The following is an 80,958-nucleotide window of genomic DNA, read 5'->3' on the forward strand; positions in this document are numbered from 1 at the left end:
ATCTGGATGCCGGCGACCTTCAGACCGTGCATGAAGGTGGAGTAGTTCAGACCGTTGGGCTTCACAGCGGCGGAGATACGGGTGATCCACAGCTGACGGAAGTCCCGCTTCTTCAGGCGGCGGCCCACATAGGCGTAGGTCAGAGACTTCATGACCTGCTCGTTGGCCATCTTGAAATGCTTGGACTTGGCGCCCCAGTAGCCCTTAGCCAGCTTCAGCGTCTTGTTTCTTCTTTTACGCGCCATCATTGCGCCTTTAACACGTGCCATATTCTAATTGCCTCCTATTCTAACGAAAACGTATCTTATTTGTAGGGGATCATCTTGCGGATGGTCGCCTCGGTGGTGCAGTCAGCATAGGTGGTGCTGCGCAGACGACGGCCACGCTTGGTGTCCTTCTTGGTCAGGATGTGGCTCTTGAACGCGTGAGCTCTCTTGACCTTGCCGGTCTTCGTCAGATTGAAGCGCTTTTTTGCGCCGCTATGGGTCTTCAGTTTAGGCATAGTTGTTTTCTCCTTCCAATATGATCCTTTGCGAATGAAATGCTTATTTGCCGACCTTGGGGGACAGGAAAATAGACATATTCCGGCCCTCCAGCTTGGCGGCTTTGTCCAGGGTGGACACCTCGGTACACAGCTCGGCGAACTTGTTGAGCAGATCGCGTCCGATCTCGGTGTGCGCCATCTCGCGGCCGCGGAAGCGGACGGAGACTTTGACGCGGTTGCCGTCGGACAGGAACTTCTGCGCGTTCTTCAGCTTGGTGTTGAAGTCGCCCACGTCGATGCCCGGAGACATACGGATCTCCTTGATCTCGACAACGTGCTGGTTCTTTCTGGCTTCCTTCTCGCGCTTGCTCTGCTCGAACTTGTACTTGCCGTAGTTCATCAGCTTGCACACCGGAGGCGTTGCCTGCGGAGAGATCTTTACCAGATCCAGGCCCTGCTCCTCTGCGGTGCGCAGCGCCTCCTCGCCGGACACAATGCCCAGCTGCTCGCCATTCTCGCCGATCAGTCGGATCTCCTTGTCGGTGATCTCCTCGTTCAGTTGATGCTGTACCTTGCTAATACCGAAGCACCTCCAATCCAAAATAAAAACGCGGACGCTCCGGGCATCCGCGAAACAACACAAACAGCCCTTTCGGGCGCTTGTATGACGCTGTTGACCTCTTTGCCGTTGCTGGAGGTGAGGCGGATGCACCGACCTTCTTTGTTTTCTCGGATATTTTATACTATCCCGGCGTGTTTGTCAACGGCTTTTTCCAGAATTTTTTTACATATTTTCTGCGGCGGCGGTGAAACTATGGTTGTACCTGAGGTACAAAGGGTACAGAAAATGGAGGTATATCTCATGGATAACACGAAGAACACCAAAAACACCAAGAACACCAACACCACCAACACCACCGACAACACGGAAAACACCAATACCAAGAACGCCAAGAACGCGAAAAACTGCAAATAACTTCTTCATGTCTTCGTATAAAGGGAGGGGCCGGACGGCCCCTCCCTTTATATCCATCAATGCTCCGTCTTGCCCAGATACTCCTCCAGTGTGATATCCCGGTTGAAGATCTCCTGTGCCGCGTCCTTGCCCACATAGCGGTAGTGCCACGGCTCATAGATGATACCGGTGATATCGGTCTTTCCGTTGGGGTAGCGGTGGATGAAGCCGTACCGCCAGGAATTGGCCATGAGCCACTTCTGGGTCTCCGTGCTCTCCTGAGCAGAGGTCAGGTCCTGCATATTGGCGTCCACCAGGTCCACCGCCAGGCCCAGCTGATGCTCGCTGGTGCCGGGGATGGCCACGGCCTTGGCCGCCTCGGTTTTGGCCTCCTCTTCACTCATGCCGCTGCTGATGAGCCGCTGCACCTTGTTGTCGTACAGGCTCTGCTGCGTCTCCTGCGCGCGGTAACTGGAGCAGTTGACCGGGCTGTAGCCCGCCGCCTTGCAGGCGTTGATCATCTCCATATACGCCTCATAGCAGCGGCTGTCCACCCGGTGGCCGTCATCCAGTGTCACCAGGTCCACCGTCCAGTCATCGGGCAGGGGGTTCCAGGGGTTCACCAGTGTCAGCAGCTCGTCGTCCACGATGACGTTATCCGGTGTCGTAGTGTCGCCTACATTGTCCACGGGCTGATTCGTGTTCTGGGCGTCGTCCGCCGGAGCATCGTCCTTTTTGCAGCCCTTGATGATGAATATCGCACCCACGATGATGCCGGCCAGCAACACGGCGGCGATGATGCGGTTCCGCATGGCCTCCCGGTAGCGCTTCTGCCGGCGGCGTTCTCTTTCGTAATCCATTCTGTTACCTCAATTCCTCGGGGTATGCCCCCGTCTCGTGCAGTTTGCTGAGCGCCTGCGCCACCCGGGCGCGGTCCTCATGATACGTCATGCCGAACCAGCGGTCCGCCGACTTCAGCACGCTGACACGCAGCTCTCCCGCCGCCAGCAGGTCGCCCACCATGGTGGGCAGCAGGCACTCGGCCTTCACCGACTGCCCCGCCTCGCTGCGGAGGAAGTCGTGGAAATACGTCTCCAACGCGTCGAAGACGGAGGGGGCAAAGCCCCAGAAGTTCATGGACACCACCGTGTCGCCGTCCAGCACCGCTCCGGTATCCTCGTCCCGGATGACGCCGTCCTGCAGCAGGGCGATCTTCAGCGTCTCGCGGATGTCGCTGAGATACCCGTCCTTCACATGGCACACACCCCGGGACACGGTGCCATGGGCAGTGACGGTGTTCTTCAGCAGATAGCCCACCATGGTGGCCGCGCCCGTCTCCGGCAGGCGCTGCAGCTCCGCATATATGGTGCGGTAAGCGTCCGCGCCGTAGAAATCGTCGGCGTTGATGACGCAGAAGGGCTCGTGTACGATATCGCGGGTACACAGCACCGCGTGGGCCGTGCCGAAGGGCTTTGTCCGCCCCGCCGGCTTTGTATACCACGCCGGCAGTGTCGTGTCGTCCTGATAGGCGTAACGGACCTCCACGGGCCGCCCGTCCGCCGTGTGCAGCCGGGACGCCATATTGCCGCACAGGCGCTCCATCAGCTCCCGCATATCCGGCTTGATGATGAACACGACCTTGTCAAAGCCCGCCCGCACCGCGTCGTACACACCGTACTCCATCAGTATCTCTCCGTGGGGCCCCACGCCGTCGGTCTGCTTGCTGCCGCCGTAGCGGGAACCGATCCCCGCCGCCATGATGACCAGCGCTGCGTGCATAGTCTTTCCTCCTTGATTTTTCATAGCTACCATCATACCACGGATGGCAAAAAAAACAAGCGCATTTCAAGCGTCTTAATAGAAAGTTAAGGCATTTGGAAGAAAATACCCGGGAACTACTGGATTTTTCCTTTTCCGCCGTGTATAATGATTTTTTGCGGCCAGCTGCCGCGTAAGATGAGAGAAATAGAGTCATAAGGAGAGAACCGCCATGTCCGCCACGCAAAAAGTCATGGGCCATGTGTACGCCATTTTCACCATTCTGGTGTGGGGCAGCTGCTTCGTGCTGACCAAGCAGATGCTCACCGCCTATACCGCTATCCAGATCATCCCCCTGCGGATGGGCCTGGCCTATATCACGCTGTGGGCGCTGCGGCCCAAGACTCTGAATCTCCCCTGGAGGGACGAGCTGATGTTCATCCTCATCGGCGTTACCGGCGGCAGCTTCTACTTCTTCCTGCAGAATACAGCGCTGACCTACACCTTCGCCGCCAATGTCAGCATCATCATCGCCCTGTCCCCCATCCTGACGGTCATTTTGGCCCAGCTGTTCTCCCGCAATGGCGAGCGCCTGGGTAAATTCGTGTACATCGGCGCGGTCATCGCCATCGCCGGTGTGGTGCTGGTGGTGCTCAACGGCCAGCTGACCTTCCACCTGAACCCTCTGGGCGACCTGATCGCCCTGGCCGCCGCCCTCATGTGGGCCGTGTACTCCATCCTTATCAAGAAATACACCGAGCAGTATGACAACTTCCTGGTCACCCGCCGGGTCATGCTATGGGCCTTCATCACCGCCGTACCGCTGATGCTGCTGACGGACGGTATGCCCGACCTGCACCCCCTGTTCACCCAGACCAACGTCCTGCTGAGCTGGCTGTTCCTGGGCGTGTTCGGCAACGCCGTGTGCTTCGCCATCTGGAACATCGCCTTCCAGCGGCTGGGCGTGGTCATCACCAACAACTATCTGTACGCCTCCCCCTTCGTGACGCTGGTGGTGGGCTACCTGCTGCTGGACGAGCAGATCACGGTGATGAGTGTCATCGGTGCGGTGCTGATCACCGTGGGCGTCATCGTGGCGTTGAAGAAGCCCAAGGAGACCGCCTGACCTCCCGTACATACAAAAACCGTGCGCCGTACAGCCGCGCACGGTTTTCTTGTTGCTTTTCTCCCCGTTTTTGGTATACTTACAGTAGGTACAACACCGTAAAGGAGGGCTCCCCATGCGACAGATATGTACATCCCGCAAGGTCTGGCTTCCCATTCTGCTGCTGTTCACCGCCGTATTCATTTTCGCCTGCTGGGACAGGGGCGTGTCCATCGACTACGACGGCAACGGCTATCTCTGCACTGTCCCCAACGACGGCACGGCAGAGGAGGTTCCCGTGTCCTTCCACGGCACGTTCCGCCGCAGTACATACACCGGCAGCTGCGACATCCCCGGCATTCTGCAATGCGCCGCCCTACGCGCCCAGTTTGACGGCAACACCGCCAGCTCCCTCTTTGTCATAGACGACTCCGGCTGCTGGGTGACCGCCCCCCTCCACAGCATCTCCGCGGCGTCCGACCGCTTCTGCACGGTCATCCGACTTTGGACGGAGCACACCGTCACCAACAACCATATCTCCGGCCGCTGGGATGCAGAGGACTTCTCGTATGTCGCCATCGGCGACATAGACGCCGCCCGCACACTGGCCATCATGCAGTAAAGCACCGCCCCCGCTCCAAGGCCATTGGAGCAGGGGCGGTTTTATATCTTTTTACCTTCTCCCCAGGCGGCTGAACCACCAGAACGTCAGGGGCCACACGCACCCGGCGAACAGCACCACCAGCAGGTAGCGGATGCCCCCGGCGATGGCGGCGTTGCCGCCCAGCAGGGCGATCAGCGGCGCTTTCAGCCCGGAGCGTATGGCCAGCAGACAGCCAAAGCCCACTGCCAGCTTGATGAGCTGCGCCCACCACACCGCCTGTGTCTCGAACCGTATGTGCTTCCGGTCGGCGATGTTGGATATCAGCATACCCACCGTGGCGCCCAGCAGCTTCCAGCCGTTCTCCAGCGCGCTGACGTAGTTGGCGGTGTCCTCGGCAGTGGCACCGGTGTCCCCCCGCAGGTACAGATACCCCACGAACGCAGCACTGCACAGCACCATGACCAGGATGGTGTACGTCAGCACCACCGGACGGCGGTCGGACTCCTCCATCAACGGATACACCAGCAGCACCAGCGCCGCCGCGATCAGGAACGACACCCCCACATCCAGCGGCGTGTGGACACCCAGATACATCCGGCTGAACGCGATGAGCACCGTCAGCACGACCAGCACCACCCGCAGCCAGCCGCGGCGAGTATACCGGGCGATGCCGCCATAGGTGGCCACGGCGTTCTGTGTGTGACCGCTGGGGAAGGAATACCCCATGGCCTCCGCCCGGGCAGACTCCACAATGGTGAAATCCGGGTCCTTTATCCACGGCCGGGGCACGCAGCAGAGTATTTTCAGGAATTGATTGATGACCGTGCCAAAGAAGCCCACGATCATCAGGTAATAGCCCTCGCGCTTGCTGACGCACCAGAACACCGTCACGGCGATGACCATGAAGAACAGCTCGCCGCCCAGCAGCGTGATGACCGACATGATCTTATCCAGCGCAGGCGTGCGGATGCTCTCCAGCGCGTACAAAACTCCCATAAAGTCTCCCTCCTTTATGTTCTTCCGCTATTCTACTACACTTTTCTCCGCCGTGCAAGTGCAAGCGTTGACGGCACCGCGGCACCATGCTATACTGTGGAAAAACGCAAGGAGGCCCCGCCATGAAGCCTGAAGAGCTGCTCTCCGTCCTGCACACCGCCAACCGTCTGAAGGACACCACCCGCCACTGCTGGACGCCTGGGAACCGTCACGAGAGCGTGGCCGACCACAGCTGGCGGCTGGCGCTGGCGGCCTTCTTTCTTCGGGACGAGTTCCCGGATACGGATATGGACAAGGTCATTAAAATGTGCCTGATCCACGACCTGGGCGAGTGCTTTACCGGCGATATCCCCAGCTTTCTCAAGACCGACGCCGACACAGCGAAGGAGGACGCCCTCCTGATCCAATGGGTAGGGACGCTGCCCCAGCCTTACCGCACGGAGATGGCCGCCCTGTACGCGGAGATGGACGCGCTGGAGACGCCGGAGGCCAAGCTCTATAAGGCGCTGGACAAGCTGGAGGCCGTCATCGCCCACAACGAGTCCCCTATCTCCTCCTGGCTGCCCCGGGAGTACGACCTGAACCTGACCTACGCCGACGAGAACGTGGCGTTCTCCCCATACCTCACGGCGCTTCGCGCCGCCATCCGGCGGGAGACGGAGGCAAAGATAGAAAAAGGCGAATAAAAAGCTTCCCGGCAAATGCCGGGAAGCTTTTTATTCACCCGCTGCCGCCAGCAGCGCATCGGACAGCCTCGCGTACTCCTCCAGGCCCAGGGCCTCGCCCCGCACGGTGGGGGACAGGCCGCAGCCGGCGACGATGGCCGCCAGCTGCTCCTTAGGCAGCTGCCAGCCGGTCTGCAGGCTGTTCACCAGCGTCTTGCGCCGCAGGGCAAAGCCCGCGCGCACCGTCCGCCAGAAGGCCTCCTCGCTCCGCACCTGTACCGGCGGGTCCTTTCTTGTAACGCAGCGCACCACGGCGGATGTCACCTTGGGCGGCGGCATGAAGCAGCTGTTGGGCACCTCGAACAGCAGTTCCGGCACGGTGTAGTACTGCATCAGCAGGGAAAACGCGCCGTAATCCGCCGTGCCCGGCTTCGCGCAGATCCGCAGGGCTACCTCTTTTTGAACGAGCACCGTTAGTTGCCGGAAGCACCCGGCCCGGACACAGGCCGTGAGAAACGGTGTGGTGATGTTGTAGGGCAGATTGGCGCACAGCACCGCCGGCAAGCCCGGAAACTTCTCCGCCGTCACCGCCGCCAGATCCAGCGCCATCACGTCGCCCTCGATCAGGGTGAAGTTGTCATAGTCCGCCATAGTCTCCGCCAGCACCGGCGGCAGGCGCTTGTCCAGCTCCACCGACACCACCTTTTCCGCCCGCCGGGCCAGCTGCACCGTCAGTGCGCCGATGCCGGGGCCTACCTCCAGCACGCCGCAGCCGGGAACGCAGCCCGCCGCGGCGATATCCTCCGCCACGTCACCCCGGATGAGAAAGTTCTGTCCCAGCGCCTTGGCAAAGTGGAAGCCGTGCCGCGCCAGCAGTGCCTGTATATCGTTCCGATCACACAGATCCATCGTGTTTCTCCTTCACTGCATACTGCCGCCATTGTACCACCTTTTCCCCACCCGCGCAACGAAAAGCCGGAAAAAGTTTGTCTTTTTCCGTGCCGCGTCCCCCAAAACTTGACAAAATTGGAAGATAGTGCTATACTCCACGGGTATTGCTAATCGGTAACAAAAGTTACAAATTGTTTCAATTTTTATTGTCCGCCCTGTTTGAACACCTCCCGGGGCGGCTATACTGCGAGGTACTATGGAACAAACAGTCGTCACACAACCGAAGCGCTTGCAGCCGAAAAAGCCGCGGCGCCGCATCACGCCGGCCACGGTGTGCCAGGCAATCCACGATGTGCCCTACATCGTGGCTCGGGCCCTGATCCGCGCCGTGCGCGCAGTGGGCCACTGCTTTGCCTGGACCTGGGACGCCATCGCTTCCGACGTCAGGGCCAACTGGCGCGCCTTCTGCCGCGGACGGCTGGTGACCGGCTGCCGTGACGCCCTGCGTTCCCCGGCCCTGCGGGAGGTGCACCACATCATGCGCGATCATCCCTCTATCCGCGCCATCACCATGATCGCCGTCACGGCGGTGATCTTCGCCGCCGCCGTTATGGCGGAGCCGGTACGCACCATGGACGCCATCTGCATCGTGGTGGACGGCGACGGTCCCCACGTACTGGACGAGCGCAGCGAGGAGCGCACCTATGACGATCTGCTGCTGCGCCGCAGCCTGGGCGACAAGTCCATGCAGCTGCTGCTGGAGCCGGGCCGCACCGTCACCATCACCCACGGCGACGACACACACACCCTCACCACCGAGGCCGAGCGCCTGTCCTCCCTGCTGCGGCGCAGCGGCATCCGTCTGGGTGAGGACGAGATGGTGGAGCTGAATGTCGCCGGCGAGGACCCCGCCATCCGCATCAGCGATACGCTGACCTACCAGCACTATGTCACTGTGGAGACGGACTACAAGATCCTTCGCTCACCGGATCCCCTGATGGACAAGGGCACCGAGGAGATCATCCGCAAGGGTATCCCCGGCCAGATCGTGGAGACGTATGAGGACACTGTGGTCAGCGGTGAGGTAGTATCTACCAAGTATATCGGTGCCAGCCACGATACCTCACACGCGGAGCTGGTGCGCTACGGCACCCGCGTCTACGAGGTGGAGGAGGGCGACACCATCGAAAAAGACTTCCCCAACGAGGTGGGTGAGGGCGGCTACCTGCTGTTCGCCTCCGGCGACACCATGACCTATAACAAGGTGATGCTCTGCTCCTCCACCGCCTACTACAGCGGCGGCGACGGCGGCGCGGCCTGGACCACGGCGGTGGGAGCCTCCGTAGGCGTGGGCACCGTGGCCGTAGACCCCAAGGTGATCCCCTACTACACCAAAATGTTCATCCAGACCACCAACGGCCGCCGTGTCTACGGCATGGGCACCGCCTTGGACTGCGGCGGCGCCATCAAGGGCAACATCGTGGACCTGTGGTTCCCCACCAAGGCGGACTGCTACTCCTGGGGCCGCCGAAACGTCACCGTGTATATTCTGGATAAAAAGGCAAGCTAAGAGCATGGCCCCGGCGGGGCCATGCTCTTTCTTTACCCGCAGCCCCCGGTGTGAGCCGGGGGGCTGCTTTTTTATTCTCCGTAGTGCACGTGCAGCAGCGCGTGACACTTTTCCTCGCCGTACTCCCTGAGTAAAGACGTGACGATGGGGTTTTTCTCCGCCCGCTTGAACATAGCGGAGGCATCGGCGGCATACAGTCCCTCGCCCCGCTTCTTCTTCACGTTGCTCAGCCCATAGGGCTGTCCCGCGCCGCCCACGCAGCCGCCCTGACAGGTCATGACCTCTATCAGGTGGTAGAAGCACTTACCCGCTTCGATATCCGCGATCAGCTCCTTGGCGTGAATCAGCCCGTTGACCACGGCGATACGCAGCTCCTGCCCGTCCACGTTCAGTTCCACATGGCGGATGGATCCGTCTCCCCGCAGATCGGTGACACGGACGGCCCGCAGCGCATTCTTGCTCTTGTCTGGCAGGCAGTGACGCACCACCGCCTCGGCCACACCGCCGGTGACGCCGTAAATCACCGCCGCGCCGCTGCCCAAACCGAAGGGCAGGTCCGGGGACTCCAGCTCCAGCTCGTCCAGCTGCACGCCCGTCTCACGCATCATGTCCACCAGCTCCCGGGTAGTCAGCACCAGATCCACATCCGGCCGACCGTTATGGACGAACTCCGGCCGCGCCGCCTCCATCTTCTTGGCAGTGCAGGGCATAATGGCGATGTTGTAGGTAGTCCGCCCGTCGGCGGCATCTTTTTCGGCGTATTTGTCACGGATGACCGCCGCGAACATCTCCATGGGCGATTTGCAGGTGGAGATATGCTTCAGATACTTGGGGGCGTTGAACTCCAGATACCGCACCCAGGCGGGACAGCAGCTGGTGAACATGGGGAACGGCCCGCCGTTTTTCAGCCGCTGCAAAAACTCCTCCGCCTCCAGTATGGTGGTCATATCCGCGCCGAAGTTGGTGTCGTACACCTCGTCCACACCCATGAGCTTCAGCGCCGTGGTCATCTTGTCAATGACGTTCACGCCTGCCGGAATGCCAAAGGCCTCACCCACCGCCACACGGACGGCCGGCGCGATCTGCACCACCACACGCTTCTTCGGGTCATGGATGGCCGCCCACGCGGTGCCGATCTGATCGTTAACGGTGATAGCGCCGGTGGTGCACACGGCGGCGCACTGGCCGCAGCCCACGCACTTCGTCTCGCCCAGCTTTTTGTCAAAGGCCGGCATCACCTGCAGCTCGCTGCCCCGGAAGGCAAAGTTCAGAATGCCCTGTCCCTGCAGCTCCTCGCACACCCGCACGCAGTCGCCGCACAGGATGCACTTGTTGGGGTCCCGGAACACCGCGTAGCTGGTGTAATCCTTCTCGTACCGGGGCTTATTGTTGGGGAAACGGATATGCCGCACGCCAAAGCGCTGGGCCAGCTCCTGCAATCGGCAGTTGCCGCTTTTGGCACAGGTAGTGCAGGAGCAGTCATGGGCCGCCAGCAGCAGCTCCAGTATCATCCGCCGGTGCCTCAGCAGCCGGGCGGTGTTGGTCCTGATCTCCATGCCGTCCCGGGGCTCCATGGAGCAGGAGGCGTCGATCTTCCCGGTCTTTACGTCCTCCACGATGCACATACGGCACGCGCCGTGAACGGACAGGTCGGAGTAATAGCAGAACGTGGGGATGTCGATACCCGCCTTGCGGATGACCGCCAGCACGTTGCGCTCGCCGTCAAAGGGCACCCGCTGCCCGTCGATGACCATAATTCCCTTTGCCATGGCTCACTCCTCCTCAATGGCGTCGATCGCGCCGAAGGGGCACGCGCCCCAGCAAGCGCCGCAGTGGATGCACTTCTCGTTGTCAATGATGTAGGGCATACGGGGCTGCCCGGAGATGGCCTCCATGGGACAGTTCCGCGCGCACTTACCGCAGCCCTTGCACAGCTCCGGTTTGATCTCCAACCGGCGTTTGCGCCCGTTGCAGATGGGACAGTGGTGATCCACCACATGGCGCAGATAATCCTGCCGGAAGTTCCGCAGGGTGGACATCACCGGCTTGCAGGCTGTCTGCCCCAGGCCGCACAGGGCCGTGTCCGTGATGGTATCGCTAAGAGACTCCAGCAGATCCAGGTCGGCCAGACTCCCCTCGTTATTGATGATGCGCTCCAGCGTCTCCAGCATACGCTTTGTGCCCTCCCGGCAGGGGGTGCACTTGCCGCAGCTCTCGTTCTGGGTAAAGTGCATAAAGAACCGGGCCACCTCCACCATGCAGGTGTCCTCGTCCATGACCACCAGGCCGCCGGAGCCGATAATGGCCCCCAGCTTCTTCAGCGAGTCGAAGTCCATAGGGTAGTCCAGATGCTCCTCGGTCAGACATCCGCCGGAAGGCCCGCCGATCTGCACGGCCTTGAACTTCTTTCCGTTCGGTATGCCGCCGCCGATGTCGTAGATGATCTCCCGCAGGGTGGCGCCCATAGGCACCTCCACCAGTCCTGTGTTCACCACGTTGCCCGTCAGGGCGAAGGTCTTGGTGCCGGCGCTGCCCTCGGTGCCGATGCTCCGGTACCACGCCGCACCCTTGTTGATGATGTTCGGCACGTTGGCGAACGTCTCCACATTGTTCAGCACCGTAGGCTTGCCCCACAGGCCGTGATCCACCGTCCGGGGCGGCTTTACCCGGGGCATACCCCGCTTACCTTCGATAGAGGCGGTCAGGGCGCTGCCCTCACCGCAGACGAAGGCGCCGGCGCCGCGGTTGATGTGGATATGGAAGCTGAACCCGCTGCCCAGGATGTCGTCGCCCAGCAGTCCGGCCGCCGCAGCCTTGTCGATGGCCACCTGCAAACGCTTCACCGCCAGCGGATACTCGGCGCGGACGTAGATGTAGCCCTCCGTGGCCCCGGTGGCTGCGCCGGCGATCATCATGCCCTCCAGCACGGAATGGGGATTGCCCTCCATGATGGAGCGGTCCATGAAAGCGCCCGGGTCACCCTCGTCGCCGTTGCAGACGATGTACTTCACCGGTTCCTCTATGTGCCGGCGCACACTCTCCCACTTGTGTCCCGCCGGGAAGCCGCCGCCGCCGCGCCCACGCAGTCCGGAATTGGCGATCTCCCTGCATATCTCCTCACCGGTCATGGTGAACAGTGCCTTTTCAAAGGCGATGTACCCGCCCTTGGCGATGTATTCCTCCAGATTTTCCGCGTCACTGGCGCCGCAGCTGGCCAGCACCACCCGGTGCTGCTTCTTGTAAAAGGGGATATCCTCCTGCCGGGGATAGGACACGCCGTCCTGGTGATAGGTCAGCCGTTCGATGACCTCGCCGCCCAGCAGCGTTCTCTCCACGATCTCGCGGCAATCCTCCGGCTTCACGCGGACATACATCACACCCAGCGGCTCGATATGCACCAGCGGTCCCATCTCGCAGAAGCCGTGGCAGCCACTCATCTTGATGTGCAGGCTCTTCTCCGCGTCACCGTGGTGGGTCAGGCCCACATACACCTGCAGTCCCCGCTGGGCACACTCCTCCCGCAGGTTCTCATACACCTTCATGGACCCGCTGGCGATACAGCCCGTACCGGCACAGATCAGCACGTTCAGGGATGATCTGCTCCGTTCCAGCGCCTCCGCCGCCTGTTCGTGCATGGCGCGGAAGCCCTCCCGTGTCAGCTTGCTCATTCCGCCGCCTCCTTTCCGCGAATGGCCTCCAACTCCGCCAGCGCCGTCTCCGGCGTCATCTTGGCGTACACCTCGCCGTCAACCGTCATCACCGGCGCCAGACCGCAGGCACCCAGACAGGCCACCGTCTCCAGCGTAAATACGCCGTCGGCGCTGGTCCTGCGCTTGCCGTCCAGCTCCAGGTACTCATAGATCGCGTCGTAGATAGGCCCGGACTTCCGCACATGACAGGCTGTGCCGTCACAGACCTTGATGATGTGCTTTCCTTTGGGTTCCAGCGAGAAATTCTCATAAAACGTGGCCACGCTGTACACCCGTGAGACGCTGATGTGCAGCATATCCGCCACCAGTTCCATATTCTCTTGGCTCAGGTAGTTCTCCGACGCCTGTATCTCCTGCAAGATGGCGATGAGCTTCGCGCTGTCGCAGTCATGGGCCCGGACGATGGCCGCCGTTTTCTCCTGTTCCGATCTCATGCTCTCTCCTCCTAAAACGTGTTGAACGCCGTGTCGCTTAGCCTGTTAATTTTCTAACACTCCACCCGTACTGTACCATAGGCCCGCCCGCCTTGCAACAGCAAAAGAGGGGAAATTCTCGCCGTGCGAACTTTTCTCCACCCTGCACAAAAACGTCCCCGCTTTTTTGCCTTAAACGGCAAAAAGCAAGGGGGCATAACTTTTTTTCATGGCTTCGACAGCATAAGTGCCCCCCGCAGGCCCATGGGCCTGCGGGGGGCACTCTCTGTTTACATGATACCGGACTTTTCCTTACTGGCGGCGATAGCCGCGTTCAGTCTTCGGGCCGGGTAGTACACCAGCAGGCCGAATACCGTGAACAGCGCGCACATTCCCAGCAGCACCAGCGCGCAGCGCAGGTATGTGTCGCCGTACATACCGCCCACCGTCTCCCGGATCATATCCATGCCGTAGTGGAAGGGCATGAAGGGATACAGTGTCTGGAACAGCTGCGGCAGCACATGTACCGGGTATGAGCCGCCGGATCCGGCCACCTGAAGGACCATGATAACGACCGACAACGCCATACCCACGTTGTCCAGGGCGTACACCAGCGCGTAGTTCATGCTGGCAAAGTTCAGTGAGCACAGGCAGCAGGCCAGCACGAACAGCGCCGGCTCCGCCGTCTCCATCCCCACGAAGTACAGGCACCCGAAGGCCGTCACCAGCGCCTGGGCCATGGCCATCAGGAAGAAGGTGAGAAACCGCCCAAAGTAGCGCTCCACGGCCCGGCACCCGGCAAACTCCGGCTGGGTCACCGGTACCTTCAGCATCACGGCGGTCAGCAGGCTGCCCACAAACAGCGCCAGCATGACGTAGTAGGGCGACATGGCCGCGCCGTAGTCCTTGATCTCATAGATGATCTCCGTGTTCAGCTGCACCGGCGAGCTGAGGTAGTCCGCCATGCTGTCGGCGTCGCTGCTCTCCATCAGCTCCGTAAAGCGCTTGAAGGCTTCGCTCTCCGTCACCCGGCGCACATCGTCCTCGATGTCCGCCAGATACGTCTCCACCGTGTTGGCCAGGGTGATGCCCGCGTCCAGCGTAGGCTGTACGGTGGTCATGGCGTCGGCGTAGCTGTTCAGCGTGCCGGACACCTCCCCCAGGCTGCCGCCCACGGCCCCCAGCAGCTGCTGGACGGACCGCAGCGTGGTCTGGGCCTGGGCCCCGGTGGTGTGCAGGTATTCGTTGACCTCCTTATTGGTCCTCACCGCCGCAGCCAGCAGCTCCTGCCGCACCTGATGCAGCATATCCAGCACCGGTCCCTGCAGGGCCGACGGTTCCAGCGTATCCACCAGTGCGTCCAGCGCCTTCAGATCGGCGATGGCCGTCTCCAGCTGCGCCTTCAGGGCCTCGTCCTCGGCGGCCGCCAGCTGGTCCTCCAGCGCGGCGATGGCCGCCTGTATCTTCCGGTGCAGGTCCGCCTTCAGTGCTTCGTCGGCGGCAGAGGTATCCATACTCCGCAGGGCATCCTCGATGTCGCCCAGTACCTTATCCGTGTTGTTCAGCACCGTCAGCAGGTCACTGTACGCCGTGTCCGCCGCGCTCAGGCCCGTGCTGATAAGCTGCACCGTGCTGCCCGCCGCCGCATCGGCGTCCTCCACCGTTCCCCGGGCGTCCGCGATGGTCACGGATGCCGCGGTCAGCAGCCCGTCCGCCCCGTTCATCACGTCCTTCAGCGACAGCAGCACCTGCTGCAGCTGCGCCATCTCCTGCCGCGCACCGGTCAGCTTATCCATAATGCCGTCCGCCAGCGCCTCCGAATCCAGCCCCATGGCCTTGAACACGGAGCCCGCCGTGGTCAGCGCCTCAGCAGCCTTGCCGATGACCGTGGTGTTGATCTGCTCCTGCACGGCGGTCTTGGCCTTGCTGGTGATCTTGGGGGCGATGGCGTTCTTCTTCTCGTTCTCGTAATACTGTATCTGCGGGTGGCGCAGATTGCCGGACAGGATGCTCACAAAATCCTCGGTAAATTCCTCCGGCACGATCAACGCCGCGTAGTAGTCGCCGGACTCCACCCCGTCCAGGGCCTCCGCCCGGCTGTCCACGAACACCCAGCCCATCTGGTCGTTGCTCTCCAGCCCCTGGAGCACCAGCGCGCCGATGTTCACCTCCAGGCCCAGCACCTCGCAGCCCGCGTCCTCGCTGGCCACCGCCACGCTGATGCGGCTGGTGGACGCCGTGCCGTAGGGGTCCCAGTTGGACAGGATGTTGAACCAGGCGTACAGGCACGGTACCAGGCACAACCCCAGCAGCACCACCACCGCCACCACACTGGCCGTCAGCCGCCGCCAGTCGGCGCGAAAGATATTCCAGATGTTCTTCATCGGTCCACCTGCCCTTCCCGGCTCTCCGCCGCACCGCGCCGCAGGTCATCGGACAGCCCCTGCAGCGCCCGGGTCAGCGCGTCCAGATCGGACGCCAGCTTCTCCGGGTCGTCCAGCAGCCGTTCCAGCACCCGCGCGCCGCTGTATACCGGCGCGGCAGGCGTCGGCGCGTTGTCTGCCTGTGGCGCTCCGCCGTGCACCTCCCGCAGTATCTCGTCCACGGAATATGCCTCCGGCTCCGGCGCTGCCGGTGCCTTTGTGACCGGCGTCTCCTCCGCAGGTGCCGGGGATATCTCCTCTGCCGCCGGCGTCTCCTCCGGCGCAGGTGCCGCTGCCGCCGCCGTTGCCTCCGTCTCCGGCGTCTCCTGTTCCTCCCGGGTGCCGTGGCGCAGCAGCAGGCCCATCCGTGGCACCTTGGGCAGCTCCGGCAGCTCCAGCAGTGTGCCCAGGCTCTCCTGCTCCATCTGGGTGATGTTCTCCAGCTTCTTTTGCAGCTCATAGTCCGCGTACTCCACGGCGATCAGATATGCCGCCACTGCGAACATGGACAGTATCCACAGCATCAGGGTGAACACCTTGTTCCCCCCCGCCAGAAACATCAGCAGCATCAATCCCAGCGTCACCGCCAGCAGCATCCGCATACCGACGCGTATGCGCCGCCGGTTGTTCCGGTGCAGGGTGCTGACCTCCTCCAGCAGGCGGTCATACAACTCCTGATAGTCCCGTTCTTTTGTCATCGGTCAACACCTCCTTTCACAGCAGCTCCGTCTCCTCCAGCTTCTCCTCCACAAAGTGGTTCAGTCCCATGAAGGGCCGCCGCACCAGCAGGCCGATCAGCAGCGCCGCCGCGGCGAACAGCAGCAGGAAGCCGATCTGCTGCCAGTAGTAATTCCCGTACATCCCGCAGATGCACTCGCGCATAGCGTCGATGGCATAGGGGAAGGGGAAGAAGCGATAGATCTTCTGGTAGATGGCCGGCAGCAGCTCGATGGGGAACGTGCCGGAGGAGCCTGCGATCTGCATGACCATGATGACCACCACGATGGCCTTGCCCACATCGCCGAAGGACAGCGCCAGCGAATAGATCAGCAGGCTGAATGTGAAGGCCGTCAGCGCGCCCGTGAGATACAGCATCCCCGGGTGCAGGCACTGGACCTTCAGTATGTACAGGTCGCCGGTAACGATGACCGCCGCCTGTATCTGGCTCAGCACGAAAAAGAACAGGTACCGCCCGAAGTACAGCTCCGCCGGCTTCGGATCGATCAGGCCCTCCGTCCGGGCGTGTATCTTGATGAGGGACGACAATATCACGCCGCCCACCCAGATGGCCAGCACCGTGTAGAACGGCGTCATGGCCGAGCCGTAGTTGGCGATGGGATACACCGCGTTCACGCTGGTCTGCACCATTTCCGGGAAATACTGGCCGTACACCGCCGGGTCGCCGCCCAGGATATCCACCAGCGTATCCATGTATTCGTCTGTGGTCAGCCCCTCCAGGTCGTCTATGGTGCTCTCCAGCGAGGTCAGCAGCTTCTCCGTAGCCGGCCGCAGCAGCGCCATGGTGTCACCCACAGCGTCAGCGGTCTCCGCCAGCGCGGTCTTCATGGCCTTGGCGTCCCCGGCCAGCGCGGCCATGCCCTCCATGGTGTCCGCCACCTGACCGGCCACGGTGTCCAGTTCCTTTTGCAGCGCCTTGGAGGTCACGGGGATCCTGTCCGCCATCGTCCGCAGGGACTTCACCAACGCGTCGCAGTCCGCCAGCAGATCGGCAGAATCCGGACTCTCCGCCAATGCCCGCAGCTGCTTTGCCGTCTTGCGGCACTCCGCCGCCGTCTGCCGCGCCGCCTCCGCCTGGGTCTTACCCGCCTCTGTGCCGGAGGCCTCCAGTCCCGCCGCCCACGTTTCCAACGTGGCCGCCGCCTTTTCCAGCTGCGCCGCCGCATCTCGCAGCTGCTGCTGTGCCGACGGCAACTCCGGCGCGTTCCCAATGGCGCTGTTCAGCCGATCCAGCGCCCGTTCCACCCGGGCCAGGGCCGTGTTCAGCCGCAGCTGTATCTCCGCCGCCGTCTGCTGCAGCTGTGCGCCGTCCGGCAGGTTCTTGTTGATATTGGCCACGGCCGCCTCCAGCGCCGCCGCGCTGCTCTCCGACACGCCGCTGCCGCCCGCCGTCTCAAAGGCGTCCATCATCCGCCCGCAGGCGTGCAGCAGATCCTGGGCCTGGTACAGCACGCCCTTCACGGCGGCCTCCGGGTCGTCGGCGGTCAGATTCGCCGCCAGCAGATTGCTCTGCTCCATGATGCCGTCGATGACCACCTCCAGATAGTTTTCACTGATGGAGCGCTTCAGCGTCTCCACCGCCGTGTCGGTGATCTTGGTGGCCACGGCGTTCTTCTTGGCGTTTTCGTAGTAGGTGATGGCCGGCTTACCGGTCCAGTCCGTCAGCATCCGGTACATATTCCGGCTGAACTGCTTGTCGACGACCACCGCCGCGTAGTAGTCGCCGGACTCCACGCCGCCCTTGGCCTCCTCCTCGGTGTCCACGATGACCCAGTTGATGGATGTAGCCTCCCGCAGGTCGGCCACCACGTCGTCGCCCTTGTTCTCGTAGGTGCCGTCCGCGTCGGTATAGCCCTCGTCCAGCGACGCCACCGCGATGGATATCCCCCCGGTGTTGCCGTAGGGGTCCCAGTTGGAGTAGATATTCAGCCAGGCGTACAGGCTGGGCAGCAGGGCGATGGCGACCACCACCACACAGGCGAAAAAGCACTTGCTCAGCGTCCGTATATCGGTTTTGAATACCGTCCAGATATTACGCATACTGCCTCCTTACGCGCGGCACGCCGCGCTGTATATAAAACTGTTGCAAACAATAGTGTATCAGTATGTATTATACAGAAAGCCGCTGTGATTTGTCCACGCAAAACCCGTTTTTTGCCTAAAAATACAGAAAAGAGACGGCTCCCGCCGTCTCTTTCGTTCTATTCTTTTTCTGTATCCTCCGCCACGATGCGGTAGTAGGTATTCCCCGTCAGCTTGTACACGATGGCATACAGCACCGCGAACACCGCAAAGCTCACCGCCGTGGTGCCGATCAGCAGCCCCCGGTTGTCCAGATTGAACAGGATCAGCAGCTTGTGGATGAACGGGAAGGCGAAGCACAGGTGCACGCCCGCCAGCACCAGCGGCAGATAGAACACCGTCAGCAGCTGGCTGTTGATGCTGCGGCGAATGTCCTGCTTGGTCATGCCCACCTTCTGCATGATGTCAAAGCGGGACTGATCCTCATAGCCCTCGGAGAGCTGCTTATAGTAAAGGATAGCCACCGCCGCGAAGATAAACACGATACTCAGCATGATGCCCAGGAAGAACAATCCGCCGTACATGCCGTAGAAGTCTGCCCGGTTGGCGGCCTTGGACTCCACGCTGACGCCCACGCCCCAGTCACTGCTGACGCCCGCCAGATAGCCGTTCAGCGCGTCCTCCAGATTGGGCGTTGCGCCATCGATGTTCCCCTGCTGGTTTTCCGGCAGATCGGTGTCGAAGGCGTAGTGCCACGTGGCCGTGAGATACCAGCCGTATTTTTCGCTCAGTCCGTCCTCCAGCTCCTGCACGAACTGCGTGAAGTGCGGCATGACCACCATCAGGGTCGGGGTGATATCCGCCGTGAAGGGGCCGCTCAGCGGCGGAATGTCCCGATCCATGACCCGGAACGTCCATTCCCCATCGACGGTCAGGGTGTCGTAAGGAAAATCCGTCCGCAGAGCCGCCACATACACCTGCCCGTCCTCCAGCGTCAGGCTCTGCCCCGTGGCGGCGTTGTAGTCCTCCAGCGGCAGGAAATGCAGCTGCGTCACACGGGTGCTGTCCGCTGCGGACGCACCGGCGTTGCCCAACCGCAGATCCCCGCCGTCTGGCAGACCGCTGACGCTGATCTCACGGTATGTCGCCACATTACTGGTCTGCCCGCCGAAGTTGAAAACGGTGCTCTCCACACCCTGACGCAGCTGCTCCGCCTCCGCCTCGTCCAGCGGATGATCGCTTCTGCCGTATACCGCCACGTCCATGTCGCGGGGATACCGGGCATTCACCGCGTCCTCCTGCCCCACATACAGGCAGGTGGTGGACGAGATCATCACCAGCACCATGGTGGCCAGGATGCACACCGAAGCCAGCCCCGCGCCGTTGCGCTTCATGCGGTAGGCCATGGAGGACACGGACACGAAGTGCTGGGGACGGTAGTAGTATTTTTTGTTCCTTTGCAAGCCGCGGCACAGCGTCACCGACCCGCTGATAAACAGCAGATAGGTGGCCAGTATCACCATGATGACCGCCGCAAAGAACCACAGCAGCGCCGCCAGCGGCTCCTTGATGGACAATGCCAGCGCGTAAGCGGCACCCAGCAGAACCATGCCCGCCGCCGTCAGCACCCACTGCGCCTTGGGCGGCTTCTCGCCCACGCTCTCGCTGCGCAGCAGCGCCACGGCACTGACGCCGTGCAGCTGCCGCAGGCTGTTCAGCAATATCAGCGTGTGGATGACCGCAAACAACGCCGCCGCAGCCAGCAGAGACGATACGGACACCGTCAGGGTATAGGTCACGGGCACCTGCAAAAGCCGCACCATACCCAGCTCCGCCAGCTTATACAGTACCACGCCCAGAAGCAGTCCCGTCCCCGTGGTCAGGCCATAGGTGATGACCGTCTCCCACAGCAGAATGCGGGCGATGTTGCCCTTGCCCATACCCAGCACATTGTACAGGCCAAACTCCCTCTCCCGGCGGCGAATGAGGAACGAGTGGGTATAGAACAAAAATATCAGCGCAAACACGGCGATGACCACCGTGCCCAGCCGCAGTATGATGGCGCTGCTGCCGCCGCCGGACATGTGCTCCAGCACCGGCGATCCGGACAGCCCCGTAAGAATGTAGAACATCAGCACCATCCCGGCGCAGCTGAGCAGATACGGCAGGTATAGCCGCCTGTTTTTTCTCATGCCCGTCCAGGCCAGCCGGGCGTATAATGTCTTTTCCCTCATGCCGGTTCACCGCCCGACTGCAGCATAGTCAGCGTGTCGGAGATGCGCTGATAGAACCGGGTGTCGTCGTCCTCGCCCCGGTACAGCTGGTGGAACACCTGGCCGTCCTTGATGAACAGCACCCGGCCCGCCCGGCTGGCGGCCTTCACGGAGTGTGTCACCATCAGTATGGTCTGCCCTGCCCGGTTGATGGCGGCGAACAGCCGCAGCAGCTCGTCGGTGGAGCCGCTGTCCAGTGCGCCGGTAGGCTCATCCGCCAGCAGCAGCTTTGGCTCGGTGATGATGGCCCGGGCCACTGCCGCCCGCTGCTTCTGCCCGCCGGAGACCTCATAGGGGTACTTCTTCAAAAGCTCCGTCAGTCCCAGCTCCCGGGCAATAGGCAGCAGCCGCGCCCGCATATCCTCGTAAGACATTCCCATCAGCACCAGCGGCAGATAGATATTGTCCTCCAGCGTAAATGTGTCCAGCAGATTGAACTCCTGGAACACGAACCCCAGGTTGTCCCGGCGGAAGGCCGCCGCGTCCCTCTCCCGTATCTTGCCCAGCTCATGGCCGTCCAGCCGCACCGTACCCGCCGTGGGCTCGTCCAGCGCCGCCAGAATGTTCAGCAGCGTGGTCTTGCCGCTGCCGGACTCACCCATGATAGCGACATACTCGCCCTGCTCCACGGTGAAGCTGACATTCCGCAGCGCCTCTACACGGCTGCCGCCCAGCCGCGAGGTGTATACCTTCCGCAGCCCACTGACTTCCAAAATGCTCATAGCATGACCTCCTTTTCCTTCGGGAGCCTCCGGCCCATCGCCCCGTCTCCCAACACGGTCAGTATACCGCGTCCCCCGCCCCCCTTCCATCGCTTTCCCTTACCCTTCCCGAACACAATTGTCACATTTCCCACCCTTTGCAAGGGCGATAATAAAATGTCGTAGGGGCCGGCGTCCTCGACGGCCCGTTTGCAGAACCTCCCGGTGAACCATTGTAGGGGTGGATGACTCTGTCCACCCACTCCCCTCACTCCGCCACAAACGCCGGGCGGCCCAGCGTCAGCCTCACCGTGGTACCCACGCCGGGCACGGACTCGATCCGTATCTCATGCCGCAGATTGCGGCATATCCGCCGGCACAGGTACAGCCCGATGCCGCTGGACCGCCGGTCCAGCCGCCCGTTCTGCCCGGTATAGCCCATGTCAAATACCCGGGGCAGGTCCTCCGGCGCGATTCCCATGCCGCTGTCCCGGATGCACAGATCGTCTCCCTCCCGGTAGATCCGGACGGTCCCGTCCTGCCCGGTGTACTTCAGGGCATTGCTCAGCAGCTGCTCCACCACAAAGGTCAGCCACTTGCCGTCCGTCACCGTCTCCCATTCCACCGGCGTGTAATCCAGCGCGATGCGCCGGTCAATGAACTCCCCGGCAAACCGCCGCACAGCGGCGCGCACCACATCATCCACGGCGCACGTTCGTATCACGTAGTCGCTGCCGCCCTCCTCCAGCCGCAGATAGGTCAGTGCCATATCCACATACTGCTCCACCCGGCCCAGCTCCGTCATCAGCCGCCGGGCGGCCGGGGTGTCCTCACCCTGCAGGGTCAGGCGCATGGCGGCGATGGGCGTCTTGATCTGGTGCACCCATGCGGTGTAATAGGCCGTCATATCCTCCCACCGGGCGGCGCGCGCCGTCTCCTGCCGGCGCAGCTCCCGCCGCAGCGTCTCCACCACGGCGGCGCAGTCCGCCCCCTCTACGGTGGTCATGGCCGGCAGGTCCAGCAGCACCGCCTCGCCCGCCTCCCGCAGACGCTTCAGCGCCTTGTGCCGCCGTGCCGCGCGGCCGTAATCCCACGCCGCAAGGCACGCCCCCAGCAGAACGCACAGCCCTGCCGGATAGCCCACCGCCGCCAGCGGCAGGCCGTACAGGGCAAAGGACACGGCAAACACCCCGACAAACAGCAGAAATGCCGCCAGCGTCAGCCGACGCTCCTTCAGATATGCTTTGAGCAGCTCCATATCTCTCACTCCACGATGTACCCCACCCCGTGCCGGGTGGCGATAAATTCCACAAGCCCCACGCCCGCCAGCTTCCGCCGCAGGCGGTTCACATTGACGGTCAGCGTGTTCTCATCCACAAAGCTGTCCGTCTCCCACAGCCGCTGCATCAGCTTCTCCCGGCTGACCACCTTCCCGGCGCTCTCCATCAGGCAGGACAGGATACGGTACTCATTCTTGGTCAGCTCCACCGTCTGCCCCTGATAGGTCAGCTTCTGGTCGTCGGCGGACAGCTGCGCGCCCCGTCTCTCCCGCAGCACCGCCGGCGCCGCCATGTCATAGCTGCGCCGCAGCATGGCCTGTACCTTGGCCATCAGAACACCGCCGTCAAAGGGCTTGGCGATAAAATCGTCCGCGCCGAAGTTCATGGCCATGATGACATTCATGTTATCACCGGCCGAGGACAAAAACAGGATGGGCGCACTGGTCTGCTTCCGCAGCTCCCGGCACCAGTGATAGCCGTCAAAGCACGGCAGGGCGATATCCAATATAATGAGGTGCGGCTGAAATTCCGCCGCCTCCGCCGTCACCGTCCGAAAGTCCCGGGCGCACCGGACCTCCAGTCCCCAGCTCTCCGCCAGATGCGCCACCGCCTGGGCGATGGTCCTGTCGTCCTCCACAATAAATATACGGTACATACGCTCACATCCTTTACGCTCTTCATTATACCCTCCCTCGCCTCTGTCCCGCAAGCCCTCTTACTCTTTCAATATTGTCACATTCGCTTACCGGATTTTTTTCAAAAACAGGGTTGACAAATCCGCGCCGCCGTGTTATAACTGTACCAACCTACCGAGTTGGTAGTTGTATTTCAGAAATGAGGCGATCACATGACCCGCACTCTTGTTCTCCTGACCGGACGATGTTGACTCCTTTTCCCTTCATTCCACACAACAACATCTGACTATAAACGATAAAGGAGATAAACACTATGTCTAACATCTACACTTCCGCTGACCAGCTGATCGGCAAGACTCCCCTGCTGGAGCTGACCCATATCGAAAAGGCCCATGACCTCAAGGCGAAGATCGTCGCCAAGCTGGAGTACTTCAACCCCGCCGGCAGCGTCAAGGACCGTATCGCCAAGGCCATGATCGACGACGCCGAGGCCAAGGGCCTGCTGAAGGCCGGCAGCGTCATCATTGAACCCACCTCCGGCAACACCGGTATCGGCCTGGCCTCCGTGGCCGCCGCCCGGGGCTACCGCATCATCATCGTTATGCCCGAGACCATGTCCGTGGAGCGCCGCCAGCTGATGAAGGCCTACGGCGCGGAGTTGGTGCTCACCGAGGGTGCCAAGGGCATGAAGGGTGCCATTGCCAAGGCCGACGAGCTGGCCAAGGAGATCCCTAACAGCTTCGTGGCAGGCCAGTTTGTGAATCCCGCCAACCCCACGGCCCACTACGAGACCACCGGTCCCGAGATCTGGGCCGACACCGACGGCAAGGTGGACTTCTTCGTGGCCGGCGTGGGCACCGGCGGTACCATCACCGGCACCGGTAAGTTCCTGAAGGAAAAGAACCCCGCCGTCAAGGTAGTCGCCGTGGAGCCCAAGACCTCCGCCGTGCTGTCCACCGGTATCGCCGGCTCCCACAAGATCCAGGGCATCGGCGCGGGCTTCGTCCCTGATGTGCTGGACACTAAGATCTACGACGAGATCATCCCTGTGGACAACGACGACGCCTTTGCCGTAGGCAAGGAAATGGGTCACCGCGAGGGCGTGCTGGTGGGTATCTCCTCCGGTGCGGCACTGTGGGCCGCCATCGAGCTGGCCAAGCGTCCGGAGAACGCCGGCAAGACCATCGTGGTCCTGCTGCCCGACACCGGCGACCGCTATCTCTCCACCCCGCTGTTTGCGGACTGATACTGCGTTTTTCTTCCTTCCATTTTCTCCTCACAAACATGACGAACGGACCTTTTTTGAGGTCCGTTCGTCTTTTCTTCTGTTTCTTTCCACTTTCTTTCTATTCTCCTTCTATTTTCTTTCTACATTTTTTCTGCTTTTTTGAAACGTTTTTTGCTCCGCAGGTGTATGATAGATGAAAGGCCTTTCACCTCAACAAAAGGAGAACCCCTATGACGGACGAACAGTTCACCCCGCTGGCGGAGCGGTATATGGACACGGTGTTCCGGGTGGCGTACAGCTATCTGCGCTGCCGGGACGACGCCGACGATGTGACCCAGGACGTGCTGATACAGCTGTACAAAGAGGATAAGGCGTTCGAAAGCGACGCCCACGTCAAGAATTGGCTCATTCGCGTCACGGTCAATCGCTGCAAGAACGTGCTCCGCGCCCCGTGGCACAAGGCGGAGGACATCGCCGACTACGAGAACAGCCTCACCTTCGAGGCCCCGGAGTGCCGGGAGCTGTTCGATGCGGTGATGTCGCTGGACAGGCGCTACCGCCTGCCGGTGCTGCTGTACTACTACGAAGGCTATCGCCAGAGGGAGATCGCCGCTTTGCTGGGCGTACCGGAGGAAACGGTACGCACAAGGCTGTCTCGCGCCAGAGACAAGCTGAAGCACATTTTATCGGAGGTGCCGCAGTATGCATGACAGAGAATTATTTGAAAAAGCCTTTTCCCCGCTGCACGCCTCCCCGGACACACTGACGGAGGTAAGAAAAACCATGCAGAACGAGAAAAAGACCCGCCGCGCACTGGGCAAGGGCGCTGTGATCGCCATTGCCGCCGCGCTGACGCTGACCGTGGCTGTGGCCAGCGGTATTGTGACCCTTATCAAGGCAGATGTATCCCCCGCCGACCATGTGGACGACGCCACCCACCACGCCTTCACTGATGACATCGACGCTGCCGCCCCTGTGGTGGACGACGGCAAGGGCGGCCTTGTCCCTGTCCCGGATATGGAGCGCATCCCCGGTGACGTCCAGACCACCCAGCGTCTGGTGGGCCAGTACCTCAGCAAGCTGGACGCGGAGATGACCGTGGACGGCAATACCATCAAGCTGGGTACCTTCCTGATCGACGAGAACGGCCTGGGCCTGCTGACCTACTCCGTGGAGAATCCCTCCGGCGTCGGCTACACAGACGTGGGCTACGGCGAGGGCATCGACCTGCCCCTCCAGCCCACCCTGTACTTCCGCAGCCCCGACGAGGGCAATGCCCTGTTCGCCAAGTGCTACGTGGACAAGGGGACCAGCACCGACACCTGCCTGAACGTGGTGCTGTACTTCGCCGCCGACACGTCCTTCCGGCAGGGCGACCTGCTGTACGTCACTATGCAGGACGAGCTGGGGCAGCCCTACTCCATCGCCGTGCAGCCCCGCACCTACGTGCCCGTCGCCACCCTGACCTCCGGCAGCGAGACCCTGACTCTCTCCCCGCTGGGCATGAGCATCCGCAACGCCCATCCCGACCGCGAGCCCCTTGTGGACGAGCTGACCCTCCGCTATCAGGACGGCAGTGAGTTCACCGTGGAGAGCAGCAGCCGCAGCCTGATGAACTGGGTGGTGGGCTGTATGCGCGGCAGCGACGACGTCCCCTTCGCCGACAACACCTACGTGTTTGACCGTCTGGTGGACGTGGACGCCGTGGCCTCCGTCACGCTGGAGGGACACCAGCACACCGATAGCGCCGCTGACGACACCTTCACCCTCACCTACCAGCCCTGACCGCGAAACGCAAAAAAGAGACCGCCCTGCGGTCTCTTTTTTTGCTCATATCACGTAGTTGTCCCCCGCCGGGGCGTTCATCAGATCCGCCAGCGTGATGTGGGTGAAGTAGTCCCGCGTCAGCTTGTAGTATCCCTGCCACACGCCCAGCGTCCGGCACTCCCCGGCCCGCTGGCACACCGGCGCGTCCGGCTGCAGGCAGGTGACCGGTGCCAGATCGCCCTCCGCCAGCTCCAGTATCTCCCAGAGGGTGTAGTCCTCCGGCTCTCGCGTCAGACGGTAGCCTCCGCCGATGCCGTGGACGCTCTCCACCAGGCCGGCGGACTTCAGCGCAGGCATAAGCCGTTCGATGTATTTCAGGGAGATGTCCTGCCGCGCGGCCACCTCCTTCATGGGTATAAAGTCCCCGCTGCGGTGCTCCGCCAGATCCAGCAGAACGCGGATGGAATAGCGACCTTTCGTGGAGATCATAGGTCTTCCTCCTGTCAGAAAATACACGGGCCATAAGATGACCCGTGTATAGTATACCACCAATCCCGTAGGTTAGGCAAGTTTAATTTTTCTTTGCGCGCCGATATGCCTGCATGCCCCACACCAGCCAGGCCGCTACCACCGCCGCCAGGACGATCCAACGCACCGTCTCCAAGGGCCAGGCCACCGCGGACAGGTCTGCATAGCGGCTGATCATAACGCTTTCCGCCGTACTGACCGTGGCCGCATAGGCAGCGGCCGGCGCCCAACACACCATGATCCGCACGATCTCCACGGCAAAGAGCAGTCCGCAGCCGCCATACAGTGCAAAACGGAAGCCCCTATCCCGCACCAGCGGCTCTTTCAGCACCGCGCCGCCGACTACCAGCGCCGCCGCCAGCAGCAGCGGCAGCAGCAGCCATACCGCCTCCTGCCGTACAGTCAGCGCTGCCCAGGAAAACTGCCGCACCACACCGCCGTGCAGCGCATAGGCGGACACCAGTAGGCGCCACACCCCCAGCAGCTGTATGGCCGCGAACAGCCACAGGGCGCACAGCGGTATCAGCAGCAGGATGCGGCGACGCAGCGTCTCTCGGCTGCGGCACACGCCCCAGCCCAGCCACAGGCACAGGGGCGACGCCAGCAGGCACAGCCACGACCAGTTGTTATAAGGGAATGCCACCCACACTGCCAACGCCATTACTGCCAGACTGTACCCGATGCGGAAGCGCAGGCTTCCCCGGCGCTCCAGATAGGCCTCCACCTCCGCTGGTGTATCGGCACAGGCTCGGGGGCGCGTCTCACCGGCCAGGATGTCGTCCGCCGTCACGCCGTACAGCGCCGCCAGCGCCGGCAGGGCGGCAATGTCCGGCAGCCCCGCGCCGGACTCCCATTTGCTGACAGTTTTGTTGGACACACCTAATATATCCGCCACCTGCTGCTGTGTCATGTCCCGCCCCCTGCGGAGTGATGCCAGATAGGTGCCTGTCTTTTCCATATCCATTGTCGCGGCCTCCTTTTTTCTTGTTGTACCCAGTATAGCATACGGCGGATTTTTGTCCATCCCCCACCCGCTGACTTTGTCTACGGAGCGTAGACAAGGCTGTTTCCACGGAAAAGTGCCCCGTTCTCCGATTTTTTTCTTGACACGGACGGTGGCCTATGGTAATATGTACAAGCTGACGATTTGAGTGGAGGGCGCACGCGGGTGTAGCACAATGGCCAGGGCACCAGCCTTCCAAGCTGGGGATGCGGGTTCGATTCCCGTCACCCGCTCCAACTTGACAGATACGCGCCAGTAGCTCAGTTGGATAGAGCAACTGCCTTCTAAGCAGTAGGCCAGGGGTTCGAGTCCCTTCTGGCGTGCCATTTCCCCTTGCGGGCGTCAGCGCTTCCCGTGCGGATGTATATGGTGGGTGTAGCTCAGTTGGTTAGAGCACCGGATTGTGGTTCCGGGTGTCGAGGGTTCGAGTCCCTTTACCCACCCCACAAAAAGAAATGAGGGATCGGGAGTGTCCCGGTCCCTCATCCCTTTCCACACAGGGGTGTCGCCAAGTGGTAAGGCAAGGGACTTTGACTCCCTCATCCGCTGGTTCGAGTCCAGCCATCCCTGCCAGTTCTTTCCGGACGACACCGTCCTTACGATAACTGCATATGCTTCGTTAGCTCAGTAGGTAGAGCACCTGCCTTTTAAGCAGGGTGTCCGGGGTTCGAATCCCCGACGAGGCACCAAAAGAGAAAGATACCTTTTGGTATCTTTCTCTTTTGCTGTCTTGCCTCCGGGGAGTCGAAGTTTATACCTCCTTCCCGCAGAAAGCGCCGCGGGGCTATTTTCTCTCCGCCGCCAGCTTCAGCAGGGTCTCTTTATCGTTAGGCGTTCCATCCAGCACGGCGTTCAGCAGATACTGCAGCGCATCACCGACCTCTCGCCCCCGCAGCCCCAGTGCCATCAGGTCGCCGCCCTTCACCGTCAGGTCCTTCAGTGAAAAGCACTGCCGCTTCGCCAGCAGCGTGTTCAGAAGGTCCTCCGCCTGCTGTATATCCGCCAGACGGCAGCGATCTTCCGGGCTTTGGGCGGCGTTGTCGGCCCGCTTCACCTCCAGCAGCTGCCGAAACGTCTCCTCTCCCAGCTGCGACACGGCGCGGGCAATAGCCTTCTCCGTCCGGGCAATATCCCGGTCGTGCCAGCGCACCAGTGTCACGATGCGTTCGGCGGTACGGTTGTCCATCCGCAGACGGCGGCAGATATCCGCCGCCAGGTCCGCCGAGATGGCCGAGTGACCATAAAAATGCCCCACGCCCTGCTCGTCCCGGGTAAAGCACGCCGGCTTGCCGATATCATGGAGCAGCATAGTCCAGCGCAGGACCACCTCCGCCGGGACGGCGGCCACTGCGTGGGCGCTGTGCCCCCACACGTCGTAGATATGATGGCGATTGTGCTGCTCGAAGCCCACGCAGGGCGCGATCTCCGGCAGGAACATCGCCAGCACGTCCGGCCAGTTCAACAGCACCGGCAGCACGTGACTGCCGCACAGCAGTTTATCCATCTCTGTCAGGATACGCTCCGGCGCGATACAGCGCAGCAGCGGCGCCTTCACCCGCAGCGCCGCATCGGTCCGCGGCTCGACCGAAAATCCCAGTACGGCGGCAAAGCGCAGCGTCCGCAGGATACGCAGCGCATCCTCCTCAAAGCGTCGTTCCGGCTCTCCCACACACCGCAGGATACCCGCCTCCAGATCCTCCCGCCCGCCATACAGATCGGTGATATGCCCGCGCAGGTCCATCGCCATGGCATTCACCGTCAGGTCACGGCGGCAGAGATCCTCCTCCAGCCTGTCGGAGAAAAACACCTGATCCGGCCGGCGATGGTCCGTATAGGTCCCATCCGCCCGGAAGGTGGTCACTTCAATGTGCATCTCCCCCGCCCGGACCGTGACCGTCCCGTGCTTCAGCCCGGTTGGGATGGCATAGCCGTCAAACAGTGTAAGCACCTGCTCCGGCCGCGCGGCGGTGGTCACGTCCCAATCTCCCGGCGTGCGGCCCAGCAGCGTGTCCCGCACGCAGCCGCCCACGGCATAGGCGGCGAAGCCCGCAGCCTCCAGCCGTTCCAGCACATATTGCACCGCCTGCGGCAGCATGGCTTCGCCTCCCCTCACGTTTTTTCATCCTCCGCCGCCAAATACCGGCAAAAAAGCCGGTTGCATGGGCGGAGTCGTTGTATTATAATAGTACAGTAATTTTTCTGTTCCTGTCAAGGAGGCAGCAAATATGTTTCATCCTACTGAGGACTTTCACAAGTATATCCACCCCGGCAAGCGCGTACACCTGGCGGGCATCGGCGGCGTGAGTATGTGCGCGCTGGCGGAGGTATTGCAGGGCATGGGCGTGACGGTGCAGGGCTCGGACATGAGCGAGAGCGACACGGTGAAGCACCTGCGCTCTGTGGGGATCCCCGTGGCCATCGGCCACTCGGCGGAGAACCTGAAAAACTGCGACGCGGTCATCCGTACCGCCGCCATTCACGACAGCAATCCCGAGATCGCCGGCGCCGTGGCCCGGGGCATCCCGGTTTACGAGCGCGCCCAGGCCTGGGGCGCCATCATGCAGGGCTATCGCAACGCCCTGTGCGTCTCCGGAACCCACGGGAAGACCACCACCACCTCCATGGCCACCCACATCTTCATGGCGGCCCAGGCAGACCCCACGGTGATGATCGGCGGCACGCTGCCGCTGCTGCACTCCGGCTATCGGGTGGGCAGGGGCGACACCATCATTCTGGAGAGCTGTGAATACTGCAATTCCTTCCTGAACTTCTTTCCCACCGTGGCAGTGATCCTTAACGTCCACGCCGATCATCTGGACTTCTTCAAGGACCTGGCCGATATCGAGCACTCCTTCCACGACTTTGCCGCCCTGGTGCCGGAGCGCGGCTTTATCATCGCCAACGCCGATGACGAGGGTGCCCGCGAGGCCGTCAAGGGCCTGACGCATCCGGTGTTCACCTTCAGTGTCAAAGACCGTAGCGCCGACTGCTATGCCGACAACGTCTCTTTCTTTGACGGCTACGGCGACTTCGACGTGGTCATCAACGGCCTGACCTACGCCCATGTGTCCCTGCACGTCCCCGGCGCCCACAATATTTCCAACGCCCTGGCGGCGGCCAGCGCCGCCTATGTTCTCGGCCTTCCCGGCGAGGCGGTAACGGCAGGCCTGGCGTCCTTCACCGGCGCCGGACGGCGCTTTGAGCACAAGGGCACCTTCCGCGGCGCGGAGGTCTATGACGACTATGCCCACCATCCCGACGAGGTGCGGGCGCTGCTGAGCGCCGCGCAGGCGCTGCCCCACAAACGGCTCATCCTGGCCTTCCAGCCCCACACCTACACCCGCACCGCCGCGCTGTTCGACGACTTTGTGGAGGTACTGCGCCTGCCGGACCGCGTAGTGCTGGCGGAGATCTACGCCGCCCGGGAAAAGAACGACATCGGCATCTCCTCCCGGGACCTGACCGCCCGCATCCCCGGCGCCGTCTACTGCGCCACGCTGGAGCAGACGGCGGACGAGCTGGAAAAGCTGGCCCAGCCCGGCGATATGATTATCACCGTGGGCGCAGGCGACATCTACCGCGCCGGAGAGCTGCTGCTGAAACGAGGTGACGCACAGTGACCATCTCCCCCGTATCCCATAACACCCGTCCGGAAGGCCAGCTGCTGCCACAGGAGGCCGCAGCCTTCGACCTGCTGGACAAGCTGGGCATCGAATACGACCGCGTCAGCCATGACGCCGCCTTCAACATGGAGCTGTGCGCCGAGGTCAGCCGCGTACTGGACGTGTCCGTATGCAAGAACCTGTTTCTGTGCAACCGGCAGAAAACCGCGTTCTATCTGCTGTGCATGCCGCCGGACAAGCCCTTCCACACTAAGGACCTCAGCGCACAGATCAACTCCTCCCGCCTGAGCTTCGCCCCGGAGGAGATCTTGTGGGAGCTGCTGCGCTGCCACCCGGGCTCCGCCACCATTCTGGGCCTGGCCAACGATACGGAGCACCGGGTCCAGCTGCTCATCGACCGCGAAGTCTATGACGCGCCCTTTTTCTCCTGCCACCCGTGCATCTGCACCAGTACACTGAAGCTGAAGACCGCCGACGTGCTGGAAAAGCTGCTGCCCCACACCGACCACACGCCTGTTATCGTTGATTTGTGAGAAATACTGCCTGCCCTTCCCAGCAGGCAGTATTTTTTCATATATATCACAAAAAGCCCTTGCGCTTGGAAACGTTTTCGGTTATACTTACCGTATTCCCACCGTCAGGCGGCACTCCACTTCATGCCGCCTGACGGCAAAAGATAAGGAGGAATACCCGCTGTGGCTGGCGGTGCGGCAGTGTGGAGACCTGTCGTAAGGCACTGAGGGCAATGCCCGTGCGAGGCCGTCTTTTGCGGAGGCAGGACGGTTACAGTCAAAAATGTATGGCAAAGGTCATTCTGAAGGACCTGAAGAAGGTCTACCCCAACACCGAGAAGAAAAAGAAGGTCAAGAAGGGCGAGGAGCCCCAGGAAAAGAAGAGCAATCTTCAGATCACCGACGAGGGCGTTGTGGCTGTCCAGCAGTTCAGTCTGGAGATCGCCGACAAGGAGTTCATCGTGCTGGTGGGCCCCTCCGGCTGCGGCAAGTCCACCACCCTGCGTATGATCGCCGGTTTGGAGGATATCACCTCCGGCGAGCTGTGGATCGGCGACAAGCTGATGAACGACGTGGAGCCCAAGGATCGGGACATCGCCATGGTGTTCCAGAACTACGCCCTGTACCCCCACATGACCGTGTACGAAAACATGGCCTTCTCCCTGAAGCTGAAGAAAGTCCCCAAGGACGAGATCGATAAGAAGGTCCGTCAGGCGGCAGAAATTCTGGACATCACCCAGTATCTGGACCGCAAGCCCAAGGCCCTGTCCGGCGGCCAGCGCCAGCGTGTGGCCATCGGCCGCGCCATTGTCCGCGACCCCGCCGTGTTCCTGATGGACGAGCCCCTGTCCAACCTGGACGCCAAGCTCCGCAACCAGATGCGCGCCGAGATCATCAAGCTGCGCCAGCGGATCAACACCACGTTTATCTACGTCACCCATGACCAGACCGAGGCCATGACCCTGGGCGACCGCATCGTCATCATGAAGGATGGCTTCATCCAGCAGATCGGCACGCCCCAGGAGGTCTTTGACCACCCGGCCAATCTGTTCGTGGCTGGCTTTATCGGCACGCCCCAGATGAACCTCTTTGACGCGAAGCTGGTGAAGAACAGCGACGGCAAATACGCCGTGGCTATCGACGGCATCAACGTGGAACTGGCCGAGGATAAGCAGGCCCGGCTCAGCGCTAAAAATGTACCGGAACAGGACGTGACGCTGGGCGTTCGCCCCGATCACATCATGCTCTGCGCCGACGGCGTCAAGGGTACCGTGGATGTCAGCGAGCTGATGGGCTCCTCTGTGCATCTGCATATCTCCACCCACGACCATGACGTGGTGGTCATCGTCCCCACCAACGGCAACGCCGCCCACTTCCCCATGGGCAGCGAGGTCAACATGATCTTCGGCGGCAATGTGGCCCATGTGTTCAGCAAGGAGACGGAAAAGAATCTGGAGTGGTAACAACAGACACAAAAAAGGAAGCCCTCCGGGCTTCCTTTTTTCTGCGCCATTGTCATTGCGCGCCCACCCGCCGCTTTCTGTCATTGCGAGGAGGGCGAAGCCCGACGCGGCAATCCGTTTTCTTTTTGCATAGGCTCCCGGTAAACCGTTGTAGGGGCGGACGACTCTGTCCGCCCGAAACCTTCCCCTTGAGGGGAAGGTGGCAACGCGAAGCGTTGACGGATGAGGTGTCATTGCGAGCCAGCGCTCACGCTGGCGTGGGGCTCCGTCCCCCGACAAAAAAGAAATCCCTTTCGGGATTTCTTTTTTGCGTTCTCAAGGTTTCTTCTTACCCACGTAGACCATCCCGGTCAGAGACAGCACCGCACTCACGGCGTACATTCCCACGCCCGCATCTATGGTCTTGGGGGAGCCGGTCTTGCCCTCGTCCTTCGCGGTAGTCGCAGAGCTGTAGTAGTAACGCGGCGTTTCCTCTGCTGTCGGATACTTGTGCTCCGGCAGAAGCGGTGTGCCATTTGGGTTAAATCGATACTTGCCGCCGGCAGCAGTGATTTCCTTAAAGAAATCTTCCGTTTTCATGTATTCAAGGGTCTTTTCTGTCCCAGCATCTTGGTATTTAAAGCAAGCCGTAACATTTCCCGCTTCCACGAAATAATTGTTTTTAAAAACAGGTGTATCAGAAGAAACATCGCCTGCAATACCGCCTAAACGCTTATAAGGTGTAGTGGCAGTATATTGAGATAGATCCATTCCACCGGCGAAATAGCAATGTCTGATTTCTGTACCTGCACCAACTGTGCCTGCAATGCCGCCGAAATCTGTAGTTCCACTGCCAAGAGGAACCATTTTCCCTGTGGAATAACAATTGATGATCTTTGAGTCTTGATACAACTGCCCAACAATTCCGCCGGTATGGGGTGTCCAAGAGGTCATATCGCCTGTATTAGCGCAATACTGTACGGTACTGTTTTCCGCAAGACCCACGATACCGCCCTTCCAAAATCGGGAGGTGTCCTTCATTACTGAAAAATTCCCCTCGTTTTGGCAGTATTCAATTGTGCTATCTATCGCATATCCGCACAAGGCCACAGTACCGTTAATATATTTGTCTGTATCCGTGAACGACACATCTGAGACGCAGTCAGTAATTTTACTGCCTGCTGCAACGCCCGCTACCGTTCCAAAATAGACATACCCTGAATTGGACACATCCAGCTTGCCTTGAATTGTCAAACCGGAAATTTCAGCGCCGTAAACCTCACTGAAAAATCCGAAGGACGGATACTCTGTCTTTCCATAGTTTTCGGAAAAATCCAAATTGGAAATTGTATGCCCGTTTCCGTAAAACTTACCGCTGAAGTAATGTTGCAGATTTCCGTTGCCGTCAAAAACGCTGCCAATTGGTGTCCACGCAATATCTGTTAAATCCAAATCTTCTTCAAGCGATACAACAGCATCTTTCTTGCCATCATATTCGCCATTGTCCACCGCTTTTGCAAACTGCAAAAGCTCATCAACAGTTCTAATGGCTGTCTTTCCCGCCGCAAAAGCAGAAATGGGCACCATCGCCAAACACAGCACCAATGCAAAAAATAGACCCACTACGCGCTTCTTCATTGTACACTCCTCCTTTTATTCTCCCATAGCATACAGGCGGCATCATTCCGTGGGTACCCACGGAATGACGGGAGCTCCCGTCGCCGCACATATCAACGCTGTTGGTCATAGTATACCTGCTTTTCCGCCAAATGTAAATCCAAAATTTGTGCGCCTTTGGCGGAAAATAAAATGGGAGAGGCGGCTCACAGCAGCTTTTCCAATTCGCTCTCGCCGTACACTTTTATGCCGTTTTCCTTCAGCAGCGCCGCCGTGACGCCGTCGCCGTCCGTCAGCGTGCCGGTGAACGTTCCGTCATAGATGCGCCCGCAGCCGCAGGAGGGGCTTCGCTCCTTCAGCACGGCGGCGGTACAGCCGTACAGCCGCGCCAGACGCAGCGTCTCCTCCGCGCCCCGGCGGTATTCCGCCGTCACGTCCCGGCCATCGCTCATCACCACCCGATCGCCCCGCCGCTCGGAGGGCTTTCGGGGCGTGGGCAATCCTCCCAGCTGCTCCGGACACACCGGCACCGCCAAGCCGCGCTTCGCCAGCTCCTGTGCCAGCGGGTTGGGCTTGCTCTGCCCGTCGTAGCGACAGGCACAGCCCAGCAGACACGCGCTCACCAGGATCATACCGCCAGCTCCTTTCCGTTCAGAGCGGCATACACCAGCGTATCGCCCACGTATTGCAGCTTCATGGAGAAAAACGGCGTGTCCGGCTCGTGGATCAGCGCCAGAAACAGCTTGTCCCCCGTCCATTGGGGCAGCGCCGCCAGCGCATCCTTGTGCAGCCATTCCAGCACGCCCTCGCTGCACTCCCGCAGCGTCCCTGTCCAGCCGGTGGCGGTAAACAGGTGCATATATTCCCCCTCCCAGATATCCGACACGAAGGTAATGACGCCCCGGTACCGATAGTCGGTCAGGGTCAGGCCCGTCTCCTCCAGCGTCTCGCGGCAAACGCACTCCTCCGGGCTCTCGCCCTCCTCGCACTTGCCGCCCACGCCGATCCACTTGTCGTGGTTCAGGTCGTTCTGCTTCTTCACCCGATGCAGCATCAGGTATTCGCCCCGTTCGTTTTCGATATAGCACAGCGTGGTGTTTTTCATCTTTGCACCTCCGATTTACAAATCACTGCCAATAGTATATACTATTTGTATCATCAACACAACTGTTACCTGTCAGGAGAGTATATAGTATGTCAACTATAAAACCAGGCCGCTACCGCCACTTTAAGGGTAATGAATATGAGGTCATCGGCACCGCCCGCCACTCTGAAACACTGGAGGAACTGGTGGTCTACCGTGCCCTGTATGATAATGGCGGTCTGTGGGTGCGCCCCGCCGCCATGTGGTCCGAGATCGTGGACCGTGACGGCTACCACGGCCCGCGTTTCATCCCGGAGGACAGCCAATGATCGACTATACTGTGATACGCTCCCACCGGCGCACCCTGGCGCTGGAGGTCACCCGGCAGGGCACCGCCCTGGTCCGCGCCCCTCTGCGGGCCTCCGATGCGGACATCGCCCGCTTTATAGACAACCACCGCAGCTGGCTGGAAAAGCACCTTGCCGCAAGGCAGGCCTTTCTGGCCGCCCACCCGGAGCCGTCTGCGGCACAGACGGATGCATGGCGGCAGCAGGCAAAAGAGACACTGCCGCCACTGGTGGCCCACTGGGCCCAGCGCATGGGCGTGCAGCCCGCCGGCATCACCATCACCGCCGCCCGCACCCGCTTCGGCAGCTGCTCCGGCAAAAACCGTCTCAGCTTCTCCCTCTACCTGATGGCCTATCCCGAAACCGCCATTGAATACGTGGTGGTTCATGAGCTGGCGCACATTCGCCACCACGACCACTCCCCCGCCTTCTACCGCGAGGTGGAAGCCTATCTGCCCGACTGGAGGGCGCGCCGCGCCCTCCTTCGCCGGTAATTCAGCCATTTTGCGCCGTACATTCGATACTTCGCCGCCGCCCGTTCAATCGGACGGCGGTTTTCTTGTGATTTTCACAAGAAAACCACCGTCTTTTCTGTGCGTTTCGGCAAAAATGCAGCGAAGCAATTGACAATTGCGGCAAACACTGATAGGATAACTATGCTGAACGGAAACGTTACCGGAAATGTTTTCGCTTTCCTCTGACGATTTTCGTTCCTTTCGATCTGGTATAGTAGGAGGCACACCCAGGTATGACGATCAAGGATATAGCCAAACAGTGCAGCGTCAGCGTCAGTACCGTCTCCCGTGTGCTGAATGACCGGCCGGATGTCAGTGAGGATGTCCGGCGTAAGGTGCTTTCCGCTATCAAGAATAGCAACTACATTCCCAACAACAGTGCCCGCGATCTGGTACGCACCAAGTCCGACGCTGTGGGTCTGGTAGTCCGCGGTGTGTCCAATCCGTTCTACACCGACATTATCCGCGCCATTGAACGCACCATCACCGATGCCGGTTTTACAATGGTCATGCAGCAGATCGGCGCCTGTGACGACGAGGTCAAATGCGGTGCGGTCATGGAGCGCGAAAAGCGCCTGCAGGGCATCGTGTTCCTGGGCGGTCGGTTTGATTACACCCCCGCTGATCTGGCGATGCTGAACGTTCCCTTTGTGTGCTGTTCCTACTCCAACCGCTATGGCACGCTGATCGAGGGCGAGTATTCCTCTGTGTCCATCGCCGACGGTGACACCGCACAGCAGGCAGTGGAGGAGTTGTACCGCCACGGGCACCGGCGCATCGCCGCGCTGATCTCCCGTCCCAACGATCAGTCCATCAGCCAGCTGCGTTATGAGGGCTATGTGCAGGCGCTGGAGAGTCACGGCATCCCCGTGGACCCGGAGCTGGTGATCTCCACCGGCGGCTTCGACGTCCGCGATGCCTATTCCGCCGTAAAGGCTGCCCTGGAACGGGGCGCGGATTTTACTGCTCTATTTGCCATCGCGGACTCTATGGCCATTGGTGCCATGCGGGCCTTGATGGATGCCGGCAGGCGTATCCCCGAGGACTGTTCCGTTATAGCGATAGACGGGTTAGAATTGTCTGCCTATATTGAGCCGCCGCTTACTACCCTGTGCCAGCCTATGGAGGAAATGGGCCGGCGCAGCGCCGAGATTTTGCTGGACATGGTGCGGCACAAGGGCTCCCACGCCTGTGAGCTGCTTCCCACCACCCTGCGCCAGGGCCGCAGCGTGGCCGCGCCCGGATGATACTTTTGTATATCTTTGTGATCTATTTTGTGTATCCTAAGGATCCGTTTCCTGCATCCCAATAATTTGTTTTTTGTACCCTAATGATCTGTTTTTTACATCCTTGTGATGTGAAAATAAAAACAAAAAAGGAGTAATTACCATGAAGAAGTTTCTTGCAATGCTTCTTGCTCTCGTGATGGCCCTGTCTCTGGTGGCCTGCGGTGAGAAGAAGGACGACACCAAGACCGAGGGCGGCGACACCGCCACCGGCAGCGTGTACTACCTGAACTTTAAGCCTGAGTCTGACGACGCCTGGAAGGCTCTGGCCGCCACCTACACCGAGAAGACCGGCGTGCCCGTCAAGATCCTCACCGCCGCCTCCGGCGAGTATGAGTCCACCCTGGTGTCCGAGATGGACAAGGAAGACGCGCCCACCCTGTTCCAGTGCAACGAGGGCGGCGTGGCTACCTGGGGTGAGTTCTGCTACGACCTGAGCAGCAGCGACGTGTACAACCAGCTGACCTCCAAGGACTATGCCCTGAAGAACGCCGACGGTGAGGTCATCTCCATCGGCTACTGCCTGGAGACCTACGGTATCATCGTGAACAAGGCGCTGCTGAAGGAAGCCGGCTATGAGGTCACCGACATCACCAACTTCGAGTCCCTGAAGAAGATCGCTGACGACATCCACAGCCGCGCTGCCGAGCTGGGCTTCGACGCCTTCACCTCCGCCGGTCTGGACGGCACCTCCTCTTGGCGTTTCTCCGGCCATCTGGCCAATATGCCTCTGTTCTATGAGTTCCGCGATGAAGGCGTGACCAGCAAGCCCGCCACCATCAAGGGCACTTATCTGGACAACTACAAGGCTATCTGGGATCTGTACATCACTGACTCCGCCACCACCGGCGCCGCCCTGCTGACCGCCACCGGCGACCAGGCTGAGGCCGAGTTCGGCGAGGGCAAGGCTGTGTTCTATCAGAACGGCACCTGGGAGTACAGCAACCTGACCGGCGAGAAGTTCGGCATGAACGCTGACGACCTGACCATGATCCCCATCTACTGCGGTATTGAGGGCGAGGAGAAGGCCGGCCTGTGCACCGGTACCGAGAACTACTGGTCCGTCAACAAGAACGCCTCCGAGGAGGACATCAAGGCCACTCTGGACTTCCTGAACTGGGTCGTTACCTCCGAGGAAGGCACTGCCATGATGGCTGAGCAGTTCGGCGCCTGCCCGTTCCAGGCCTCCAAGGCTCCCTCCAATCCGTTCAGCGCTCTGGCCAACGAGTATGTTGCCAATGGCTGCTATCCTGTCACCTGGGCCTTCAACTACACCCCCGCCGTCAATGACTGGCGTGCCGCTGTGGTCGACGCTCTGGGCAAGTATACCGCCGACGGCGGCAGCTGGGACGATGTGAAGACCGCCTTCGTGGAAGGCTGGGCTACCCAGTACAACAACGAGATCGCCAACGGCTAAGCTACGGTTTCAACCACATACGCACAGGGGGCGGGCTTTTCGCCCGCCCCCTCTTTCTTACTCTGTGACGGCGTGCGCTGTCCTTCGAACGCACTTCGGAGGAGAGCTTTCGCTGTGACAAAACTACGGAGAACAGGAGTGGTCTAATGAAACGATTTCAAGCGAAACGGGACGCGGCTGCGCTGAACAGCCGACTGGTCCGACGGCCAATTCAGCGCATGGTGTGGCTGTTTCTGCTGCCCACCTTTGCCGCCTTCTGCATCGGGTTCATCTACCCGTTCCTGAAGGGCGCGTTCCTGTCCTTCTGCAAATTCAAGCTGACCAGCAAGTGGACATGGGTAGGCTTTGACAACTATCTGAAGGCCTTTGCCGACAGCAGCTTCCGCCATGCCTTCTTGTTCACGGCGCTGTTTGCCTTTGTGTCGGTGCTGTTCATCAACGCGCTGGCCTTCGCGGTGGCCTATGCGCTGACGCGGGGCATCAAGGGCTCCAATCTGTTCCGGACGGTGTTCTTCATGCCGAACCTGATCGGCGGCATCGTGCTGGGCTACATCTGGTCCATGATCTTCGACGGCTTTCTGGTGGCCTACGGCAAGTCCGTGGTGCTGAACAGCCACTTCGGCTTCTGGGGTCTCATCATCCTGATCTGCTGGCAGCAGGTGGGCTATATGATGATCATCTACATCGCCGGACTGCAATCCGTGCCGGAGGATATGCTGGAGGCGGCCCGCATCGACGGCGCCACCAACTGGCAGACCCTGTGGAAGGTCACTATCCCCAACATGATGAGCTCCTTCACCATCTGCATTTTCCTGACGCTGACCAACGGCTTCAAGCTGTTTGACCAGAACCTGGCCCTGACCGGCGGCCGCCCCTTCCTGCAGCAGGCGGACGGCAGCGTTATCAAGACCACGGAAATGCTGGCCCTGAACATCTACAACTCTTTCTACTCCGGCAGCGGCAACAACCGCGGCGTGGCCCAGGCCAAAGCCGTGCTGTTCTTCATACTGGTGGCGGCTATCGGACTGATCCAACTTCGGGCTACCCGCAAAAAGGAGGTGCAGCAGTAATGCAGACGAGCCTTGCCAAAAAGCATGACCGCAGCAAAATGGTGTTGACCATAGCGTTCACGGTGATCTGCATCGTGTATGTGCTGCCCATCGTCATCGTTCTGATCAACTCCTTCAAGACCAATGCCGCTGTCAATACCGATACGTTCGCCCTGCCCAATGAGGACACCTTCGTGGGCTGGCAGAACTATATCAAGGGCATGACCTTCGGCAACTATCCGTTTATCAAGGCGGTGTTCTACAGTCTGTTCATCACCCTGGTCTCCTCGGCGCTGATCCTGATCTGCACCTCTATGGCCGCGTGGTATGTGGCCCGTGTGGGCAGTCTGTTCAGCAAGATCGTGTACTACCTGTGCGTGTTCTCCATGGTGGTGCCGTTCCAGATGGTGATGTTCACCCTGTCCCGCACCGCCGAGCAGGTCAAGCTTCCCTACTTCAGCCTCACCTCTATGGCTTTTGCCAAGATCGGATTGAACACACCGTGGACAATACCTATCGTATACCTGGGCTTCGGCGCGGGACTGGCGGTGTTCATGTTCTCCGGGTTTGTCAAGACGATCCCGCTGGAGATCGAGGAGGCTGCTGCCATTGACGGCTGTGGGCCTGTGCGTACCTTCTTCCTGGTGGTGCTGCCCATGCTGAAGCCCACGTTTATCTCCGTGGGCGTGCTGGAGATCATGTGGGTGTGGAACGACTTTCTGCTGCCGTACCTGGTGCTGGATCTGAACAAATACCGCACCATCCCCATCGTCATCCAGTATCTGAAGGGCAGCTACGGACAGGTGGATATGGGCGCCACCATGGCGCTGATCCTGCTGAGCATCGTCCCGGTCATCATCTTCTATCTCTGCTGCCAGAAGCACATCATCAAGGGCGTGGCGGCAGGCGCCGTCAAGGGCTAAACTTACAACACGCCGGGGGCGGGCTGATCGCCCGCCCCCGTATATTTTGGCCGGGACCGTCCGGCTGAAAGTCAAATCCTATCCAAGAGAGAAGTTGAGTTATGAAACGAAGCAGCGGTATTTTAATGGCGGTATCCTCCCTGCCCTCCCCCTACGGGATCGGTACCCTGGGCAAGGCGGCCTATGATTTCGCCGATTTCCTGAAAGACGCCGGCCAGTCCTACTGGCAAATGCTCCCCCTGGGCCCCACCAGCTATGGCGACTCCCCCTACCAAAGCTTTTCCGCCTACGCCGGCAACCCCTATTTTATCGACCCGGATATGCTGGCGGCCGACGGGCTGCTGACGGCCGCCGAGTGCGCCGCCCCCGACTGGGGCAGCGACCCGCGCCATGTGGACTACGGAAAGATCTACGAGAGCCGCTTTACCCTTCTTCGCAAGGCCTATCAGCGGGGCTGGGAGCGGGACGCGGAGGCCGTAGCGGCCTTTGCGCAGGACAATGCGCGCTGGCTGCCGGACTACGCCCTGTACATGGCCTGCAAGCGGCACTTCGGCATGAAGGCATGGACGGAGTGGCCCGACGACGACCTTCGCCTGCGTAAGAACGAGGCCGTGCTGGACAAGTACCGCACACTTCTGCGGGAGGATGTGCAGTTCTTCACCTATCTGCAATTTCTGTTTTTCAGGCAGTGGACCGCTCTGCGCGACTACGTCCACCAGCAGGGCATCCGCATCATCGGCGATCTGCCCATCTACGTGGCCATGGACTCCGCCGACGTCTGGGCTGAGCCGCAGTTCTTCCAGCTGGACGACGATCTGGTGCCCAAGGCTGTGGCCGGCGTCCCGCCGGATTACTTTACCGCCGACGGCCAGCTGTGGGGCAACCCCCTCTACGACTGGGACGCCATGCGTGACGACGGCTTCGGCTGGTGGATCCGCCGGATCGACGGCGCCGGCAAGCTGTATGATGTGATCCGCATCGACCACTTCCGCGGCTTTGCCAACTACTGGGCCGTGCCCTACGGTCAGCCCACCGCCAAAAACGGCCGCTGGATCGCCGGTCCCGGCATGGACCTGATCGAACGGCTCAACGGCTGGTTCCCGCAGCTGGAGTTCATCGCCGAGGATCTGGGCTACCCCACCCCGGAGGTGGCGCAGCTGCTCCGCGAGTCCGGCTGGCCCGGTATGAAGGTGCTGGAATTCGCCTTTGACTCCCGGGATTCCAGCGGGTATCTGCCCCACGCCTATACGCCGCACTGCATCTGCTATACCGGCACCCACGACAACAGCCCCCTGGCCCTGTGGCGGCAGGAGGCCGCGCCGGAGGATGTGGCCCACGCGGTGGAATACCTGGCGCTGACAGAGCAGGAGGGCTTCCACTGGGGTATTATCCGCGGCGGTATGTCCAGCGTGGCGGAGCTGTTCGTGGCGCAGGTGCAGGACTATCTGGGCCTGGGCGAGGGAAACCGCATGAACATCCCCGGCACCCAGGGCGGCAACTGGACCTGGCGGCTGCTGCCCGGCGAGCTGAGCGATGCGCTCTCTGTCAGGATCGACCGCATGACCGCGCTCTACGGCCGCAAGGCATAAGCGAACACCCCCGGCAGTGCCGGGGGTGTTTTTTTGCCGTGAGCACCGCTTCCGCAACGCCGAAACCCCCATCTGCCGTGTGACAGATGGGGGTTTCGATGCCGCCGAGGTAGGGGTTAGACCTCCGCGACCCGTACTGCAATATAGGCCCTGCCGGGCAGGGTAAATAAAAAACCGGCTGCAATGTATGCACTTTTGAAGTGCATCCCACTTGCAGCCGGTCGATCATGCGGTCAAATGCCGTTTAGACACCATAGCTTTGCGTCTCGGCCTTTCAGCCGATTTGCCAACAGAACATTATCGTATTTGTAGTGTATCACTTTCGTTCCGTTTCGTCAAGTCTTTTTCGGCAAAAATCCGTGTTTTCTACGCATCCGTCTCTAAATCTTCGATCGCCGCGCACGCCTGACGGTATGCCGCGGCCGTCTCCGGATACAGTGCCGACGCGCGCTGCATATCGCTGCCGCGCAGGGCCTCCGTCAGGGCTGAGGCTGCCTGCCCCAGCTGCACCAGCCCCAGGTTGGCTGCCAGGCCCTTCAGCGTGTGCGCCGCGCGGAAGGCCCGTTGGCCGTCTCCGGCACTCATGGCCGCCTGCAGCATGGCGAAGGTGTCGTCTCCGGCGAACATCCGCAGAAAGCGCTCCACCGCAGCTATACTGCCCAACCGGCGCACGGCGTCCGCCATGTCGCCGCCCATCTCTTGATAAAGCTTCTCTAAGTTCATTGTTTCTTCCTCTCCAGCCACTCGGCGATCGTTTTTATCATCTGCCCAGCCTCCAACGGCTTGGGGATATGCGCGTCCATGCCCGCTGCCAGGCAGGCCTCCACGTCCTCGTCAAACAGGTTGGCGGTCATGGCGATGATCGGCAGCTGCGCGTCCGACCTGTCCATGCCGCGGATGGCACGGGCGGCGGCATGGCCGTCCAGCTCCGGCATCATCACGTCCATCAGCACCGCGTCGTAGGTACCGGGCGCCGACGCGGCGAACATCTCCACCGCCTCCTTGCCGTCGGCGGCCTGGTCCACCACGGCGCCGGCCTCCTGCAGCAGGTAGACCGCGATCTCCCGGTTCAGTTCGTTGTCCTCCGCCACCAGCAAGCGCCGTCCGGCGATGGAGGCCGCCGCATCGGGAAGCGCGGCTTCCGGTTCGGCCTCACTGGGCATCATGGGCAGCACCACGCGGAAGCGCGTTCCCTGTCCGCGTGCACTGTCCACCTGAATGGTACCGCCTCTTTCGTCCACCAGCTTTTTCACCACGGCCAAACCCAGGCCCACGCCGCCGGAAAGGCTGCCCCTATCGCTGTTTTCCTGGGCAAACGCCTCGAACATATGGCGCTGGAACGTCTCGCTCATGCCTACGCCGTTGTCCTCGCATACAAATTTCAGCCGGCACACGCCATCCGCATCACGGGACTCGCGGAAGCTGCAGCGCACCCATCCGCCGGGGTGGTTGTATTTGATGGCGTTGCCGATGATGTTCTGGCAGATCTGCCGCATATACAGCGGGTCACCTGTGAATCGTTCATGCTCCAGCGTCAGGTCCATCACCGTCAGCGCAACGCCTGCGATCTCCGCCTGGGCGCGCGAAATATCCAACATCTCGTGCAGCTCGCTTGTCAAACAATAGGGGGTCTTTCCCAGCGTCTCCTGCTTCGGGCGATTCAGTGTCAGTACGTCGTTTACCAGTGCCAGCAGATACCGCGCCGCGGTCTGCGCCTTCTCCCGGCAGGACTGCACCAGCGTCACATCCTCCGGGTTCCGCCCGATGATCTCCAGCATACCCATAATGATGTTGATGGGTGTGCGTATATCGTGGCTCATGCTGCGAAGGAAGTGCGTCTTGGCCTGGTCCGCCGCTGTGGCACGCTCTACTTCCTTTTCCAACTGCTTCTGGTACGCAAGCTCCCGCCGTTTGCGGTCCCGGCCGAGCCTGACCAACAGCAGTACCACCACCACCGCCGCCGCCGCGTACACGCCGAAGGCGGAGATCAGCATATTCTTTGTCTGCGTGAACACAAAGTCTGCCGGCAGGAACACATACAGGCTGTACTCCTGGTACATCCTACGCATACCGAAAAACGTACCGCCACAGTCTAACCTCGTCAAGCAGCTGTCGCTGTCCGCCTGCTCCAGCGCCGTGATCAGCGGCACACTGTCCACCGGCAGGTTCCACTGGCCGTTGTCACTGCTGCCGATGACCTTTTCCCCATCCGTGATATAGGTATAGATCTTCTCGTTGAGCAGCGTCTCATATCCCGCCAGCAGGCTCTCGATGGATGTGTGGTAGGACGCGATAACCGCGCTGCTCTGCCGCCGCACACAGAACACCATGCCCGGCTCCACCGTCCGCGCAGCTGCAGCTACATCGTACACCACGCCGTCCCGCGTCAAACGCCGGGCAAATATCTTCTCCGGATACTGCATGACGTTGCTGACCGACTCATCGGTATACAGGTCGCTCCAGTCCATGTCCACGCCGTAGGAATACACCGGCTCCAGCGCATCGTTCAGCACCAGCACGCAGCTTATGCGCTGCTGCTGTGCATATTCAGCCAGCCCCTCATTGCTGCGCTCCCGCCCCTTCAGTCTGTCGCGATCCGTCAGCTCCTGCACCTGCTCTGTCAGGCGCACCAGGCTCTTCACCCGGTCCGCGGCGATGATATCCTGATAGCTGATGCACTGCTCACGCAGGTATTGCAGCGTGCGCTCCGCGGTGCGCTCCGCGGTATGTATGGCGCTGTTCGCTCCGATCAGCGCCACACCCAGCAGCGACAGCAGCCCGGCGATGGCGATGGCTATGCCGATGTAGATGGTCTTGTTGGATCGTCTCTTTTTCCTCATTGCCGTCACTCCGTCAGCGCCGCCTGCGCGTCCACGCCGTACCGTTCCAGTATCCCGGCAGCGGTGCCGTCCTCCTTCAGTTCCCGCAGCACATCGCTCAATGCCTCAGCGCGGCCTGTATCGTCCTCCTTATAGAACGCCACGCCCAGGCCCACCCGCAGCAGCTCCTGGTCCAGCACACGATACTGTCCGGCACGCCCGCTCATAAAACTGCGGTATGCCGTCTCGTGGCCGGCGCAGGCGTCCACATAGCCCTTATCCAGCGCAGCGAACACGTCATTCACATTGGCAAGGCTGTATACATTTTTCACCTGCTCTACGCCGGGTACCTGGTGTGTCAGCAGCAGTTCCTCCGGCTTAGTGGATATCTGCACGGAAATACGCTTATCATTCAGGTCGGCCAGTGTACGGATATCGCTGTCAGCCTGCACGATGACCACCTGCCGGCTGTACATATACGGCCCCGCCCAGTTGTAGCGATCCTCCCGCCCGGTCATGGAGAAGCTGCCCCACAGGCAGTCCACCTCTCTGTCCGCAAGCAGCTGGTCCTTCTCCTGCCAGGATATCTGCCGGAAGTCCGGCGTCCACCCCAAGCGCTCGCAGGCTGCTTTTGCGATCTCCACGTCGATACCCGCATAGGCGCCATCCTCATCCAGATAGAAATACGGCTCATAGTTGTCGCTGCCAATGACCAGCACCGGCAGTTCTTCCGTTTCCGTCTCCCGCTGTCCGCAGCCGCACAGCAAGGCGCCGCACAGCGCCAGCAGTACCGCCAGCAATCTTTTTGTCCTGCTCATTCCTTACCTCTCAGGCCGTATACCTCACGGCACAGTGCGCCCTGTATGTCCTCCAGACAGTCTACCAGCAGCGGATCGAACGCGCCGCACTCGCCGCGCCGTATCATGGCCAACGCCTCCGCGTGGGTATACGCCGGCTTGTACACCCGCTGGCTCACCAGCGCGTCATAGACGTCCGCCAGACCCACCGCCTGCACGGTCATCGGTATCTCGTCACCCTTCAGCCCGTCGGGATAGCCTCTGCCGTCCACCCGTTCGTGGTGCCAGCGGCAGATCTCCGCCGCAGCCTTCACCAATGGCTCGCTTTCCATCTCCTTCATGCCCCGCATCAGGTCCTCGCCGATCAGGGTATGCTTCTTGATCTCGTCAAACTCCTCCGGCGTCAGGGGGCCGGGCTTTCGCAGCAGGGCATCCGGTACGCCCATCTTTCCGATGTCGTGGAACAGAGCCGCCGCGGCGGCCCGCCGGCAGTCCTGCAGGGTCAGGCCGTATTTATCCGTGCGTTCCAGCATTCTCCGCAGCAGCCGCTGCGTGATCTGCTCCACGTGCCGTCCATGGTCCGCACCCTCGCCGTTGCGGTAGCCCATCACCCGCGACAGGATATCCGCCGCGATGCCCATCGTGTGCTCCTGCCGCCGCAGCTGCTGCGTCATCACCGCCGCCAGCCGCCGCTGCCGCGCGTACAGCTTCACGGTGTTTATCACCCGCTGCCGCACGATACGGATATCAAAGGGCCGTTCTATGTAGTCCGCCACGCCCATGTCGTAGGCCTGCCGCACCTTTTCTTCTGAGCCGTCCGCCGTGATGATAATGACCGGGATATCCTCGATAAACCCCCGCTTATTCATCTCCTCCAGCACCTGCAGGCCGTCCAGCTCCGGCATGACCATGTCCAGCAGCACCAGTGAGATATCCGCGCCGTAGGTCTCCAGCTGCGCCAAACACTGCCGGCCGTCCTCCGCCTCCAGCACGTCGAAATCCTCCGCCAGCATCTCCCGCAGTATCGCGCGGTTCATAGCCGCATCGTCCACCACAAGAATATGCGGCTTGATCTCCTCTCCCCCCTCCACGGGGGTATCCTCGGTGACCACGGCGTCCTTTTTTCGCTTGGCCCGGTACATCAGCCGGTCCGCCCGCTGCACCGCCTGGGCGATCGTCTCCTGCTGCGCCATGACGCAGCCCACGCTGATGGTGATATGCTGGCAGCCCTCGCAGCCCGGTATGCTCACTGTCCGCAGCCGCCGCTGAATGTCTCCCAGCACGGTGGCAAAGGCCGCCTGCTCCACGCCCGGCAGCAGCAGCAAAAACTCATCGCCGCCGTAGCGCACCAGCGAGCCGCCGCGGCCCACTACCTCATAGATGGTATCCGCCAGCACCCGCAGCGCGTTGTCGCCCACCTGATGGCCATTTATGTCGTTATACAGCTTCAGATCGTCCATATCGATGAGCGCCACACCGCCGCGGTATATCTCATTGCTCATATCCCGCTGGTAATGGTTGCGGCTCAGCGCGCCGGTCAGCGCGTCTATCTCCTGCTCCTGGGTGTCCCGCCCGGAGATGACCAGCACATAGTCGTTGATCCGGTCGATGCGGACGTCATACTGCCGGCAGCCCACACCGCCCTGCCGGAACCGCAGGCGAAAGCTCTCGTTTCGCTCCTTTTCGTAGAAAAAGCTCCGCAGGTTTTCGCTGCTGAGATAGCGCATCCACACGCTTTTCTCCGCCGACACACCGCCGTTATCCCGAAAGATGTCACGCAGCTCCTCTACGGTGTACCATTTATCCTCCAGCCCACTGGCCAGGTCGGTTTTCCGGACCCGCAGCTTTCCCCGGGTCCTGTCATATTCACATACGGTGTCGCAGATCGGCAGCAGTGCCGCGATAAAGGCTTCCTTCTCGATCATGGCTGAGACCTCCGTTCCTATCATACCAGCCTTATTATAGCATCTTACTGCCGTATTGCAACGGCTTCCCCCTGAAACGCCGAATTTTTCGCCTGTTTTGCAGGCGGCGCGCCGGGGCGCGCTGTCGGTGAACGGCCCTGACCCGCACAGGGCAAAATAAAACCGCCCGGACGGGCGGTTTTGTTTTGCCTTTTTGCGATCTAACTGCGGCGGCGTCGGCGGAGGGCTAAAACGGTCAGTGCCGAAATGGAAGCACCAACAATAAGCCATGCCCACGGACCGGCGGAGGGCGCGGCGGCCGGCAGAGGCTGCCAGGCGGCATACAGCGTCATATCCGCCGTGACCGGCGCATTGAAATCCCAGGGGCGGGTCAGGTCGTAGTCACTGTACCAGCCGGTGAAGCGATAGCCCGAGCGGGTGGGCGCCTGCGGCGGCGCCAGGGGCGTTCCACGGAGCACCTCCGCCGGCGCTACGCCGCTGCCGCCGTTACTTTGGAAGGTCACGCGGCACTGCTCTGACACCACCACCGTGACGTCCCGGGCAGCGGCGGCATAGCGGCCCATGCCGTCCTCGGTGGACACCAGGTAATGGCTGCCGGTTATGGCGGACGCACCGCCGTCGGCCAGGACCTTCAGCTGAAAGGAGCCGACGACCGTCTCATCCGCCCAGTCCGCGCCGCCGCCAAAATCTACGCAATTCATGTAGACCGCCTGACGGCCATCACGCAGCGTGACCAGCGTCGTCTTGACGCCCTCGCGGAGCAGGGTGCCATCAGGCTGATAGGCGAAGAAGGCAGGATCGAAGCATATCTCGTCCTGCATGGCGAACATCGGCCCTGTGCCGGTGGTCCGGCACAGGGAAAGCGATACCGTAACGGTATCGCCGGCGGCGGCATGGTGCGTCGCCTCTCCGTTGGCGGCAAGGCGGAATTCATAGTGCCGGCTGTCGTCGCCCCAGGCCAGGGACGGCGCCAGCAGCAGCACCGCCAGCAGCGCCAGAACTACCCGCTTCATGGTCCGCCTCAGTTCAGGAAGTCCTTGAGCTTCTTGCTGCGGGAGGGGTGCCGCAGCTTACGCAGGGCCTTGGCCTCGATCTGGCGGATACGCTCACGGGTGACGTTGAACTCCTTGCCTACCTCTTCCAGCGTGCGGGTACGGCCGTCCTCGATACCGAAGCGCAGCTTCAGCACCTTCTCCTCCCGGGGCGTCAGGGTACCCAGCACGTCCACCAGCTGCTCCTTCAGCAGGGTGAAGCTGGCGGCCTCGCTGGGCTCGGACGCGGCCTCGTCGGGGATGAAGTCGCCCAGATGGCTGTCCTCCTCCTCGCCGATGGGCGTCTCCAGCGACACGGGCTCCTGGGCGATCTTCAATATCTCGCGGACCTTGTCCACGGGCATATTCATCTCGGCGCTGATCTCCTCGGGGCTGGGGTCGTGGCCCAGCTCCTGCAGCAGCTGGCGGGACACACGGATGACCTTGTTGATGGTCTCCACCATGTGGACGGGGATGCGGATGGTACGCGCCTGATCGGCGATGGCGCGGGTGATGGCCTGACGAATCCACCAGGTGGCGTAGGTGGAGAACTTATAGCCCTTGGTGTAGTCGAACTTCTCCACGGCCTTGATCAGGCCCAGATTGCCCTCCTGGATCAGGTCCAGGAACAGCATACCGCGGCCCACATAGCGCTTGGCGATGGACACCACCAGACGCAGATTGGCCTCGGCCAGCTGCTGCTTGGCCTTCTCGCCGGCCTTGATCTGCTTTTTCAGCCCGACCATCTCCGCCTCAGGGATGGCCGAGCCGTCCGCCTCGGCCTGCGCCACACGCGCCTCGGCCTCGCGGCCGGCGGACATAACGGTGGCCAGCTCCACCTCCTGATCGGCGGTCAGCAGGGGCACCTTGCCGATCTCCTTCAGGTACATACGCACGGGATCGTCAATGTTGAAGCTGTCCACCAGCGTGTTGGGGTCGACCAGCTCCTCCTCCTCGATCTCGGCGATCTCATCCATAGCGGGCTCGCCATCCTCATCGGGCAGGTCGGCCAGGAAATCCTCGCTGCCTACCTCGATGCCCAACTGCTCCAGAGAGTCATAGATGGAGTCCATCTGCTCGCTCTCCAGGTCCAGCTCGTCCAGCACGTCGGACAGCTCACCGGCATCCAGCTTGCCCTTCTTCTTACCCTTGGTAAACAGGTCGCGCAGCTTCTCGTTGCCGTTCAGCAGCGCGGCCGCCGGCAGGGACGCGATGGTCTTTTCGTCCAGGCCGCCCTTGGCGGGCTTCTCCTGCGCCGGCGCGGCCTCCTGCAAAAGCTGGTCCGCCATCTGCTCCAACTGCTCCGCGGTGTACTTTTCTTCGGTCATGTTCGCTTTCCTCCGTAACCTTTTTTATCTTTATACGTCTCCATCGCCGCCGCCAGCGGATCCGTGCCGCCGGTGCGCTTGGTGTGTTCTTCCCGAATGATGCGTATGTAATCCGCCAGCGCCTGCGGCGCGTTGGCTGCGGATTCCGGTTTTTGCAGCAGCGCCGTCAGGTGGTTCATCTCCTCCGGCGTCAGCACCGCGGCCAGCGCCGCCATGCTCGCGTGCCCCCGCCGCTGCCACAGCTCGCCGTAGATGCGCCCCAGCAGCGGTGAGGAAAATTCCTCCGGCCGCACCGGCATTTCCGGCGGGAACAGGCTCTCGTCCTGCATCAGCAGACGGATAACGCCCTCCTCCGCCAGCGCGCTGCGTACATTCTGATAGCGGATTCTGCGGTCCGCAGGCTGCAGGGCCGATACCGGGTTCATCTCCTGACGCTCCTGCGCCTTCCGTGCCTTGGCCTGCACCCGCTTGGCGGCCCGCTGGACCTCCATCCGCATGGCCTCCGCCGGCAGGGACGCCGCCTCGGCGGCCCGGGTGGTATATACCTCCCGTTCCACGGGGTCATTTAGTTTACATAATGTTTCAGCAATCTCCCCCGCGTAGGCGATGCGACCCTTGTCGTCCTTCAGGTCATACTTGGCCGCGATCTCAGACATCGTGAATTCAATGCCGTTTGCACTTCCGGAAAGCAACTGCTCAAAAGCGTCCCTACCCTGGTATTTGATAAAGTCGTCGGCATCCTGCTTTACATAATGTCCATCCACCAATCGCTGCGGCAGACGCAGGACCTTCACGGTGAACTCGCTGTTCTGCAGCAGCTCCAGCGCCCGGTCCGTGGCCATCTGGCCCGCGCCATCGTTGTCGTAGCACAGCACCAGCTCCCTGGTGAAGCGGCTCAGCAGACGTATCTGCTCCTGGGTCAGCGCCGTGCCCATGCAGGCCACCGCGTTGTCGAAGCCCGCCTGATGCAGCGTCACCACGTCCAGGTTGCCCTCGCACAGGATCATGTTGGGCCGCTTGGTCTTTTTGGCCAGGTTCAGGCCGTAGAGCACCCGGCGTTTGCTGTACGCCACCGTTTCGGTGGTGTTCATGTATTTCGGCTCCGACTTGTCGATCACGCGGCTGCCGAAGCCCACCACGTCGCCCCGCACGTCGATGACCGGCAGCATCAGCCGGTTGCGGAATTTGTCGTACAGTCCGCCGTTTTTCCCGTTGACCACCAGCCCGGAGGCCAGCAGCTCCTGCTTGGTGAAGCCCTTGTCTGTCATGGCGCGGAGCAGCGCGTCCCACTGGTCCAGCGACGCGCCCATGCCGAAGCGCACCGCGATGCCGCGCCGTATCTGCCGCTTGTCCAGATACGCCTGCACCGCCGCCCCCTGGGGAAGCTGCAGCTGCTCATAGTACCACCGTGCCGCTGTCCGGTTCAGCTCCAGCACACGCCGCCGCAGCCGGTCAGCATTGCTGCGGGCCTCGTCCTCCGCCGGCAGCGGGATATTGGCCCGCTTGGCCAGGAACTCCACCGCCTCCGGGAACGACAGGCCCTCGATCTCCATGATGAAATTGATGACGCCGCCGCCCTTTTTGCAGCCGAAGCAGTGGTAGATCTGCTTGTCCGGCGCTACGGAAAATGAGGGCGTTTTCTCGTTGTGGAAGGGGCACAGGCCGAACAGGTTTCCGCCCTTGCGCGTCAGCGTCACATAGCCGGATACCACGTCCGCGATATCGTTCCGCGCCACCACTTCGTCCAGAAACTGGTCGCTGAAATGCACGAAAAGCCCTCCTTTCCCCCGCCGAACCGCGTCGCAAAATAAACCTGACAATATACTATACCAAAAAACTTCCTCAAATCCTCTTTTTTCGCAAAAGTTTTTAGCCGTGACGGATGAGGTGCCACAAAAAAAGAAAGGCCCAACGGGCAAGCAATCTTTATTCACCCCACCCCCGCCAGGGGGTGGGATAATTAAAGGCAAAAAAAGAAGCACCCGGTAGGGTGCTTCTTTTTTTGAGTTTAATTAGAACTCCTTTTTCTTGCCGATGACCACAGCGGAGCCGGCGACGGAGGTCAGAGCCATACCGACGTACATAGCGATACCAGCGTCAAAGGTCTTGGGGGACTTGTTGGTACCATCAGCGGGCTTGGTAGCGGTCTTGTCGACGACCAGGAAAAGGCCGCCAGCAACGGTGTCGTAGGTGGCACCAGCGGGAATCTCGGAAGCCTTCTCGTACAGCTTAGCAGTAGCGCCGCAAGTGGTGCACTTAGCGGTCTTGTTCACGCGATCCAGAACCCACAGGTGCTGAACAACGACATCAGACAGGTGCTGAGTAGCAGTACCAACCTTGGTAACCTTCACCAGAGCGCCGTCAACCAGCAGAGTGACGGTGCCGTTCTTGTCAGCATAGAACAGATCGACATTGTCATCGTCATCAACGACAGCAGTGTAGAACTTGGTGTCAGCGGAGTACTTGTTGGCATCCTTCTTGAACTGGCCGCAGGTGGTACCGAAGTTGTCGTACACCTTGCCATCGTAGTTATAGATGGCACCATTCTCACTGTAAGTCACATACATAGCGACAGTGCTCTTGCCTGCATACTTCAGGATGTAGTCAGCATCGGCAGCAGAGGTCTCCACATAGCTGTGGGTCGCACCATCAACGGTAACAGTGTAGTGAGCAATAGACTTGGGGTCGTTGGCGCCGGTGGAAGTGGTCTTGGCCTTGACATAGGTCAACTCAAGACCCTGGAAATTCGCGACCTTCTCACCAGTCGTGGCGTCGTAGAAATCGTACTTCTGCACATCTGCGAACGCCACGGTGCACAGTGCCAGAGCCATGACCATGGCCAGCACAGTTGCAATGATCTTCTTCATGTTTGTTTCCTCCATAAAAATTTGTTTGTGTCGGACTCGGCTTTGTCACTCGGACCACCGTTTACAACGTAAACATCATTATGTTGTAAAAATTTTTACGGTTTTTGTTGCCAGTTATTTCCATTTTTGAGATAGTGACATCGCGCCGTTAAAAATCGCCCGGAATTGGAAATAATTTCCATTTCTTCCATAATTTACCAGTAATTTACGCAATTTATCTGAGCACCTGCAAAGCGTAATTCCTGTGTAACGCAGCATTTATGCAATTCAAATCGAGATTTTCAAAAAACGCAACAACTTCGCTGGAAAAATTTTCCAGTCAAAATCGAAAAGTCATTATGTAAACTTCTTTGGCGCTGATAGCGGCCAAATCCCGTTCATAATTCGGTTACAATTTAGCTGAATGAAGTGGATTTTGCGTAAAGTGGAGGGAGTTGTTTTTCCTCAAATTTTCGTAGGGAGGGTTTCGCGCCCCCGAGCGCGAGCTACTTTTGCCCCCGGCGGCAAAAGTAGCCAAAAACGCCGCTTAGACCTACGGTCTAAGAACCCCTTGGCGCGGGGCGAAACGTTCCTTGCGGGTAATTTTCCCACGCGACCACGGAGATTTTTCCGGTTTTTTCCTCGGTCAGAAGGACTGTGCCAGCACAGCTTCCCGCGTGGCGCTGTCGCGCGCCGCTGGCTGGTGCCACGGTAGGGGTTTGTGCTCTACCGGTTTTGGCGATTATCAAATCGCGCCTATTGCCTGCACTTTTCTGAACACACCGGCGTAGAGACGTTGAACAGCGTAAAAAGTTGGCTAAAAAACGCGAATTATCCTTGAAAAACAGTTTGCGAAGTGGTATCGTACTATTTAGCCTTGCAGGGGGCTGCGGCATAGGGGTACGCCGCACGGCAGGGGGGATCAACAAGGGGACACGAAGCCGAGGGGGGCTCACTGCGCGGGAGAATGTACAGTGCACGAGCGCGCTTCGCAGGGGGCAAAGGCTCCCGGGAGACGGATATCCGTCCCCCGGGAGCTTTTTTCTGTGCAGCTTTTCGGTTCTCTTAAAAATTTCCTGCGGTTTTCTTGCTTTTATCGAAAAATATGGTATACTGATAGCACTTGTATTGCGCCGTATGGACCGAGCGCTGTCTGGACACACTATGTTTGGCGCTTTTGACGCCGGCACAGCGCCGCCGCATACAAGCACCGATGACTTGAAAAGAGGGAAACTGCCTTGAATAAATACATGATCCGCGGCGGACGAGAGCTTTTTGGTGAAGTGACCGTCAGCGGTGCGAAAAACGCCGCTGTAGCTATCATCCCTGCCGCCCTGCTGGTGGATGGCGTATGCCGTATCGAGAACATCCCCCAGATCAGCGATGTGACCCTGTTCTTCTCTATTCTGGAGGAGCTGGGCGCAAAGGTGCGCGTGCTGAACCAGCACGCCATTGAGATCGACTGCCACGCCATCCACTCCACCCGCCCGTCCTACGACCTGGCGCGGCGTATCCGCGCCAGTTACTACCTGCTGGGTGCGCTGCTGGGCCGCTTCGGCCAGGCCACCGTGGCCATGCCCGGCGGCTGCAACTTCGGTGTCCGGCCTATTGACCAGCATATCAAGGGCTTCACCACCATGGGCGCTGAGGTGTCCGTGGAGGGCGGCTTCATCCACACCGCCGCCAAAAACGGCCGTCTGGTGGGTGCGCCGGTATATCTGGACGTGGTGAGCGTGGGGGCCACCATGAATATTATGATGGCCGCGGCACTGGCCGAGGGTACCACCACGATCGAAAACGCCGCCAAGGAGCCGCACATCGTGGATCTGGCCAACTTCCTGAACTCCATGGGCGCCGACATCAAGGGCGCGGGCACGGATTCCATCAAGATCCGCGGCGTGAAGCGCCTGACCGGCGGCTCTTACGGCATTATTCCCGACCAGATCGAGGCGGGCACCTATATGGCCGCCGTGGCGGCCACCGGCGGCCAGTTGCTGCTGAAGAACGTCATCCCCAAGCACATGGAGTGCATCAGCGCCAAGCTGATGGAGATGGGCGTATCCGTCACAGAAGATGACGACTCCATGCTGGTGCGGCGCAGCGGTCCGCTGACAAAGACCAACGTCAAAACGCTGCCCTATCCCGGCTTCCCCACGGATATGCAGCCCCAGATCACCGCGGTGCTGGCACTGGCAGAGGGGACAAGCCTGGTGACCGAGGGCGTATACGGTGCCAACCGCTTCAAGTATGTGGATGAACTAAAGCGCCTGGGCGCACACATCCAGGTGGACGGCAAGGTGGCGGTTGTAGAGGGCGTGAAGCAGCTGGTGGGTGCCCCCATTCAGGCCTGCGATCTTCGCGCCGGCGCAGCACTGGTCATTGCCGGTCTTGCGGCGCAGGGCACCACCGAGCTGAGCCACATCAACTATATCGAGCGCGGCTACGAGGATCTGGTGGGCAAGCTCCGCGCGGTGGGCGCGGATATCTCCCTGGTGGACGTGCCCGATGAGGCTGACACCGAGACCCACGCAGGATAACACGAAGCCATCCAGCGCCCGCTGCGAGAGGCCGCAGCCAACTGCGGCTTGCCGCGGCGGGCGTTTTCGTTCAGAGAGGACATAGACCGTTGTTGACCGTACATATCTTAGCCAGTGGGTCGGAGGGAAACTGCCTGCTGGTCAGCGCCGGCGGGACCCACCTTCTGGTGGACGCCGGCATCTCCGCGCGGCGGATCTGCGGCGCCCTGCAGGCGCTTGCCCTGTCCCCAGCGGATATCTCCGGCGTTTTGCTGACTCACGAGCACACGGACCACATTTGCGGCGTGGCGACGCTGACAAAGCAGCACCGCCTGCCGCTGTACGCCAGCCGTGGAACGGCGGAAGCCCTGTGCCGCAAGAGTTCCTGCGTGTCGGATGTACTGCGTGTCATTCCGAGGGCAGGCGCTTTCGACATCGGGAACGCCCGGATCACCGTGTTTCCCACCAGCCATGACGCCACGGAGAGCATCGATTTTCGTGTGGATCACGACGGGGCGAGCATCGGGATACTCACGGATACGGGCTTTGTCACACCGGAGGCTGAGCAGACGCTGGCAGGCGTTGACCTCATGGTGCTGGAGAGCAACCACGACGAGGAGTGGCTGCTCTCCGGGCCGTATCCCTATTACCTGAAGCAGCGTATTCTGGGCGCGCGGGGCCACCTGTCCAACGCCGCAGCCGGCGCGTTTGCCCGGCGGCTGGCAGAAGGTGGGACGCGGCAGTTCGTGCTGGCCCATCTGAGCCGGGAAAACAATACCCCGGAGCGGGCACGGCAGACACTGGAACGGGCGTTGGCGGGACTGGACGCCGCCGTGACCGTGGCGCCGCGGTCGCAGCTCAGCGGGCCGTACACGGCGGAGGTGTGCGTATGCAGCGAGTGACCATTCTGTGCGTAGGCAAGCTGAAGGAAAAATTCTACATCGACGCGGCGGCGGAGTACGTCAAACGGCTGCAGCGATCCTGCAAGCTGGACATCGTGGAGCTGCCGGAATACCGTCTGCCGGAGGGTCCCTCCCCGGCGGAGATACAGAAGGCCCTGCAGGCCGAAGGCGCGGCCATCCGGGAGCGTCTGCCCAAGGGCGGCGCGGTGGTGGCCCTGTGCATCGAGGGCAAGCCCTGCTCCAGCGAGGAGCTGAGCCGCCGGATGGCGGACTTCGGCGTGCAGGGAAAGACGCAGATCACCTTTCTCATCGGCGGCAGCGTGGGACTCAGCGAGGACGTGAAAAAGCTGGCCGACTGGCGGCTGTCCATGTCCCCCATGACCTTCCCGCACCACATGGCCCGGATCATGCTGCTGGAGCAGCTCTACCGGGCATACCAGATCGCCGCCGGGACAAAATATCACAAATAGGAGGCAGACTATGGACAACTGGAATTTCACCGGAAAGCCGGACGTCCCCGCGTGGCCCAAGGACCCGCAGGGGCAGGACGAGAAGGCCGTGCTGCTGATGCAGACCTTCGATTCTCCCGCCGACACGGACATGATCATCTCCCTGCTGGCGGCTTACGGCATCCCCTGCTTCAAGTATTACGATCTGGATGGCGGCGCGGGGAAGGTCATCAACGGCTTTTCCGGCTACGGCGCCAGCCTGTATGTGCCCGAAGCGCAGCTGGAGGAGGCAAAGGACCTGCTGGCCTCCCGGCCGGTGGAGGACGAGGAAACGGAAGAACACGCCTGAAAGGAGTTTTTGAATATGCTGGACTATAAGAGGGAATACGAGCGTTGGCTGGCCAGCGACGCGCTGAACGCCGACGAAAAGGCCGAACTGCAGGCCATCGCCGGGGACGAGAAGGAGATCGAGAGCCGGTTCTACGGCCCGCTGGAATTCGGTACCGCCGGACTGCGGGGCACCATGAAGGTGGGTCTGCACCAGATGAACGTACACGTCATTCGCTGGGCCACACAGGGCTTTGCCGACGTTATCGCCGCCGAGGGCGATGAGGCCAAACAAAAAGGCGTGGCCATCTGCATGGACTGCCGCGTGAACAGCATGGCCTTTGCCCGCGCCGCGGCGGAGGTCTGCGCCGCCAACGGCATCCGGGTACGTATTTTCGAGTCCCTGCGCCCCACGCCGGAGCTGAGCTTCGCCGTGCGGTACTACGGCTGCCAGGCGGGTATCAACGTGACCGCCAGCCACAACCCCAAGGAGTACAACGGCTACAAGGTCTACTGGGCCGACGGCGCGCAGCTGCCGCCCCAGCACGCCGCCGCCATCGCCGCCCGTCTGGAGCAGATCGACATCTTCACCGGCGTGAAGCGCATGGCCTTTGACGACGCGGTGAAGGCCGGGCTCATCACCCTGCTGGGTGAGGAGACGGACAAGATGTTCATGTCCAACGTCATGGCCATGGTCAACGACCGCACCTCCGTCGCCCAGGTAGCCGACAGCTTCAAGGTGGTATACACCCCCTTCCACGGCTGCGGCTGGAAGCTGGTGCCGGAGGCCCTGCGCGGCCTGGGTGTGAAGAACCTGTACTGCGTAGAGCAGCAGATGGTGCTGGACGGCACGTTCCCCACGGTGGCCTCCCCCAATCCGGAGAACCCGGAGGGCTTCTATCTGGCCATCGAGCTGGCCGACAAGGTGGGTGCGGACTTCATTCTGGGCACCGACCCGGACAGCGATCGTGTGGGCATTATGGTCCGCGGCGCGGACGGCAAGTTCATCGCCGTCACCGGCAACCAGACCGGTGTGCTGCTGCTGGATTATCTGATCGGCGCCATGCGCCGGGCGGGCAAGATGCCGGAGCATCCCTATTTCCTCAAGACCATCGTCACCACCGAGATGGCCCGCAAGGTGGCCGAGAGCAACGGCGTCACCTGCTGCGACACATTTACCGGTTTCAAGTTCATGGCCGAGAAGAAGAACGCGCTGGAGACCGCCGGTGAGGGCCACGTCATCATGTCCTATGAGGAGAGCTACGGCTATATGCTGGGCGACTACGTGCGGGATAAGGACGCCGTCACCGCGTCCCTGCTGATCACGGAGATGGCCGCTTGGTACGCCGCCAAGGGCATGACGCTGTATGATGCCCTGCAGGCACTGTACAAGAAGTACGGCTGGTATGGCGAGAAGACCCACAATCTGGTCATGCCCGGTCTGGACGGTCTGGAAAAGATGGCGGCGCTGATGAAGTCCCTGCGCACCGCGCCCCCGGCCAACATCGCCGGTGTGGATGTGGTGGTCCGCAAGGATTATCAGGACGGCAGCGCCGTGGACTGCGCCACTGGCAAGGTCAGCAAGATGGAGCTATCCGGCAGCAATGTTCTGCGCTTTGAGTTGGCCGACGGTACTACGATCCTGGTGCGCCCCTCCGGCACCGAGCCGAAGATCAAGGTGTATATCCTCACCAAGGGCGCCGACGCCGCCGATCGCGACGCCAATATCGAGAAGTATTCCGCCTGGGTCAAAACCCTGACAGAGTAATAGAAAAGACCGCCGTACGGCGGTCTTTTTTCCCCCCGCGCCGTAGGCAAGAAAAAGAGACCGCCGAAGCGGTCTCTTTTTTTGTTAACCTCGAAGCGGGTTCTAATTAGAACTCCTTTTTCTTGCCGATGACGACGGCGGAGCCGGCGACGGAGGTCAGAGCCATACCGACGTACATAGCGATACCAGCATCAAAGGTCTTGGGGGAGGGCTTGGTGGTGGTGCCAGTGGAAGGAGTGGTGGCAGTGGTCCAATACCAGTTACCGGTCAGACCGGTAGTGTCAGCACCGGAAGGAATAGAAGCCTTGTTGGGAGCCTCAGCAGCAACGGCCTTGCACTTGGAGCAGGTGTAACCAGTAATCTTGCCATCCTTAACGGTGGGAACAGCAACGTGAGCAACCTTAGTGGCGGCGGTCAGAGTCGTCACAACAACAACCTTACCGTCCACTACCAGGACGCCATCGCCAGTGGTGCTGTCAGCAACAGCCAGATAGGTGTTGCCAGCATACTCATAGGTGTAATAGGTCTTAGTAGCATCGTAGTTGGCGGGCTTCTCATACTTGCCGCAAGTGTCGGCGAAATCGCTGTAGACCTTACCGGCGACATAGTTGGCAGTGGGAATCTCAGCCAGGTACAGAACCACGTTCTTGGCATCGGCCTCTTTGTACAGGACATCGGTAGCCTCAGCCAGAGTATTCACAACGATATAAGTCTTGCCATTGATGGTATAATGCGCATAGACACCAGCAGTGGTCTTGCCATCGGTGGTCTTAGGATCGGTGTTGCCGGTATAAGACAGGGTAACCGCCGTAGCAGGATCGGCCTTATCAGCATCGGTGCTCTTAAGGAAGCCGGACTCGATGTTCGCCGCGAACGCGGTGGTGCACAGTGCCAGAGCCATGACCATGGCCAGCACAGTTGCAATGATCTTCTTCATGTTTGTTTCCTCCATAAAAATTTGTTTGTGTCGGACTCGGCTTTGTCACTCGGACCACCGTTTACAACGTAAACATCATTATGTTGTAGACCGCAGGCCCGAACAACTCGGCTTCGCCTTTCACGGTTGTAAGTATACCACATCCCGCAGATAAATCAAGGCGTTTTGGCCGGGGATTTGCAAAAAAACTCGTAAAAAATTATTAAAAAAGATTTACATTTTCGAAAACGTTGCAATTCCTATGAAAAACAGCACATTTTCTGAACTTTTATGCCGGTTTCGGTTCCGCGTCCGGGGGCGCGTAAAACACAAAAAAACGCGCTTTGTATGCGATATTCGGTATTTTACCGGCGTGTATGTGCGTTGCAGCACAAATACTCTGGAAAAAAATGGGGAAACTTTGAGACGCGAAAGCGCGCAAGGCGGACATTTGTTCACAATTTGTGTGCGTTTTGCGGACGCGCGCATAGTTTTGCAGAATGTAAAGGGGTTGGGGTTGTTTTGCGGCGCTTGACAAATCGCGGAGAGGGGTTATAATAGGAGATGAAAAGGGGACGCCGCGACAGGCGGTCAGTCCCGGTGAGTTGAGATTTGCTTACAGGCTTTGTAGCCTACAGAAACCGTCACCCTGCCCGGTGGCGGTTTCTGCTTTTCAGCTTTTGGATCCGTATCGAGACTGAATAGCCTAAGATATGGAACGTCAGCGTCCAAAACATACTGTCCCACCTCCCTTCGAGAGGAGGTGACTAACCGCCCGCCTATGTATGCAGCGTCCTTGTGACGGAGTATACACCGCGGGGCGGCGTTTGTCAAATTTCGGGGAACGGCGGCGCTTGACAAATCGCGGGGATAGGGTATAATAGGAGATGAAAAGGGGACGCTGCGACAGGCGGTTGACCCCGTTCAGCAACTTAGAGCTTCGTTAAGGTCTTATCGACCTACAGAAACCGTCACTTGCCGGAGTGGCGGTTTCTGCTTTTGAGTTTCTGAACTCGCACCGAGATCGAGTGACCAAGGATGTGGATCGTAAACACAAAAAACATTTCGTCACCCCCTTTCGGGGCCGTGACTAACCGCCCGCCTATGTATGCAGCGTCCTTGTGACGGAGTATACACCGCGGGACGGCGTTTGTCAAATTTCGGGGAACGGCGGCGCTTGACAAATCGCGGGGATAGGGTATAATAGGAGATGAAAAGGGGACGCTGCGACAGGCGGTTGACCCCGTTTGGTTGAGAGTTTATTTTGGGCTATGTCAGCCCGCAAAAACCGTCACCGTGCAGGGTGGCGGTTTTTGCTTTTGAGTTTCTGTATCCGTATCGAGACCGAGTGGCCCAGAATATGGAACGTAAACACAAAGAACATCGCGTCACCCCCTTTCGGGGTCGTGACTGACCGCCCGCCTATGTATGCAGCGTCCTTGTGGCAGAGTATACACCGCGTGGCGGCGTTTGTCAAATTTCGGGGAACGGCGGCGCTTGACAAATCGCGGGGATAGGATATAATAGGAGATGAAAAGGGGACGCTGCGACAGGCGGTCAGTCCCGGTGAGTTGAGATTTGCTTACAGGCTTTGTAGCCTACAGAAACCGTCACCCTGCCCGGTGGCGGTTTCTGCTTTTCAGCTTTTGGATCCGTATCGAGACCGAATAGCCTAAGATATGGAACGTCAGCGTCCAAAACATACTGTCCCACCTCCCTTCGAGGGGAGGTGACTGACCGCCCGCCTATGTATGCAGCGTCCTTGTGCTGTATTATATATGGTGGGCGATTTTTTGTCAAATTCAGTTGTCAAGGTGCATCTTTTCCGCCAAGGGGGACAATAAGGGCGGGAGGCGCGGTTTACAGCACCAGGCGCATACGCTCGAGACAGCGGCGGTGCTCGGCGCTGGTGGTGCGGATGTAGATACGGGTGGTGTTGATGCTGCTGTGGCCCAGCAGGTCGGCCAGCTTGGCCAGGTCCTTGTTCAGCCGGTAGAACGTGCGGGCGAACAGGTGGCGGAAGTTGTGGGGAAACACTTTTTTGTCGGAGACGCCGGCGGCGCGGCACAGGGCCTTCATCTCGCGCCAGATGTTGCTGCGGTCCAGGGGTGCGCCGCTGCGGGTGACGAACACCGGGCCGAAGGCGATGCGGTGCTGCTTCATATAGCGCAGAAGCTTCTTTTGCAGGCGGGTGGGGATGAGCACGCGGCGGGATTTGCCCTTGCACCGCACCACGGCTACGCCGCGGCGGGCAGCCTCGGCGGTGATGGCGGGCAGCTCGCTGACGCGGATGCCGGTGGCGCAGATGGTTTGCAGCACCAGCGCCAGGCGGGCGCGGCCTGTCTCCCGGGCGGTACGGACCAGATCGGCGTACTCCTGGGCGGTGATCTCACGTTCCTCGGGGCTGTACGCCTGGTACTGGATCCGCAGGCGGTGAACGCGGCAGTCCTCGCGGGCGATCATGCGGAGAAAACGGTTCAGCGCGGCCAGGATGGAGTTGACGCTGCCGGCGGCGTAGTGGCGCATAAGGTCGGCCTTGTAGTCCAGCATGGCGTCGCGCTCCAGCGGCGTGTCGCCCAGCCACAGGGCGAAGCGCTGGACGTCGCGGAGGTATTTGTTCAGGGTGGCGGCGGATTTTTCCTCGTTTTTCAGCAGGGCGCGAAACTGCGTCAGCTGGTCGGTTGTGATGGTCATGGCGGGCCTCCAATATATATAATAGGTGTATTATAAGGCCTGCGCGCTGTTTTGTAAGCGTTTTTTGGAAAATACTGGGCAAAAATGTGGAAGTGAGCTTCCTCCGCGCCGGGATAGCCTGTCCCCCGACGGAGCGCACGCGCAAGATATGGCCGCCGAGGGGTAAAACAAGTGAAGGCACTTTACGTCAGAATGCAGGAATTCTCTTTAGCGAAATAAATTGTAAACAAATCGCGAACGGGACAGGCGAGAAATGTGGTGGCCCTGCCGGACACGAAATTGGTGAGGAAAACCGGGAGATTTCCGGAAAGCTGAACGCTCCCCGCCCCCGCAGGGGTGGGGAGCGTATTTTGATTTTGGCAAATTATGGAAAAAATGTGCCGTAAAAATTTTTACAACATAATGATGTTTACGTTGTAAACCGCTGGCGAGAGTGACGGAGCGACGCTGGACACAAACAAATTTTTATGGAGGAAACAAACATGAAGAAGATCATTGCAACTGTGCTGGCCATGGTCATGGCTCTGGCACTGTGCACCACCGCTTTCGCGGCGGCTCAGCAGTACGATGCCTTTGACGCCGAGACCGGCGCCACCGAGGCCGAGGATGCCTATCTGATGTATGAGAAGGCAACCAAGACCTCTATCGCCTTCTATTGGCTTGCCAAGAACGAAAGTGACACGTTTGACAGCACCAAAGACATTATGTATGTCAAGGTCACTAAGACTGCTGATGCTGACATCGTTCTGAAGTATGCCGACAAGAACACTGTCGCTATGTACTTGGCAAAGGTTGATGCGGTTGATTATGATGGCACCGGCGTGGCTTTCACCGAGATCGGCTCCAAGTGCGGTCAGTACAAGCTGCGGGCTGGTGAGACCGTGAACGACAAGTTCTATACCGCTACCGACACTACCGATCAGAAGGTTCACCTGTTCAAGGCTGTTGACACCGCAAGCGGTAGCACCGTGAAGCTGCTGGTTGATGGCAAGGTTGTCATTACCAGCGATCTGGGTACTCTGGCCGCCAACACTGTTGGTCACACTTGGGTTGTCGACGTTGAGAAGGGCGCTGCCAAGTGCTCCAACTGCGGCACTACCGGTAAGGTCTACAAGTCCTTCGTGGAAGTTCCCAATGGTGCTGACGCTGATCAGGTCGCTGGCGTGTGGGTCGTCGCTGACGCTTCCAACACTCCCACTGAGACCAAGCCCGATTCCAACAAGTCCCCCAAGACCTTTGACGCTGGTATCGCTATGTACGTCGGTATGGCTCTGACCTCCGTCGCCGGCTCCGCCGTCGTCATCGGCAAGAAAAAGGAGTTCTAATTAAACTCAAAAAAGAGAAGCACCCTACCGGGTGCTTCTTTTTTTGCCTTTAATTATCCCACCCCCTGGCGGGGGTGGGGTGAATAAAGATTGCTTGCCCGCTGGGCCTTTCTTTTTTTGCGCTTAATTAGCCCGCGCCTGTCGGCGCGGACGAAATAAATATTCCCCGCTGCCGCGGGGGATAAATATATATCCCTCCCGCTGCCGCGGGAGGGATAGTAAATGCTGCTTTTCTGCGGGGTGCTTCTTTTTTTGCGCTTAGTTATCCCTGGCCTGTCGGCCAGAGATAATTTAGCCCCTTCCGAGCTTGAATAACAAAAAGGCACCCCTACGGGGTGCCTTTTTTTGGGCCGTCGGGGACGCCGGCCCCCTCCTTTTGAAACCACCCCCTCTGGGGAAGGCAACCGCAAAAAAGAACCGCCGAGCGGCGGTTCTTTTTTGCATTTCCCGGTTGACACCGGGGCGGATATACGTTACAGATACAGGTAGCCGTACTTGTCGCGCAGGGTGACGATCAGCTTCTCCAGATCGGCGGGCAGGTCGTTTTTGCCGGACAGGTCATAGTCCTTCGGCTCGCCGAAGGTACGGACGCGGACCTTGTCGCCGCCAAGGAACAGCACACCGGCATTGTGGCTGTCCACCATGTCCTCCGCAGTCTGGAACAGGGTGAACTTGTCGTGGCAGGGCTCGGAGCTGTACGGGCAGAACTGGGTGCAGTTGCCGCACTCGTTGCACATCTTGTCCACGTGGACGATCTGGTGGCTGCCGTCGGCCATGCGGATGGCCACATTGGCGCGGTTGGGGCAGGAGTCCACGCAGTTTTCGCAGACGGTGGCGCACTGCAGGCAGCGGTCGCCCTCGCAGCAGATGCACGCGCTCATCTTCAGAATACCCTTCTTGGCCTCGGCGTCCGCCTTAGTGACATAGGCCTGCTCGGGGATGTCATAGGTATAGGGCTTGCCGATAACTGCCTCGGCAAAGGCCGCGGCGTCGGCGATGCCTTCGACAACAGTGGCGGGGCCGCGCTTGGCGTCGCCGGCGGCGTAGACGCCCTCCACGTTGGTCTGGAAGGCGGGACGGCCCTTCTTGTCCAACTCAATGCCGTTGGCGGCCATAAGTGCGTCGTCCACCTGCTCACCCACAGCGGAGATCACCAGGTCGCAGGGGACGGTGAAGAACTCACCGCTGCCCACGGGGCTGCGGCGGCCGGAGGCATCGGCCTCGCCCAGCACCATCTTCTCACACTTCAGCACACCGTCGGCCTGCTTGACGGGGGCAGCCAGCTCGGCGAAGGTCACGCCGTCGGCCAGCGCCAGCGCCAGCTCGTGCTCGTCGGCGGGCATATACTTGCGGGTACGGCGGTACACGAGGGTCACGCTCTCGGCGCCGCTGCGCTTGGCCAGACGGGCCGCGTCCATGGCGGTGTTGCCGCCGCCCACGACCACGATATTGCCGGCCACAGCGATGTTGCCGGCCTTGACGCCCTTCATCCACTGGATGGCGCCGGCCACATCGCCGGCGATGTCCAGCTTGCCGGGCTTCCATGCGCCCACGGCCAGCAGGATGTGGGTGTAGCCCTGCTTTTTCAGCTCGGCCACGGAGGGGGCGGGCGCGCCGCACTTGACCTCGACGCCGTACTTCTCCATGAGGGCGATATCCTTCTCAATGGCCTCGTTGGCGATACGGAAGCTGGGGATCACGTGACGGGGCACGCCGCCCAGGCAGCTCTCGCGCTCGAAGATGGTGGTCTCGATACCGGCGCGGCCGCAGAAGTAGGCGGCAGCAATGCCGGTGGGGCCGCCGCCGATGATGGCGACCTTCTTGCCCGCCACGCGCTCCGGACGCTTGATGGAGGCCATCAGGGCGTTGTAGCCCTTCTGGGCGGCCAGCAGCTTGGTGTCGCGGATGCGGACGGACTCGTCATAGAAGTTGCGGGAGCACTTGGTCTGACAGCGATGGGCGCAGATGGTGCCGGTCAGGAACGGCAGGGGGTTTTTCTCGGTGATCAGCTTCAGCGCCGGACCGTACAGGCCCTTGTTGCACAGCTCCATATACTCGGGGATGTCCTGCGCGATGGGGCAGCCTCCCTTGCAGGGCGCGGTGAAGCAGTCGATCCAGGGCACGTTCTTCTCACTCTTGCGGCTGGGCAGGGGCTTGATAGGCTTGACGTGGTGCACGTCGGTGTGAGAGGCGGTGCTCATGTCGCAGATGGCCTGGGTGTCGGTGCCGTCAAAGGGCTTGTAGGGCATGGGCTCTACCTTCTCCACCATCTGGAGCAGGCGGTTGTAGCCGCCGGGCTTGAGGATGGTGGTCGCAACGGTGATGGGCCAGATGCCCGCCGCGAACAGCTTGTCGCAGTTGAAATACTCCGCGCCGCCGGCGAAGGAGATACGCATCTTACCCTTGAACTGGCGGGAAATGCGATGGCACATCTCGATGGTCAGGGGGAACAGGCTGCGGCCGGACATATACATCTCGTTGTTGGGCAGCTCACCGCGGGTGGTGTCCACCGGGAAGGTGTTGGAGAGTTTCAGACCGAACTCCAGACCCTTGCTGTCGGCCAGCGCCTGCAGACGCTCGAACATGGGCACCGCGTCGGCCCACTGCAGATCCTCGCGGAAGTGGTGGTCGTCGAATACAATATAGTCATAGCCCATGCCGTCCAGAATACGGCGGGCCGTCTCGTAGCCCAGGATGGTGGGGTTGCACTTCACGAAGGTGTGCAGGTGCTTCTCGGTGATGAGATAGCTGGCGATGCGCTCGATCTCATCCGGGGGACAGCCGTGCAGGGTGGACACAGTGACGCTGCGGCTAACGCGGGGATCAATGGCGTCGATATAGTCGCTCTCGGCAGGGAACAGCTCCTTCAGGACGGCCTTGCACTCGCCGAAGATGGCGGTCTTGGTGGCGTCCTTCATGCCCTCGATATAGGTGTTGACCTTGTCGCCCTTGATGCCCTCCAGATCGTAGCCCACGGACATATTGAACACGAAGCCATTGGGATCGCCGAAGCCGTATACCTTGCTCAGCACCTTCAGGGCGCACCACGCCTTGATGTACTCGTCCATGGCCTGGGGCACGGTCAGCTCGGTGGACCACTCCTGGTTGTAGCCCTCGTCGTTGGCCAGAATGCAGGGGCGGGGCACACAGGCGGCCAGCTCCTCGCCGTCCATCTTCTGGACGGTCTTGACCTCGAAGAAGCGTGCGCCGGCCATGTAGGCGGCGATGATGTTCTGGGCAAGCTGGCTGTTGGGGCCGGCGGCGGGGCCAAAGGGTGTCTCGATGCGCTCGCCGAAGATGGGCAGGCTCTTGCCCGTGGCGTGGTACGCCTTGCGGACGCCGAAGATCTCGCCGGAGTTGGCATATTCGGTGACCACCCAGTTCATCAGGGACTTAAAGGGGATCGGATACATTTTTTCAGACATGGGTCTTCCTCCTTGTCGTTGATTTTATCAATACACCCGGTGGTTCAGGTCGCCCCACAGCTTCTTGGCGGCCTCGAGAATGTGGGCGTTTTCGGCCTCCTCGTCGATGTTCACCAGCACGCGGTCCTTCATCAGGACCTTGCCGGCGGCGATGGTGGTCTGGCACTGGCGGCCGGTCATGCCGAAGATCATGTGGCCGTCGATGTTCTCGTCGCTGAACGGGGTAAACGGCTTGTAGTCCATGACGATAATGTCCGCCGCCGCGCCGGCCTTCAGCACACCCAGCTGGTCCGGGAAGTACCGTGCGCCGATCTTGGCGTTGTTCTTGAACAGCATATCCGTGACCTCGCACCAGCCCACGTTAGGCAGGCAGTTCTGGCTCCGCTGGGAGCACAGGGCCACCTTGAGAGACTCCAGCATATCGTTGGTATAGGCATCGGTGCCCATGCCCAGCAGGATGCCCCGCTTGTACAGCTGCAGCACCGGGCAGATGCCGATGGCGTTGCCCATGTTGGACTCGGGGTTGTTCACCACCATGGTGCCCGTCTCCTTGATGATGTCCATCTCAGCGGTGTTCACATGGATGCAGTGGCCCAGAATGGTCTTTTCACCCAGGATGCCGTGGTCCTGCAGGCGCTGCACGGGACGGCGGCCGTAGTTCTGCAGGCTGTCGTACACGTCGTTCATACCCTCGGACACGTGGATATGATAACCGGTGCGGCCGTTGTTGGCCTCCACCATGCGGTCGAAGGTCTTGTCGCTGATGGTGAACAGCGCGTGGCCGCCGAACATGGCCGCCAGCATGGGATCGTTCTGCTTCTGGCAGTAGGTGATGAAGTCCGCGTTCTCCTTGATGGCCTGCAGGCACTTCTCCTCGCCGTCGCGGTCGCTGACCTCGTAGCACAGGCAGGAGCGCAGACCCAGGCGGCGGCTCTCCTCGCTGATGGTAAACAGAGTACCGGGGATCTCGCCATAGCTGGCGTGGTGGTCAAAGATGGTGGTCACGCCCTGCTTGATGCTGTCGATGTACAGCGCTGTGGCGGAAGCGCGGGTACCGTCCATCATCAGGTGGCGGTCGATGGCCCACCAGGTGCCGTCCAGCACCTCGTAGAAGTTGGTGGGGTTGTTGCCCACGATGCTCAGGCCGCGGGCCAGTGCGGAGTAGATGTGGGTGTGTGCGTTGATGAAGGCAGGCATGATGACGCCGCCCTTGGCGTCGACGATCTCGGCATCGGCATATTTTGCCCGCAGAGCGGCTTCCTCACCTATCTCCACGATCTTGGCGCCCTCGTAGGCCACCGCGCCGTGCTCATAGTAGCCCTTGCCCTCGCTGTCGCGGGTAATGAGCCGTCCATTTGTTACCAGAACCATGTGTATTCCTCCTTTGTTTCCGATAGTGTTCGTGTGTTCTCCCCAATATGGCTCTACTCCCCGGTAAACAAAAAGTGCCCCAAACCCTGTTTCCGAGGGTTTGAAACACTCAAGCGTCCGCCGAGTGATAGTTTCAGCCCGTGCGCGAAGCACTTCCTTACAGCTACCAATCTTGGATTGTCATCTGTATTTTACAACGATTTCTCCAAAAATGCAATAGTTTTGTCAGCCTGTTTTTGCCCTTTTTACCCTGCGTTGTCCCGCTGCACCGTGTACCGCTTTCGCTATTTCATGACAAAAAAGCCAATAAATGGAAGTATACTTCGTGGAAGTAAACTTCCCGCTGCGCTATCATCTTCTTATAAAGCGGAAACGGAGGCATTTGCCATGCAGGAGTATAAGGACGCGGTGCGGGAGCATCTGTCAAGCTATGTGTGCCAACTGCGGCAGCGCCGTGGGCTTACACAGGAAGAAATGGCCGAAAAGCTTCGTATCACGGCGCGGGCCTACGGCGACCTGGAACGTGGAAAATTCTGCTTTTCCGCCCCGGCATTGATGGCCCTGCTCCTCATACTGAAGGAAGATGAGGTGGCAGAGCTTCTGAACGACTTTCGCAAAATTACAGAAAAATTAGACGGTAAAGAGGTGGCGTAGCATCCATGGATAAGGGGGATGTGAGCCGCACATTGTGCGGCTTGGGGTTGTTGCCGAGCAGCGTCTGCTATTTTTATATGGCAGAGGCGCTTCGGCTGTCGCTGCGGGAGCCGGACAGGCTTCTGCTGGTCACAAAGCATGTGTATCCGGACGTGGCGCGCTGCTTTGACACAAACTGGAAGTGCGTGGAGCGCGGCCTGCGCCGCGCCGCAAACGTTGCCTGGAACACGGCGCCGGAGAAGCTGTCAGAGCTCGCACATCGACACTTGACGGAGAAGCCTTCTGTTTCAGAGCTGTTGTCTCTGTTGACGATCTACCTGCGCGCGGAAGAGGAGAACTGAAACCGGTCATAGGGCACCAAGCCCCGGCTCTGCCGGGGCTTTCTGCTTTGTACGTATTTCTTTACGGATAAAAAGCCGCCCTCGGGCGGCTTTTTCTCTGCACAGCAAAGCAAGGCTCCCGGGCAACAGATGATATCTGTCTCCCGGGAGCTCCCCTCCTGTCGCGCGAGGCCTGTACCTCGCGCCCCCTATATTGTCTCATGGTAGCACTCTGAAATCTGGTTTTCAAGAAAATTGGCGATTTCTTAACGGTATCTTAACAAAACATTCGCAGATGTACCCCCGCGCCCGGGGGCGCACCTCCCAAAGCCGCCCTCCGGGCGGCTTTGGCGCGGTTTGATAATCGCCAAAAGCGATAGAACGCAAAACCCCTACCGTGGCACCAGCCAGCGGCGCGCGGCAGCGCCACGCGGGAAGCTGTGCTGGCACAGTCCTTCTGACCGAGGAAAAAAACGGAAAAATCTCCGTGGTCGCGTGGGAAAATTACCCGCAAGGAACGTTTCGCCCCGCGCCAAGGGGTTCTTAGACCGTAGGTCTAAGCGGCGTTTTTGGCTACTTTTGCCGCCGGGGGCAAAAGTGGCTCGCGCCCGCAGGGCGCGGAATCCCCCTGCCTTCCCCTTGAGGGGAAGGTGGCAACGCGAAGCGTTGACGGATGAGGTGTCATTGCGAGCCAGTCCGCAGACTGGCGTGGCAATCCGCTCGTCGCGGCGTCAGCCGCCTTGGCCCCCTCTGGGAGGGGGCTGTCGCCGTAGGCGACTGGGGGAGAGAAAAAACAACTCCCTCCACTTTACGCAAAAACCACTTCACTTGCCTAAATTGTAACCGAATTATGAACGGGATTTGTGGCGTATTCCGGGCCGAACAGTTTACATAATGACTTTTCGATTTTGACTGGAAATTTTTTCCAGCTAAGTTATTGCGTTTTTTGAAAATCTCCGTTTGAATTGCATAAATGCTGCGTTACACAGAAATTACGCTTTACAGGCGCTCAGATAAATTGCGTAAATTACTGGTAAATTATGGAAGAAATGGAAATTATTTCCAATTTCGGGTGATTTTTGACGGCGCGATGTCACTGTCTCAAAAATGGAAATAACTGGCAATAAAATCCGTAAAAATTTTTACAACATAATGATGTTTACGTTGTAAACCGCTGGTGAGAGTGGCGAGGTCAAGTCCGACACAAACAAATTTTTATGGAGGAAACAAACATGAAGAAGATCATTGCAACTGTGCTGGCCATGGTCATGGCTCTGGCACTGTGCACCACCGCTTTCGCGGCGGATCTCACCATTGATGGTGTCGATTACACTAAGGTGAGCCCGACTGGTACCTTGACTCTGGAAAAGGTTTATACCAAGGATGTTACCCCTGCTGATGGCCAGTACTATATTCAGACCGGCACCAAGACCATCCGCGTTGCTACCGATGCTGAGGTTGCTGTTATTAAGGCTGGCGGTTTTAGCAAGAACACTCTGGCTAAGATGACCGATGCTGGTTATCTGTTTGATGTGTATCAGGCTGAGGATGGCATGTATTACGCCCAGGCGGCTGTTGTTGATGCCTACGACAAGGCCAACAACACCAACAAGGCCAATATGGCTACCAAGGACGGTACTTCTGCCAAGATTTTCTACTTCGGCAAGGAACTGGGCAGCGCTGTTGCTTACTATCAGTTTAGCAAGAATGACAGCCTGAAGACTGCTGAGGCTACCACTGTTCTGTACAAGACCTCTGAGACTTTCGGTGCCAACAAGGCTCCTGTCTACACCAACCTGGCCGGTACTGCTACCTACGCTATGGTTTCCGACACCGATTGGACCGACAAGGACAAGGACGCTGTTGGCAAGCTGTCCAAGATCTACTACAGCAAGCCCGCCGATGCTGCTAAGCTGCTGAACGCTGCTGGTAAGGATATCAACCTGGCTGCTGATAGTGGTTACTACTATGTTCTGACTGAGAAGGCTGCTTCTACCACCCCCAACACCAACAAGCCCTCCCCCAAGACCTTTGACGCTGGTATCGCTATGTACGTCGGTATGGCTCTGACCTCCGTCGCCGGCTCCGCCGTCGTCATCGGCAAGAAAAAGGAGTTCTAATTAAACTCAAAAAAGAGAAAGGCCGAAAGGCCTTTCTTTTTTGTGCTTATTTATCCTTGGCCTAACGGCGCGGACGAAATAAATATCCCCCGCTGCCGCGGGGGATATAAATGCTTCCGGCCCAGCGGGTGCTTCTTTTTTGCCTGCGGCAGGAAGGGTGTTGCGCCTGCGGGCACAAGCTACTTTCTTTCCATGGCGAAAGAAAGTAGCCAAAGAACGCCACTTAAGGAAAGGGGGATTTCGAATTTCCCCCTTTCCTTAAGGATCCTATCCCCTTGAAGCGACAAAGGAGGGGGCTTCGGCCCCCTCCTTTTGAAACCACCCCCAGGGGGAAGACAACCGCAAAAGAACCGCCGGGCGGCGGTTCTTTTGCGGTTCTCCCTGACAGGGGAAGGCTTCTCTCGTTCACTTCGTTTTTCTGTGCCTGCGGCGGCGCTTGGCCTTTTCGCGGGTGCAGTGGAAGGGCTCGTTCTCCCGGGCGGCGGCAAAGGCGGCTCGCTCCGGGTCGGTCAGGGGCGGCACCACGCGGCGACCCTGCCAGCTACCGTCCTCACGGTGCACCACGGACATCCGCACGGGGAACAGGCCGTGATTTTCACAGCGGAACACGCCGTAATACACGTCGCCCTGGGGATACCACGACTCCACGGCCCCAGGCTGGCGGCACAGGGGGCAGGGCACGATACGCGCCTGACGGCTGTTGAGCAGCTGCTCACGCTCCGGCAGCGGTGTGATCTTCTGACGGGGCTGCTTGGGGTACGTCTCACGGCTGAACTTAACGCCGCGGCGGCGCTTATGCTTGGCTTCAGCCCGGGGCGCGGTGGGCAGCAGAGAGCTCTCCGTCAGCCACGCGGTGATCAGCGCCGCGTACAGCGCATCGTGCAGGGCGTTGTGGAACTCATAGATCAGCGGCAGGCCGCAGTACTCCGCCGCCTGCTCCAACGCTATACGCCTACCCAGGCCGATCTCCAGCGTCCGGCAGAAGGCAGCCTGCAGGTCGATGCACGCTGTGACCGGCGGCGCGGGCAGCTTCCAATAGGCGGCGTTGGCGGCCAGCACGCCGTGGTCCTGGGCACCCCACTCGGCCCACAGGGTATCCTCGCCGCACCAGTCCAGAAACGCCTGATACGCCGCGGGGAAGTCCAGCTCAGACGTCAGCGCCTGGGCGGATTCCGGCAACTTTTTCGCCACAGGCGACAGCTTTCGGTAGATGGACGGCCGGATGTGGGCGTTGAATGCGTCCACTACGGGGCCGCCGGGGCGCGCCAGCCGCACCGCGCCGATCTGAATGATCTCCTCCATGCGCCGCCCGCCAAAGGGCTGATTCCATTCCAGATCCAACACGATCACGCCGTCTTACCTCCTCGCGGAAAAAGTCATATTAGATATATTATACTCCCATGCTGTCGGAAACGCAAGGGAAACAGGGAGACGCCTATGGCGTCTCCCTGTTTCCCTGCCGTGTAGCTGCCCCGAAGAAAAGCGCGTCAGACGGTAGCGTCCACCGGGATACGCTGGCGGTCTACCTGGACCCAGTGGACGCGGACGCCGCCGCCGGGCTGCTCCGTGGCGCAGAACACCACGCCGCCCATATGGCCCTCCACCGGCACGCCGCCGCTGAACAGCGCCGCAAAGCGGCGAATGTAGCCCGCCAACTCACCAATAGTCTTCACCGGCAGATCGGGCGCGAGATAGTCAAAAAACTTGTGCATACGGCACCTCCAATATCATGAATTCCGTGTTCTTCCTTTGACTGTACCCATCTTACCAAGTTTGCTGTCCGAAAAAACGGACAGTTCTTCGGCGCACTTGTGCTTTTTGCCGGCGTGTGGTACAATGTACAAAAGAAAACAAGTCGGGAGGTGGCCGCCATGACCGAGATGAATACCGCGCCGCAGTTGGCCCCGCGGGAGCGATGCACCGGCTGCGCCGCGTGCTGCAATGGCTGTCCCAAGGGCGCTATCCGCATGGTGCCGGACCGGGAGGGCTTTCTGTACCCGCAGGTGACCGACGGCTGCGTCCAGTGCGGCCACTGCACGCATATCTGCCCGGTGCTGAAGCAGCGGGAGCCGCGCACCGAGCCGGCAGCGTTTATCGTCTGGAACGGCGACGAGGCCGTGCGGCGTGACTCCACCGCCGGCGGCGCGTTCTCCGCCCTGGCGGAATACGTGCTGGAGGGCGGCGGCGTGGTGTTCGGCGCGGCACTGGACAACGACCTGCGGGTCAGCCACATCGCCGTGAAAAACCTGCACGATCTGCCCCGACTGCGGGGGAGCAAGCCGGTGCAGAGCGACGTGGGTGAGAGCTATCAGCAGGTACGGCTGTATCTGGATCAGGGCCGGCAGGTACTGTTTTCCGGCACGCCCTGTCAGGTGGACGGCCTGTACCGCTATCTGGGCGAGCACCCAGAACGGCTCATCACCTGTGACGTGGCCTGTAGCGGCGTGGGCAGCCCCGGCGTGTGGGAAAAATTCGTGCGCTCCATGGCGTACATCAAGCAGCAGAAGCCCCTGTCCGTGGACTTCCGCGGCAAGCTGAACGGTGAGAGCACGCGCCGCTTCCATGTGACCTTTGAAAACGGCGGGCAGTACGACGCGCCGCTGCTGCGGTCCGAGGTGGGACGCGGGCTGGCGCGGGGTATGTTCCTGCGGCCCGCCTGCCACACCTGCGGCTATACCAGCACGGACCGTACCGGTGACCTGACGCTGTGCGACATGACCGGCGGCGCCATCACCCCGGAGGAAAAGCGCCTGGGCGTATCGCTGCTGCTCATCAATACCGCTAAGGGCGCCCAGATGTTTGACAGTCTGCCGCTTCACCGCCGACGCTGCGGCCTGGCCGAGGCCGTGGCCGCCGACCGTGCGCTGCGCTCACCTACGCCGGTATCCGTGGATCGCTCCCGGTTCTTCGACGCGCTGGAGCAGGAGCCCTTCCGCCAGGTCTGCGCCCGGTTCCTGTCCGCCCTGCAGCCCCGCGAGCACGCCGGCAAGCCGCTGAAGGAACTGCTGGGCAACGTCCGCCTGCCCTTTGGAAAGAGGAAACAGAAATGACGAAAACGCTGCTGCACACCTGCTGTGCGCCCTGTTCCGTGGCCTGTATCCAGCTACTCCGGGCCGAGGGTATCGAGCCGGTGTCCTATTGGTATAACCCCAACATCCACCCCTACCAGGAGTACAAGGCCCGCCGCGACACACTGATGGCCTATGCGCCGTCTGTGGGCGTGGAGCTGATCGTGCAGGAGGACTACGGCCTGCGGGATTTTTGCCGCGCCGTGGCAGAGGACATCGATCACCGCTGCGGCCATTGCTATCGCCTGCGGCTGGAGCAGACCGCCCGCTATGCAGCTGAACACGGATTTGAGAGCTTTTCCAGCACCCTATTTGTCAGCCCATACCAGAACCATGAGTTGCTGCGTCAAACCGCCGAGGAGGTGTCCGCGCAGTACGGTGTGACACTCCTGTATCGTGATTTTCGTCCCGGTTTCCGCCAGGGGCAGCAGGAGGCCCGCGAGCTGGGGCTGTATATGCAGAAGTACTGCGGCTGCGTGTTCAGCGAAGAGGACCGCTACGCCAAGCAGATCAGCAGGGACATGCAGGCCCCGGAAAAGCATCTGTAAGTTAACAATAATATATATTATGGTAAACCCAACAGCCGCGCTTTTAGCGAGGCTGTTGGGTTTTTCCTTTGGGAAAAGCAAGGCTCCCGGGCAACAGATGATATCTGCCGCCCGGGAGCTCCCCTCCTGTCGCGCGGGGCCTGTACCTCGCGCCCCCTACGTTGTTTCATGGTAGCACTCTGAAATCTGGTTTTCAAGAAAATTGGCGATTTCTTAACGGCATCTTAACGTAACATTCACAGATGTACCCCCGCGTCCGGGGGTGCACCTCCCAAAGCCGCCCTCCGGGCGGCTTTGGCGCGATTTGATAATCGCCCGCCCGGTAGAAGAAAACGTCCCTACCGTGGCTGGGGCAAGCGGCTGCGCCAGCCTCCGCGCCGCCGGGACGGCGAAGTTCCTTTTACGCACCAAAACGCAGGTAGCACTTTCGCCGAATAAATTGTAACCGAATTATGAACGGGATTTTGGATGTATTTCGGGCTATATAGTTTACATAATGACTTTTCGATTTTGACTGGAAAATTTTTCCAGCTAAGTTGTTGCATTTTTTGAAAATCTCGATTTGAATTGCATAAATGCTGCGTTACACAAGAATTACGCTTTACAGGCGCTCAGATAAATTGCGTAAATTACTGGTAAATTATGGAAGAAATGGAAATTATTTCCAATTTCGGGAGATTTTTAACGGCGCGATGTCACTATCTCAAAAATGGAAATAAATGGTAATAAAATCCGTAAAAATTTTTACAACATAATGATGTTTACGTTGTAAACGCTGTCTCGGAGGATGAAGCCGAACCGGACACAAACAAATTTTTATGGAGGAAACAAACATGAAGAAGATCATTGCAACTGTGCTGGCCATGGTCATGGCTCTGGCACTGTGCACCACCGCTTTCGCGGCGGACAACTATGACCTGTATCTGGCCAATAGCACCAACATCAGTGGTAAGGTCATCGCTGCGAATGGCGCTGTGGCCGAGAAGACCAACAAGTCCATCACCATCACCGCTGCTGCCAGCTATTCCGATGGCACTGGCAACCTGGAGTATCTGACTGATGCTGATAGCGTTATCTACGTCAAGACCACCACTCCCACTGTTGCTGATTATGCTGTGACTGTCACTGGTAAGAAGGATATTCTGTTCTATGTGACCAAGGTTGACGCTGCTCCCACGTATGCTGCTTCCGCAAAGGCTTTCACTGACTTTGGTTATAAGTGCGGTCAGGTCGTGAACACCGACAACAGCAAGTATTACGAAATCACCACTGGCGAGCACACCGGCAAGGTGTTCAAGGCTGGCGAGGATTGGAGCGTTCTGGTTGACGGCAAGCTGGTTAAGCTGGCTGGCTCCGATGCCGAGGTGAAGGCTCACACTTGGGTCGTTTCCGCTTCCAAGGTTGAGAACGGCAAGGTCGTTCCCACTGAGGCTGTCTGCGGCATCTGCGGCTCCAAGACCACCGCTATCTATGAGACTGGTAAGGCTCCTGCTGGTTCTAAGACCGAGACCTTGACTGGCGTTACTGGTTATGTTGTCGTTCCTAACGGTGCTTCCACCACTCCTTCCACTGGCACCAACAAGTCCCCCAAGACCTTTGACGCTGGTATCGCTATGTACGTCGGTATGGCTCTGACCTCCGTCGCCGGCTCCGCCGTCGTCATCGGCAAGAAAAAGGAGTTCTAATTAAACTCAAAAAAGAGAAAGGCCCATTGGGCCTTTCTTTTTTTGCCTTTAATTATCCCTCCCGCTGCCGCGGGAGGAATGATTATTTTATTTCCCCCGCTGGCGCGGGAGGAACAGTAAAGATTGCTTTTCTATGAGGTGCTTCTTTTTTGACTTTAATTATCCCACCCCCTGGCGGGGGTGGGGTGAATAAAGAGCGTTTGCCCGCTGGGCCTTTCTTTTTTTGTACTTATTTATCCCTGGCCTAACGGCGCGGACGAAATAAATATCCCCCGCTGCCGCGGGGGATAAATATATATTCCTCCCGCTGCCGCGGGAGGTATAGTAAAGGGTGTTTTTCCCTAGGCCTTTCTTTTTTTGCCGCAATTTGTGGGGCGGGGACTGCCCCTTGACAAACCCGCCGGAATGGGTATAATAATAAGCAGAAGGGGACGCTGCGACAAGCGGTCAGCCCCATCAAGTAAAGATTTGCATCAGGGTTTTACACCCCAAAAGAAACCGTCACTTGGCAGAGTGGCGGTTTCGTCTTTTCAGCTTCTGAATTCTGATCGAGACTGAATAGCCTGCGATATGGAATGTAAGCGTCCAAAACATGTATGTCACCCCCTCTCGGGGCTGTGACTAACCGCCTGCCGTTTATTGCAGCGTCCTTGAGATGTATTATAAGCCGTTTGCCGGTTTTTGTCAATCTGACGTGCCGACAACCACCCACAAAGCCATTGTCCCGCGCCGCATTATGTGGTACAATACCCTCGACACACTCTGAAAGGAGTTTTTCTATGCTGGATATCTTTGAAATACTGGGCCCGGTGATGATTGGTCCCTCCAGCTCCCACACCGCCGGCGCCGCCAAGATCGGCGCCATGGCCCGCACACTGCTGGGTGCGCCGCCGGTCAAGGCCGCCATCCACCTCTACGGCTCCTTTGCCGAGACGGGCGCCGGCCACGGTACGGACCGTGCGCTGGTAGGCGGTCTGCTGGGCATGAAGCCGGACGATCCCCGCCTGCCGGATGCCTTTGCCGAGGCGGAGAAAGCCGGGTTGACCTACACCATAGACGAGATCAAGCTCCGCGACGCCCATCCCAACACCGCTGTTATCGAGGCCAAGAGCGCCGACGGCAGGACACTGACCATGCAGGCCTCGTCCATTGGCGGCGGCCGTATCATGGTGAACAAGCTGGATGGCATCGACGTGAACTTCAACGGTATGTTCAACACGCTGGTCATCCGCAATCAGGACGCCAGCGGCACCGTAGCGGCCATCACCAGCATACTAAGCCAGCTGCGCGTCAACGTAGCCAACATGAGTCTGTACCGCCACAAGCGTGGCGGCGACGCGCTGATGGTCATCGAGCTGGATCAGCACCTCAAGCCCAGCCAGGTGGCGTTTCTGTCCGAGCTGCCGGGCGTGCTGTCCATGACCTACTACGACAAGGAGGAGGATGACGATGGCTCTGGATTCGATGAAGGAAATATTTGACCGCATGGAGCAGGAGGGCAAGCCCTTCTGGGAGATCGTGCTGGAGACGGATATGGACGAGCGCCAGGTAACGCGGAACCAGTCCATGGCTAAAATGCTCATCACCTGGCAGGCCATGGCCGACGCGGCGGACAGCTACACCGGCCGGCGCAAGAGCGTCAGCGGCCTGGTGGGCGGCGACGGCATGAAAATGCGGCAGTACTGCCTGCGGGGTGAAGCCATGTCCGGCGGCTACGTCAGCGAGGTCATCGCCGAGGCGCTGTCCATGGCGGAGTCCAACGCCTGTATGTGCCGCATCGTAGCGGCGCCTACGGCGGGCGCCTGCGGCGTGCTGCCGGCGGTGCTGCTGCCCCTGTGCAGGTACGAGGAGCTGAGCCAGCACCAGCTGCTGGAGGCCCTGTATGTGGCCAGTGGTATCGGCGCGGTCATCGCCTACCGGGCGTGCATCGCCGGCGCTTCCGGCGGCTGTCAGGCGGAGATCGGCACGGCCTCCGCCATGGCGGCGGGGGCGCTGGTGGCCCTGCGGGGCGGCAGCGGCGAGCAGATCGGCCACGCGGTGGCCATGGCGCTGAAAAACCTGATGGGCCTGATCTGCGATCCCGTGGCGGGCCTGGTGGAGGTTCCTTGTGTCAAGCGCAACGTCATCGGCGCGGTGAACGCCGTCAGCGTGGCGGACATGGCCATGGCGGGCATCACCAGCCGCATTCCCGTGGACGAGGTCATCGACGCCATGGGCGAGGTGGGCCGCCGTATGCCCGTGGAATTCCGCGAGACGGCGCTGGGCGGTCTGGCCGTTACGCCCACCGGGCAGGCCATCACCGATCGCATACGGAAATCGAAATAAGGAGGGACTCAAATGACGCTGGATTTTAACGCTGTCGATCCGACCGTTGTGCCGCATTTCAAGGGCGGCACCGGCGAAGCCCACGTCCGCACCGCCGTTGCCGACGGCATGGGCCGTATCCTGACATTGACCTTGCCCGCGGGGTCCTCCATCGGCCTGCATACCCACACTGGCAACTGTGAGATCATTCACGTGCTGTCCGGCTGCGGTGTATGCCACGACGATGGGATGGACGTACCCCTGACCGCCGGCATGACCCACTACTGTCCCGAGGGCCACACCCACGGCATTGATAACACCGGAGATGCGCCATTGGTGCTGCTGGGCATCCTGCCGGACAGCAAATAAATTGACCGATACCCCGGCTGTGCGAAAAGCGCAGCCGGGGTATTTAGCAGGCAAAATAAGGCTCCCGGGCAACAGATGATATCTGCCGCCCGGGAGCTCCCCTCCTGTCGCGCGGGGCCTGTACCTCGCGCCCCCTACGTTGTTTCATGGTAGCACTCTGAAATCTGGTTTTCAAGAAAATTGGCGATTTCTTAACGACATCTTAACGAAACATTCGCAGATGTACCCCCGCGCCCGGGGGTGCACCTCCCAAAGCCGCCCTCCGGGCGGCTTTGGCGCGGTTTGATAATCGCCAAAA

The 80,958-nt window shown here is 60.2% G+C and carries 69 protein-coding genes, 5 tRNA genes and 1 riboswitch (1 of these 75 cut by a window edge); of the genes, 37 read left to right on the plus strand and 37 right to left on the minus strand.

Annotated features, from left to right (window positions below; all coding sequences use genetic code 11):
- The 5 genes from rplT to ACOMDU_RS07720 all read right to left on the minus strand — a co-directional run.
- A protein-coding gene (gene rplT / locus ACOMDU_RS07700; protein WP_421129805.1) for a 50S ribosomal protein L20 crosses the window boundary here: on the minus strand, positions 1–269 show its 5' portion. Its footprint begins 82 nt before the window's first position; only the first 269 of its 351 coding nucleotides appear in the window; it begins with the start codon at positions 267–269; its stop codon lies off the left edge, out of view.
- Between the two features lie 35 nt (positions 270–304).
- The gene (gene rpmI / locus ACOMDU_RS07705; RefSeq protein WP_022136384.1) at positions 305–502 is read right to left on the minus strand and encodes a 50S ribosomal protein L35; all 198 of its coding nucleotides are present in this window, start codon (positions 500–502) and stop codon (positions 305–307) included.
- Positions 503–545: 43 nt separating this feature from the next.
- Positions 546–1,085 (minus strand): translation initiation factor IF-3, encoded by a 540-nt coding sequence (infC, locus tag ACOMDU_RS07710; RefSeq protein WP_421129806.1) that lies wholly within the window; start codon positions 1,083–1,085, stop codon positions 546–548.
- A 431-nt stretch (positions 1,086–1,516) separates the two neighbouring features.
- Positions 1,517–2,299, minus strand: coding sequence for a M15 family metallopeptidase (locus ACOMDU_RS07715; protein ID WP_421129807.1), 783 nt, complete (start codon positions 2,297–2,299; stop codon positions 1,517–1,519).
- Positions 2,300–2,303: 4 nt separating this feature from the next.
- Positions 2,304–3,218, minus strand: coding sequence for a nucleotidyltransferase family protein (locus ACOMDU_RS07720; protein ID WP_022136380.1), 915 nt, complete (start codon positions 3,216–3,218; stop codon positions 2,304–2,306).
- Positions 3,219–3,429: 211 nt separating this feature from the next.
- Between ACOMDU_RS07720 and ACOMDU_RS07725 the strand changes: the two genes are divergently transcribed.
- Both ACOMDU_RS07725 and ACOMDU_RS07730 read left to right on the plus strand, forming a co-directional pair.
- Positions 3,430–4,323, plus strand: a complete 894-nt coding sequence (locus ACOMDU_RS07725; protein WP_421129808.1) for a DMT family transporter — start codon at positions 3,430–3,432, stop codon at positions 4,321–4,323.
- Between the two features lie 115 nt (positions 4,324–4,438).
- Entirely contained in the window at positions 4,439–4,924 is a 486-nt protein-coding gene (locus ACOMDU_RS07730) for a hypothetical protein (protein WP_421129809.1), read from the plus strand.
- A 51-nt stretch (positions 4,925–4,975) separates the two neighbouring features.
- Here ACOMDU_RS07730 and ACOMDU_RS07735 read toward each other — a convergent pair whose 3' ends face one another.
- Positions 4,976–5,902, minus strand: a complete 927-nt coding sequence (locus ACOMDU_RS07735) for a phosphatase PAP2 family protein (RefSeq protein WP_421129810.1) — start codon at positions 5,900–5,902, stop codon at positions 4,976–4,978.
- 122 nt (positions 5,903–6,024) lie between these two features.
- On the opposite strand from ACOMDU_RS07735, the gene ACOMDU_RS07740 reads away from it, so the two are divergent.
- Positions 6,025–6,588: an HD domain-containing protein gene (locus tag ACOMDU_RS07740; protein WP_421129811.1), complete on the plus strand. Its 564-nt coding sequence runs from the start codon at positions 6,025–6,027 to the stop codon at positions 6,586–6,588.
- 30 nt (positions 6,589–6,618) lie between these two features.
- Here the strand turns inward: ACOMDU_RS07740 and rsmA are convergent, their stop codons facing one another.
- The gene (rsmA, locus tag ACOMDU_RS07745; RefSeq protein ID WP_421129812.1) at positions 6,619–7,476 is read right to left on the minus strand and encodes a 16S rRNA (adenine(1518)-N(6)/adenine(1519)-N(6))-dimethyltransferase RsmA; all 858 of its coding nucleotides are present in this window, start codon (positions 7,474–7,476) and stop codon (positions 6,619–6,621) included.
- 238 nt (positions 7,477–7,714) lie between these two features.
- On the opposite strand from rsmA, the gene ACOMDU_RS07750 reads away from it, so the two are divergent.
- Positions 7,715–9,028 carry a G5 and 3D domain-containing protein gene (locus ACOMDU_RS07750; RefSeq protein ID WP_421129813.1) on the plus strand — a complete coding sequence of 438 codons (1,314 nt, stop codon included), beginning with the start codon at positions 7,715–7,717 and terminating at the stop codon, positions 9,026–9,028.
- Between the two features lie 71 nt (positions 9,029–9,099).
- Here ACOMDU_RS07750 and ACOMDU_RS07755 read toward each other — a convergent pair whose 3' ends face one another.
- The 10 genes from ACOMDU_RS07755 to ACOMDU_RS07800 all read right to left on the minus strand — a co-directional run bounded on the left by ACOMDU_RS07755 (position 9,100) and on the right by ACOMDU_RS07800 (position 23,243).
- A complete protein-coding gene (locus ACOMDU_RS07755; RefSeq protein WP_421129814.1) occupies positions 9,100–10,797 on the minus strand; it encodes a [FeFe] hydrogenase, group A in 1,698 nt (565 codons plus the stop codon).
- Between the two features lie 3 nt (positions 10,798–10,800).
- Entirely contained in the window at positions 10,801–12,696 is a 1,896-nt protein-coding gene (locus tag ACOMDU_RS07760; RefSeq protein ID WP_421129815.1) for an NADH-ubiquinone oxidoreductase-F iron-sulfur binding region domain-containing protein, read from the minus strand.
- Positions 12,693–13,172: an NADH-quinone oxidoreductase subunit NuoE family protein gene (locus ACOMDU_RS07765; RefSeq protein ID WP_421129816.1), complete on the minus strand. Its 480-nt coding sequence runs from the start codon at positions 13,170–13,172 to the stop codon at positions 12,693–12,695. Before ACOMDU_RS07765 ends, ACOMDU_RS07760 begins: the two co-directional genes overlap by 4 nt.
- Positions 13,173–13,441: 269 nt before the next feature.
- Positions 13,442–15,535: a YhgE/Pip domain-containing protein gene (locus tag ACOMDU_RS07770; RefSeq protein WP_421129817.1), complete on the minus strand. Its 2,094-nt coding sequence runs from the start codon at positions 15,533–15,535 to the stop codon at positions 13,442–13,444.
- A complete protein-coding gene (locus tag ACOMDU_RS07775) occupies positions 15,532–16,272 on the minus strand; it encodes a hypothetical protein (RefSeq protein WP_421129818.1) in 741 nt (246 codons plus the stop codon). Before ACOMDU_RS07775 ends, ACOMDU_RS07770 begins: the two co-directional genes overlap by 4 nt.
- 16 nt (positions 16,273–16,288) lie before the next feature.
- The gene (locus ACOMDU_RS07780; protein WP_421129819.1) at positions 16,289–18,352 is read right to left on the minus strand and encodes a YhgE/Pip domain-containing protein; all 2,064 of its coding nucleotides are present in this window, start codon (positions 18,350–18,352) and stop codon (positions 16,289–16,291) included.
- 161 nt (positions 18,353–18,513) lie between these two features.
- The gene (locus ACOMDU_RS07785; RefSeq protein WP_421129820.1) at positions 18,514–20,568 is read right to left on the minus strand and encodes an ABC transporter permease; all 2,055 of its coding nucleotides are present in this window, start codon (positions 20,566–20,568) and stop codon (positions 18,514–18,516) included.
- Positions 20,565–21,329 (minus strand): ABC transporter ATP-binding protein, encoded by a 765-nt coding sequence (locus tag ACOMDU_RS07790; RefSeq protein WP_022135642.1) that lies wholly within the window; start codon positions 21,327–21,329, stop codon positions 20,565–20,567. The genes ACOMDU_RS07785 and ACOMDU_RS07790 overlap by 4 nt, the downstream gene beginning before the upstream one ends.
- 247 nt (positions 21,330–21,576) lie before the next feature.
- The gene (locus tag ACOMDU_RS07795; protein WP_421129821.1) at positions 21,577–22,566 is read right to left on the minus strand and encodes a sensor histidine kinase; all 990 of its coding nucleotides are present in this window, start codon (positions 22,564–22,566) and stop codon (positions 21,577–21,579) included.
- A gap of 5 nt (positions 22,567–22,571) precedes the next feature.
- Positions 22,572–23,243 (minus strand): response regulator transcription factor, encoded by a 672-nt coding sequence (locus ACOMDU_RS07800; RefSeq protein WP_421129822.1) that lies wholly within the window; start codon positions 23,241–23,243, stop codon positions 22,572–22,574.
- A 293-nt stretch (positions 23,244–23,536) separates the two neighbouring features.
- On the opposite strand from ACOMDU_RS07800, the gene cysK reads away from it, so the two are divergent.
- The 3 genes from cysK (at position 23,537) to ACOMDU_RS07815 (ending at position 26,236) form a co-directional block, all read left to right on the plus strand.
- Positions 23,537–24,469 carry a cysteine synthase A gene (gene cysK / locus ACOMDU_RS07805; protein WP_421129823.1) on the plus strand — a complete coding sequence of 311 codons (933 nt, stop codon included), beginning with the start codon at positions 23,537–23,539 and terminating at the stop codon, positions 24,467–24,469.
- A gap of 212 nt (positions 24,470–24,681) precedes the next feature.
- Positions 24,682–25,161: an RNA polymerase sigma factor gene (locus tag ACOMDU_RS07810; protein WP_421129824.1), complete on the plus strand. Its 480-nt coding sequence runs from the start codon at positions 24,682–24,684 to the stop codon at positions 25,159–25,161.
- Entirely contained in the window at positions 25,154–26,236 is a 1,083-nt protein-coding gene (locus tag ACOMDU_RS07815; protein WP_421129825.1) for a hypothetical protein, read from the plus strand. Before ACOMDU_RS07810 ends, ACOMDU_RS07815 begins: the two co-directional genes overlap by 8 nt.
- Positions 26,237–26,281: 45 nt before the next feature.
- Here the strand turns inward: ACOMDU_RS07815 and ACOMDU_RS07820 are convergent, their stop codons facing one another.
- The gene (locus tag ACOMDU_RS07820) at positions 26,282–26,707 is read right to left on the minus strand and encodes an RrF2 family transcriptional regulator (RefSeq protein WP_421129826.1); all 426 of its coding nucleotides are present in this window, start codon (positions 26,705–26,707) and stop codon (positions 26,282–26,284) included.
- An 82-nt stretch (positions 26,708–26,789) separates the two neighbouring features.
- On the minus strand, positions 26,790–27,710 hold the full coding sequence (locus ACOMDU_RS07825; protein ID WP_421129827.1) for a helix-turn-helix transcriptional regulator: 921 nt from the start codon (positions 27,708–27,710) through the stop codon (positions 26,790–26,792).
- A gap of 200 nt (positions 27,711–27,910) precedes the next feature.
- On the opposite strand from ACOMDU_RS07825, the gene ACOMDU_RS07830 reads away from it, so the two are divergent.
- From ACOMDU_RS07830 to ACOMDU_RS07850, 5 genes are all read left to right on the plus strand, one after another.
- Positions 27,911–27,985: transfer RNA gene (locus ACOMDU_RS07830), tRNA-Gly, on the plus strand.
- Positions 27,986–27,998: 13 nt separating this feature from the next.
- Positions 27,999–28,075: transfer RNA gene (locus ACOMDU_RS07835), tRNA-Arg, on the plus strand.
- Between the two features lie 43 nt (positions 28,076–28,118).
- Positions 28,119–28,195, plus strand: a tRNA-His gene (locus ACOMDU_RS07840).
- Positions 28,196–28,247: 52 nt separating this feature from the next.
- A tRNA-Gln gene (locus ACOMDU_RS07845) sits at positions 28,248–28,322 on the plus strand.
- Between the two features lie 40 nt (positions 28,323–28,362).
- Positions 28,363–28,438, plus strand: a tRNA-Lys gene (locus tag ACOMDU_RS07850).
- A gap of 95 nt (positions 28,439–28,533) precedes the next feature.
- Here ACOMDU_RS07850 and ACOMDU_RS07855 read toward each other — a convergent pair.
- The gene (locus ACOMDU_RS07855; RefSeq protein ID WP_421129828.1) at positions 28,534–29,862 is read right to left on the minus strand and encodes a CCA tRNA nucleotidyltransferase; all 1,329 of its coding nucleotides are present in this window, start codon (positions 29,860–29,862) and stop codon (positions 28,534–28,536) included.
- A 112-nt stretch (positions 29,863–29,974) separates the two neighbouring features.
- Between ACOMDU_RS07855 and murC the strand changes: the two genes are divergently transcribed.
- The 3 genes from murC (at position 29,975) to ACOMDU_RS07870 (ending at position 33,347) form a co-directional block, all read left to right on the plus strand.
- Complete coding sequence (murC, locus tag ACOMDU_RS07860; protein ID WP_421129829.1) at positions 29,975–31,369, plus strand: UDP-N-acetylmuramate--L-alanine ligase; 1,395 nt, start codon at positions 29,975–29,977, stop codon at positions 31,367–31,369.
- The gene (locus tag ACOMDU_RS07865) at positions 31,366–31,905 is read left to right on the plus strand and encodes a prolyl-tRNA synthetase associated domain-containing protein (protein ID WP_421129830.1); all 540 of its coding nucleotides are present in this window, start codon (positions 31,366–31,368) and stop codon (positions 31,903–31,905) included. Before murC ends, ACOMDU_RS07865 begins: the two co-directional genes overlap by 4 nt.
- 266 nt (positions 31,906–32,171) lie before the next feature.
- Positions 32,172–33,347: an ABC transporter ATP-binding protein gene (locus tag ACOMDU_RS07870; protein WP_421129831.1), complete on the plus strand. Its 1,176-nt coding sequence runs from the start codon at positions 32,172–32,174 to the stop codon at positions 33,345–33,347.
- Positions 33,348–33,662: 315 nt separating this feature from the next.
- On the opposite strand, the gene ACOMDU_RS07875 is transcribed toward ACOMDU_RS07870, so the two are convergent.
- The 3 genes from ACOMDU_RS07875 to ACOMDU_RS07885 all read right to left on the minus strand — a co-directional run bounded on the left by ACOMDU_RS07875 (position 33,663) and on the right by ACOMDU_RS07885 (position 36,048).
- Positions 33,663–34,964 (minus strand): GLUG motif-containing protein, encoded by a 1,302-nt coding sequence (locus ACOMDU_RS07875; RefSeq protein ID WP_421129832.1) that lies wholly within the window; start codon positions 34,962–34,964, stop codon positions 33,663–33,665.
- 185 nt (positions 34,965–35,149) lie between these two features.
- Complete coding sequence (locus ACOMDU_RS07880) at positions 35,150–35,575, minus strand: 2-thiouracil desulfurase family protein (RefSeq protein WP_421129833.1); 426 nt, start codon at positions 35,573–35,575, stop codon at positions 35,150–35,152.
- Entirely contained in the window at positions 35,572–36,048 is a 477-nt protein-coding gene (locus ACOMDU_RS07885; protein ID WP_421129834.1) for an NUDIX hydrolase, read from the minus strand. The genes ACOMDU_RS07880 and ACOMDU_RS07885 overlap by 4 nt, the downstream gene beginning before the upstream one ends.
- An 89-nt stretch (positions 36,049–36,137) precedes the next feature.
- On the opposite strand from ACOMDU_RS07885, the gene ACOMDU_RS07890 reads away from it, so the two are divergent.
- From ACOMDU_RS07890 to malQ, 7 genes are all read left to right on the plus strand, one after another.
- A complete protein-coding gene (locus ACOMDU_RS07890) occupies positions 36,138–36,356 on the plus strand; it encodes a DUF1653 domain-containing protein (protein ID WP_421129835.1) in 219 nt (72 codons plus the stop codon).
- Positions 36,353–36,868 carry a M48 family metallopeptidase gene (locus ACOMDU_RS07895; RefSeq protein WP_421129836.1) on the plus strand — a complete coding sequence of 172 codons (516 nt, stop codon included), beginning with the start codon at positions 36,353–36,355 and terminating at the stop codon, positions 36,866–36,868. Before ACOMDU_RS07890 ends, ACOMDU_RS07895 begins: the two co-directional genes overlap by 4 nt.
- 254 nt (positions 36,869–37,122) lie before the next feature.
- Positions 37,123–38,136 (plus strand): LacI family DNA-binding transcriptional regulator, encoded by a 1,014-nt coding sequence (locus tag ACOMDU_RS07900; protein ID WP_421129837.1) that lies wholly within the window; start codon positions 37,123–37,125, stop codon positions 38,134–38,136.
- A gap of 142 nt (positions 38,137–38,278) precedes the next feature.
- Positions 38,279–39,592, plus strand: a complete 1,314-nt coding sequence (locus ACOMDU_RS07905; RefSeq protein WP_421129838.1) for an ABC transporter substrate-binding protein — start codon at positions 38,279–38,281, stop codon at positions 39,590–39,592.
- Between the two features lie 146 nt (positions 39,593–39,738).
- On the plus strand, positions 39,739–40,662 hold the full coding sequence (locus tag ACOMDU_RS07910; RefSeq protein WP_421129839.1) for a carbohydrate ABC transporter permease: 924 nt from the start codon (positions 39,739–39,741) through the stop codon (positions 40,660–40,662).
- The gene (locus tag ACOMDU_RS07915) at positions 40,662–41,564 is read left to right on the plus strand and encodes a carbohydrate ABC transporter permease (RefSeq protein ID WP_421129840.1); all 903 of its coding nucleotides are present in this window, start codon (positions 40,662–40,664) and stop codon (positions 41,562–41,564) included. The genes ACOMDU_RS07910 and ACOMDU_RS07915 overlap by 1 nt, the downstream gene beginning before the upstream one ends.
- 101 nt (positions 41,565–41,665) lie before the next feature.
- Complete coding sequence (gene malQ / locus ACOMDU_RS07920; RefSeq protein ID WP_421129841.1) at positions 41,666–43,153, plus strand: 4-alpha-glucanotransferase; 1,488 nt, start codon at positions 41,666–41,668, stop codon at positions 43,151–43,153.
- A gap of 209 nt (positions 43,154–43,362) precedes the next feature.
- A riboswitch (cyclic di-GMP riboswitch) is annotated at positions 43,363–43,451 on the minus strand.
- 68 nt (positions 43,452–43,519) lie between these two features.
- Here malQ and ACOMDU_RS07925 read toward each other — a convergent pair.
- From ACOMDU_RS07925 to ACOMDU_RS07960, 8 genes are all read right to left on the minus strand, one after another.
- Positions 43,520–43,876 carry an Hpt domain-containing protein gene (locus tag ACOMDU_RS07925; RefSeq protein ID WP_421129842.1) on the minus strand — a complete coding sequence of 119 codons (357 nt, stop codon included), beginning with the start codon at positions 43,874–43,876 and terminating at the stop codon, positions 43,520–43,522.
- Positions 43,873–45,993 carry a hybrid sensor histidine kinase/response regulator gene (locus tag ACOMDU_RS07930; protein ID WP_421129843.1) on the minus strand — a complete coding sequence of 707 codons (2,121 nt, stop codon included), beginning with the start codon at positions 45,991–45,993 and terminating at the stop codon, positions 43,873–43,875. The genes ACOMDU_RS07925 and ACOMDU_RS07930 overlap by 4 nt, the downstream gene beginning before the upstream one ends.
- A 5-nt stretch (positions 45,994–45,998) precedes the next feature.
- Positions 45,999–46,790 (minus strand): substrate-binding periplasmic protein, encoded by a 792-nt coding sequence (locus ACOMDU_RS07935; protein WP_421129844.1) that lies wholly within the window; start codon positions 46,788–46,790, stop codon positions 45,999–46,001.
- Positions 46,787–48,694 carry an HD domain-containing phosphohydrolase gene (locus ACOMDU_RS07940; RefSeq protein ID WP_421129845.1) on the minus strand — a complete coding sequence of 636 codons (1,908 nt, stop codon included), beginning with the start codon at positions 48,692–48,694 and terminating at the stop codon, positions 46,787–46,789. Before ACOMDU_RS07940 ends, ACOMDU_RS07935 begins: the two co-directional genes overlap by 4 nt.
- Positions 48,695–48,894: 200 nt before the next feature.
- Entirely contained in the window at positions 48,895–49,707 is an 813-nt protein-coding gene (locus tag ACOMDU_RS07945; protein WP_421129846.1) for an InlB B-repeat-containing protein, read from the minus strand.
- Between the two features lie 8 nt (positions 49,708–49,715).
- On the minus strand, positions 49,716–51,053 hold the full coding sequence (gene rpoD / locus ACOMDU_RS07950; RefSeq protein ID WP_421129847.1) for an RNA polymerase sigma factor RpoD: 1,338 nt from the start codon (positions 51,051–51,053) through the stop codon (positions 49,716–49,718).
- Positions 51,050–52,822: a DNA primase gene (gene dnaG, locus ACOMDU_RS07955; protein WP_421129848.1), complete on the minus strand. Its 1,773-nt coding sequence runs from the start codon at positions 52,820–52,822 to the stop codon at positions 51,050–51,052. Before dnaG ends, rpoD begins: the two co-directional genes overlap by 4 nt.
- 243 nt (positions 52,823–53,065) lie before the next feature.
- On the minus strand, positions 53,066–53,920 hold the full coding sequence (locus tag ACOMDU_RS07960; RefSeq protein ID WP_421129849.1) for a hypothetical protein: 855 nt from the start codon (positions 53,918–53,920) through the stop codon (positions 53,066–53,068).
- A 1,217-nt stretch (positions 53,921–55,137) separates the two neighbouring features.
- Here ACOMDU_RS07960 and ACOMDU_RS07965 point away from each other — a divergent pair.
- The 5 genes from ACOMDU_RS07965 (at position 55,138) to ACOMDU_RS07985 (ending at position 59,861) form a co-directional block, all read left to right on the plus strand.
- Positions 55,138–56,436: a UDP-N-acetylglucosamine 1-carboxyvinyltransferase gene (locus ACOMDU_RS07965; protein WP_421129850.1), complete on the plus strand. Its 1,299-nt coding sequence runs from the start codon at positions 55,138–55,140 to the stop codon at positions 56,434–56,436.
- Between the two features lie 92 nt (positions 56,437–56,528).
- On the plus strand, positions 56,529–57,317 hold the full coding sequence (locus ACOMDU_RS07970; RefSeq protein WP_421129851.1) for an MBL fold metallo-hydrolase: 789 nt from the start codon (positions 56,529–56,531) through the stop codon (positions 57,315–57,317).
- Entirely contained in the window at positions 57,305–57,787 is a 483-nt protein-coding gene (rlmH, locus tag ACOMDU_RS07975) for a 23S rRNA (pseudouridine(1915)-N(3))-methyltransferase RlmH (RefSeq protein ID WP_421129852.1), read from the plus strand. Before ACOMDU_RS07970 ends, rlmH begins: the two co-directional genes overlap by 13 nt.
- A gap of 10 nt (positions 57,788–57,797) precedes the next feature.
- Positions 57,798–58,115: a putative signal transducing protein gene (locus ACOMDU_RS07980; RefSeq protein WP_421129853.1), complete on the plus strand. Its 318-nt coding sequence runs from the start codon at positions 57,798–57,800 to the stop codon at positions 58,113–58,115.
- Positions 58,116–58,130: 15 nt separating this feature from the next.
- The gene (locus tag ACOMDU_RS07985) at positions 58,131–59,861 is read left to right on the plus strand and encodes a phospho-sugar mutase (protein ID WP_421129854.1); all 1,731 of its coding nucleotides are present in this window, start codon (positions 58,131–58,133) and stop codon (positions 59,859–59,861) included.
- A 106-nt stretch (positions 59,862–59,967) separates the two neighbouring features.
- Here ACOMDU_RS07985 and ACOMDU_RS07990 read toward each other — a convergent pair whose 3' ends face one another.
- Entirely contained in the window at positions 59,968–60,798 is an 831-nt protein-coding gene (locus ACOMDU_RS07990) for a hypothetical protein (protein WP_421129855.1), read from the minus strand.
- Positions 60,799–62,637: 1,839 nt separating this feature from the next.
- The gene (locus ACOMDU_RS07995; RefSeq protein ID WP_022136141.1) at positions 62,638–63,471 is read right to left on the minus strand and encodes a tyrosine-type recombinase/integrase; all 834 of its coding nucleotides are present in this window, start codon (positions 63,469–63,471) and stop codon (positions 62,638–62,640) included.
- Positions 63,472–63,953: 482 nt separating this feature from the next.
- Between ACOMDU_RS07995 and ACOMDU_RS08000 the strand changes: the two genes are divergently transcribed.
- Positions 63,954–64,796 carry a hypothetical protein gene (locus tag ACOMDU_RS08000; RefSeq protein WP_421129856.1) on the plus strand — a complete coding sequence of 281 codons (843 nt, stop codon included), beginning with the start codon at positions 63,954–63,956 and terminating at the stop codon, positions 64,794–64,796.
- Positions 64,797–65,269: 473 nt separating this feature from the next.
- Here ACOMDU_RS08000 and ygfK read toward each other — a convergent pair whose 3' ends face one another.
- Complete coding sequence (gene ygfK / locus ACOMDU_RS08005) at positions 65,270–68,221, minus strand: putative selenate reductase subunit YgfK (RefSeq protein ID WP_421129857.1); 2,952 nt, start codon at positions 68,219–68,221, stop codon at positions 65,270–65,272.
- Positions 68,222–68,248: 27 nt separating this feature from the next.
- Positions 68,249–69,592 carry a putative aminohydrolase SsnA gene (gene ssnA, locus ACOMDU_RS08010; protein ID WP_421129858.1) on the minus strand — a complete coding sequence of 448 codons (1,344 nt, stop codon included), beginning with the start codon at positions 69,590–69,592 and terminating at the stop codon, positions 68,249–68,251.
- Between the two features lie 387 nt (positions 69,593–69,979).
- Here ssnA and ACOMDU_RS08015 point away from each other — a divergent pair, with 387 nt between their 5' ends.
- The 3 genes from ACOMDU_RS08015 to ACOMDU_RS08025 all read left to right on the plus strand — a co-directional run bounded on the left by ACOMDU_RS08015 (position 69,980) and on the right by ACOMDU_RS08025 (position 72,686).
- Positions 69,980–70,246 (plus strand): helix-turn-helix transcriptional regulator, encoded by a 267-nt coding sequence (locus ACOMDU_RS08015; RefSeq protein ID WP_022135290.1) that lies wholly within the window; start codon positions 69,980–69,982, stop codon positions 70,244–70,246.
- A 5-nt stretch (positions 70,247–70,251) separates the two neighbouring features.
- Positions 70,252–70,587, plus strand: a complete 336-nt coding sequence (locus ACOMDU_RS08020) for a sporulation initiation factor Spo0A C-terminal domain-containing protein (protein ID WP_421129859.1) — start codon at positions 70,252–70,254, stop codon at positions 70,585–70,587.
- Between the two features lie 1,211 nt (positions 70,588–71,798).
- Positions 71,799–72,686, plus strand: a complete 888-nt coding sequence (locus ACOMDU_RS08025) for a hypothetical protein (RefSeq protein ID WP_421129860.1) — start codon at positions 71,799–71,801, stop codon at positions 72,684–72,686.
- A 405-nt stretch (positions 72,687–73,091) separates the two neighbouring features.
- Here ACOMDU_RS08025 and ACOMDU_RS08030 read toward each other — a convergent pair whose 3' ends face one another.
- Positions 73,092–74,036, minus strand: coding sequence for an exonuclease domain-containing protein (locus tag ACOMDU_RS08030; protein ID WP_421129861.1), 945 nt, complete (start codon positions 74,034–74,036; stop codon positions 73,092–73,094).
- Between the two features lie 137 nt (positions 74,037–74,173).
- Positions 74,174–74,398, minus strand: a complete 225-nt coding sequence (locus ACOMDU_RS08035) for a hypothetical protein (RefSeq protein WP_421129862.1) — start codon at positions 74,396–74,398, stop codon at positions 74,174–74,176.
- A gap of 159 nt (positions 74,399–74,557) precedes the next feature.
- Between ACOMDU_RS08035 and ACOMDU_RS08040 the strand changes: the two genes are divergently transcribed.
- The 6 genes from ACOMDU_RS08040 to ACOMDU_RS08065 all read left to right on the plus strand — a co-directional run bounded on the left by ACOMDU_RS08040 (position 74,558) and on the right by ACOMDU_RS08065 (position 80,660).
- The gene (locus ACOMDU_RS08040; RefSeq protein WP_421129863.1) at positions 74,558–75,736 is read left to right on the plus strand and encodes a Coenzyme F420 hydrogenase/dehydrogenase, beta subunit C-terminal domain; all 1,179 of its coding nucleotides are present in this window, start codon (positions 74,558–74,560) and stop codon (positions 75,734–75,736) included.
- Positions 75,733–76,302: an epoxyqueuosine reductase QueH gene (locus ACOMDU_RS08045; protein WP_421129864.1), complete on the plus strand. Its 570-nt coding sequence runs from the start codon at positions 75,733–75,735 to the stop codon at positions 76,300–76,302. Before ACOMDU_RS08040 ends, ACOMDU_RS08045 begins: the two co-directional genes overlap by 4 nt.
- Before the next feature lie 833 nt (positions 76,303–77,135).
- Positions 77,136–77,987, plus strand: coding sequence for a hypothetical protein (locus ACOMDU_RS08050; RefSeq protein ID WP_421129865.1), 852 nt, complete (start codon positions 77,136–77,138; stop codon positions 77,985–77,987).
- Positions 77,988–78,766: 779 nt separating this feature from the next.
- Positions 78,767–79,468, plus strand: coding sequence for an L-serine ammonia-lyase, iron-sulfur-dependent subunit beta (gene sdaAB / locus ACOMDU_RS08055; RefSeq protein WP_421129866.1), 702 nt, complete (start codon positions 78,767–78,769; stop codon positions 79,466–79,468).
- On the plus strand, positions 79,437–80,312 hold the full coding sequence (gene sdaAA, locus ACOMDU_RS08060) for an L-serine ammonia-lyase, iron-sulfur-dependent, subunit alpha (RefSeq protein ID WP_421129867.1): 876 nt from the start codon (positions 79,437–79,439) through the stop codon (positions 80,310–80,312). Before sdaAB ends, sdaAA begins: the two co-directional genes overlap by 32 nt.
- 12 nt (positions 80,313–80,324) lie before the next feature.
- Positions 80,325–80,660 carry a cupin domain-containing protein gene (locus ACOMDU_RS08065; RefSeq protein WP_421129868.1) on the plus strand — a complete coding sequence of 112 codons (336 nt, stop codon included), beginning with the start codon at positions 80,325–80,327 and terminating at the stop codon, positions 80,658–80,660.
- Positions 80,661–80,958: the final 298 nt, after the last annotated feature.

It is taken from the genome of Vescimonas sanitatis, from assembly GCF_049060325.1.
In the GTDB taxonomy this organism is placed as follows: Bacteria; Bacillota; Clostridia; order Oscillospirales; family Oscillospiraceae; genus Vescimonas; species Vescimonas sanitatis.

Bases quoted from the DNA above. Each gene is read 5' to 3' on its own strand.
- cysK (WP_421129823.1), top strand. From the start codon at position 23,537: ATGTCTAACATCTACACTTCCGCTGACCAGCTGATCGGCAAGACTCCC.
- ACOMDU_RS07890 (WP_421129835.1), top strand. From the start codon at position 36,138: ATGTCAACTATAAAACCAGGCCGCTACCGCCACTTTAAGGGTAATGAA.
- ACOMDU_RS07930 (WP_421129843.1), bottom strand. From the start codon at position 45,993: ATGAGGAAAAAGAGACGATCCAACAAGACCATCTACATCGGCATAGCC.
- ACOMDU_RS07815 (WP_421129825.1), top strand. From the start codon at position 25,154: ATGCATGACAGAGAATTATTTGAAAAAGCCTTTTCCCCGCTGCACGCC.
- ACOMDU_RS07875 (WP_421129832.1), bottom strand. From the start codon at position 34,964: ATGAAGAAGCGCGTAGTGGGTCTATTTTTTGCATTGGTGCTGTGTTTG.
- ACOMDU_RS08025 (WP_421129860.1), top strand. From the start codon at position 71,799: ATGAAGAAGATCATTGCAACTGTGCTGGCCATGGTCATGGCTCTGGCA.
- ACOMDU_RS07760 (WP_421129815.1), bottom strand. From the start codon at position 12,696: ATGAGCAAGCTGACACGGGAGGGCTTCCGCGCCATGCACGAACAGGCG.
- ACOMDU_RS07995 (WP_022136141.1), bottom strand. From the start codon at position 63,471: ATGACCATCACAACCGACCAGCTGACGCAGTTTCGCGCCCTGCTGAAA.
- ACOMDU_RS07885 (WP_421129834.1), bottom strand. From the start codon at position 36,048: ATGAAAAACACCACGCTGTGCTATATCGAAAACGAACGGGGCGAATAC.
- ACOMDU_RS07915 (WP_421129840.1), top strand. From the start codon at position 40,662: ATGCAGACGAGCCTTGCCAAAAAGCATGACCGCAGCAAAATGGTGTTG.
- ACOMDU_RS07785 (WP_421129820.1), bottom strand. From the start codon at position 20,568: ATGAGGGAAAAGACATTATACGCCCGGCTGGCCTGGACGGGCATGAGA.
- ACOMDU_RS07735 (WP_421129810.1), bottom strand. From the start codon at position 5,902: ATGGGAGTTTTGTACGCGCTGGAGAGCATCCGCACGCCTGCGCTGGAT.
- ACOMDU_RS07980 (WP_421129853.1), top strand. From the start codon at position 57,798: ATGGACAACTGGAATTTCACCGGAAAGCCGGACGTCCCCGCGTGGCCC.
- ACOMDU_RS07810 (WP_421129824.1), top strand. From the start codon at position 24,682: ATGACGGACGAACAGTTCACCCCGCTGGCGGAGCGGTATATGGACACG.
- ACOMDU_RS07940 (WP_421129845.1), bottom strand. From the start codon at position 48,694: ATGATCGAGAAGGAAGCCTTTATCGCGGCACTGCTGCCGATCTGCGAC.
- sdaAB (WP_421129866.1), top strand. From the start codon at position 78,767: ATGCTGGATATCTTTGAAATACTGGGCCCGGTGATGATTGGTCCCTCC.
- ACOMDU_RS07800 (WP_421129822.1), bottom strand. From the start codon at position 23,243: ATGTACCGTATATTTATTGTGGAGGACGACAGGACCATCGCCCAGGCG.
- rpmI (WP_022136384.1), bottom strand. From the start codon at position 502: ATGCCTAAACTGAAGACCCATAGCGGCGCAAAAAAGCGCTTCAATCTG.
- ACOMDU_RS08045 (WP_421129864.1), top strand. From the start codon at position 75,733: ATGACGAAAACGCTGCTGCACACCTGCTGTGCGCCCTGTTCCGTGGCC.
- ACOMDU_RS07750 (WP_421129813.1), top strand. From the start codon at position 7,715: ATGGAACAAACAGTCGTCACACAACCGAAGCGCTTGCAGCCGAAAAAG.
- malQ (WP_421129841.1), top strand. From the start codon at position 41,666: ATGAAACGAAGCAGCGGTATTTTAATGGCGGTATCCTCCCTGCCCTCC.
- ACOMDU_RS07795 (WP_421129821.1), bottom strand. From the start codon at position 22,566: ATGGAGCTGCTCAAAGCATATCTGAAGGAGCGTCGGCTGACGCTGGCG.
- ACOMDU_RS07725 (WP_421129808.1), top strand. From the start codon at position 3,430: ATGTCCGCCACGCAAAAAGTCATGGGCCATGTGTACGCCATTTTCACC.
- ACOMDU_RS07775 (WP_421129818.1), bottom strand. From the start codon at position 16,272: ATGACAAAAGAACGGGACTATCAGGAGTTGTATGACCGCCTGCTGGAG.
- ACOMDU_RS07870 (WP_421129831.1), top strand. From the start codon at position 32,172: ATGGCAAAGGTCATTCTGAAGGACCTGAAGAAGGTCTACCCCAACACC.
- ACOMDU_RS07730 (WP_421129809.1), top strand. From the start codon at position 4,439: ATGCGACAGATATGTACATCCCGCAAGGTCTGGCTTCCCATTCTGCTG.
- ACOMDU_RS08040 (WP_421129863.1), top strand. From the start codon at position 74,558: ATGACCGAGATGAATACCGCGCCGCAGTTGGCCCCGCGGGAGCGATGC.
- ACOMDU_RS08015 (WP_022135290.1), top strand. From the start codon at position 69,980: ATGCAGGAGTATAAGGACGCGGTGCGGGAGCATCTGTCAAGCTATGTG.
- ACOMDU_RS07755 (WP_421129814.1), bottom strand. From the start codon at position 10,797: ATGGCAAAGGGAATTATGGTCATCGACGGGCAGCGGGTGCCCTTTGAC.
- ACOMDU_RS07740 (WP_421129811.1), top strand. From the start codon at position 6,025: ATGAAGCCTGAAGAGCTGCTCTCCGTCCTGCACACCGCCAACCGTCTG.
- ACOMDU_RS07770 (WP_421129817.1), bottom strand. From the start codon at position 15,535: ATGAAGAACATCTGGAATATCTTTCGCGCCGACTGGCGGCGGCTGACG.
- ACOMDU_RS07825 (WP_421129827.1), bottom strand. From the start codon at position 27,710: ATGGATATGGAAAAGACAGGCACCTATCTGGCATCACTCCGCAGGGGG.
- ACOMDU_RS07820 (WP_421129826.1), bottom strand. From the start codon at position 26,707: ATGATCTCCACGAAAGGTCGCTATTCCATCCGCGTTCTGCTGGATCTG.
- ACOMDU_RS07895 (WP_421129836.1), top strand. From the start codon at position 36,353: ATGATCGACTATACTGTGATACGCTCCCACCGGCGCACCCTGGCGCTG.
- ACOMDU_RS07945 (WP_421129846.1), bottom strand. From the start codon at position 49,707: ATGAAGCGGGTAGTTCTGGCGCTGCTGGCGGTGCTGCTGCTGGCGCCG.
- ACOMDU_RS08035 (WP_421129862.1), bottom strand. From the start codon at position 74,398: ATGCACAAGTTTTTTGACTATCTCGCGCCCGATCTGCCGGTGAAGACT.
- ACOMDU_RS07905 (WP_421129838.1), top strand. From the start codon at position 38,279: ATGAAGAAGTTTCTTGCAATGCTTCTTGCTCTCGTGATGGCCCTGTCT.
- ACOMDU_RS07990 (WP_421129855.1), bottom strand. From the start codon at position 60,798: ATGAAGAAGATCATTGCAACTGTGCTGGCCATGGTCATGGCTCTGGCA.
- ACOMDU_RS07935 (WP_421129844.1), bottom strand. From the start codon at position 46,790: ATGAGCAGGACAAAAAGATTGCTGGCGGTACTGCTGGCGCTGTGCGGC.
- ACOMDU_RS07880 (WP_421129833.1), bottom strand. From the start codon at position 35,575: ATGATCCTGGTGAGCGCGTGTCTGCTGGGCTGTGCCTGTCGCTACGAC.
- ACOMDU_RS08000 (WP_421129856.1), top strand. From the start codon at position 63,954: ATGAAGAAGATCATTGCAACTGTGCTGGCCATGGTCATGGCTCTGGCA.
- rsmA (WP_421129812.1), bottom strand. From the start codon at position 7,476: ATGGATCTGTGTGATCGGAACGATATACAGGCACTGCTGGCGCGGCAC.
- ACOMDU_RS07720 (WP_022136380.1), bottom strand. From the start codon at position 3,218: ATGCACGCAGCGCTGGTCATCATGGCGGCGGGGATCGGTTCCCGCTAC.
- ACOMDU_RS07960 (WP_421129849.1), bottom strand. From the start codon at position 53,920: ATGAAGAAGATCATTGCAACTGTGCTGGCCATGGTCATGGCTCTGGCA.
- ACOMDU_RS07780 (WP_421129819.1), bottom strand. From the start codon at position 18,352: ATGCGTAATATCTGGACGGTATTCAAAACCGATATACGGACGCTGAGC.
- ssnA (WP_421129858.1), bottom strand. From the start codon at position 69,592: ATGGTTCTGGTAACAAATGGACGGCTCATTACCCGCGACAGCGAGGGC.
- rpoD (WP_421129847.1), bottom strand. From the start codon at position 51,053: ATGACCGAAGAAAAGTACACCGCGGAGCAGTTGGAGCAGATGGCGGAC.
- ACOMDU_RS08020 (WP_421129859.1), top strand. From the start codon at position 70,252: ATGGATAAGGGGGATGTGAGCCGCACATTGTGCGGCTTGGGGTTGTTG.
- ACOMDU_RS07925 (WP_421129842.1), bottom strand. From the start codon at position 43,876: ATGAACTTAGAGAAGCTTTATCAAGAGATGGGCGGCGACATGGCGGAC.
- ACOMDU_RS07790 (WP_022135642.1), bottom strand. From the start codon at position 21,329: ATGAGCATTTTGGAAGTCAGTGGGCTGCGGAAGGTATACACCTCGCGG.
- sdaAA (WP_421129867.1), top strand. From the start codon at position 79,437: ATGGCTCTGGATTCGATGAAGGAAATATTTGACCGCATGGAGCAGGAG.
- ACOMDU_RS08050 (WP_421129865.1), top strand. From the start codon at position 77,136: ATGAAGAAGATCATTGCAACTGTGCTGGCCATGGTCATGGCTCTGGCA.
- ACOMDU_RS07715 (WP_421129807.1), bottom strand. From the start codon at position 2,299: ATGGATTACGAAAGAGAACGCCGCCGGCAGAAGCGCTACCGGGAGGCC.
- ACOMDU_RS07765 (WP_421129816.1), bottom strand. From the start codon at position 13,172: ATGAGATCGGAACAGGAGAAAACGGCGGCCATCGTCCGGGCCCATGAC.
- ACOMDU_RS08065 (WP_421129868.1), top strand. From the start codon at position 80,325: ATGACGCTGGATTTTAACGCTGTCGATCCGACCGTTGTGCCGCATTTC.
- murC (WP_421129829.1), top strand. From the start codon at position 29,975: ATGTTTCATCCTACTGAGGACTTTCACAAGTATATCCACCCCGGCAAG.
- rlmH (WP_421129852.1), top strand. From the start codon at position 57,305: ATGCAGCGAGTGACCATTCTGTGCGTAGGCAAGCTGAAGGAAAAATTC.
- ACOMDU_RS07900 (WP_421129837.1), top strand. From the start codon at position 37,123: ATGACGATCAAGGATATAGCCAAACAGTGCAGCGTCAGCGTCAGTACC.
- ACOMDU_RS07985 (WP_421129854.1), top strand. From the start codon at position 58,131: ATGCTGGACTATAAGAGGGAATACGAGCGTTGGCTGGCCAGCGACGCG.
- ygfK (WP_421129857.1), bottom strand. From the start codon at position 68,221: ATGTCTGAAAAAATGTATCCGATCCCCTTTAAGTCCCTGATGAACTGG.
- ACOMDU_RS07910 (WP_421129839.1), top strand. From the start codon at position 39,739: ATGAAACGATTTCAAGCGAAACGGGACGCGGCTGCGCTGAACAGCCGA.